This is a genomic window from Actinomadura decatromicini (assembly GCF_008121305.1).
GTDB lineage: Bacteria > Actinomycetota > Actinomycetes > Streptosporangiales > Streptosporangiaceae > Spirillospora > Spirillospora syzygii.
Genome location: NZ_VSRQ01000004.1, coordinates 395,429 through 507,808 on the forward strand (window position 1 = coordinate 395,429; position 112,380 = coordinate 507,808).

Here is a 112,380-nt window from a genome sequence, read left to right on the forward strand (position 1 = left end):
CGGGGTGGGCGTAACGGTGGTATCGCTGCTGGTCGCGATGATCCGGCCCTGACCGCGGGTCATACGGGCGCGGGAACGGCTCGGGAATTGCCGGGCACTTCTGGGGGCAAGGTCGTCGTCTTCGGCTTGAACGAAGGTGACGACCTTCCTTTATGGGTCCGCCGCGTCGCATGGGAATATTCGGTTGTGCCCGCGTGGCCGGGGCTGATCTCCTAGAGTCATCGTCCTTCCGGTGCGAGGGCCGCGGGTTACTTCTGTAAAAAGCCACCCGAGGCCGGTCGTGAACTCGGAAGGATGGCCGATCGCAGAGCGTGCCCGGTGCGAAGATGGGAGTTACTTCGGCTCAAAACCGAGAGGTCGCGGGTTCGAGTCCCGTCGCGAGCTTCGGCTCGCGTAGCTCAGATGGCAGAGCGCTTTCGTGCCTCTCGTCGACCCTGATCTCGGGCACTCCCTTCAACACAACCGAATATCGCGCCTCCCGGTGCGCAGGCGAACGGATACTTCGAGGTTCGACTCCTTGCAGGCCCCCGCATGGGCCTGTGGCCCTGATCGGCAGGGCGACTCCGTGCGCCGTCCTGATCTCGGGGGGAGCACATGCTTCGCGGGCGCCCGGTGCGAAGGCAACGGATACTTCACTGGATCCGCGGGTTGTGGGTTCGAATCCCACCGTCCCCGAAAGGGGATGTAGCTCAACACGGTAGAGCAGCGGGATAAGACACCGTCGCCGACCTCTGACCTCGGGCGTCCCGCGAAGCATGCGTAAAGGCTCCCTCCATTCTTGGAAGGGGCCTTGCCCATGGTGAAGTTCAATCGCGGACGAGTCCGCGCGGCCGTTTCCGGGCCTCTCCGTACAGAGGCGAGCCCGTCCGGGCGCACCCATGAAGGCACTCCCGGCTACGCTCGCGACACCAAGAGCGAGCTTTTCCTTCTCGCCGTCGCGAACATGGTCGGCGAAGACGCCTTTTACGAGAGCGGCAGCGACCGCGATGCCCGTTTCCGCGACCTCGTCCACCGCGTCGCCGTCGAGGACGCGGAATGGACGTCGGCGTTCCTGCCGTGGCTGCGCGACGAGGCCAACATGCGCTCGGCGTCGCTCGTCGCGGCGCTGGAGGCCGTCCGGGCGCGGCTGGACGCGGGCCTGAACGGCGGCAACCGGCAGCTCGTCGCGAGCGTCATGCGCCGCGCCGACGAGCCCGGCGAGGCGCTCGCCTACTGGACGTCCACCCACGGTCGCGCGGTGCCGAAGCCGGTCAAGCGCGGCATCGCGGACGCCGTCCAGCGGCTCTACAACGAGCGGTCCCTGCTCAAGTACGACGCGGACACGCGCGGCTTCCGGTTCGGCGACGTCGTCGACCTCGTCCACCCGGCCCCGGCGGCGGACAAGCCGTGGCAGGGCGAGCTGTTCAAGCACGCGCTCGACCGGCGGCACGGCCGCGACGAGCCGATCCCCGAGCCGCTGCGGACGCTCCGCGCCCGCGCCGAGCTGATGGCGGTCCCGGTCGGGGAGCGGCGGGCGGTGCTCGCCGCCGACGGCGCGGACCGGCTGGCCCGCGCCGGGATGACGTGGGAGGCGCTCGCCGGCTGGCTCCAGGGCCCGCTGGACTCCGCGGCGTGGGAGACGGTGATCCCGTCCATGGGCTACATGGCGCTGCTTCGCAACCTGAGGAACCTCGACGAGGCGGGGGTCTCCGACGAGGTCGCGGAGCGGGTCGCGGCGAGGCTGGCGGATCCGGATGAGGTCGCGCGGTCGCGGCAGTTCCCGTTCCGGTTCTTCTCCGCGTACCTGGCGGCGCCGTCGCTGCGCTGGGGCCACGCCCTCGACAAGGCGCTCACGGCGGCCACGGCGAACGTCCCGGCGTTCCCTGGCCGGACGCTCGTCCTCGTGGACACGTCCGCGTCGATGACGTCCCTGGGCGTCTCGAAGCGGTCGCGGATGACGTACGCGCAGATGGCGGCGCTGTTCGGGGTGACGCTCGCGGCGCGCGGCAACGACGTCGACCTGTACGGCTTCGCGGACGGGACGTTCCGCCACGCGGTCGGGTCCGGCGCGTCCGTGCTGCGCGAGGTCGGCCGGTTCGTGGAGCGGACGGGCGAGGTCGGGCACGGCACCCGCATCGCCGAGGCGGTCCGCACGACCTACGCGGGACACGACCGGGTCGTCATCCTGTCGGACATGCAGACGTTCGGCACCGCCTGGGCCGGGCCCGTCACCGGCGCCGCCCCGGCGCACGTGCCGATGTACGCGTTCAATTTCGCGGGCTACCGGCACGGCGCGATCCCGTCCGGTACGGGCGCCCGCCACGAACTGGGCGGGATGACGGACGCGGCCTTCCGCCTGATCCCACTGCTGGAGGCGGGCCGGAACGCCGACTGGCCGTGGGTCCGCTAAGTCTCCGTCCGCGCGCGACGTAACCGAGCGTCGCGCGCGGACACCGGAGGCTGCCTCCGCCAGAATGACTGAGCATGAACGCTCCTCCTGGACACTTAGCGCACTATCGCGGCCTCCTGGCCACCGGTCTGGGACGGGCCGCCTGCGTCACCTGGTGGCGCGCGGGGACGGCCGCGTCCGGCGCCGACGAGGTGGCACGCGGCTTCGGCGCCGACCCGGCCGCCGCCCGCCCCGTGGAGGCCCCCGACCTGGCAGCGCGGTCACTCCTAGTAGGGGCATTGCGGGACGGGTGGTGGCTGGCGGTGGAGCCGAACGGTTTCAGCGGCGTCCGTCCGGGGGTGCTCAGCGCGTTGACCGCCGAGGGCGGCACCGCCTACAGCGCGTACTGGAATACCGATTCAGAGTCGGAGGCGGTGCTCGCGGTAGGCGGCCGGGTCGCCGCCTCGTTCGAGCTGCTGGACGCCGACGTCGTCCTGGGCGAGAAGCCGGACCTCCTCACCCGCCACATGAGCGACCTGGATTTCGGTGCGGGCGCCGACGTCCAGGCCGCCGCTCTGCTGCTCGGCGAGAGGGTCAGCGGCCAGGGGCTTACCGCGTCCTGGCTGGACACCGTCCACACTCGCTACCCGATCGGCGAACGTCCGCCGTCCGAACCCGATCGCAGTGAGGCGGTCACCGACGTGTGCCGGACGATCATCACGACCATGGAGATCCCCGGCGACGCCACCCACGCGATGCGCCGCGCCCTGGACGCGCTACAGGGCAGCCCGTTCACCGCCGCCGAACGGGCACGGCTGATCGACGACCTGGAAGACCTCGGCCTCCGCACACGCGGCCGGGCCGCCGCCCGCGGCTCCGCGCAGGGCCCGCTCCTGGTCGCCGACACCCTCGGCTACCTGCGCGCGGACGCGGTGGACATAGTCAGAGACGCGCTGACCCGCCCGTCCGCCGAGACCTTCAAGACGATCCGCCGCCACAGCGCCCACCCCTGGCCGACCCCGGTAGCCGAGGCCCTCCGCCACATGACGTGACCCACGCGCTCGTCGCCCAAGGGCCGTTCCGGGCGCTCCGAATTGGGGTCCGGCCGGACGAATTCTAGGGCCCCAGGACCCTGACCTTCCGCATTTCCGCTGTTTAGCGTTCTGATGCGTCAGCCGTCGAATCCGGGACGGCGCGGAAAGGGTGAACGGCAAATGCAGAGGATCGCGAAGATCGTGGTGGCGGGGACCGTCGGATCGGTGGTCGCCGCCGGTGGTCTGTACGCCGGGGGCTTGGCCCTGGACAACGACCCCGCCGTAAAGGCGGGCCGAGTCGCCGACAGCTCCGAGGTGGCGTCCGCGAAAGGATCCGAACAACTCGGCGGATCCGCGGCGGCCGGCCGTAAGGCCGGCCGGCCTTGCGCGGTGAACACCAAGGTCAAGAAGGGCCAGTACGTCGGCACTTACTACTACAAACCGAACCGGTACCCGTGGCGCGCCACGGGCGAGGGCCCGGGCAACAAGCTCACGTACTCGGGGGAATCGAAGGTCACGACCAAGGCCACCGCCACTCTCGGGGCGACGGCCGAGGAGATCTCCGCCGGCGTCTCGTTCGAGGTGGGCAGGGAGGAGTCGGTCCGGATCACCTACGACGTCGCCCTCACCAAGAAGGCCTTCTACACCATCCAGGTGAATCAGGTCTTCAAGGGCTGGAAGTTCCACGTCTGGCAGGACGTCGGGGTCCTCGCGATGGGCACGCCCCATTCGGGAATCGGCCTCTACTGCAGTGTGGAGAAGCGGAACGTTTACAAGGGCGAAGCAATCGCCTACGATTTCTGGACCCTCCTCTACAAGTGCACCTACCGAGCAAAGGGCAAACAGCGAAACTGCTCCGCCTGACAGGCCGGAAATGATGACCGGATCACCTCACCGGCGGCGGAAGAGGAGGTGAGTGCGCCACCGGCGTGTCCTGGGCTTGGACGTCCGGGCGGCTCTGACGAACGGGGCGAGGCGGACGGAGATCTCGACGCACGTTCCAGGCAGGTCGTGGCAGGGCCGCAGCGGGTCGCCGGTCGACGAGATGAACCACGGCACCCCGCCCACGCCTGCCTTGACGCTGATGCTCTCCCCGATCATCGGTGCGGACGAAGAGAAGACGCGCAGGAGCGCCGGTGTCACCTCGTATCGCGGGACGCACGTCCAGCCCGCGAAGGCGAGGGCGTCCGCGAGGGCGTCGAGGTGGACGGTCGCCCTCACGCGCCGCGCCACACGATCGCGCCGCTGCGCCTGTCGCGCCACGCCTCGCCGACCGTGTCGAGGTCGACGTAGGCGGCGCTGCCGTCCGGCGCGAGCGCGACCCGCCGCACCGTCCCGAACGCCCCCGAGCCGAACCCGCGCATCGCCTCATGGACGTGCCGGATCGCGGCATTCCGATCATCGGTCACGCCACCCCGCCCCGCGTCCGCACCCCGCACGTCCCACGCGAACAGCGGCGGCGGTTGGGCGGATCTGCGCCCTTGCCAAGTGTCTTCCGTCACGGGGCACAGACTCTCCGTGTCCACAAGCGCGGACGGACAGGTTTTCTGTCCCCCGCGTCAGACCAGAATGCCGATGCGACCAGCCAATTCTCGGGCATTTCGCCGCAACGTGGTCGGCCCTTCCTTGGCCAGTTCCGCAGTCATCCGGCGGGCGTAGCCGTTGTAGCGGATCGTCTCGGGGGCGGCGAGGTAGGCGTTCTCGAGGGTGGCGAGCGCGGCGGCGTCGTCGCCGTACAGCCGCCACGCCCGCGCCGCCTCGATCAGGTGACGACCGCGCCGGGGCTGGGACGGAATGGCGACGGACTCGGTCTTCCGCGCCTGCTTGCGAGCCTCGCCGCCTTGCCTCAACTCGACGGCGATGGTCACGGCGTGCGCGCTCATGATGACCCGCGAGAAGGACGTCATGAGGTCGTAATGGGTGGCCGGGAGGCTCTGGGCTATGCGGTCGGCGCGGTCCCACCAGCGCCACGCGGTGCCGCTCTGCCCGGCCCGCGCCGCGGTGTACGCGACCTCGTGGTGAAGGGCGCCCCACATGGCGCGCAGTTCGTCGTCGGCGTCCGTCATGCGCGGCCTGAGCAGGTCGAGGCCCTCGCGGTTGACGGCCTCGGCCGCGTCGAAGTCGCCCGCGTCCCGGTGCGCCTGCGCGGCGAGCCACACGGCCCCGCCGAACGCCTTCGGGTCCTCGGACTCCTCGGCGGCCATGATGCTGCGCTCCACCACGCGCCAGAGCAGATCGGCGGAGGGCTGATAGGCGATGAAGAACTGCGCGAGGTTGTAGACGCGGGCGAGCAGCGAGAGCGCGCGGCGCTTGTCCGCGCCCTCGTGCTCGCGGGCCGCGTGCTTGGCGTCCCGGATCAGTCCCGGGAGCAGGGCGCCGAGCACGGTGCGGTGGTCAGGGGACGCGTGCCGGGCGCGCCACGCCGCGTCCAGCCGGGCCTGGAGATGGTCCAGCGGGCTGGGCGGGCCGGTCATCGACACGGCCACGGCGTTGATCGCGTCGCGGACGTCGCCGAGCGCGGGGTGCCCGGGGCCGCGGAACATGCGCAGCGGCAGCGGCTCGCCGCCGGTGAGCTTGGCGACGTCGCTCAGCTTCAGCGCCTCCGCGAGGTTGAGCAGCGTCGGGAGTTTGGGCTGGCCGATCTCGCCGCGTTCGACGGCCTTGACCCACCGCCTGTTACGCCCGACCAGCCCGCCGAGAACCTCGCGGGATATCCCGCGCCGCTCGCGGTAGTAACGGATGCGCTGCCCGACCGTGAGATCCGGATCGGCGGGGTCGATGCTCCGGTCGTCCAAGGCACTGCACCTCCGGTGTCGGTGGCTTCCAGGCTAAGGCGGGGTGTCGGGGGGCGCTGGCATCATGTGGCGGGGTTTGCGGTTAGGGGTCGGGATGGCATACGAGTCGAAGGGCGTCCTGCGGGACGGGAGGTCGCTGCTCGGCGCTGCCCGTGACCTGCTGGGCGACCATCGGCGGGCCGTGGCCGAGGTGCAGAGGGCGCTGGCGCCGCTGCGGAAGGAGGCGGCGCGCGAGCAGCTCGCGTCGATTCCGGTCGCGCGGTTGAAGGACGTCACCGAGGGGCGGCTGAGGCTCGGGCCGTTGGAGGACGCCGGGTTCGTCAGCGTCGCCGACGTGCTGGACACTCCCCCGCATCGGTTGCAGTTGATTCCCGGCGTCGGGCCGCAGACGGCCAGGCAACTTCATGCGGCGGCGGGGAGTCTCGCGGAGGCGGCGGAGCGGTCGGCGAGCGTGCGGGTGGACGTCGAGCGGCGCGACGAGGTCATGACGCCGGTGGTCGTCGCGCTGCACCGGCTCGTCAACGCCGGGTCCGACCTGCCCAAGGCGCGGACGGCGGCGCACGAGGTCAACGCGCGGTTCGGGCCGCTGGTGCGGGACGCGCGGCCCGCCGGGTCGTGGTGGCGGCGGGTGTTCGCGCTGCCGTCCCGGCGGGAGCGGGCGCGGGCGGCGGTCGGCGAGCTGGCCGACGCGCTGCGCGCCGAGGAGGGGCGGCGGAGTCGGCTGCTGATGTCGCAGGCGTCCGTCGACCTGCTGCGTCCCGAGGTGTCCGCCGACGAGGCGTGGATCGACTTCGAGCTGCGGGCGCCCGAGTACCAGACCGTCCTGGCCGAGCTGGCGGCGCTGGAGCCGGAGGCGGCCGAGGGGTTCCTGCCGGACGACCTCGCCGCCCGCGTCAAGGCCCAGCCCCTGGACGACGAACACCGACGGGTGTCGCTGCGCGGCTACCAGGCGTTCGGGGCGCGGTTCGCGCTCGTCCAGCGGCGGGTGATCCTCGGCGACGAGATGGGGCTCGGCAAGACGATCCAGGCCATCGCCGCGATCGCGCACCTGCGGGCGCGGGGCGCGACGCACTTCCTGGTGGCGTGCCCGGCCAGCGTGCTGATCAACTGGCTGCGCGAGATCGAGTCGCGCAGCGCGCTCGCCGCGCATCCGCTGCACGGCTCGGGACGCGCCAGGGCGCTGCGGAAATGGATCGAGGACGGCGGCGTCGCCGTGACGACGCTCGCCACCCTGCACAGCCTGGAAGTCCCGGAAGGCGTCGAGATCGGCATGTTCGTCGTGGACGAGGCCCACTACGCCAAGAACCACGAGACCCGCCGCGCGCGCGCCGTCGCCCGCTGGTGCGCGCGGACGGAGAACGTCCTCTTCCTCACGGGCACGCCGATGGAGAACCGGGTCGAGGAGTTCCGCAGCCTGGTCGAACACCTGAGCCCGGAGGTGGCGAAGCGGATCCGGCCGAGCGACGCGGCGCTCGGGCCGCGCGCGTTCCGGGCCGCGGTCGCGCCCGTCTACCTGCGCCGCAACCAGCGGGAGGTCCTCACGGAGCTGCCCGAACTCGTCCACGTCGACGAGTTGGAGGAGTTCAGCCGGGCGGACGCGCGGGCCTACCGGCGGGCCGTGTCCGCCGGGAACTTCATGGCGATGCGGCGGGCCGCGTACGCCGTCCCGAAGCGGTCGGCCAAGCTCAGCCGGTTGGTGGAGCTGGTCGACGAGGCCGCGGCGAACGATTTGAAGGTCGTGGTCTTCTCCTATTTCCGGGACGTGCTGGAGACCGTCCGGCAGGCGGTCCCGCAGGCGCGCGGGCCGATCTCCGGCGACGTCCCCGCGGCGCGGCGGCAGGAACTGGTGGACGCCTTCACCGCCCAGGCCGGGCACGCCGTCCTGCTGGCGCAGATCCAGGCGGGCGGGGTCGGGCTGAACCTCCAGGCCGCGTCCGTGGTGATCATCTGCGAGCCGCAGGTGAAGCCGACCATGGAGACGCAGGCGGTCGCCCGCGCGCACCGGATGGGGCAGGTCCGGACGGTGCAGGTGCACCGCCTCCTCACCCCCGGCGGCGTGGACGCCCGCATGCTGGAGATCCTCCACGACAAGACCCGGCTGTTCGACGAGTACGCCCGGTACAGCGACCTGGCCGAGCGGACGCCGGACGCGGTCGACGTCTCCGAGCAGTCCCTCGCCCGCCGGATCGTCGAGGACGAGCAGCGCCGCCTCGGCACCTCGTCCCGAGGCGCGACTCCTGACGCACGTCGTCCCGGCCGCCGGGCATAACCGGCGCGAGGCCGCTGTTCACGCGGACACCAGACGATCAGAGGGGATGTCATGGCCGAGGTCAGAGTGGAGCGCACCGACGACGGGTTTCAGGCCGTCAACGCGCGGGGCGCGAAGGTCGCCATCGGCGACGGCGACGCCGAGGGCGTCTTCACGCCGGTCGAGCTGCTGCTCGCGGCGCTCGGCGGCTGCGAGCTGGTGACCGTGGAGCCGCTGACGGCGCAGCGCGGGCACCGGATGGCGCGGCTCGCCGCCCGCGTCCAGGCCGACAAGGTCGCGACGAGCACGCTCGGGACGATCACCGTCACCTACGACGTGGAGCTGCCCGAAGGGGACGACAAGGCCGCGGACGTGCTGAAGGCCGTCGCGGAGCGCGTGCACGAGAAGTACTGCACGGTCGGCAACGCGCTCCGCGAGCCGATGCGGGTCGACCAGGTCGTCTGACCCGGACGGCGTTCTCGTGGGGCCTCCGGGACGGCCGGGTGCGCCGGTCAGGGGGCGGCGCACCCGGACCGGCGGTCAGTAGCGCAGGCCGTGCCCGAACGGGTAGAGGCCCTTGATCGTGACCGGGAGGCGTCCGCCGGGCTGCTCGCCGAACAGGACCCGCGCGGCGGCCTTGTGCATGGTCAGGTCGATCCGCTGCGTCCGCGCCGTGGTCCCGTAGGTGGCGATGTAGGCACGGACGTCCGGATACGAGGCGATGTCGTACGGCAGCCCGATCGCGACCGCCGCCACTGGCTTCCCGGTCGCCCGCAGCGCCTCGACCAACCTGGCCTGCCCGGCGGGCAGCTTCCCGGACGAGTACGTCGCCACGACGACCCGGTCCGCGGACGCGGCGCGCCGGACGGCCTCGGCGATTTCGACGTCCGTCGGGTTAGTGGTCGCGGCCTGCCAGCTCTCCACCGGCCCGCCCGCGACCTTGGCGATCTCGTCGGCGAACACGGGGGTCTGGACGACGCCCGCGACGAGCGTCCGCTTCCCGTCGCGCGGGTCGAACGGCAGCACCCGGTCCTCGTTCTTGACCAGCGTCGTCGCGGCGAGGCCCATCTTCAGGGCGCGGCGCTGGAAGGCGGAGTTCCCGGACACCTTCTCCGCCAGCCGCGGGTCGGCGTAGCGGTGCTCGGCCACCTTGTACTTGCACTTGAGCGCGAGGACGCGGCGGACGGACTCGTCCACCCGCGTCCGGCTGAGCGAGCCGTCGCGGAGCGCGTCGGCGAGGGCGCCGACCGCCTCGACGTGCGCGGTGTAGTCGCCGGTCGACATGATCACGTCGGCCCCGGCCTCGACCGCCATGACGGTGGCCTGGCGGGTGCCCCAGTGCTTGTCGATCGCGTCCATGTCCATGGCGTCGGTGACGATCAGGCCGCGGAAGCCCATCTGCTCGCGGAGCAGCCCGGTCAGCACCTTGTGGGACAGCGTGGCGGGCAGGTCCGGGTCGATCGCCTTGACGATGACGTGCGCCGTCATGATCGCGTCCGCGCCGGCCGCGATGCCGCCCGCGAACGGCGGCAGGTGGACGCTTTCGAGCGTCGCCCGGTCGTAGGTGACGGCGGGCAGCTCCAGGTGGCTGTCGAACTCGGTGTCGCCGTGCCCGGGGAAGTGCTTGGGCGTGGCGATCATCCCGGCCGCGCGGTAGGCGCGGACCTGCGCCTCCGCGAGCCCGGCGACGAGGTCGGTCCGCTCGCCGAAGGACCGGACGCCGATGATCGGGTTGGCGGGGTTCGTGTTCACGTCGGACACGGGGGCGTAGTTCCAGTGGAAGCCCATCGCGCGGGCCTCCGCCGAGGTGATCACCGCCGCCTCGCGGGCGAGCCCGGGGTCGCGGGCCGCGCCGAGGCCCATCGCGTTCGGCAGCGGGGTCGTCCCCTCGCGGACGTTGTGCGTGGTGCCGAACTCGAAGTCGCCGGAGACGAGCAGCGGCAGCCCGAGCCGCGTGCCGGCCGCCCAGTCCTGGATCCGGTTCGCGTAGCGGGCGGCGAGGCCGGGCGTGCGCGGCTCGGACGTGATGACCGAGCCGATCTGGAGATCCTGGATGGCGGTGCGGGTGTGGTCGGACGGCATGCCGTCCGGGGCGTCCTCGGTGACGGCCATGACCATCTGGCCGACCTTCTCCGCGTCGGTCATCCGGGCGAGCTGCGCGTCCGGGTCGCAGCCCCGCGCGGAACCCGGCGGCGCCTGCGCCTGGACCGCCGGGGCGAGCGCCAGCGCGAGCGCCGCGGCCGCGGCGATGGACACGATGGTTCGGCCGCCGTTCATCATCAGCCTCCTCCTCGGCTCATTGGTCTAGACCAGTCCATGCCGACGACTTGATCAAGAGGCAGATGTTGCCAAAGCTCCCCGCCCGCGGTGGCGGGGACGGGCCTCAGCCGCAGGTCGTCCCGGCGGCCGGGACGATCCCCTGGAGGAGATAGGCGTTCACGTTCCGGCGGACGCACGCGTCGCCGGTGTCGTAGGCGCCGTGCCCCTCCCCCCTGAGGGTGAGGAGCGCCGCCCGGCCGCCGAGCCGCCGGGTGAGCGCCGCCGCCCACGCGTACGGGGTGGCGGGGTCGCCGGTGTTGCCGACGACGAGGATCGGCGCCGCCGCCGGGGCGGACACCTCGCGGGCCGCGTCGTCGCCCTTCACCGGCCAGCCGGTGCACTGGAGCAGGCCCCAGGCCGCGGACGCGCCGAAGGCCGGCGAGGCGGCGCGGAACCTCGGCAGCAGCCGCCGGACGTCGGCCGGGGTGTAGCGGTCGGTGCCGTCCGCGCAGGTGATCGCGGTGTTCGCGGACGTCAGGCCGGTGTAGGCGCCGTTCTCGCGGCGGCCGTTCTGGACGTCGGCGAGCATGAGCAGGAGCGACCCGTCGCGGCGCTTGGCCGCGTCGACGAGGCCCTGCGCGAGGTACGGCCACGCCTCCCTGGAGTAGAGCCCGGCGGCGACGCCGGCCGTGCCGAGGCTCTGGGTCAGGTGGCGGCGGCGCCCGGACGTCCGCAGCGGCTTGGCGTCGAGGCCCGCCAGGATCCGCCGCGTGGACGCCACGACGGACGGGCCGTCCGCCCCGAGCGGGCAGTCCTTCGGGCCGAGCCGGGCGCAGGCCGCGCCGAAGTCGTGGAGCGCGTGCTCGAACCCGGCGGCCTGCTGGAGCGCGAGGTCGGCGGCGCGCAGCCCGGTGTCGACCGCCCCGTCGAGGACGGCCCGGCCGACCCGTCCCGGGAACTGGTGCGCGTAGTTGCCGCCGAGCCAGGTGCCGTAGGAGATCCCGAAGTAGTTGAGGCGCTCCTCGCCGAGGGCGGCGCGGATCAGGTCCATGTCGCGGGCCGCGTTCACCGTGCCGACGTGGGGCAAGAGTTTGCCGGAGTGGGTGGCGCAGCCTCGGGTGAAGGCGGCGCGGCCGTCGGCGTACGCCTTCTCCTCGGCGGGCGTGTCGGGGCTGTCGTCGCGGGCGAACAGGTCGTCGAGGGTCCGGGATCCGGCGCAGCGGACGGGGGCGCTGCGGCCGACGCCGCGCGGGTCGAAGCCGACCAGGTCGTAGCGGGCGCCGAGGTCGGCGTACTCGCCCGCGACCTGGGCGAGGGTGTCGACGCCGTCGCCGCCGGGGCCGCCGAAGTTGAACAGCAGCGAGCCGAGCCGGTGCCGCCGGTCCGCGGCGGGCGCCTTGACCAGCGCGATCCCGATCTTCCCGGCGGACTGCCGGGCGTAGTCGAGGGGGACGTCCAGCGTCGCGCACCGGAACCCGCCGCGCGGCGCCTTCGTCCCCGGGGCGGGACGGGGCAGGCCCTTGCAGCGCGTCCAGGCCAACGGCGGGACGATCATCGGCGGCGGCACCACCCCGCGCGGACCCGTGCCGTGCGAACCCGCGCCGCCCGAAACCGTGCCGCCCGAAACCGTGCCACTGGGAACCGTCTCGCCCGGAACTGTGTCGCGCGGTACCGTTTCGCGCGCCGCCGCAAGCCGATCGCCCGTTCCGGACGCCCCCGCGGCCAGACCGGATGCGGCCAGGGCGCCGATACCGACGGCCACAATGCCGGGTATCGCCGTGAAGTGGCCCATTCGTCCCCCCGTTCTCTCACGGGGGGCGATCGTGATCTACCCAGCGCCTCCTATGCTGACTCCTGATCAACTACATAAGGGTCCGCGCCGGGGGTAGGAGCGGAGAGGGATGTGTCCTTCGGGCCCTCCCCCGAAAGTTCGGATACCGCATCAGGGTCGTACTACTCAAGGCTGAGATGAAGACCATTCGTCGCGGTGATCTCATCGAGGGGGCCCAGCGGCAAAGATAGGTACCATGGCTCAATCCGCCCCCCCAGCAGCCCGCCGAGGCGAGGCCCACCAGGCCGAGTCCGGCGAGCGGCGCAAGCCGGCCGCGACGATGCGGCGCCGCTTGCTCACCGCGCCTCCGGTGTGGCGTGAGCTTCTCCTCGTCGTGCTCTTCTATACCGGTTATACGCTGACGCGGATCGTCCTGGTCCAGGACGGCACCGGGCCCGCGTTCGCGCACGCCGACCAGATCCTGCGCGCCGAGCGGTTCCTGGGGCTGGACGTCGAGCTGCACCTCAACCAGACGCTCCTCGGCGTGCCGTGGCTCGCGCGCACCGCGAACATCTTCTACGCCACGATGCACTTCGCCGTGACGCTCGTCGTGGTGGTCTGGCTGTACCGGTACCGCCCGCGGCACTACCGGTGGCTCCGCACGTCGATCATGCTCGCCACCGGCGTGGCGCTGATCGGGTTCTGGCAGTACCCGCTGGCCCCGCCGCGCTTCCTGCACAGCGAGGGCTTCGTCGACCCGGTGACCGCGCTGCACTCCCTCGGCCTGTACGCGAGCGACGCCTCCGGGAGCCTCACCAACCAGTACGCGGCGATGCCGTCCATGCACGCGGGCTGGTCGCTGTGGTGCGGCCTCATCCTGGTGAAGCTGGCGTCGCAGAAATGGGCCAAGGCGCTCGGAGCGCTCTATCCCGTGACGACCGTGTTCGTGATCCTGTCCACGGCGAACCACTACGTCCTCGACGCCGTCGCCGGGATCGCGCTGATCGGCGGCTCGCTGCTGGTCTCCTGGATCCTCTACGAGAGGTGCCCGGCGCCGCTCGTCCTGGCCCGGGTCCGCGTCTCGGACCGCATCGTCCAGCGCACCCGGCGGAGCGCGGGCTCCCGTCCCGGCAAGGCGAGCCCCGGCTCCGCCGCCACCGGCGGCGCCACCCGCTCCGGCTGCTAGCCGGGCGCGGACCTACTCGGCGCCGTAGAACACGCGGTCGACGACGGCGCGGGCGCGGCGCGTGTGCCGCCGGTGATCCTCCAGCAGGTCTCCCGGGCTCGGATAGCCGAGGACCCGGCCGACCGCGCTGCGCTCCCGGTGGTGGTCGCCCGGCAGCAGGTCGGACGCGCGGCCCCGCACCAGCATGACCGCGCCCCGGATGCGGGTCGCGAGCCGCCACGCCTCGGCGAGGACGGCCGCGTCCTCGCCGTCCAGGAGCTCGGCGGCGGCCGCCGCGTCGAGGGCGTCCAGGGTGCGGGTGGTGCGCAGCCCCGGCACCGCGTGGGCGTGCTGGAGCTGCAGGAGCTGGACGACCCACTCCACGTCCGCGAGGCCGCCGGGCCCGAGCTTGGTGTGCAGCCGCCGGTCGGCGCCCCGGGGCAGCCGCTCCGACTCCATCCGCGCCTTCAACCGCCTGATCTGCCGGACGGCGTCGTCGCCGATCCCGTCCTCCGGCCAGCGGACCGGGTCGATCACCGCGCGGAACCGCTCGCGCAGCCCCGGGTCGCCGATCAGCGGGTCGGCGCGCAGCAGCGCCTGCGCCTCCCAGGGCTCCGACCAGCGCGCGTAGTAGGCGGCGTAGGACGCGAGGGTCCGGACGAGCGGCCCCTGCCGCCCCTCCGGCCGCAGGTTCGGGTCGATCTCCAGCGGCGGGTCGGGCGCGGGCAGCGCGAGCAGGCGGCGCAGCTCCTCCGCCACGGCGTGCGCGGCGCGCCCGGCGGCCGTCTCGTCCGCGCCGGGAACCGGGTCGTGGACGAACATCACGTCGGCGTCGCTGCCGTAGCCGAGCTCGTGCCCGCCGAACCGGCCCATCGCGACGACGGCCATCCGGGTGGGCAGCGGCGCCCCCGACGCCGTCTCGATCTTGTGGACGGCGGCGAGCAGCGCCGCCTCGACGGCCCCGGCGGCGATGTCGGTGAGGGCCTCGCCGACCGTCCGGACGTCGGCGAGGCCGAGCAGGTCGGCGACCGCCACCCGGAACAGCTCCCGCCGCCGCACCGCCCGCACCACCCCGGCCGCCTCCTCCACCCGCGCCTGCGGCGCGCGCCCGGAGCCGCCCTCGGTGTGCCGCCGGACCGCCGCGAGCAGCTCCGCGCGCAGGCCCGCGGCCGGGCGCGGGGACAGGTCGCCGTCGCTGCCGAGCATCGCGACCGCCTCCGGGGCGCGCAGCAGCAGGTCGGTCGCGTAGCGGCTGGAGCCGAGGACCCAGGCCATCCGCTCGGCGACGGTCACCTCGTCGCGGAGCAGCCGCAGGTACCAGGGGGTGGTGCCGAGCGCGTCGCTGACCTGCCGGAACCCGAGCAGGCCCGCGTCCGGGTCGGGGGCGTCGGCGAACCAGCCGAGCATGACCGGCAGCAGCGTCCGCTGGATCGCGGCCCGCCGCGACACGCCCGCCGTCAGCGCCTCGATGTGGCGGAGCGCGCCCGCCGGGTCGGCGTAGCCGAGCGCCTCCAGCCGGGCGCGGGCCGCCTCCGGCGTCAGCCGCGCCTCCTCCCCCGGCAGCCGCGCCACGGCCCGCAGCAGCGGGCGGTAGAACAGCTTCTCGTGGATCCGGCGGACCTCGCGGGCGTGCCGCCGCCACAGCGCGGTGAACTCCCCCACCGGGTCGGTGCGCAGCCCGAGCGCGCGGCCGAGGCGGCGCAGGTCGGCCTCGTCGTCCGGGACGAGGTGGGTCCGCCGCAGCCGGTGCAGCTGGACGAGGTGCTCCACCCGCCGCAGGAACCGGTACGCCGACGCCAGCGCCGCCGCGTCGTCGCGTCCGACGTAGCCGCCCCGGGACAGGTCGGCGAGCGCGTCGAGGGTGGCGCGGGCGCGGAGCGTCGCGTCGGCCCGGCCGTGCACGAGCTGGAGGAGCTGGACGGCGAACTCCACGTCCCGGAGCCCGCCCGGCCCGAGCTTGAGCTGCCGCTCGGAGTCGGCGGTGCGCTGGTTCAGGTCGGCCTCCACGCGGCGGCGCATGGCCTGGACGTCCTCGACGAAGCTCTCGCCCTCGGCCGCGTCCCACACGATCGGGGTGATCGCGTCGAGGTAGCGGGCGCCGAGGCCGGCGTCGCCCGCGACGGGACGGGCCTTGAGCAGCGCCTGGAACTCCCACGTCTTGGCCCACCGGCCGTAGTAGGCGCGGTGGCTAGCGAGCGTCCGGACGAGCGGCCCCGCCTTCCCCTCGGGGCGCAGCGCCGCGTCCACCTCCCAGAGCGCGCCCTCCTCCGTCGAGGACGAGCAGGCCCGCATCATCGCCGACGCCAGCCGCGTCGCGGCGCGCAGGGCCGCGTCCTCCTCGACGCCGTCCCGCGCCTCCGCCACGAAGATCACGTCGACGTCGCTGACGTAGTTCAGCTCCCGCGCCCCGCACTTGCCCATGCCGATCACGGCGAGCCGGCACGTCCCGTGCTCGGGGACCTCGGCGCGGCCGACCGCGAGGCCCGCCTCCAGCGCGGCGGCGGCGAGGTCGGCCAGCTCGGCGGCGACGTCCGCGACGTCGGCGACGCCGATCAGGTCGCGTCCGGCGAGGGCGAGGAGCCGCCTACGGTACGCGACGCGCAGCGCGACCAGCGTCTCGGGACCGTGCCCGGACGCCACCGGCTCCGCCGCCGTCGGGTCGGCGCCGACCGCCGAGAGCAGGTCGAAGCGGGGGTTCCCGGCGGGCCCGTCGCTGCCGTCGCGCAGCACCTCCCAGTGCCCCGGATGCCGGGCGAGGTGGTCGCCGAGCGCCGCGCTCACCCCGAGGACGGCGGTGAGCCGCTCCCGCGTCCCGGGCTCGGCGCGCAGCGCGTCCCGCAGCCCGCCGCCGACGCCCCGCGCGTCGGCGGCCTCGAACAGCCGGAGCAGCCCGTGCAGCGCGAGGTCGGGGTCGGCGGTGCCGCCGAGCGCGTCGAGGAGGTCGTCGCCGGGCGCGAAGCCGCCGCGCTCGGCGTCCAGCAGCAGCCGCTCGGCGCGGGCGGCGGCGGTGAAGCCGAGCCTCGCCAGCCGTCCGGCGAGGGACGAGCGGCGTTCTGGAGTCCGGGACCCGGTCACCGCTCCACCGTAGACCGGACGTCCCGGTCAGAGGACGGCGAGCAGCCGCTTGCGCTCGAACTCCGTCACCTGGCGGCGGTAGTCCTCCCACTCCTGCCGCTTGTTGCGCAGGAAGAAGTCGAAGACGTGCTCGCCGAGGATGTCGGCCATCAGCTCGCTCCGCTCCATCGCGTGGATCGCCTCGTCGAGGTTCTGCGGGAGCGGCTCGATGCCGAGGGCGCGGCGCTCGGCGACGGTGAGCGCCCAGACGTCGTCCTCCGCGCCGGGCGGCAGTTCGTAGCCCTCCTCGATGCCCTTGAGCCCGGCGCCGAGGATCGCCGCGAACGCGAGGTAGGGGTTCGCGGCCGTGTCCAGCGACCGGAACTCGATGCGCGTCGAATGCCCCTTGTGCGGCTTGTACATCGGCACCCGGACGAGCGCCGACCGGTTGTTGTGCCCCCAGCAGATGTACGACGGGGCCTCTCCCCCGGCGCCCGCAGCGGACCCGACGTTCCCCCACAGCCGCTTGTAGGAGTTGACCCACTGGTTGCACACTGCGGTGATCTCCGCGGAGTGGCGCAGCAGGCCCGCGATGAACGCCCGCCCCGCCTTGGACAGCTTGAACTCCGCGCCCGGCTCGTAGAAGGCGTTGCGGTCGCCCTCGAACAGCGACATGTGCGTGTGCATGCCGGAGCCGGGGTGCTCGGTGAACGGCTTCGGCATGAACGAGGCGAACACGCCCTGCTCCAGCGCGACCTCCTTCATCACCAGCCGGAACGTCATGATGTTGTCGGCGGTGGTGAGCGCGTCGGCGTACCGGAGGTCGATCTCCTGCTGGCCGGGGGCGCCCTCGTGGTGGCTGAACTCCACCGAGATGCCCATCGCCTCCAGCATCGTGATCGCGTTGCGGCGGAAGTCGTGCGCGGCGGAGTGCGGGGTGTGGTCGAAGTAGCCGCCCGCGTCCGCCGGCTCGGGCTCGCGCCCGTCCTCCGGCTTGTCGTTGAGCAGGAAGAACTCGATCTCGGGGTGGGTGTAGAAGGTGAACCCGAGGTCGGCGGCGCGGGCCAGCGCGCGCTTGAGGACGTAGCGCGGGTCGGCGAAGCTCGGCGTGCCGTCCGGCATGAGGATGTCGCAGAACATGCGCCCGACGCCGGGCGACTCCGACCGCCACGGCAGCACCTGGAACGTGGACGGGTCCGGCTTGGCGATCATGTCGGCCTCGTACACCCGGGCGAAGCCCTCGATGGCCGACCCGTCGAACCCGATGCCCTCGCCGAAGGCGCCCTCCAGCTCGGCGGGCGCGACGGCCACGGACTTGAGGAACCCGAGCACGTCGGTGAACCACAGCCGGATGAAGCGGATGTCGCGCTCCTCCAGCGTGCGGAGCACGAACTCCTGCTGACGGTCCAAAGCCTTCTCCCTCGACGCTGCCGTGCTACCACGCAGTATGCCCGGTCGCTGTTACCGGGACGTTACGCGCGCGGCGCCGTCCCGGGACGGCGCTGACCGGAACATATCCGACTACTCTCCCTCCCCGACGCGCGCCGCGGCCGGATCGAGGACGCGGGACAGGAACGTCCGGGTCCGCTCGTGGGACGGGTCGTCGATCACCCGCGCGGGCGGGCCCTCCTCGACGACGAGGCCGCCGTCCATGAACGCCACCCGGTCGGCGACCTCGCGGGCGAAGCTCATCTCGTGGGTGACGACGAGCATGGTCATCCCCGTCTCGGCCAGGCCGCGCATGACGCCGAGGACGTCGCCGACCAGCTCCGGGTCCAGCGCGGACGTCGGCTCGTCGAACAGCATCACCGACGGGCCCATCGCCAGCGCGCGGGCGATCGCCACCCGCTGCCGCTGCCCGCCGGAGAGCTGCGCCGGGTACGCGCCGACCTTCCCGGCGAGGCCCACCCGCTCCAGGTTCTCCAGCGCGACCCGCCGCGCCTCCGCCTTCCCGCGCCGCAGCACCTTCCGCTGCGCGATCTCGACGTTGCCGACCGCCGTCAGGTGCGGGAACAGGTTGAACGACTGGAACACCATGCCGATCCGGCGGCGGACGGCGTCGATGTCGACGTCCGGGTCGGTGATCTCGGCCCCGGCGACGCGGACCGTTCCGGCGGACGGCTCCTCCAGCAGGCTCACGCAGCGCAGCAGCGTCGACTTCCCCGACCCGGACGGGCCGATCACGCACACCACCTCCCCCGGCCCGACGCGCAGGTCGATGCCGCGCAGCACCTCGGTCGCCCCGAACGCCTTGCGCAGCCCGCTGATCTCGATGGCGCTCACCGGCACGTCGTCCTGGGGCGCCCTGTCGAGCTTCGTCTTGTCCTGCTCTGTCATGGCCGCCTCGCTCCGTTCATCGGGCCTCCCGCCGCCGGGCCTCCAGCCGCCGGGCCAGCAGGCTCAGCGGGATCGTGATGAGCAGGTAGCAGATCCCCGCCACGATGATCGGCGTCGTGTTGCCCTCGTCCCCGGCGAGGTCGCGGCCGAACTTCGTCAGCTCCCGCTGCTCCAGCGTGATGCCGAGGAACAGCACGAGCGAGGAGTCCTTGCAGAGCAGGACGAGCTGGTTGGTCAGCGGCGGGATGACGATCCGGAACGCCTGCGGGATGACGATCGACCGCATCGCCGTCGGGTACGACATGCCGAGCGACCGCGCCGCCTCCAGCTGCCCCTTCGGGACGGCCTCGATCCCCGCGCGGATCGTCTCGGCCAGGTACGCGGTCGCGGCGAGGCCGAGCGCGAGGCCCGCCTGCCCGGCCGCGCCGCCCGGGACGTTCGTCCCGGGGAAGGCCAGCGGCACGCCGACGCCCACGAAGATGAAGATCAGCAGCAGCGGGAGGCCGCGGAACACCTCGATGTAGACGGTCGCGAACCACCGGTACGGCGGGACGGACGACAGCCGCATCAGCGCCACCACCAGCCCGCCCGCGAGCCCGATGCCGAACCCGACCGCCGTGTAGACGGCCGTGTTGCGCAGCCCGATCGTGATGATGTCGGGGAACAGGCCCTTGGCGACGTCCCAGTTCGCGAAGTTGACCCGCAGCTTCCCCCAGTCGGCGAACGCCGCGACCAGCACGACGACCACGGCGAACAGCCCGTACTGCCCGCCGAGCGACACCTGCCTGCGCCGCCGCCGGGACAGCCCGCCCGCGCCGACGGGCTCGGCCTCGGCCGTCACGAGCCACCGCCCGCGGCCGGCGGCAGCGGGCCGATCCACTTCTCGTAGATCCGCTTGTACGAGCCGTCCGACCTGGCCTGCGCGATCACCTGGTTGGTCAGCTTGACCAGCGCCGGGTTGTGGCCCTTGCGCATCCACATCCCGTACTGCTCGCCGGTGTTCAGGTTGGCGACCAGCTCGAAGGAGGAGTTCGCCGGGTCCTTGAGCCAGCCCCGCACGACCGGGTCGTCCTGGACGATCACGTCCACCTGGCCGGTGCGCAGCCCGTCCAGCTCGGCGTTGGAGTTGTCGAACGAGCGAGGGTCGAAGCCCTTGCCGCGGACGAAGTCCTCACCCGTGGTGCTCGCCTGCGAGCCGAGCTTGAGCTTCTTGGCCTTGACGTCGTCCAGCGACCTTATGCCGCTGCCTTTCTTCGCCATGAGCGACTGCGTGGCGTCGAAATAGGGGTCGGAGACGTCCATGAACCGGACGCGGTCCGGCTTGATGGTCATCCCGCCCATCTGGATGTCGCATTTCCCGGCATTCAGCGCCGAACCCGTCTTCATCGTCTCGAACGGCGTGTCGACGACCTTCTGCGTGACGCCGAGCCGCTTCGCGACGAGGTCGATGATGTCGACGTCGAAGCCGACGACCTTGCCGGTCTTCTTGTCCTCGGACTGGAACGGCGGGTAGGGCAGGTGCGTGCACGAGGTCAGCGCGCCCTTCTTCACGAGCTTCACGCCCTGCACGGTGGCGCCGTCGTCTCCGCCGCACGCCGTGGCGGTCAGCGCCAGGGCCGCGAGCGCGGCCGCCGGCGCCCAGCGCGCGGTTCCTCTGGAGGAGAGCTTCCTGGACGCGGTGTTTCCAGGCGCGGTTTTTCTGGATGCGGTGTTTCTGGACGCGGTCCTGCTGGACACGGTGTCCTCCCGGGGGAGCGTTTTTCCTGATCATGACATGGCGGTTCCGGCCGCGACAGTGGCCGGGGCGGCACCCCTCCTGACAGTGCCCGTCCCCCGGTTTCCCGAAAATTGACGTGCCGATCATGCGTCCCCGACGCGGTGATCATTAACGTGGGTCGCGTCGTGGACATCTCTCTTCTCTTCTCGATGACCGACCGGGTGAGCGGGCTGGCCGGCCCCTCCGCGATGCATCCCGAGTCGTGGCGGCTGGGCGCGCGGGTGGAGACCTGGGCGCGCGGCCGGGGCCTCGTGCTCGGGGACCCCGACACCTCGCCGCTCGGCCGGGCGCGCTGCGAGCGGCTCGCCGCGCGCGTGTTCCCGACCGCCGAGCTCGGCGCGGTCGAGCTGTTCGCCCGCTGGCTGACCTGGGCGCTCGCGCTCGACGACGCGCTCGACCACCCGCCGCTCGCGGTCAGCGGCAGCGGCGTCCACGCGCTCTACGACGACCTGACGCGGGCGATGCGGCGCGGCCACGCGCGGCCCGGCGCGCGCCCGCTGGAGGCCGCGCTCGTGGAGCTGTGGGCCGAGACGTCCGCGGACATGAGCCGCGAGTGGCGCCGCCGGTTCATGCTCCAACTGGAGGCGCACCGGGACGGCTGCGCCGAGGAGTCGGTGAACCGGCGGATCCGGCACGTCCCGGCGGAGGCCGAGTTCGGGCCGCTGCGCCGCCGCGCGTGCGGCCCGTTCCTGTACCACCTCGCCGAGCCGGTGCTCGGCGTCGAGCTGCCGCCGCGGCTGCTGCGCACCCCGCGGTGGAAGACGCTCGCCGACAGCGTCGCCGACGCCGTCGCCTGGTCGAACGACCTCGCCTCGCACGACCTGGAGGCCGACCGCGGCGACGTGCACGACCTGCCCGCCGTCCTCGCCGCCGCGCACGGGCTGGACGCGCCGCGCGCCGCCGCCCTGGTCGCCGACCGGATCGCCGACCGGCTGGAGGACGCCTGGACGGCCGCCCGCCGCCTCCCCGACATGCTCGACCGGCTGGAGCTGACCGTCGCGCAGCGCGCCGCCGCCGCGCAGGTCGTCAAGGTCCTGCTGGACACGCCGCGCGCCCACCTCGACTGGCTCGCCGAGTCCGGCCGCTACCAGCCCGGCACCGGCCCCGAGCCGCACCGCCTGGACGCCCTCGCCTCACTCCGCTGACCCGCCTCACTCCGCCGACCGGTCCGCCGACCGGCTCGCGAGCGCGTCGCCCGCCGGGGTGCGGACGTAGAGGACGCGGCGCCCGAGCCGGTGCCCGACGACCAGCCCGCACGCGCGCAGCACGCCGAGGTGCTGGCTGACCGCCCCGGCCGTCACGCCCATCCGGCGCGCCAGCTCCGTCGTGGACGCGGGCGTCGCGAGCGCGGCGAGCAGCTCGGCGCGGCGGCGGCCGATCAGCGCGGCGAGCGGGTCGGCCCGCCCGGACGCGCGGCCCGGCGCCTCCCACAGCGTCGCGACGCCGTTCGGCGGGTAGCTGAGCATGGCCTGGTAGGGCGGCACCATCACCGAGACCTGCGGCCAGACGAACGCGCTCGGCACGAGGAGCAGCCCCCGCCCGCCGAGCTCGCCGCGCCACCGCCAGTCCCGGTCGATGCTGAGCGTCCCGGACTCCCAGGACACCGCGTCGTGCAGGCCGCCGAACACACCGGCCGCGCCCGCGGCGGCGAGCGCCCTCGTGCGGCGCAGGACGTCCCCTTCGAGCAGGTCGCGGACGCGCGGCCAGAACGGCTCGACGACCGCCGCCCAGTAGGCCCGGAGCAGCGCGTCCACCGCCTCCAGGGTCCGCTCGGGGTCGGCGGCCATCGCGCGGCGCGCAGGCGACGGCCTGGCGCCGCGCTCCATCCAGCGCAGCTCGTCCGCGACGACCTCCGGCGGCGTGGCGCGGACGACGGCGAGCTCGGCGTCCAGGTCGGGCAGCGGGCCGGACGGCGGCGGCGTGAGGAAGTCGGGGATGTAGCCGGCGGGCGGGACGAGCTCGCGCAGCGGCCGCATGTCGAGCCCGCGCAGCCGGGGCCGGACGGCGTGCACCCACGGCAGGTGCAGCGCGTGCCCGGACGGGTCGGCGAGCACCCGCAGGCTGCGCACCAGCTCCCACAGCGGCGAGAACGCGAACCGGACGCGCGCCACGTCGTCCGGGGCGAACACGAACTCGATCATTTCGACCCGATCATTTAGCCCAGGCTAAATGATTACCGCGGGCCGTCCGCAGCGCGGACGATCGGCGGGTGACCACTCTGGAAGGCTCCCCCGTCGCCCCTCCCGGACGGCTCGCGGCGTTCCTGCGTCCCCGGGTCGGCGGCTTCCCCCGGACGTTCTGGACGCTCTGGGCTGGAACGCTCCTGAACCGGCTCGGCACCATGGTCGAGCCGTTCCTCGGCCTCTACCTCACGACCGTCCGCGGGCTGTCGCTCGCGCAGGCCGGGCTCGTCATGGCGGTGCTCGGCGCGGGCTCGCTCGGCGGGACGCTGCTCGGCGGCGTGCTCGCCGACCGGATCGGCCGCCGCGCCACGCTGACCTGCGCGACCGTCGGCACCGGGGCGGCGATGCTGATCCTCGGCTACGCGCAGGGGATCGCCGCGATCGTCGCGGCGGCGCTGCTGCTCGGCGTCCTGCTGGACATGTACCGGCCGGCGGCGCAGGCGATGGTCGCCGACATCATCTCGCCCGCCGACCGTCCGCGCGCGTTCGGGCTGCTGTTCTGGGCGATCAACCTCGGCTGGGCCGTCGCGATGGTGCTCGGCGGGACGCTCGCCCAGCAGGGCTTCCTCTGGCTGTTCTGGATCGACGCCCTGACCTGCGCCTCGTTCGGGCTGCTGGTCTGGCGGGCCATCCCCGAGACGCGGGTGCGGGACGGCCGCGCCGCCGCCGGGATGTTCGCCGGGTTCGGGCGCGTCCTGCGCGACCGGGTCATGGTCGGGTACGTGCTGACCTCGCTCGTGTACACGTTCGTCCTCATGCAGGGGCTGACGACGATGCCGCTCGCCATGCGCGAGGACGGCCTCGGCCCGCAGGACTACGGCATCGCGTTCGCCGCCAACGGGGTGCTGATCATCATCGTCCAGCCGCTGGTCAACGCGTGGCTGGCGCGGCGCGACCACAGCCTCGTGCTGGCCTGCGGGTTCGTCGGCGTCGGTATCGGCTACGGGCTGACGTCGCTGGCGTCGTCCACGGCCGGGTACACCGCGACGGTCCTCGTGTGGACGCTCGGCGAGATCACCGCGGCGTCCGTGCTGCAGGCGGTCGTCGCCGACCTCGCCCCGGCCGACCTGCGCGGACGCTACAGCGGCCTGTACGGGATGGCGTGGTCGGGCGGCTTCCTGCTGGCCCCGCTCGGCGGCACCCAGCTGCTCGGCCTCGGCGGCGCGCCCGCGCTGTGGCTGACCTGCGCGGGCCTCGCCGTCGCCGCGGCGGTCGCGGTGGCGGCGCTCGGCCCAGCGATCCGGCGGCGCCGCGCCATCGCGCTGGAGGTCGACTTTTCGTCAGAGTGACGAAACCGGTTCCGGCGATCTATCCTTGGACCGTGGCACAGCTCAGGATCGCTCTCGCGCAGGTGAACCCGACCGTCGGCGACCTCGGCGGCAACGCCGACACGATCGTGCAGTGGACGCGGCGCGCCGCCGACGCGGGCGCGCACCTGGTCGCCTTCCCCGAGATGGCGCTGACCGGCTACCCGGTCGAGGACCTCGCGCTCCGCGCGTCGTTCGTCGAGGCGTCCCAGCGGGCCCTCGCGGCGCTCGCCCGGCGGCTCGCCGACGAGGGCCTCGGCGACCTGCCGGTCGTCACCGGCTACCTCGACCGCCGCACGGTCGGCCTCGTCCGCTCCGGGCAGCCCGCCGGGGCCCCGCTGGACGCGGCCGCCTGGCTCCACGACGGCGAGGTGCTGGTCCGCTCGGCCAAGCACCACCTCCCGAACTACGGCGTGTTCGACGAGTACCGGATCTTCGTGCGCGGCGACCGGCTGCCCGTCGTCCGGGTGCACGGCGTCGACGTCGCGACCGTCGTCTGCGAGGACCTCTGGCAGGACGGCGGCCCGGTCAGCGTCACCGGCGCCGCCGGGGCCGGGCTGCTGCTCGCGCTGAACGCGTCCCCGTACGAGCGGAACAAGGACGACGTCCGCCTCGACCTGTGCGCCCGGCGCGCCCGCGAGGCGGGCTGCGCCCTCGCCTACGTCAACATGGTCGGCGGCCAGGACGAACTCGTCTTCGACGGCGACTCCGTCATCGTCGGCGCGGACGGCACGCCGCTCGCCCGCGCGCCCCAGTTCACCGAGCACCTCCTCGTCGCCGACCTGGCGCTGCCCGCGGCCGACCCGTCCGCCGAGCCGGGCCGCACCCCGGTCGACGCGCTGGACGGCACGACGATCACCGTCGACCGGCTCGTCCTGTCGCCCGACCCGCTGCCCGCCTACCCGGTCGAGCCGCAGACCGTCGCCGAGCCGCTGGACGACCTGGCCGAGGTGTACGCGGCGCTCGTCCTCGGGACGCGCGACTACGTCCGCAAGAACGGGTTCCACTCGGTGGTGCTCGGCCTGTCCGGCGGGATCGACTCCGCGCTCGTCGCGACGCTCGCGTCCGACGCCATCGGGCCGGAGAACGTGCACGTCATCCTGCTGCCGAGCCGCTACTCCTCCGAAGGCTCCGTCGTCGACGCCGAGGAGCTCGTCAAGCGGCAGGGGCTGAACGCGCGGACCGTCCCCATCGCGCGCATGGTCGAGGCGTTCGAGGAGCAGCTCGACCTGCACGGGCTCGCCGCCGAGAACCTCCAGGCCCGGATCCGCGCCAACGTGTGGATGGCCATGTCGAACGAGCACGGGCACCTCGTCCTGACCGGCGGCAACAAGAGCGAGCTGGCCACCGGCTACTCCACCCTCTACGGCGACTCGGCGGGCGGCTTCGGCCCGATCAAGGACGTCTTCAAGCTCACCGTCTGGGAACTGGCGCGCTGGCGCAACACCCAGGCGGGGAGGTCGTCGCCGTTCCTGCACCTGTTCGCCGAGGAGCCGATCCCGGAGGCGATCATTCAGAAGGAGCCGTCCGCCGAGCTGCGCCCCGGCCAGCGCGACGTGGACAGCCTGCCGGAGTACGACGTCCTCGACCCGCTCCTCACCGACTACGTCGAACGCGACATGGGCCGCGCCGCCCTCCTCGCCGCCGGGCACGACCCCGATCTCGTCGACCGCGTCATCCGCATGGTCGACATCGCCGAGTACAAGCGCCGCCAGTACCCGCCCGGCCCGAAGATCACCCCGAAGAACTTCGGCCGCGACCGCCGCCTCCCCATCACCAACGCCTGGCGCGAACGCTAGCCGGGACGAGCCCTCAGCCGTCGCCACGGGTCGTGCGGCCGGAGCGAGCTTTGCGAGCGCAGGCCGCACGACCCGCCGGCGCAGGCGACCGCAGCGACGCCCCACACGTCCGTAACAGGCAAGACAGACAGAAACGGCGTCGTGAGGATCGCCTGCGCCGCAACGGGGGTTCCAGGGGGTCGCCCCCCTGGGCTACTCGCGGTGGTGGCTTTCGCCGGGCCAGGTTTCGCCGGGCCAGCCCTGGACGATCTCGGAGGCGTCCGGGTCGACGCCGGGGACGACCTGTTCGCACCAGACGACCTTGCCGGCGGCGGTGCGGCGGGTGCCCCAGCGGTGCGCGAGCTGGCTGACGACGAGGAGGCCGCGGCCGTTCTCGTCGTCGTCCTCGGCGCGGCGCAGCCGGGGCAGCGCGGCGGACCGGTCCAGGACCTCGCATACGAGCGTCCGCTCCAGGAGCAGGCGAAGTTCGATGGGGCCGGGCGCGTACCGGAGCGCGTTCGTGATCAGCTCGGACGCCAGCAGCTCGGTGGTGTAGTCGAGCTCCTCCAGGCCCCACTCCTCCAGGCGGGACCGGACGAGGCCGCGGGCGCGGCGGACGGCCGCCGGGTCGGCGGGCAGCGTCCAGGAGGCGTAGCGGTCCTCGGGGAGGCGGCGGAGCCGGGCGATCAGGACGGCGATGTCGTCGCGGTGCTGGTCGGCGTACACCCCGGCGAGGGTGGCCTTCGCGAGGTCCTCCATGGAGCGGTCGACGGAGTCGGGGCCGAAGATCCGCTGCAGCCGGGCGAGGCCGTCGTCGATGTCGCGGCCCCGGTTCTCGACGAGGCCGTCGGTGTAGATGACGAAGAGGCTGCCGTCCTCGACGGTGAACTCGCGGCTCTCGATCGCGGCGCCGCCGGCGACGCCGAGCGGCGGGGCGGGCGGGACCTTCAGGTACTCGTTGTCGCCGTTCGGCCCGGCGAGCAGCGGCGGCAGGTGCCCGGCGGACGCGATCTCGATCGTGCCGGTGGTCGCGTCGTACACCGCGTAGACGCAGGTCGCGAAGTGCGGCTCCTGCTCGCCGAGCTCGATCATCAGCTCGTGCATGACGTGCAGGGCGTCGGCGGGCGGCAGCTCCAGGTTGGCGAGCGTGTGCAGGGCGGTGCGGAGCCGCCCCATGGTGACGGCGGCGCGGACGCCGTGCCCGGCGACGTCCCCGACGATGAGGGCGACGCGGGCGCCGGGCAGCGCGATCGACTCGTACCAGTCGCCGCCGACCTCGACGAGCTTGCTGCCCGGCAGGTAGCGGTGCCGGACCTCGACCGAGGACGGCGCGGACAGCCGGTTCGGCAGCAGGCTGCGCTGCAGCGCGAGCGCCGTGGCGCGTTCCCGGCTGAACAACCGGGCGTTGTCGATCACGATGGCGGCGCGGGCCGCGAACTCCATGCCGATCTCGACGTCGTAGGCGTCGAACTTGCGGAACCCGGGGACGCGGGTGCAGGCGATGAAGCCGAGCAGCGTGTCGCGGGCGATCATCGGCAGCAGCACCATCGACACGTTGGACAGCAGCTCGCCCGCCGGGCCGCGCCGCCACAGCCGGCCGATCTCGGACGCGGCGTCGAGGTCGATGTGCGGCAGGTGGACGGGCCGGGCCGTGTCCATGACCTGGCGGTACGGCGTCCCCTCCGGGAACACCAGCACCTCGCCGACCGGGAACGTCGACGTCCAGGCGGCGTTGCCGTCGTCGGAGGTGACCGCGATGCGGCGCAGCACCGCCGAGCCGGACTCGGCGTGCACCTCGTCGGCGGCGACCAGGCTCTCCAGCACCAGCACCGACGCGGCGTTGCAGTAGTGCGGGACGACGACCTCCACGAGGCCGCGCGCGGACTGGTCGAGGTCGAGGGACGCGCCGAACCGGGTGAGCTGGTCGTCCATCAGGGCGCGGCGCATGAGGGCCGGATCCTGGTAGCGCTCGCTCGGCGGCAGCGCCACGCGGACGAACAGCAGCGCCGAGCGCGTGGTCGCGGAGTCGCCGCCGACCAGGGGCTGCGCGGTGACCACCGCCTCGGTGGTCGAGGAGTCGCCGCGCAGCACGGTCAGCACGCCGGTGCGCTCCTGGCCCGCGTCGCTGGACTCCAGGAGCGCCTCCAGCTCGGCCTTGGCCTCGTCCCCGACCAGCTCGGTGGCCGGGCGGCCGATCAGCTCCTCGGGGGCGCGGCCGAGGACGGCCCTGGCGTTCGGGCCGCATTGCACGATCCGCCGCGTTCCGTCGATGCCCAGGACGAGGGTCCGGGACGCGGAATCGGCGGCGGGCGCATCGCCTCGCGGCGCCATCACGGATCTCACCTGACGCGCTCCCAGACAGCCGGTCGTCTCAGCACTACCCAGCGACAGTATGAGGCATGACACGGTTTCAAGGGGAGAAGATCACACCTACCACGTCGAAATCCGACCGGTATATGCCTCCCCCGGCCACATTCCGGGCGCTCGCGCGCCACCGCGGGCCTGCGTGCCCGTCCGATCCGGGAATGGCGGGGCCTTTCCGAATCGTTCCTCAAGTGGCACGATCGGTCTCGTCTGGGTACGCCACCGTGGCGCCTCAAGACCGGAGGTTCAGCATGTCTTCTTCTGTCGCGCCCCCCGCGCAGCCGACCGCACTCTACGGCGGTACCAGCGGACGAAGGGTCACCGTACGCGACATCGCCGCCGCGAAGGCGCGGCACGAGAAGTGGCCGATGCTCACCGCCTACGACGCGATGACCGCGCGGATCTTCGACGAGGCCGGGATCCCCGTGCTGCTCGTCGGCGACTCCGCCGCGATGGTGGTGTACGGCTACGACTCCACCATCCCGGTCACCGTGGACGACCTGATCCCGCTGACCGCGGCCGTCGTCCGCGGGTCCAAGCGCGCGATGGTGGTCGCGGACCTGCCGTTCGGCTCCTACCAGACGGGCGTCCCCGAGGCGCTCGCCGCCGCCACCCGGTTCCTCAAGGAGACCGGCGCGCACGCGGTCAAGCTGGAGGGCGGGCGGCGGATCGTCCCGCAGGTCGAGGCGATGGTCGCCGCGGGCATCCCGGTGATGGGCCACCTCGGCCTCACGCCCCAGTCGGTGAACGTCTTCGGCGGCTACCGGGTGCAGGGCCGCGGCCAGGACGGCGAGGAGCTCATGGCGGACGCCAAGGCGCTGGAGGCGGCGGGCGCGTTCTCCATGGTCCTGGAGTGCGTGCCGGAGGACCTCGCCGCGCGGGTGACCTCGTCGCTGTCCATCCCGACGATCGGGATCGGCGGCGGCAACCAGACCGACGCGCAGGTCCTCGTCTGGCAGGACATGGCCGGGCTCACCCCGCGCACCGCGAAGTTCGTGAAGAAGTTCGCCGACATGAACACGCTGCTCAGCGAGGCCGCGCGCAGCTACGCCGACGAGGTCGTCAGCGGCGCCTACCCGGCCCCTGAGCACTCCTACAGCTGATCCGCCGGAGCGTCTCGACGTCCCGCCGCCGGTCCACCCCGGGCGGCGGGACGGCGACCGCCCGCACGGCCGCTCCTCGCCCCGGCGCGGCCGTGCGGGCGCCCTCGTCCGCGCTCCCGGACGCCGCTTCTAGACGTCGGTGACGCGCAGTCCGGCGTGCGCCTTGTAGCGCCGGTTGATCGAGATCAGGTTCGCGGTGAACGCCTCGACCTGGTGGGCGTTGTGCAGGCGTCCGCCGTAGACGCCGCGCATGCCGGGGATGCGGCCTGCGAGCGCCTGGACGAGGTCGGTCGCCTCCCGGTCGTCGCCGAGGACGAGCACGTCCAGCTCCATCCCGTCCACCTCGGGGTCGAGCAGCAGCTTGGCGGACACGTGGTGGAACGCGGCGACGACGCGGCTGTCCGGCAGGACGGCGGCGGCCTGCTGGGCGGCGCTGCCCTCCTCGACCGGCAGCGCGAAGGCGCCCTTGCCCTTTTCGAACCCGAGCGGGTTGACGCAGTCGACGACGACCTTCCCGGCAAGCTCGGCGCGCACCGACTCGAGCGTGGCCTTGTGGCCGTCCCACGGGACCGCGACGATCACGACGTCGGAGCCGCTCGCGGCGGCCGGGTTCTCCGCCCCGGACACCGGCAGGTCGCCGCCCGCGGCCAGCTCCTCGGCCGCGGCCTGGGCGCGCTCGGCATTGCGGGAACCGATCGTCACGCGGTGCCCGGCGAGCGCGAACCGGCGGGCGAGGCCCTTGCCCTGATCTCCGGTGCCGCCGAGGATCCCGATCGACAGGCCGGTCACGTCGGGGAGGTCGTAGGGCGTCTTCCGCTGCTCAGTCATGCCGCCGAGTCTGCCAGGCGGGTCCGCGGCGGCCGCGCGGCGGGGTTCCGGCACGGCGCGCACCGGCGCGCGTAAGACAGCCGTGCGTAAAAGGACCTTGTACGGCGCGGCTCCTGAGGCACCATGGTGGCCGTGGACGCCGAGCAGATCGTCATGTTGCGTGAGGTGCTGTCGGCCACCGGCTGGCTGGAGCGGACGCGGGAGTTCGGCCGGGCGCTGCGGGTCACCTCCCGGACGCCGGGCGGCCTGCTGCTCGTCGGCACGCCCGGCGACGACCCGTGGCACCTCGCCGCGCACCTGGACGACGAGAGCCGCCTCGCCGCCGTCCCCGGCCTCGCGCCGACCCTCGTCCGCTGGACGCCGCCCGCCGACGCCCCGCCCCACCTACGGGTCGGGCTGGAGCGGCTGGAGGCGGCGCGGCGCGGCGAGACGCTGTTCGTCGTCGCCGAGGAGGACGCGCCCGTCCCGCTGCTGGAGCGGGTGGACGACGCCCGCCGCGTCGGCGCGACCGTCCTCGCGCTGGAGGGCGGCGACAAGGACCTGCGGGGCCTCGCGCACGAGGCGCTGACCGTCCCGCCGGACGAGGCGCTGATCTCCTTCGACGGGGCGCAGCACCTCGTCAGCGCGGCGGCCGGGGAGGAGCAGGGGAAGGCGCCGCGCGGGCTCCGGCACCGCCTCGCCAAACTCCTGGACGCGGTGACCGGGCCCGTCGTGGACCAGCCCTGACGGCCGGGCCGGTTCCCGGAGCGGAGCGCCAGCGGAGTGGAGGGGACCGGCCCGGCCGCATCCGGGGGGTGTGGGGGGTCGTCCCCCCACAGGTGACTCAGTCGTCGCCGTCCTGTTTGCGCCATGCCTCGTTGCGCTCGCGCGCGAGGGCGAGCGCGCCCGCGGCGGCGCTCTCCGACCCGTAGGGGCCCATCCGGTCCTTGTCGGGGCAGCCGGGCCCGTGCTCGACCCTCATGTGCTTCAGGCAGAACCACCAGTCGCCGTCGTCACCGGCCATCGGCACTCCTCTCGATCCGGCTCTCGGCACGGGATTCGTTGCCGCGAGCGCGCTGACTACACTCCATCACTATGACGACCCAGCTTCTCCGGCCCGGCAACGTCTCCCCCATGCGCAAGGTGCCGTCGAGCATCCCGCGCCCCGAGTACGTGGGGAAGAAGCGCCCGAAGACCGGCGAGCCCGACGTCAAGTCCCCCGAGATCATCGAGCGGATGCGGGTGGCCGGGAAGATCGCCGCGCAGGCGCTGGAGGAGGTCGGCAAGCACGTCCGGCCGGGCGTCACGACCGACGAGCTGGACGCCGTCGGCCACGAGTTCCTGCTCGACCACGGCGCGTATCCGTCCACGCTGGGCTACCGCGGGTTCCCGAAGTCGCTGTGCACCTCGATCAACGAGGTGATCTGCCACGGCATCCCGGACGACACCGTCCTGCGCGACGGCGACATCATCAACGTCGACATCACCGCCTACATCGGCGGGGTGCACGGCGACACCGACGCGACGTTCCTCTGCGGCGACGTCGACGAGGAGTCGCGGCTGCTGGTGGAGCGCACCCACGAGGCGATGATGCGCGGCATCCGCGCGGCCAAGCCGGGCCGCCAGCTGAACGTGATCGGACGGGTCATCGAGTCCTACGCCAAGCGGTTCGGGTACGGGGTCGTGCGCGACTTCACCGGCCACGGGATCGGCACGACGTTCCACTCGGGCCTGGTCGTCCCCCACTTCGACGACCCGAACGCGACGACGGTCATCGAACCGGGGATGACGTTCACCGTCGAGCCGATGCTGACGCTCGGCACGTACGACTACGACATCTGGCAGGACGGCTGGACGGTCGTGACGAAGGACCGCAGGCGCACCGCGCAGTTCGAGCACACGCTGCTGGTGACCGAGGACGGCCACGAAATCCTCACCCTGCCGTGACCGTTCTGTTGATCTAGAGTCCGATTCACGTCCAGATCCGGCCGGGAGACCCTCTAGAGATGAACGCCCCAGCGCCGTACGAGCCGAGGGTTCCGTCCGACAGCATGCCGCCGGGGCGGGCGGCGCTCAGCGTGACGTGGGCGGCGCTGCCGTTCCTGACCCTCGGCTACGCCACGCCGTTCACCTTCGCGGCGGCGGCGCTGTGGCGGCGCAGCGCGCACCTGCTGGTGTCCACGGCGGTGTACGTCGGCGTGTTCGCGCTGATGATGGTCCTGGTGCCGGACATGGGCAAGGAAGACGGCGCGGAGCGCTACGTCGGGATGCTGATGTTCGTCCTCGCCGTGGTGGGCTGCGCGCACGCGTTCATCATCCGGCGCCGCGTGTTCGACCCGCACGGGCTGTCGGCGGTCGACAACGAGGCCGTGGTCGAGCGCGTCAAGCGGCGGCGGCTGCTGCGCGACAAGGCGCGGGCGCTCGCCGAGTCCGACCCGGGCCTGGCCCGAGAGCTGCGGATCGGGCGTCCCGACCTGCCGCGCCAGTACAACGACGGCGGGCTCGTCGACGTCAACCACGCCCCGCCGGAGGCGCTGACGCTGCTGCCCGGCGTCACCCCCGAGCTGGCCGCGCGGATCGACCGGGTGCGGGCGGAGACGGGCGGGTTCATGTCCGCCGAGGAGCTGTCGGCGGTGGCGGGTCTGCCGCCGTCCCTCACCGGCGACCTCGCCGACTACGCCGTCTTCATCCGCTGATCGCGGGTACGGATCGGGCGTGACCCCGAAGAAGCGGAAGAAGAACGACGGCGGCGACCGGCTCGCCGAGTACCGGGGCAAGCGGGACGCGGGGCGGACGCCGGAGCCCGTCCCGGAGGGGCGGGCGGAGCCGCGCGGGGACGACGACACGTTCGTCGTCCAGGAGCACCACGCGACCAGCCTGCACTGGGACCTGCGCCTCGAACGCGACGGCGTGCTCGTGTCGTGGGCCGTGCCGAAGGGCCTGCCGTGGAGCCCGGACACGAACCACCTCGCCGTCCGCACCGAGGACCATCCGCTGGAGTACGCGACGTTCGAGGGCGAGATCCCGCGCGGCGAGTACGGCGCCGGGACGATGACCATCTGGGACGCGGGCACCTACGAGACGGAGAAGTGGTCCGAGCGCGAGGTCAAGATCGTGATGCGCGGCGCGCGGGTGTCCGGCCGGTACGTGCTGTTCCGGACGCGCGGCAAGAACTGGATGATCCACCGGATGGACCCGCCCGCCGACCCGGACGCCGAGCCCCTGCCGGAGTCGGTGCTCCCGATGCGCCCGGTCGAGCGGGCGCGGCTGCCGCGCGACCGGGACGCCTGGGCCTTCGAGTTCGCGTGGGGCGGCCGCCGCCTCGCCGCCTACGTCGAGGGTGGCCGGACCCGCTTCACCGACGACCGGGGCCGTCCCGTCGACGGGCCGGGCGGGCTCGGCTCCCGGCTCGGCGCCGCGCTCGGCTCCCGGCCCGCGCTGCTGGACGGGGAGGTCGCCGTCCTGGAGGGCCGCGAGACGTACCTGATCGTCGACCTGCTGCACCTCGACGGGCATCCGCTGCTGGACGTCCCGTACCGGGAGCGGCGGGAGCGGCTCGACGGGCTCGGGCTGTCGGGCCCGCGCTGGCAGACCGCGCCGTGGTACCCGGGCGACGGCGACGCCGTCCGGGACGCCGCCGCCGCGCAGGGCCTGCCGGGCGTCGTCGCCAAGCGCCTCGACTCCCGCTACGAGCCGGGCGAGGAGTCGGACGACTGGCGCCTCGTCCCCGCCGCCTCCCCGGACGGGTCTCAGTAGGCCACGGTGATGCGGCGGCGGACGGCCTGGTTCTTCTCCAGCTCGTCCACGACCGCGACGGCGTAGTCCTCGGCGCTGATCGCGCTGTTGCCCTCGGCGTCGGCGAGCAGGGAGTCGCCGCCGAGCCGGAACTCGCCCCTGCGCTCGCCCGGCTGGATCACCGCGGGCGGGGAGACGTAGGTCCAGTCCAGGTCGCCGGCCTCGGCGCGGATGAACTGGAGCAGGGCGTCCTGGGCGAGGGCCTCGCCCTTGTACTCGGCGGGGAACTCGGGCGTGTCGACCAGGCGGACGCCGGGCGCGACCTCCAGGCTGCCCGCCCCGCCGACCACGACCAGCCGCCGGATCCCGGCCTGGCGCAGCCCGTCGAGCACGCCGCGGCCGGCGGCGAGCAGCGGCCCGGTCGCCTCCGACCCGTCGCGGGGCGGGGCGATCGCCAGCACGACGGCATCGTGGTCCGCGGCGTACCGGGCGACGGCCGCGGCGTCGCTCGCCTCGCCCGGGGCCGTCCCCTCCGCCCCGCTGCGGGTCATGCCGGACACCGAGTGGCCACGGCCGAGCGCCTCCGCCGCGATCCGGCTGCCGATCATCCCGGTCTCGCCGATCACGAGAATCCTCATCGGTCCTCCTTGGAAGATCATCAGAACGTCGTTGATCATGCCCGTCTTCGGAAGTGACGGTATCCATCGGATACTGGTTACTGCAAAGAACCTTTGGTACCGTTCGGAAACCATGAAGGGTGACGCGTTCGACCCCGACTGCCCGACCCGCCTGGTCCTCGACCGCATCGGCGACAAGTGGTCGGTGCTCGTCGTGCTGAGCCTCAGCGACGGCCCGAGCCGCTTCACCCGGCTGCGCGACCGGATCGGCGGCGTCACGCCGAAGGTGCTCACCCAGACGCTCCGCGCGATGGAGCGCGACGGCCTCCTCACCCGGACGGTGTTCCCCGAAGTCCCGCCCCGAGTCGAGTACGCCCTGACGCCGCTCGGGAAGTCGCTGCGGACGCCCATCGAGGCCATCGCCGAGTGGGCGGAGGAGAACGTCGGGGCCGTCGTCGCGTCCCGCGAGAGCCACCTCGTCTGACCACGGTCCGGCCCCGGTCCGCACACGGTCCGAACACGGTCCGAACCCGCGGCGCCCTGGAGCGCCCGGACGGAACCGGGACGGCCCCACCGCCATCAAACGGGCTAAGCGCCCACTTCGGCGCGCCGCCGCTGAATCACGGCGGTAGCGGGCTAGAGTCCCGCCCTGAAGCGGGGCGGCGGGGACGGGCTGGAAGCGGGGACAACTACAGATGATGGGCAAGACGCACGCCCTCAGCGGGGCGCTGGCATGGCTCGCGGCCGTGCCGGTGATCGCGCAGGAGGGACTGCTCGGCGACCACGCGGTGTCGCTGTCGGCGGAGCAGGTCGCGGCGGGCGCCGTCGTCTGCGCGGGCGCGGCGATCCTGCCCGACATCGACCACCACAACGGACGCATCGCCAACACGTTCGGGCCCATCACGCACCACATGTGCAAGGGGATCGGGAAGCTGTCGGGCGGGCACCGGCAGGCCACCCACTCGATCCTGTTCGCCGTCGCGATGGGCCTCGCGATGGACTACCTCGCCACCCACTACGTCTACGCCTGGTGGGCCTGCCTGTTCATGATCGTCGGCCTCGGGCTGCGCGGCATCGGGCTGGACTTCGAGGGCAAGGAGCCGCAGTCGGCGCTCGCCGACTGCGCGCTCGCCCTCGTCGCGGTCTGGCTGATGCACAACATCGACATGAGCTTCGTCGGGTTCGCGGTCGGGCTCGGCTGCTTCGCGCACGTCGTCGGCGACTGCCTGACGCCGCGGGGCTGCCCGGTGTTCTGGCCGCTGCCGTACCGGATCGACGTCCCGGTCATCCCGAAGACGGACGGCAAGGTCGAGCGGTGGGTGGTGATGCCGGTCCTCACGCTCGGCGTCGCCGTCCTCGCCGTCCGGTCGGTGCTCGGCGACACGACCGCCCAGTGGCTGACCCGGGGCTGACCGGCGCGGGCGGGTGATCAGCCCAGCAGGTCGCCGAAGTCGCCGCAGGTCAGCGACATCCAGGGCTGGACGACCTGGTTGTCCCACATGGCGACGATCATGACCCGCCGCACCCCGGGGACGGTCTGCGCGGTGCACGCGAGCTGCCCCAGGGCGATCCGCGGCCAGCCGACCCCGGCGGCGTCGGGCTTGGCCCCGCTCAGCGTCCGGCCGGAGGGCACGGTCACGTCGACGTTGATCTCGCCCTGCCGGTCCCCGGCCCTGACCACGACCTGCCGCCCGGCGGGCACCGCGCTGCGGAGGCCGTTGCGCCGCTCCAGGGACGTCACCGGCACGCTGAGCTGCGTGATGCTCAGGTACGGCTGGCCCGGCAGGCCCGGCCGGACCACGGGGACGAGCCTGCCGCCCTTCACCAGATAGATGGTGAGGGTCGCGGCCTTGCCCGCCGCGACCGGCGGGCCGCCCGCGCCGATGATCCCGGTCGGCTGGATCCCGAGGCCCCCGTCGACCGGGACGAACCGGGCCGGCACCGCCGCGAGCGCCGCCGCCGCGACGAGCACGGCGAGCGCCTTGCGCGGCCGTGTGAACGTCCATGACCGGTGTCTCATGAGGCGCCGTCCCGCTCTACGTCGTCCTGCTCTACGTCGTCCCGCTTTTCCTCGTCCATTTCTTCGTCGTCCTGCTTCTCGGGGAGCCACAGGGTGAAGACGGCGCCGCCGTCCGGGGCGTTGGCGGCGTCGAGCGAGCCGCCGTGCAGCACCGCGTTCTCCCTGGCGATCGACAGGCCGAGGCCGCTGCCCTCGCTGCGCGAGCGCGCCGCCTCCGACTTGACGAACCGGTCGAAGACCACGGCGAGGAGGTCGCCCGGCAGACCGGGGCCGTGGTCGGACACGACGACCTCCACGCCCGCCGCGCCGTCCCGCCCGGCGCGGCCGAAGCGCAGCGCGACCGGCGGGCGGCCGTGCTTCAGCGCGTTCCCGGCGAGGTTCGCGACGATCACGTCGAACCGGCGCGGGTCGAGGCGCGCGAACAGGTCGGGCGGGCCGTCCACGACGACCTCGTCGCGCCAGCCGCGCGCGCGGAGGGTGGCGGCGACGGCGTCGGCGACGTTCACGTCGTCCAGGACGAGCGCGGCGGCGCCCGCGTCGAACCGGCTGATCTCGATCAGGTGCTCGACGAGCTGCCCGAGCCGCCGGGTCTCGCCCGCGACGAGCCGCGCCGCGGTGCCGCCGCCCGCCGCCGCGGCCTCCTCCGCCAGCAGGTCGGTCATCGCGACCATCGAGGTCAGCGGCGTGCGCAGCTCGTGCGAGACGTCCGCGACGAACCGGCGGGACGCGGCCTCCATCGCGCGCAGCTCGGTCACCGTCCGCTCCAGCGCCTCGGCGGTGGCGTTGAACGTGCGGGCGAGGTCGGCCAGCTCGTCGCCGCCGCGCACGGCCACCCGCGTCTCCAGCTCGCCGGCGCCGAGCGCGCGGGCGGCGGCGCCGAGGCGGCGGACCGGACGCAGCACCCCGCCGGTCGCGAGCAGCGCGAGGCCGAGCGCGGCGACCAGCGCGACGGCGTCCGCGACCAGCAGCGCGCGGGTGAACAACCGCAGGTCGGCGGCCTCCCGGCTGAGGCTCGCCGACACGAACACCATCGGCGGGGTCGTCCGCCACGGCTCGTCGACCGTCGTCTGGTAGCCGGTGGCGCGCGCCCCGACGAGCAGGTAGGGCTTGCCGCCCCGGATGATCCGCTGGAACACGAGCCCGTCCCTCGCGCGGTCGGCGAACGCGCGGGTGACCGGCACGTCGAGCTGCGACGGGTCGGGGAGCGGCACCGGGCCGCTCAGCGGCACGGGCACCGCGGCGGCGCGCCGGCCCGCGCCCGACAGGGCCTCCACGAGCTGCGCGCGGACGAGCTCGTCCACGTCCGGCGGGAGCTGCGGCGGGATCTGCCGGGCGAGGGTGTCGCGGACCTCGGTCAGCACCGCGTCCTGCGCCCGCTGCAGCATCAGCCGCCTGAGCAGGACGTAGGAGATCCCGGACGCGAGCAGCGCGGCGAACAGCGCGACCGCGGTGAACGCCGCCGTCAGCCGCACCCGCAGCCCGACCGACCGCGGGCCCCGCCCGCCGGTCGCCCGCGTCCCGGTGGTCATGGGGCGGCGAACCGGTAGCCGAAGCCCCGGACGGTCTCGATCAGCCGCGGCTCGGCGGGCTCGTCCTCGATCTTGGCGCGGACGCGCTGCACGCAGGCGTCCACCAGCCGCGAGTCGCCCGGATAGGTGTGCTCCCACACCTCGGCGAGCAGGTGCTGGCGGGTCAGCGCCTGGCCGGGGCGGCGCGCGAGCTCCAGCAGCAGCCGCAGCTCGGTCGGGGTGAGGCGCAGGTCGGTCCCGGCCTTGGTGACCTTCAGCGACGTCCGGTCGATGACGAGGTCGCCGTAGACGGAGCGGTCGACGAGGGTGTGGTCGGCGCGCCGCAGCACGGCGCGGATGCGGGCGTCCAGCACCCGCGGCTCGACCGGCTTCACCACGTAGTCGTCGGCGCCCGCCTCCAGGCCGAGGACGACGTCGAGGTCGTCGCCGCGCGCGGTGAGCAGGATCACCGGCAGCGCCCCGCCGCCGCACAGGTCGTCGCGGCGGATCCGGCGGCACACCTCGATGCCGTCGATGCCGGGGAGCATCACGTCCAGGATCGCGATCTCGGGGCGGCGGGCCCGCAGCGCCGCCAGCCCGTCCTCGCCGGTCGCGCGGGACGTGACGCCGTGCCCCTGCCGGGTGAGGGCCAGTTCCAGGGCGGTCCGCGCGGCCGGGTCGTCCTCCACGAAGAGAATGCTCGCCACCCGGACATTATTCGCCACCGGAGATCGTCCGCCGCCGAGTGTCACAGGATCCGGACATCGCGCGGACAAGATCATGACAGTGCGCGCGGACGGTGGACGCCATGACGCCCGCCATCGCCCCGCCCCGGATCCCGGCCGCCTCGGCCACGCCCGCTCCCCCGCGCCCCGCGCGGCCCCGGGCCCTGCCGTGGCTGCTCGTCGCGGGGACGGTCGCGCAGGTGCTCGTCCGGCTCTGGTTCGCCCGCGCCCGGACGGGCCCCGCCGCCGACCCGGACGAGACCGGCTACCTCGTCGCGGCCCGGTGGCTCGCGGGCGGGCCGGGCGGCGACCTGACCGGGCACACGTTCTACAAGGGCGGATACCCGCTGCTGCTGTCGCCCGCGTACTGGTTCACGCACGACCCGGCGACCGTGTACACGCTGGTCATGGGGATCAACGCGGTGCTGGGCGCGCTGCTGTTCCCGCTCGGGTACGCGGCGGCGCGCCGGTTCGGGCTCGGCCGCCGCGCCGCGCCGCCCGTCTCGTTCGCGGCGGCCCTGCTGCCCGCGACCACGTTCTTCGGCGCGTTCGCCCTCGCGGACGCCGTCCTGCCGGCGCTGGTGCTCGCCTGGCTGCTGGCGCTCGACCGGTTCGCCCGGCACGGCCGGGCCGCCGACGCGGTCGCGGCGAGCCTCGCGGCGTCGTACATGGCGACCGTCCACACGCGCGGGACGGTCCTGCTCGCCGTCCACGTGGCCGCCCTCGTCGCGGTGGCGGCCGCGCGGCGGAACGTCCGCGCGGCGGCCGCCGGGGGCTGCGTCGCGGCGGCGGGGCAGGCGGCGGGCATGGTCCTGAACGCGCGCGTCCGCGCCGCGCTGTACCCGGGCGGCGCGCGGGACCTCGCCGTCATGCTGGAGACGCGGCTCACCTCCGTGCCCGGCCAGGAGTGGGCGCTGTCGGGCGCGGCCGGGCAGGTCTGGTACCTGATCGTCTCCACCTGGGGGCTCGCCGGGGTGGGCCTCGTCGCGGTCGCGGCGGTGCTCGTCCGCCGCCGCGCGGCCGCCGCCGACCGGACGATGGCGGCCGTGGTCCTGGCGGCGACGTTCGGGATCGCGTACGCCTCGTCCGCCGCGCTCCCCGACGAGCACCGGGTCGGCAACTTCGCCTACGGCCGGTACCTGACGTGCGTCGCCCTCGTGTACGCGCTGGCGGGGGCGGCGGCGCTCGCCCGGTCGGGCGGTCGGACGGCGCTCCGGCTCACGGCGGCGGCCGTGCTCGCCGTGGAGATCGCCGGGCTGTGCGTCACCGCCTACGCGGGCGAGCGGCTCCGCACGCACAAGTTCATCGGCTTCGACTTCCCGGAGATCATGTTCCTGACCGATGACCGCGCCGCGCTGCATCTCCAGGAGGCGACGCTCGTCGCGTGCGGGCTGCTCTGCGGTTTCCTCGCGCTGTCCAGGCTGGGCGGACGCCGCGCCGCGCCCGCCATGGCCGCCGCCCTCGCCGTCGTCGGCCTGGCGGCGCTGACGTTCGCGATGGGGCCGTCGCCGCGGCGCCAGTCCCCGCCGCCCCCGTTCCCCGGCCCGGCGGCGGGCGGCGTCGCCGCGGACGTGTCGCTCAACTGGGTCGCCCGGGTCAAGCTGGCGTACCCGGTGTGGTGGACGCGGGTCGGCCGCGTCGACATCCGCGCCGGACGCCCGCCCGCGCGGGGCGTGTGCACGGTCGTCGTCGCCCTGCCGGACGGGACGCCGCCCGAGGCGTCCTGGCCCGCGCACCCGGACGGGTGGCGCCCGCATACGGGCCGGACAGGACCGGACGGCTGGGTGAGCTGGCACGCCCCGTCCTGCCCGGCGGCGCGCCGTCAGTAGCGGGTGACCAGCGCGATCCGGTCGTGGTCGACGAGGAAGCCGTCCGAGACGAACGTCACCTCGCCGCCGTATTCGAGGGTGGTCTCGATGACGTCGTCCACGGCGTCGTCGACGACGTCCGCGCCGCGCAGGACGCCGGGCATGCCCTCGACCGGGACGAGCTCGCCCTCGGCCTTCACGGCGGGCGCGTAGTAGCCGCGCTCGACGACGAGGTGCTCGCCCCGTCCCTCCTCCACCAGCCGGATGACCTCGCACAGGCCGCCCGCGTACCGCTGGATGCTGCGCGCCGCCTCCAGCTCGGACAGCACGCCGACCTCGCGGAGGTCCTCGTAGGCGGCGAGCGCCGGGCAGGCGGCCTCGGCGAGCGCGCTCGGCGCGGCGCCCTCGAAGCTGCCGTCGACGCGCCCCGCCACGGTCACGTGCGGCCCGGCGGCCTCGTCGAAGAACGCCTGGTGGCGGGTGACGCCCGCGACGATCAGGGGACGCCGGTCCCGGGCGAGGACGCGGTCGAGGGCGCTCGCCGCGTCCCGCATCAGGCGGCGGTGCCGCTCGCTGTCGCCGCCCTGGGCCGGCCGGCGCGACTGCCGTCCCGACCCGGCCTCGTCGATCTGCTCCGGCTCGACGGGGAACCCGTCGGCGGCGTGCTCGGTGAGGTCGTCGCCCCGGCCGTCCCAGAGGCGGACCCGCTGGTCGGACAGGGACAGCAGCCAGTAGCGCCGGGCGCGCGTGTAGTCGGCGACGAGGTCGCGGGTGGCGAAGCCGGTGTCGACGACGACCCGCTCGTCCACGTGCTGGGCGATGGTGAAGGCGTGGTGCTCGCCGCCCGGCGCGGCGAACAGCACGAGGCCGTCCGAGGCGTGCCGCGGGTCGGTCTCGTCGGCGGCGTGCTCCAGGCCGCGCAGCACGTGGTCGGCGGTGTCGGCCGGGACGCGGGGGTCGGCGCGCAGCCGGCGGCGCACCTCCGCGAGCAGGTTGCGGAGCCGGATCGGATCCTGCCGGTTCTCCGGGGCCGACCGGTGCGTCGGCAGCAGCACCGACACGGCGGGGTAGGCGCGCGGCTTGCGCAGCTCGGCCAGGGTGACAGCGTCCATGATCCCCCGATCTGTTTGCTTTTGCCCTTTATGCTTTTCTAGCTACTCGCAGGTAAACAAGGCGTAAGCCGCAGGTCAGAGCTGCGCGATCAGCCGGTGCGATCAGCCGGGGGTGATGAACGAGGTCTCGTAGGCGAAGATCACCGCCTGGGTGCGGTCGCGGGCCTGGAGCTTGCCGAGGATGTTGCCGACGTGCGTCTTCACCGTCTGCGGGCTCACGAACAGCTCCTGCGCGATTTCGGCGTTGGAGCGCCCCTTCGCCATCAGGCGCAGGACGTCCCCCTCCCGCTCGGTCAGCCGCTCGTGCCACCGCGTGGCCCCGCCCGCGCCGCCGCCGGACGGCCCGTGCCGCGCGGCCAGCTCCCGGATCGCCGCCGGGAACAGCAGGCTCTCACCGTGCGCCACCATCCGGATCGCCTGGAGGATCTCCTCCGGGCGCGTCCGCTTGAGCAGGAAGCCGTTCGCGCCCGCCTTCAGCGCGTCGTACACGTACTCGTCGTTCTCGAACGTCGTGACGACGATGATCTTCGGAGGCCCCGGGGCGGTGCCCGGGGGGCGTGGGCCGTCGTCCGCCCTCGGGGGATGCGGCGCGGTCTCCAGGATGCGGCGGGTCGCCTGGATGCCGTCGAGCCGCGGCATCCGGACGTCCATCAGGATCACGTCGGGGCGCAGCCGCCGGACCGCGTCCGGCACCTCGGCGCCGTCCGCCGCCTCGCCGACGACCGTCAGGTCGTCCTCGGCCTCGATGATGGCCGCGAGCCCGGCCCTGATCAGCCGCTCGTCGTCGACCAGCAGAACCTTGATCGTCATGGTGCGGACCTCGTCATGTCCCGGACCTTAGCGGCAGCGAGACGCGGAACCGCCAGGCGTCGCCGTCCGGGCCCGCGCTCATCTCGCCGCGCAGCACGGTGACCCGCTCGCGGACGCCGCCGAGCCCGCGCCCGCCGCCGTGCCCCGCGCCGTCGCCGCGCACCGCGCCGAGCGGGTTGCTCATCTCCATCTCCAGCCGCTCGCGCTCGACCCCGAGCCGGAGCCGCACGGGGACCCGTCCCGCGTGCCGAAGTGCGTTCGTCAGCCCCTCCTGGACGATCCGGTACGCCTCCCGCGACACCGCCGCCGGCACGTGCTCCACCTCCGGTCCCACCTCCGCGTCGAGTTTCACCCCGGCGATCCTGGTCTGTTCGAGGAGCCGTCCGAGGTCCTTCAGCGTGGCCTGCGGCGCCTTCCCGGCCGCGTCGTCGCGCAGCAGCCCGAGCACGTGGTCGAGGTCCTCCAGCGCCGCGCGGGCGGACTCCTCGATCGCGCCGAGCGCCTCCCGGGCGAACGCCGGGTCGCTGTCGAGGACGCGTCCGGCCGCCGCGGCCTGGAGGGTCACGACGCTGAGCGCGTGCCCGACCGAGTCGTGCAGCTCCCGCGCCAGCCGGTTCCGCTCGGCGAGCCTGACGGCCTCCGCCTCCACCTCGGCGAGCCGCTCCGCGGCGGACGGCCCGAGGAACCTCGGCGCCAGCCTGGACATCAGCCGTCCCGCGCCGACGATCAGGGCGAGCAGCGCCGCCAGCGCGGCGAGCCCGATGAGCGGCGCGGGCCACTGGTGCCACGCGGGCTGCCAGCCCCAGGCCTTGAGGAAGTTCTCGTCCCAGCCCACCCAGGGCGCGGCGACCATCACGAACGCGAACGGCGGCACGGCCAGGCTCAGCCCGCTGACCAGCACGCCGACGCCGAGGTGCAGGCCGAACCACGCTCCGGCGCGGCGGCGGCTCTCCCACGTCCGCGCGGACGCGGGCGCGAGCGCCGCGCTCGGCCCCCGGAGCAGCTCCTTGGCGAGCGCCCCCTCCAGCAGCCGGACGGTCGGCACGACCCCCGTGACGAACGTCGCCGCCGCGGGCATGACGAGGAGCGCCAGCACGGCCTTGACGGCGCCGTTGCCGAAGGGCAGCAGCGGGGCCACGAGGGTGATGCCGAGGAACCAGTACGGCATCAGCAGCGCGCCGCCCACGACGAGGTGGGACCAGCGCAGCCACGTCGTCCGCTGGACCAGCGGCCGGAGCACGCGCGTCACACGACGATCCTGGCAGACGCGCCGACCGCCCTCACTCCCCCGCGAGAGGGAGATCCCAGCTCAGGGCGTCGCGCCGGGCCCCTGCTCCCCCGCGGCCCCGCCGGGCTCGGGGGATTCGGCGGGCTCGGCGGCGACCTCGGCGGGCACATCGGCGGGGATATCGGCGGGCTCCGCCGCCGCCCGGTCGCGCTCCGCGAGCTTGGCGAGGCGCGCGTTGTAGACGGCCAGCTCGTCGTCCTCCGCATTCCCGGTGGCCGCGGCGCGGTCGGCCTTGCGGTCAAGGCGGCGGGCCTGCCGCTGGTCGTCCATGTACCACTGCACGGCGAGGACGAGCAGCACGATGAACGTCGGCACCTCGCCGAACCCCCACGCGATCGCGCCGCCGGTGTGCTGGTCCTTGAGGACGGTCGTCCCCCACGGCGGGTCGACGGCCGTGTACCACCCGCGGGCGAGCGCCTGGCTCATGTTCATCAGCGCGATGCCGAAGAAGGCGTGGAACGGCATCGTGACGAACAGCAGCAGCAGGCGTCCCGGATAGGGCAGCTTCTTCGGCGCCGGGTCGACGCCGAGCAGCACCCAGAAGAACAGGCTCCCGGCCAGGAGGAAGTGCACCGTCATGGCGATGTGGCCGAGATGGTTGCGCATCGCCTTCTCGAACAGCGGCGTGAAGTACAGCGCGAACGTGCTCACCACGAAGATCACCGTGGCCACGCCGGGGTGCGCGATGACGGCGACGTACCGGCTGTGCAGCATCGTGGTCAGCCACTCGCGCGGCCCCCGGTCGCCGCGGATCCGGGCGGGCTTCAGGGCGCGCAGCGCCAGCGTCACCGGCGCGCCGAGGACGAGGAAGATCGGGACCAGCATGTTCAGCACCATGTGCTGCGCCATGTGCACGCTGAACAGGATCGGCGCGTACTTGGCGACGCCGGTCTGGGTGGCGATCACGATGGTGACGAGCCCGAGGAGCCAGGACGCGGTCCGCAGCGGGGGCCAGGAGTCGCCGCGCCGCCGCAGCCGTACGACCCCGGCGAGGTAGACCCCGCCGAGCACGGCGACCAGCGCCGCGAAGAACAGGTCGAACTGCCACAGCGTGGCGAGCCGCGCCGGGGTGATCGCCGGCGGCATGTCGTAGCCGAGCAGCGCCTTGACGGCCGTCTCCGGCTCGCCGGGCGCGGGCGGCGCGGTCCGCGCCAGCGCCACCGCGAGGCCCATCGTCCCGCCCATCACGGCGGCCTCGACGGACGCGAGCCGGGCGAACGCCCACGGCCTGCGGTCCTCGATCGCGGGGAGCGTGCGGGTGCGGTGCCACCAGCCGAACCAGCCGAGCGCGCAGAACGCGGCGATCTTGCCGAGGGCGAGCCGCCCGTAGTCGGTGTCGACCAGCTCGACCGGGTCGGGCAGCCGGGCGATCACGTTCACCAGGCCGCTGACGCCGACCGTGACGTAGCACCACAGCGCCATGCGGCTGAACCGGTCGGCCATGAGGCCGAGCCGGTCGCGGCCGAGCAGGGCGTGGACGCCGACGATCGCGAGCCCGCCGACCCACGGCGCGACCGCCGCCACGTGCAGCGCGACGCCCGTCGTGGCGGTGGAGTGGTTGGCGGCGGACGCCGAGTGCCCGGTCAGCGGCGCGGGCAGCAGCGCGATCGCGGCCAGCGCGAGCAGCCCGAACGCGGCGGCGGGCGTGGTGGTGGTGCGGGCCAGCAGCGCGACGACGACGGCCAGCAGCACGACGATCATCAGCGCGGTGCCCTGCGGCAGCGAGCCGACGTAGCTGCTCAGCTCGCTGCCGGTGAGGACCTGCCCGACCGGCTGGCCGAGGACGTCCGCGACGGTGAGGACGAGGGTGGCCGCCGCGGCGGCGGCCCAGGCGGCGGCGAGCCAGGACGCGGCGCGCAGGTACCCGGTCGCGTCGCCGGACAGCCGCCCCGGGCCGCGCCCGCCGCCCTCGACGGGCAGCAGCGCGGCGGCGGCGAGCAGCGCGCCGACGGTCAGCGCGGACAGCAGGTCCATCGCCGTCCGGGACGCCGGGAGCCCCCACCGGGTGACGGCGCCCGCGTCGCCGAGCCCGGGGATGACGGTCTCGGTGACCGCGCCGCCGAGGACGAGCCCGGCCACGAGGACCGCGCCCGCCGCGGCGACCGCGACGGCCGCCGCCCGGTAGACGCCGAGGCTGCCCTTCGCCACGTCCGGCTCCTACTCGCTTCCGGTGGAGGCGGGCTGCTTCTCGGCGGCGGCGGCCGGCGCCGGGTGCTTGCGCTTGGCCCGGAACACGATGCCGACGCCGATGCCGACGCCCACGACCAGCCCGCCGATGATCAGGGCCCAGAGGAGCATGTTGGAGCCGGAGTCCTTCTCGTCCGTCTCCGCGGCCTGCTGCTGGTCGATCTTCAGCGGCTGCTCGTCCGAGGTGGCGGCCTGCCCGGTCTGCTGCTCCGCGCCGACCCCGCCCGCGGACGGCGGCGCCTGCGACGGCTCGGACCCGCCGCCGGACGAGGTGAACGTCAGGTCGTCGCCCTCGACCGCGTGGCCGTCCGCGCCGACGACCCGGTAGGCGACCGTGTACGTCCCGCCGGGCAGCGGCCCGCGCACGTTCTGCACGACCTCGGTCCCGCCGGACCCGGAGTGCTCGGCCGGGCCCTGCTCGTAGGTCTTGCCCGCGCCGTCCTTGACGATCACCTTCGCCATCCGGATCTTGTCGCTGAAGACGAGCGTGACCTTGACGACCCCCGGCGCCGTCGCGCCCTTGGCCGGAGTGCTGCTCACGAGCCGGGTGTGGGCCAGCGCGGGGGGCGCGGCGACGGCGCCGAGCGCGGCGGTCAGGGCGGCGACGAGAGCGAGGCGGCCCAGGGGCCGGCGAGTCTTGAGGATGTTCATGAAGGCCGGGTTCTCTAGTGGGGACGTCGGGGCTCCGTCCACCCTACTGAGGCCGGGGCCGTGACACGTCCCGGGTCACAGAACACGACGAAACGCGCGATCAAGACACTCCGCCGGCGCCCCGCCGCCCCGGCTCGCGCTCAGTTGCACCCGCAGTCGCAGTCGCAGCAGTCGCACCCGTCGCAACAGTTACAGCAGTCGCAGCAGCCGTCGCAGTTGCCGCAGCCTCCGTCGTCGCAGCAGTCGGCGTGCCGGGTGCACCAGCAGCGGTCCCCGCACGAGTCGCCGTGGTGCTCACTCCACTCGGGCTGGAAGACGCCGCAGGTCACGCAGACGAGCGTCCCGGTGAAGCACGGGACCGGCCAGCCCGGCCGCGGCCCCCGCGGCCCCTTCGGCCCCCGCCGCGACGCCTGGACGGTCTCGGCGAAGACGTGGTCGAGCGACCGCCCGGCCTCGCGGTCGAGCAGCGCCCGGACGAGCCGCGGCCGCTCCAGCTCCAGGTCGGCGAGCGCCAGCCGGAGGCCGCGCAGCGCGTCGTCGGCGTGCCGGCGCGCCTCGCCGAGGTCGGTGCCGGTGGCGAGGAGCGGGTTGTAGGCGCCGGTCTCCCGGTCGTCGGCGAGGTCCTCGACGGCGTCGATGAGGTGGGCGAGGCGTCCGAAGAAGCGTCCGGCCTCGGCGAGGGTCTCGGCGTTGGACTCCCTGCCCGCCAGGACCGCCGTGTGCGCGAACACCGCCGCGACCGCGGTCTCGGTGGGCTCGGTCAGGTCGAGCAGGCCGAGTCCGGGGGCCGCTTCGAGGACGGGCTGCCGCGCCACCGCGTCCCGCAGCACGGACGGGTCGAACCCGACGGCCGCGCCCGTGCGCCCGCCCGCGGCGTCCCATCGGTCGGCCATGCGTCCGGCCGCGGCGGCGACGAGGCGGCGCGCGTAGGGGCCGTCGCCGTCCGCCACGTGGTCGCGAGTCTTGCCCGCCGCGAGCAGCAGCGACGCCGCCGCCGCGAGCTGCGCGCCCTGCGCCCGCGCGGTGACGACCTCGGCGGTCCGCATCCCGCGCAGCGCGCACGGCCCGGCCTTGCGGCGCGGCGACAGGTCCGGCGCCTGCGCCTCGACCAGCACCGAGACCAGCAGCCCGTCGTAGTTGGTGACGAGCCGCGCCGCCTGGCCGTGCTCGGCCCGCAGCGTCAGGCACAGCCCGCAGAGATGCGCCATCCAGTCCTTGAACAGCGACCCGCACAGGACATGACGGCATGGCCGGACGACACCGAACACCGCAGACTCCCCACCTCAGGCGACACGCAGAAACATGGACGCGGCACCGCGCGTCCGGGTTCGCCCGTTCCTCAGACTCCGACGCAGGTGAGGGCGCGGCGGTAGGCGGCCATCCGGGGCGCCTCGGGCGCGCCCGTCTCGGCCAGCACCTCGGCGAGGTCGAACCACGCCTGCGCCGCCTCCCGGGACGACTCCATCTCCTCCAGGCAGGTCGCGGCGCGGGTCAGCACCTCCACCGCCCGCTCCCGGTGGCCGAGCCGCACCGACGCCTCGCCGAGCACCGTCAGCGCCCCGGCGGTGGCGCGCCGCGGCGCGTCCCCGAGCAGGTCGAGGGCCTCCTCGGCGAGCCGCACCGCCTCGGCGGGACGGCCGAGCGCCGTCTCCGCGCGGGCCAGCTCGGTCAGGCACCAGGCGACGTCGATCTCCCCGGACGAGCTGGCGGTGATCTCGCCGCGCACCCGGCTGAGCAGCTCGCGGGCGCGGACGGCCTGGTCCGGCCTGGCGCGCAGCAGCAGCCCGGCGTAGATGACGCGGAGCCGGCTCAGGTCGCGGGGGTCCTCGTCGTCGCCCGCGAGCATCAGCGCCCGCTCGGCGAGGGCGACGCCCTCCTCGTACTCGCCGCGGATCTCCGCGACGTAGGCGGCCTCCCAGTAGGCGACCATCCGGGCGCGCGGGCTGCCGATCCGCTCGGCCCGCTCGACGAGCTGCGCGGCGAGCTGCCGGGCCCGGACGAGGTCGCCCCGCTCGATGAACGCGGCGAGCAGCGCCGCGCCGAGGTGCACGGCCGCGTCGGTCGAGTCGGCGCCGGTCGCGATCAGGTGCCGCAGCGCGTTCTCGGCGGCGTGCACGCCCGCGCTGATGTCGCCGCGCTCGCGCAGGCAGCGGCTCAGCGCGACGTGCACCTTGGCCCAGTGGTCGAGGTCGGTCTCCGCGGACGCCTCCTCGGTGAGCCCGGTGAGCTGGGCGATCGCCTCCTCCAGCTCGCCCGCGGCCTCCAGCGCGAGGGCGTGCCCCCAGCGGGCCTGGTGCAGCATGTCCGGCAGCGCGACCGCGTCGGCGCTGGCGAGCACCTCGGCGAACCTGGCCCGCGCCTCGGCCGCCGCGCCGTTGCTCAGCGCGATCTCGGCGTAGTCGAGGGTGACGCGCAGCTCGTCCACGACGTCCTCGCTGACGCCGCTGACGAGGTAGGTCGCCGAGCAGTTCAGCTTGGCGGCGAGCAGCTCGACCACGCTCGGGGCGGGCACCCGCTTGTCGCTCTCGATCAGCGAGATGTAGCTGTCGGACAGCTCGGGGAAGGCCAGCTGCGCCTGGCTCACGCCCTGCCTGATCCGCAGGGCGCGGATGCGCTGCCCCAGTGTCTCCCGATCCATCGTGTGTCCACCGCCTACAGAGTTCTCGGCCCGGGGTGCTCGCCGGCCGCGTGGCGCGGGGCGAGTGAGCAGAAGCCGGTCAGATGCCCATCGATGCCCATATCGATGCCAATGGTGCCGACATGACGCCCGGTCACGGCCGCGATCCGGCGAATCGGTACCGAAGCGTGTTCTGCATCCGGGCAGGCTATAGCGGACGGACCGCCCCCGTCACTCCGGTGCCGCGCCCGCGGCGCACCGGACGGGCGGCCGGGCCGGACCGGTGCGGGACGCCCGCCGCCGCGGCGGCTACCCTGGCCACCGCGATTTCCGAGACCGTGCTGCCGAGAAGCGGAGACCCCGTCATGCCAACGATCAAGGCCGCGGCGACCGACGATTCACCGCCCGCGGGCGGCGGCGGGCCGCTGGACCGGCTGTTCGACCTCACCGGCCGGAGGACGACGGTCGCGCGCGAGCTGCGCGGCGGCGTGACCACGTTCTTCGCGATGGCCTACATCATCCTGCTGAACCCGATCATCCTCGGCGGGGCGAAGGACGTCACCGGCGCGACGCTGTCGATCCCGCAGCTCACCACGATGACGGCGCTGTCCGCCGCGGTCGCCACGGTGATCATGGGCCTGGTCGGGAACGCTCCGCTCGCGCTCGCCGCCGGGCTCGGCATCAACGCGGTCGTGGCGTTCCAGGCCGCGCCGGTGATGACCTGGCCGCAGGCGATGGGCCTCGTCGTGATCGAGGGCGTGGTGATCGTCGTGCTGGCGCTCACCGGCATCCGCGAGCGGATCATGAACTCGATCCCGCTGGCGCTCAAGCACGCGATCGCGGTCGGCATCGGCGCGTTCATCGCGCTCGTCGGCTTCATCGACTCCGGGTTCGTCACGTCCAGCGCGACGAGCCCGCCGCTGACGCTCGGCACCGGCGGGCACCTCGCGACGTGGCCCGCGCTGGTGTTCGCGCTGACGCTGCTGCTGATGATCGTCCTCTACGTGCGGCGGATCCCGGGCGCGATCCTGATCAGCATCATCGCCGGGACGGTCGCCGCCGTCGCCATCCAGGAGAACACGTCGATCAAGCAGGGCGGCTGGGGCGTCGTCACCCCGAACATGCCCGAGAAGCTGTTCGCCCGGCCCGACTTCGGGCTGTTCGGCCAGATCGACCTGTTCGGCGGGTTCGGCAGGGCCGGGGTCATCACCGCGCTGGTCGTGCTGTTCACGCTGGTGCTGTCCGGGTTCTTCGACGCGATGGGCACGATCCTCGGGATCAGCGACGAGGCCGGGCTCGTCGGCCCGGAGGGCGAGGTGCCGCGGCTCGGCCGGATCCTGTCCGTGGACGGCCTGTCCGCCGCCTTCGGCGGGATCACCAGCTCCTCCGCCAACACGGTTTTCGTCGAGTCGGCGGCGGGCGTCGGGGAGGGCGCCCGGACGGGCCTCGCCAACATCGCCACCGGCGCGCTGTTCACGGTGACGCTGTTCCTCACCCCGCTCGCCGCGACCGTCCCGGCGCAGGCCGCGGCGCCCGCGCTGGTCGTGGTCGGCGCGCTGATGATGACCCAGGTCGCCAAGGTCACCTGGGACGACCTCGACATCGCGATCCCCGCGTTCCTCACCATCGTGCTGATGCCGTTCGCCTACTCGATCACGATCGGGATCGGCGGCGGGATGGTCAGCTACGCGCTGATCAAGGCGGCCAAGGGCCGGTGGCGCGAGGTGTCGGTGTGGCTGTGGCCCGTGGTGCTGCTGTTCCTGATCTTCTTCGCGATCGAGCCGATCGAGCAGTGGCTGGACGTGCGGTAGCGCCCCGCGCCCCGTTTTCCGCCGGTTTCCGGCCCGCCGCCATGACTCCGCGCCCGGCTGTCTGCCCATTCCAGCACCCGGGACGCGTTCGCGGGTGTCAAATAGTGCCGTCATGGCGTAAGCAGAAGGTAGGGCCTTACCCCCCGGCGTGAAAGGCGTGGCTGTGGTGTCCGCGGACTCTCCCCCTCACCCGTCTCCGCCGGGTCACGTCCTGCTGGCGCCCGACAGGTTCCCCGGGGCGCTGACCGCGGCGCAGGCGGCCCGGCACCTCGCGACCGGGCTGCGCCGCGCCCGGCCCGGCGTCCCGCTCGTGGAGCTGCCCGTCGCCGACGGCGGCGAGGGCACCGTCGAGGCCGCCGTCGCCGCCGGGTGGCGGCGCGTCGAGATGGAGGTGTGCGGGCCGACCGGGCAACCGGTGAACGCGCACCTCGCGGTGAACGGCCGCAGCGCGGTGGTCGAGCTCGCGGAGGCGTCCGGGCTGCGCCGGCTGCCGGACGGCCGGCCGCGCCCGCTCGTCGCGTCCAGCCTCGGCACCGGGCAGATGATCGCGCAGGCGGTGCGGCTCGGCGCGCGCCGGATCGTCCTCGGCCTCGGCGGCGGGGCCTGCACCGACGGCGGCGCGGGGCTCGTCCAGGGGCTCGGCGGGCGGCTGCTCGACGCGCTCGGCAAGGACCTCCCGCCCGGCGGCGCCGCGCTGCGCTCGCTGCACGCCCTCGACCTGCGCGGGCTGCCCGACATGTCGGGCATCGAGGTGGTGGTGGCGGGCGACGCCACGGCCCCGCTGCTCGGCCGCGGCGGCGCCGCCGCCGTGGACGGACCGCGCCGCGGCGCCACCCGCGACGAGGTCCGGCTGCTCGACGCGGGGCTGCGCCGCTGGGCCGACCTCGCCGAGGCGGCGTCCCGCCGGGCGGCCCGGGACGTCCCCGGCGCCGGGACGGCGGGCGGCGTCGCGTTCGCCGCGCTCACCTTCCTCGGCGCGACGATCGAGCCGGGCGCGTCGCTGATGCTCGACCTGCTCGGGTTCGCCGAGAAGGCGCGCGGCGCGCACCTCGTCGTCACCGGCGAGGGCTCGCTCGACACGCGCTCGCTGCGCGGCACCGCGCCGATCGGGGTGGCCCGCGCCGCCGCGCGCGCGGGCGCGCCCGTCGTCGCGGTGGCCGGCCGCCGCGGCCTGACCGGCGAGCAGCTCCGCAAGGCGCGGATCCAGGCGGCCTACGCGCTCGCCGACATCGAGCCCGACGCCGAGCGGCGCGTCCGGCTGGCGGGGCCGCTGCTGGAACAGCTCACGGTCGCGATCGCGGACGAGTGGCTCCCGCTGCCGCGCACCTGAGCCGCGCACCCGAGCCGCACATCTGACCGCGCACTGACCCGCGCGCCGGGCCGCCTCGCGGTGGGCGCGTCATCGGGTTGTGCATGATCAACGTTGAATTCGCCCGGACGGCCGTTCACTATTATGACCGATTCACGGGGTTTGACCGGCAATAGCGGGGCGTCAGCGATTCGGCGGGGCGGGTTTTCGCCTCGGCCGAGGGTGGCCACCGTCCGTGATCGGGCGTGTCCGATCCCAGTGGTATCTGCTGGTCGGGCCCCCTACACTTGGAGACCGGGAGTGAGCACTGGAGAGAAGCGGCATGGGCCTGATTCGCGATGAGGACTTCCTGCTCCTGTGGCGCGAGCATGGGAAGGAACTGCCCTGGCGGGGGTACGCCCAGCGGCTGAGCGTCCTCGTCGACAATGAGGTGACGGAAAGCTACGTCCGGGTCTGGGTGCAGCGTAACCGCGAACGCCTCCGGAACGAGTACGGGATCTCCGTCGGGGCCCGGCACGTGCGCGCCGACCGCGAATTCGAGGCCTGGCCGAACCTGCCCCGCCAGGAGCGCAACCAGAGCCTGTACCGGCTCCTCGAATACCACGCCCGCGCCCGGCAGCTCGGCGTGGAGAATCTGGCCGTGTCGGTCCGTGATATGTACGTGACCGCCGTGCGCAACATGCGCGCGGGTAATCAAATCATCCGATACGACCCCGACCGGGGGCTCTACCGGTCGAGCCGGACTCCCGAAGAGGCGCTCGCCGACCCGAAGTATGAACGCATCTCCGAGCCGAAAGAATCCTACGCGGCCCGGCACAACTAGGCGCGGCACAACCGACCCGAAACGCATGCCGGATCCCATGTCGCTCTGTCATAACTGTCAGCACTCTTGTACCTTTGTGTTCGAGGGCCGTACTTGACACAAGGCCCTGCCGCCGCGGGGTTGGGAGAGGAAGGGTGCGCGATATCCGGTCATTGGCCCTCGCCGGTGAGATTGACGCGAATCTGATGTCACCCGAAGGCGGCGCCATCGTCGTCGTGGAACACGGAACGCTCATCGCCTGCGACCGTCCGGATGACATCTCCGAACGTGATAACGCCTGGTTGGACGAGGTCTTCGAGCGCTACGGCGTCACCGACCTCCCGCCGCCCAGCTATATCGTCGAAGGTGAGCTCGCAGGCTGGCGTTACTGGAGCCTGGAGCTGGAGAACGACGGCTGAAGCACGCCGCGTGCCGCGCCGTCCCGAGCGAAGCGTCGGTTCGCGCCGGTCTCGCGGCCGGGCGCCACCGCGCGCCTTCCGCCGTAAAGGAAACGTAAAAGCCGCCCCGGCGGCGTCCATGGAATGGCCGAAACGTGACACGGCCATAGGGAACGCTCCACCGAAACGGAGTGGCCGTCCGGTGACGAGGAGCCGACCGATGGCCGGCCGGATGGCGACGGGACGCGGACGGGACGGCGGACGGGCATGAGAAGGGCCGGGGCGGCCCCCGCTCACCCCGGCCCTTCTCACGCCCGGCCCTCCCGACCGGCCCTCTCGGCCCGTCCGCCCTCCGGCCCGACTCGGACCCTCGGGCGGGCGCGCTCAGGCGCTGACCGCGCCCTCAGGCGCGGGCGCCGGACGGGACGGGCGCGCGGGGTAGCGCCCCCGCCGCGGTCCCGACACCGGCTGCTGGAGCAGCCTCATGAGGACGACGCGGAACGGGCTCGGCGCCCCCTCCGGCCAGACCCCGTGCACCGTCAGCAGGCACGCCCCGCACTGGGAGCACACCCGAAGCGGCGCCAGGAGAGACCGGTCCGACAGTCGGCCCAGCGTGATCTCCAGCGTGGGCAGCTGCGCGCACCCCGACTGGGGTCCCTGGCAGCGGTCCTGGTCGTGCATGCCTGCCTCCTCGGTGGCGCCCGCGGCCGCGCCGGCCGGGGCGGAGCGGCGCGGCGGGACGTCCCCCCGCACCTCTCCGAGCCGCCCGGCCGGCCCGTCCGGGCGCCGTGAGCGCGGTCTCGCAGCGCCGCAGCGGGCTTTCGCACCCGCAGACGCAGGACCGGCGGCGGTCGTGCCCCCAGCGCTCCAGCAGGACCGCGAGGGAGCAGATGAGCAGTGCCGCGAGCAGGGCCGAAAGCGCCGAATCGGCGCCGCCGTGGATCCGCTCGAAGCCGGAAATGATGGCGTTGCCCTCCATGGCTCCTCTCCTGCCGTGGGAACGTGCGGCGAGAATCCCCGCCGCGGAACGGCGAGAAGCCTTATTGTTGCATGGGCTAAAGCGTCCTGACATCACGGAACCATCACATTTTAGCCCATGAAACTAGGACATGACGAAGCCCCCTGGACGGTGAATCGATCCAATGCGCACGAGGCATCGAAACGGTTTCGTCCAGGGGACGTCGCGCGGTTTTCCAAGAATCCTTTCGCCGATATCGCGCGGCGGCGCCGCCGGTTCGGCCGACGATTAGAAACGCACTTCCCGGCCGTTGGTCTCCGGCCAGGGCGCGGCGGCCCGCTCGGCCCGCTCGGCCCGCCGGTGCCAGCGGACGTAGAAGACCGTCAGCCGCAGCGCGGCGACCGCGCCGCCCGCCGCGACGCAGGCGGCCAGCGCGTGCCAGACCGTCCACCACGCCCCGGGGCCGGCGCCCTCGCGGACGAGGTCCCCGGCCACGACGGCGGCCAGCCCGGTGGAACTGAACGCGGCTCCGTAGCCGCCGAGAACGGTGACCTTCATCGACCTGCCCCCCGTGAACGCGGAGCACCCCCCGGCCCGGCCTGGCCGGGGGGTGCGTATCCGCGGGCCGTCCGCCCCCCTCCGGCGTGCGGCAGCAGCCGCCGGAGCCCCCCGGGAGCGGACCTCGGGCCCGCTGTCGCGCCGGCGGCCCCGCCGGCGCGCGACTCCGGGACGGGGCATGAACCGTCCCGGTTGATGGCTACTCCAGCGCGGCCGAACCGGCCTGCCCCGTTCCCCCCGAAAAGGAGCAGGCCGGTCCCATCACCACGGTGTGACCATCAGTCACATCCGGCCGTCTCCGGTCCGGACGTGAACGACTATAGCCCACGTAACATCAGCCCGCAAACACGTCTTGAGAAAGACGCGTCCATCGCGTCCCAAAAGTGCTCCGTGGTCATCGCGGGCCAGCCTGGACGTACATTACGACCAGACCACACAAAGCATGACAGACACCCCCGAAACCCCGACATCGCACGGAAGTCGAGGGATCGACCCGCCGCTCCGCGCGTCGTCGGCGCGCCGCCGCCGCACGAAGGGCGGCAGCAGGGAGGACGCCCCACCGCCCTCCGGAACGGCCACCCGTTACACCGACATTGGTCCCGCCCGAAACCGGGCATTAAGGCCAATTGCAGTAAGCGTCGAACAGTCACCGCCAAGAAACCCGCCACCGGCCTCGCCGCCGACTTGCGAAGCCGACTTAGCCCTTGTAACTTGAAGTCGTCACGCCCGGGGAACCGGGGGTCTGCCACAGAAGGCTCGACGGGACGTGAGTCCCGGGCGCGACACCGATCCCGGGCTCACTCCCAAGTAGCAGGCCGGTCGTCGGTTCCGGAGGCCCCCAGACCGTGCGCTGGGGGCCTCCTCCGTTTTCCACCGTTCCTCGCTGGCGTTTCGCCTTACACCGTGTCAGCAGGACCGGCGATACGCTTACACCCTGCACATGGGCACGGTGCCGCGGCGGGCACCACGCTGGAGACGTACATCCGATCACCAGCAGCGGAGGATCCCGTGAAGATCGGCGTCCCGCGCGAGGTCAAGAACCATGAGTACCGGGTGGCCATCACCCCGGCCGGTGTCCACGAGCTGACCCGTCACGACCACGAGGTCTTCGTCGAGCGAGGCGCCGGCCTCGGCTCGGCGGTCCCGGACGACGACTACGTCGCCGCCGGCGCCAAGATCCTGGACGGCCCCGACGAGGTCTGGGCCGAGGGCGACCTCATCCTCAAGGTCAAGGAGCCCATCGCGTCCGAGTACCACCGGATGCGCGACGGCCAGGTCCTGTTCACCTACCTGCACCTCGCGGCGTCCCGCGAGTGCACCGACGCGCTGCTGGCCGCCGGGGTCACCGCGATCGCGTACGAGACCGTCCAGCTCCCGGACCGCTCGCTGCCGCTGCTCGCGCCGATGTCCGAGGTCGCCGGGCGGCTCGCCCCGCAGGTCGGCGCGTACAACCTGATGGCCTCCAACGGCGGGCGCGGCGTGCTGCCGGGCGGCGTGCCGGGCGTGGCCCCGGCGAAGGTCGTCGTCATCGGCGGCGGCGTGTCGGGCCTCAACGCCGCGCAGATCGCCGTGGGCATGGGCGCGGACGTCACCATCCTGGACGTCAACGTCGACCGCCTCCGCCACATCGACGCCATCTACCAGGGACGCCTCCGCACCCTCGTGTCCAGCGCCTACAGCGTCGAGCAGGAGGCGCGGGCCGCCGACCTCGTCATCGGGGCCGTGCTGATCCCCGGCGCGAAGGCGCCCAAGCTGATCTCCAACGAGCTGGTGGCGAGGATGAAGTCCGGGTCCGTCCTCGTGGACATCGCGATCGACCAGGGCGGCTGCTTCGAGGACTCCCGTCCCACCACGCACGCCGACCCCACCTACCGGGTGCACGAGTCGACGTTCTACTGCGTGGCGAACATGCCGGGGTCGGTGCCGAACACGTCCACCTACGCGCTGACGGGCGTCACGCTTCCCTACGCCGTCCAGATCGCCGACAAGGGGTGGCGCCGCGCGCTGCAGGCCAACGCCGCCCTGGCCCGTGGGCTCAACACCCACGCGGGCGAACTCGTCTACGACCACGTGGCCGAGGCGCACAACCTCCCGTTCACGCCGCTGGCGTCCATCCTGGACTGACCGCGCCGGAGGTTCCGGACGCCCGCTTCCCAGGGTAGACAGTCACCCATGGGTGAGCTGATCTTGCTGCGGCACGGGGAGACCGAGTGGAGCCGCGCCCGCCGGCACACCGGGCGGACGGACCTGCCGCTCACGGAGCGCGGCGAGGAGCAGGCGCGCGCGTTGCGCGGGGCGTTGCGCGGGCGGCGGATCGTCCGGACGGTGGCGAGCCCCGCCGAGCGGGCGCTGCGCACCGCCGAGCTGGCCGGGCTCCGGGTGGACGACGTCGACCCCGACCTGTGGGAATGGGACTACGGCGGCTATGAGGGCGTCACCACGCCCGAGATCCAGGAGGAGCGTCCCGACTGGTATCTGTGGGACGACGGGGTGATCCCCGGCGACGCCGCCCATCCGGGCGAGACGGTCGAGGAGATCGGCGCGCGGGCGGACGCGGTCCTCGCGCGGGTCCGGCCCTTGCTGGCGGACGGCGACGTCGCGCTCGTCGCGCACGGCCACGTCCTGCGGGTGCTCACCGCGCGCCGGCTCGGCCTCGCGCCCGCGCAGGGCCGCCTCTTCGCCCTGGAGACCGGGACGGTGTCGGCCCTCGGCGCGGAGCACGGCCGCCCGGTGATCACCGCCTGGAACGTCCCGGCCTGAGAGCCGCCCGGCGGGGCGCTCGGCGGGTGCCGCGCGGGGCGGTCGGATTGTCGTCGCCAGCGCATAAGGTACCCATTGGGGGATGTCCCCCAGGGGTACCGGGGCGCGTGCCCCCGAAGGGATTGCGAGGACGGAGATGGCGACCAGCGAGACCCCCACCCGCGGGTACACCGCCACCAAGGACCAGCTGCAGACCCGGCTGGCCAGGATCGAGGGCCAGGTGCGCGGCATCGACCGGATGGTCGAGGAGGACCGCTACTGCATCGACATCCTCACCCAGATCAGCGCCGTCCAGGCCGCGCTGGACAAGGTGGCGCTCGGCCTGCTGGACGGCCACGTCCGGCACTGCGTGGCCGAGGGCGCTGAGGAGGGCAAGAGCGACGCCATGTCCACCGAGTTGATGGCCGCCGTAGGCCGCCTCATGCGCCGCGGCTGAACCCCGCGCCCACTCGCGCGTCCGGCACCCGGGTCAGGTGCCGTGAAGATCGCCTGAGCTGCCCTGGCCGGGCTCGGATCCCGGCTTGGCACCCGCCTTGTGGCGGCGTGCGTGCTCGATGCTGTCGACGAGGACGCGCCACCCCTTCAGGAAGTGCTGCCGCTCCACCGGGTCCAGGGTCTCCAGGGCCGTCCTGAGAGGGCGGACCCGGCTCCAGGTGAACCGCTTGATCGCGGCGCGGTGCTCCTCGTGCAGGCTGACGATCATGCGGCGGCGGTCCCGGTCGTCCGGGCGCCGCTCGACGAACCCGCCGCGCTCCAGCTCGCCGAGGAGCTGGCTGGCCGTGGCGGGGTTCAGCGCCATGTGCCGGGCGAGGACGCCGACCGGCGCGGGCCCGTGCAGCACGAGCGCCATCAGCGCGGGGACGTGCCGGGGCCCGAGGCCCGCGTCCTTGACCCGCGCCATGAACCCCTCGGCGTCCCGGTGGCCGTCCGCCCCCTTCATGCCGCGCACCATGCGGCTCATGAGCTGGATCAACGTCTCCAGGTCGGCGTCGATCGAGGCGTCGGTCGTCCCGGAGTCGTCAGACATACCTTGAATCTCAACATATTTCGTGATCCACTGCCAGACGTATTGAAGTTCAAGGTGTTTCACGGTTCAACGATCGGGGACACGGGGCAACCGGAGACCGAGGCGAGGAGGCCGGCCATGGCCGAAAGCCCGTCCACCAGGACGGCGCCGCCGGAGGGCGGCTCCGCGGAACGGCTCGACCGCCGGACGATCGTGCTCGGCCTGGTGATCGTGTCCGGGACCGTGATGGCGATCCTGGACACCACGATCGTCAACGTGGCGCTAGAGACGCTCGGCCGGGATTTCACCACCGGTCTCTCCACCATCCAGTGGGTGATCACCGGCTACATGCTGGCCATGGGCACGGTCATCCCGCTGACCGGCTGGGCCGTCGACCGGTTCGGCGGACGGCGCGTCTGGATGACCTCGATCGTGCTGTTCGTCCTCGGCTCGGCGCTGTCCGGCGCGGCCTGGAACATCGAGTCGCTGATCGTGTTCCGGGTGCTGCAGGGGCTCGGCGGCGGGATGCTGATGCCGACCGGCATGGCGATCCTGACGATGGCGGCGGGACCGCGCCGGCTCGGCCGGATCATGAGCATCATCGGCGTGCCGATGCTGCTCGGGCCCGTCCTCGGCCCGGTGCTCGGCGGCTGGCTGGTCGAGGACGTCGACTGGCGCTGGATCTTCTTCGTGAACCTGCCGGTCGGCGCGCTCGCCCTCGCGCTCGCCTGGTGGAAGGTGCCGCACGACCACGGCGAGCACCACGGCGAGCGCCGCGCGCCGGCGTTCGACGTGCGCGGGCTGGTCCTGCTGCCGCCGGGGTTCGTCCTGCTGATCTACGGGCTGTCCACCGCGACCAGCCACGGCGGCTTCGGCGACGCCGCGACGCTCGGCTGGCTCGCGGGCGGCGTCGTCCTCGTCGGCCTGTTCGCGCTGCACAGCCTGAGCCGCGGCGAGCGCGCGCTGATCGACGTGCGGCTGTTCGCCGACCGCACCTTCGCGACCGCGTCCGCCGCCGTGTTCTTCGTCGGCATCGCGCTGATGGGCTCGATGCTGCTGATCCCGCTCTACTACCAGACGGGGCGCGGCGAGGGCGCGTTCGCGGCGGGCCTGCTGCTCGCCCCGCAGGGCCTCGGCGCGGCGACCGCGATGCCGCTGGCCGGGGTGGTCACCGACAAGCTCGGCGCGGGGCGGATCGTCCCGTTCGGCATCGTGCTGCTGGTGCTCGGGACGGTCCCGTTCGCGCTCGTGCAGGCGGACACGTCCTACTGGCTGCTCGGTTCCGCCCTCTTCGTGCGGGGGCTCGGGCTCGGCTGCACGATGATGCCGACGATGTCGGCGGCGCTCACGACGCTGCGCAGGGAGGTCGTGTCGCGGGCGAGCAGCACGCTGAACATCATCGTCCAGCTCGGCGGGTCGGTCGGGACGGCGCTGCTCGCCGTGATCCTGTCCCAGCAGATCAGCGACCGGATCCCGCAGGCGGGCGGCGGCGGGGCCGGGGCGGGCGGCCTGGGGCGGATCCCCGCGCAGGTCCGCGAGCAGGTCGCGCCGAAGCTGGCGGACGCGTTCGGGCACACGTTCTGGGTGGCGCTCGTCCTCACCGCCGTGCTGATCGTCCCGGCGCTGCTGCTCCCCCGGCACGGCGCGCGCGCCAAGGACGGCGAGCGCGGGGCGGTCCCCTTCGAGTGACCCTCCCGAGTGGCCCTCCCGAGTGGCCCCGGCGCGAGCGTCAGGAGGCGATGGTCCAGGCGGCCGGGTCGGACTCGTGCTCGCGCGTGAGCCGCCTGGCCCGCCTGGCGTCCGGGGAGTAGCGGTACCGCTCCGGGACGATCCGCGTCGTCCGGTGCAGCCCCTTGAGCGTGACCGTCGCGGCGAGGTCGGACGTCGGCAGCCCCGGCAGCCCGTACATGCGGCGCGCCCAGCGCGGCAGCGTCGCGACGACCAGCATCCCGACGCCGGGCGCGGCGAGCTTCAGCGGCAGCAGGTTGCGCGGGACGGCCGGGCTGAACATGCGGCGCAGCCCGTCCCTCGCCTCGTCGCACGCCCAGATCCGGCGGCGCATGTCGGCGTAGTAGTCGCGCATCTCGGCGACGGACGCGGGCACGTCCGCCGTGTCGAGGCCGACGACGGCGGCGGCGCGGCGCTGCTCGTCCACGAAGGCGTCGGCGTCCGCGCGGGTCAGCCCGACGCCGGCGCGGCGGGCGACGTCCAGATAGGAGTCGACCTCGCCCATGTGGACCCACAGCAGGTTCTCGGGGTCGTCCACCGGGAACGTCTCGCCGGTGCGCAGGTCGAGGCCGGTCAGCTTGGAGTGCAGCTTGCGGACGCGGCGGCCCACCCGCTCGACCTCGGCCTCCGTCCCGTAGGTGCGGACGCGGACGAACTCCACCGTCCGGCCGAGCCGCGCCCACGCCGCGGACGGGTCCATCAGCTCGGAGTTCTGCGCCGTCCCCCACATCGACCGGGGGTGCAGGGCCTGGAGCAGCAGGGCCCTGATCCCGCCGACGATCAGCACGGGCTCGCCCATGATCCGCCACGTGACCGAACCCGGCCCGAAGAGCCCGTGGTCGGCCGGCTCGTCAGGTACCTCGCGCACCTCGACCGCCTCCCGTCTCCGCCGGCCGGCGCGGGGGCGCCGACCGAAGTAACCGAAGACTTACCCAATCACGCGCGCGTCACACGATCAAGGCCGCCACCTGCGGGACCGCGTCAGTCCTCGGCGTCGGCGACGGCGTCGTCGGACCCGTCCGGCTCGGTCTGCTCGGTGATCCAGGAGAGGTAGTCCATGCTGCCCGCGACGACCGGGGTGGCGATGATCTCGGGGGTGTCGTAGGAGTGCCCGTCGGTGATCAGCGTGGCCAGCTCCTCGAACCGGGCGGCGGTGGTCTTGAACAGGACCATCCACTCCTCGGCCGACTCGATCTCGCCCTCCCACCAGTACGTGCTGGCGATCGGTCCGACGAGCTGCGCGCACGCCGCGAGCCGCTCGGCCACGGCGGACCTGGCCAGCTCGGCGGCCTCCGCGCGGGAGTCGGTGGTGGTGGTCACCTGCACGTACGTGTGGGCCATGGCACGAGTCCTTCCCTGTCGCCGCGCGCGCACGCCCCCGCGACCGCCACTACCCCGCCCGTTGTCCGGCGCCGCCGGGCCGGACCGGGCGAACGACCAGCGCGCTGCCGCCGCCCCGCCGCACCGGCTCGGCGACCGCCTGGACGAGCCCCGGCCGCAGGATCTCCAGCCCGGTGGCCGCGCCGATCATGCCGAGCGGCGGCCCGGGGAACAGCTCGATGCGGTGCCCGCGGGCGGCGAGCTGGCGGCCGTAGGCGTCGATGAACGGCTGCTCGGCGAAGACCTGCGGGGTGTTGCGCTGCGTCGCGCGCGGCGCGGCGAGCGCGGTGGGCAGGTCCATGCCGAGGTCGACCCGGTTCATCAGGATCTGCAGGACGGTCGTGATGATCGTCGAGCCGCCGGGCGTGCCGAGCGCGAGCCGCGGACCGCCGTCCTTCAGCACGAGCGTCGGCGACATGCTGCTGCGCGGGCGCTTGCGCGGGCCCGGCAGGTTCGGGTCGGGCGGCGAGCCGGGCGCGGGCGGCTGGAGGGTGAAGTCGGTCAGCTCGTTGTTCAGCAGGAACCCGCGTCCGGGGACGGTGACGCCGCTGCCGCCGAACTGCTCGATCGACAGCGTGTAGGCGACGACGTTCCCCCACTTGTCGGCGACGTTGAGGTGCGTGGTCTGCGGCCCCTCGAACGCCAGCGCGCGGGTCTGGGTCCCCGGCGGGACGCAGGGCTCGTAGGAGCCGTCCGGCGAGCCGGGCGCGACCGGCGCGGCGGCGGCCCGGTCCGGCCTGATCAGGCAGGCGCGCTCGCGGGCGAAGCCGGACGACAGCAGCTCCTCCAGCGGGACGCCCACCTTGTCGGCGTCGCCCACGTAGCGTCCCCGGTCGGCGTAGGCGAGCTTGGACGCCTCCAGGTAGTAGTGCAGCGCGGTGACGGGGTCGCGCGGGTCGAGCCGGAAGTTGCCGAGGATGTTCAGCGCCTCCCCGACCGTCGAGCCGCCGGACGACGACGGCGGCATCCCGTAGACGTCCATCCCCCGGTAGGGGACGTGCGTCGGCGCGCGCTCCACGGCCCGGTAGGCGGCCAGGTCGCCCGGCTCCATCAGGCCGGGCCGCACGTTCCGCCCGGACGCCGGGTCGACCGGCGGCCTGGCGACGGTCGCGGCGACCTCGCGGCCGAGCCGTCCCCGGTAGAACCAGCCCGGGCCGCGCTTCGCCAGCTCGCGGTAGGTGCGGGCGAGGTCGGGGTTGCGGAACACCGTGCCGACCTCGGGCGGCTTGCCGCCGGGCAGGAACAGCTTCCGGGTCGGGACGATGTCGCGGAAGCGCGCCTCGTTCACCGCGGTCTGGTCGTGGAACTCCTGGTCGACGACGAAGCCCCGCTCGGCGACCTTGATCGCGGGACGGAGCGCGTCGTCCAGGCCGCGGGTGCCGAAGCGGCGGAGCGCGAGGTCCCACTGGGCGAGCGTGCCGGGGACGCCGACGCTCAGCCCGCTGGTCACCGCCTGGTCGAACGGGAGCGCCTTGCCGGTCGCGGGGTCGATGAACGAGCCCGGCCCCATCCGCCCCGGCGCGAACTCGCGGCCGTCGATACTGTGGACGCGGCGCTTCTTCGCGTCGTAGTAGGTCATGTAGCCGCCGCCGCCGATCGCGGCGACGTACGGCTCGGTGACGCCGAGCGTGGCGGCCGCGGCGACGGCGGCGTCCATCGCGTTGCCGCCGCGCCGCAGGACGTCCAGGGCGGCGCGGCTGGCGTCGGGGTCGACGGTGGAGACGGCGCCGCCGGAGCCGGTGGCGACGGGCTGCTTGACCGGGCCCGGCAGGCCCGGCGCCGGGGCGGGCGCGAGCCCCGGCGCGGCGGTGGCGGTGGCGGGGACGGCGGCGGGGACGGTCAGCGACGCGGCGGCGGCGAGCGCGGTCAGCGCGGCGAGGCGGCGCGCGGCCCGCGACGGGCCCGGCGGCGCCGGGCGCGGGGCTTCCGGGGACGACGGGGAGCGGAACACCGGACCTCCTGATGAACGCGGCGTCCCTACCGTGTCACCGATCTTCGCCCGATGCCACCGTCCGCACCGGCCGACCCCGGACGCGCGACACGCCGTGCGCCGCAAGGCTTCCCGGCTTCCCGGACGGTCCCCCAGAAAGATCGTAAAGCGCTTTCCCTAGTGGAAATGGGGTGTATTACGTCGGAACGATCCATCGAAAACGATTCGGCATCACCCCTCCGTGAGGAGCGCGGTGCGGGAGGTCGCTACCTGGCGGTTTGGCAGGATCCGCCAAGGGCGGAGTGACACCAATCACCCCGAAAACGTTGCGATTATGCTCATACCTGGTGAATTCTTAGGGACTTCGACAAGCCGTCATCTCGCGAACAGCGGCGCGGGTTCAGGGCCTGGGGGGACACCTATGACCTGGGACATGCGCATGCGCAACAACATGTTCCGTCGCCTGCCCGTGGAGCAGGCGACCGGCCGCCTCTACGGGGGCCGGCACCGGCTCCGCGTCGTCTACCGCACGCGCGACCTCGTCGTGCTCGGCCTCGGCGTGATGATCGGCTCCGGCATCTTCAAGATCGCGGGCGACCAGGCGGTCTCCACCGCCGGTCCCGGCGTGCTCGTCTCCTTCCTGATCGCGGGCGGCGTCTGCCTGCTGGTCGCGCTGGCCCTCGCCGAGCTGTCCTCGATCATCCCGGTGGCGGGCAGCGCCTACTCCTTCAGCTACGTCGCGTTCGGCGAGGTCTGGGCGTGGATCGTCGGCTGGGCCCTGATCATGGAGCTGCTGCTCGCGTGCGCGGTGCTCGCGCGGGTCTGGTCGCTGTACGCGACGCAGGCGCTGAGCGACTTCGCCGTCCCGGTGCCCGGCTGGCTCGGCGACCTGATCGGCCAGCAGAAGGGCCCGGACCTGCTCGCGTTCGGCATCCTGCTCCTCGTCGTCGTCATGCTGGCGACCGGCAGCCGGATGAGCCTGAAGACCCTGTGGTTCATGGTCATGGCGAAGCTCATCGTCGTCGGCCTGGTCATCGCCACCGGCCTCAAGTTCTTCAGCGCCGACAACGTCACGCCGTTCATCCCCCCGGCCCAGCCCGCGCCGAAGGGCGACCAGACGGCGCTCGACGCGCTGCTCGGCGCGGTCGGCGGCGGCTCGCCGCACGTGTTCGGCGTCTGGGGGCTGTTCGCCGCCGCGCCCGCCATCGCGTTCGCCTACATCGGGTTCGACCTGATCGCGACCTCGTCGGAGGAGACCGAGGACGCGCCGCGCAAGGTGCCGCGCGGCATCCTCACCGCGCTGATCACCGCCGTCCTGCTGTACGCGGCGGTGGCGGTCGTCCTGGTCGGCATGGTCGGGATGGACGGCTTCGCCAAGCTCGACCCGGACAAGGTGCTCATCGCCGCGGCGTTCGACTCGGTCGGCGCGGGCGCGATGGGCAAGCTCGTCGACGTCGGCGTGGTGCTCGGCCTGACCACCGTGATCCTGGTGCTGATGATCAGCCTGACCCGCGTCGTGTTCTCGATGTCCCGCGACGGCCTCCTCCCCCGGCCGCTCGCGACCATGAGCAAGTACAAGGTGCCGTCGCGGGCGACGCTGCTGTCGGGCGGCGCGGCCCTGGTCGTGTCGCAGACGGTCGACGTGCTCACGCTGGAGCAGATGGTCGTGATCGGGACGCTGTTCGCGTTCCTGTTCGTCCCGGCCGCGATGGTGGCGCTCCGCCGCACCCGCCCGGACCTGCACCGCCCCTTCAAGGTGCCGGTCGCGCCGCTCACCGCCGCGGTGACGATCATCGCGATCGGCTGGATGATGCTGAACCTCAAGGTCCAGACCTGGGGCTACTTCTCGGTGTGGATGGTGGTCGGCGTCCTGCTCTACGTCGCGTACGGGCGGCGGAAGAGCCAGATGAAGCTCCTGCTGGACGCGCCGCCGCCGGAGCGCCCGGCCGCCGCCCGGCTGACCGCGCCGCCGCCGGGCGTCGCGCCGCTGTCCAGCCCGCCGGGCGCGTCGCAGCCGTCCGCGTACCTCTCGGGCGAGTACCCGGGGCCGGGGCAGGGGCAGCAGGAGAGCGGCCGCCAGCCGCACTACAGCAGCGGCGCGTGGGCGGCCGAGCAGCGGCCCGGCGCGCCGGAGAGCCCGTACCCGACCGGCCGGTACTCGGCGGGACGGCGCCAGCCCGGCGGCCGGTTCGCCCCCGAGCCCGGCCCGCGCGACTCCTTCGACACCTACATCCCGGGGACGGGCGCGTCCAGCGGCTACACCCCCGGCGCCTCGGGCGCGTACGAGGCGGGCCCCTCGGGAGGCTACGAGTCCGGGCCGGGACCGTCAGGCGGCCACGAGTCCGGCCCCTCCGGCGGCTACGGGTCGGGAGCGTACGGCTCGGGGAGCCAGCAGTCCGGGGCCTACGGATCGGGCGCGTACGGGTCGGGCGCCTACGGGACGGGCGGGTATCCGTCGGGTGGGCATCCGTCGGGCGCCTACCAGGCGCGCGAGCCGTCCGAGGACCCGTACGGCGTTGACCCAGGAGTGCCGAACCCGTACTCGTCGGGGCCGTACCAGTCCGGCCAGTACGGCTCGGGGCCCTACCCCCCGGGACGCCGCGAGAACCGCCGTCCGACCTGGGAGGACGAGGAGCACGAGGAGCCGCCGCCGCAGGGCGGCCGGCACCGCCGCTGAGGGCCGCTCCGGAAACTCTGTTTTGTGAAGTTTCGCCAAAAGTAGCGGGCGCCGCTCCCCCGGGGGCGGCGCCCGCGCTCGTTTCCCGGGTTCCCGGGGTGGACACGGGCACCCGTCCAAGCTAGGTTATTCTCAGCCAGAGATGATCTCGTGTCGAGATTTACTCAGTCCCAGAACGACCGGAGAGGACGCGGCATGACCACCCCGGAGCCGGAGCGCGACGAGAGCGAGTTCCTCGCGCGGTACGACCCGCGCGACTACGACCCCGTCAGCGTGACCGTGGACGTGGTCGCCCTCACCATCCGCGACGGCGCGCTGCACGTCCTGCTGGTGCGGCGCGGCGGCCCCCCGTACGAGGGGATGTGGGCGCTGCCGGGCGGGTTCGTCCACGCGGGGGGGCAGGCGGGCGCCGACGCCGAGGACCTCCCGGACGCCGCCGTCCGCGAGCTGGCCGAGGAGACCGGGCTCAGCGCGAAGGGCGGCGTGATCGGCCGGGTCCACCTGGAGCAGCTCGGCACCTACGGCGCGCCCGGCCGCGACCCGCGCATGCGCGTCATCTCCGTCGCCTACCTGGCGTTCGCGCCGGAGCTGCCCGATCCGGAGGCGGGCGGCGACGCGGCCGACGCGGCCTGGGTCCCGGTCGGCGCGCTCGGCCTGACCGAGTCGGCCGCCCAGCGTCCGGGGACGACCCGGCGGCTCGCGTTCGACCACGCGCGCATCCTGTCGGACGGCCTGGAGCGCGCCCGCGGGAAGCTGGAGTACACCCCGCTCGCCACGGCGTTCTGCGGCGGCGAGTTCACGATCCCGGAGCTGCGCTCGGTCTACGAGGCGGTGTGGGGCGAGGAGCTGCACGCGGGCAACTTCCACCGGAAGGTGCTGTCGGTGCCGGGGTTCGTGGAGAGCACCGGCGAGACGTCCGACCGGGGCGGGCGGCGCGGCGGGCCGCGTCCGCGCCTCTACCGCCCCGGCGACGCCCGCCTCCTGCACCCCGCCCTGCTCCGCCCCAGCAGGGAGGAGCAGATCAGATGAGCGAGGCGAACCGGGGGGTGTGGGGGGTCGCCCCCCACGAGGAGCACAGATGAGCATGGATCTGGACGAGGCGCTGGCGCGGCTCGACCGGGCGCGGACGCCCGCCGACCTGTTCGGCGCCGACCGGGACGAGGCGGCGCGGCGGTACCGGCGGCTGGTCAGGCTCGTCCACCCGGACGCGAACGGCGGGCGCACCCGCGACGCCTTCATCAGGCTGAACGCCCTCTGGCACGCCCACGGCCGGGGCGCCGACCCGACCGTGATCACCACCCGCCGGAACTCCTACCGGCTGGACGGCGGCGACCCGGTCGGCGGTGACCTCGCCGAGCTTTACGCGGCGCGCCCGGAGACCGGGCCCGCCGTCCTGCTGAAGATGCCGCGCGACCCGCGCGACGGCGACCTGCTCGAACGCGAGGCCGTCGCGCTCCGCCAACTGCCCAAGGACGGCGACGGGAGGTTCCTGCCGTACGTTCCGCGGCTCGTCGAGTCGTTCCGGCACAAGGACGCCTCGACCGGCGTCCAGCGGCACGTCAACGCGGTCGCCGCGCTGGACGGCTTCCACACCCTGGCCGAGGTGGGGCGCGCCTACCCCGGCGGCGTCGACCCGCGCGACGCGGCCTGGATGTGGCGGCGGCTGCTCGTCGGCCTCGGGTTCGCGCACCGCGCGGGCGTCCTGCACGGGGCGGTGCTGCCCGACCACGTGATGATCCATCCGGAGCGGCACGGGCTGGTCCTGGTCGACTGGTGCTACTCGGTGCCGGGCTGCTACGCGCACGTCGACGGGTCCGGGCGCGTCCCGGCGATGGTCGACCGGTACGCGGACCGGTACCCGCCCGAGGTGCCGGGACGCCGCCCGGCGAGCCCCGCGACCGACCTCTACATGGCCACCCGGTGCATGACCGACCTGATGGGCGACAAGGCCCCGAAGGCGATGCGCTCGTTCGCGCGCGGCTGCCTGCTGCCCGCGCAGAACCGGCGCCCCGCCGACGCCTGGCGGCTGCTGGCCGAACTCGACGAGCTGCTGGAGCGGCTCTACGGCCCGCGCCGCTTCCGCCCCTTCCACCTGCCCTCCCTCCACTGAAGGAGACGACCATGGGAAGCGGACACTGGTCCACCGACGTCTACGCCGCGCGGGCGAGCTACCGCGCGTCCACCGGGGCGAGCGCGTTCGCCTACTCCGACGGCGGGGCCACCGCCGTCCACCCCGACCTCGACCCGTGCGGGGTGACCGTCCGGGAGAGCCGCGACTCGGGCGACCACCCGGAGTCGCTGGCGATCGGCGTGCTGTTCGACGTGACCGGCTCGATGCGGACCGTCCCGCGGACGCTCCAGGCCAAGCTCCCCGACCTTCTCGGGCTGCTGCTGCGCAAGGGGTACGTCGAGCACCCGCACATCCTGTTCGGCGCGGTCGGGGACGCGACCTGCGACCGCGCGCCCCTGCAGGTAGGCCAGTTCGAGGCCGACAACCGGATGGACGACGACCTCGGCAAGATCCTGCTCGAAGGCGGGGGCGGCGGCCAGATGCGCGAGTCGTACGAGCTGGCGATGTACTTCATGGCCCGGCACACCTCGGTCGACTGCTTCGAGAAGCGCGGCAGGCGCGGCTACCTGTTCATGATCGGGGACGAGCTGGCCTACCCGAAGGTCAGCCGTCGCGAGGTCGCGAGGGTCATCGGCGACGAGCTCGCCGAGGACGTCCCGGTCGAGGAGATCGTGCGCGAGCTCCAGCGCAAGTACGAGGTGTACTTCATCATCCCGGAGGGCGCCTACCACTCCGGGAGCCGCGAGCTGCGGGACTTCTGGCAGGGGCTGCTCGGCCAGAACGTCCTGTACCTGGACGACCTCGACGCGGTGTGCGAGACGATCGCGCTGACCGTCGGGCTCGCCGAGGACGCCATCGACCTCGACGAGGGCCTGGAGCACCTCGCGGAGGCGGGCTCGGACGCGGGCGCGTCGGTGTCCCGCGCGCTGGCCCGGCTGGACGCGTCCCGCGCGCCCGCCGCGGTGTCGGCCGCGCCGCCCGGACTCGGCCGGAGCGCCTCGTCCGGGACGACCCGCCTCTGACCATGGGCCACGTGATCGTCGTCGACCTCGGCTTCGGGGACGCGGGCAAGGGCACGGTCGTCGACCACCTCTGCTCAGTGAATCCCGTGGCGGCGGTCGTCCGGTTCAACGGGGGCGCGCAGGCCGCGCACAACGTCGTGGCCCGCGACGGGCGGCACCACACGTTCGCCCAGTTCGGGTCGGGGACGTTCACGCCCGGCGTCCGGACGCACCTGTCCCGGTTCATGATGGTCGACCCGCTGGCGCTCGCCGCCGAGGCCGACCACCTGCGGGGGCTCGGCGTCCCGGACGCGCTCGACCGGCTCACCGCCGACGCGGGCGCCCTGCTCACGACCCCGTACCACCGGGCCGCGAACCGCGCGCGGGAGTCCGCGCGCGGCGCGGCCCGGCACGGGTCGTGCGGGATGGGCGTCGGGGAGACGGCGTCGTACGCGCTCGCGCACGCCGACGCGCCGCGCGTGGCCGACTGCCTGTCCCCGGCGCGGCTGCGGCGGCGGCTGGCCGCGCTGCGCGACTGGTACCGCGACACGTTCCCCGGCGGGGACGACGTGCCGGAGGTCGATGCCTGCGCCGCCGCGTTCACCGCCTTCGCCGACCGGGTCGAGATCGTCGGCGAGGGCCACCTGCGCGCCCTCCTCCGCGCCGGGGACGTGGTGTTCGAGGGCGCGCAGGGCGTCCTGCTGGACGAGTGGCACGGTTTCCACCCGTACACGACCTGGTCGACGACGACGTTCGCGAACGCGGAGACGCTGCTCGCCGAGGCGGGCGCGTCCGCCGCGCGGCTCGGGGTGCTGCGCGCGTACGCGACCCGGCACGGCCCCGGCCCGTTCGTCACCGAGGACCCGGCGCTCACCGCCGGCCTGCCCGACCGGCACAACGCCGCCGGACGCTGGCAGGGCGCGTTCCGCGTCGGCCATCTGGACGCCGTCGCGCTCCGCTACGCGCTGGACGCGGCGGGCGGCGCGGACGGCCTGGCGGTCACGCATCTGGACGTCGCGGGGGCGCGTCCGGAACTGCGTGTCTGCGTCGCCTACGAGCTGGGCGGCGCGCGGGTCGGGCGGCTGGACTCCGGTCCGCCCGACCTGGACCGCCAGGCCGCCCTCACCCGGCGGCTGGTGACCGCGCGTCCCGTCTACGAGCCGCTCGGCGGCCGCCCCGTGGAAAGGATCGAGGACCTGCTGGGACTCCCGGTCGTCCTGCGCTCCTATGGGCCGACCGCCGCGGACAAGAAACCAGCCGGTTTGCGAGACCATTTGACCAACTCCGCTGCGGCGTCCAAGATCATCTAGGTCCCACCGCGGCGCCGCCCGGGCGCCCTGGGCCGATCCCCGGAGGTAGGCGTTGCGCCTACGCCGGGTCGGCCATGGTCGTCTGGGGCAGCGGCTCACCCGCCCCGCCGATCGGCGACGTCCCGCCGGCGGAGGGGCCTGCGTCATCACTCCGTGATCCCCACCTGAGATGATCGTCGAATGCTCCAGGTCTGCCCGAACGGAAGCCGGACCGAGGGGGTGCCGGTCTCCCCGGCGGAGATCGCCGCCGCGGTCCGGGCCGCCGTCGACGTCGGCGCCGACGACGCGCACCTGCACCCGCGCGACGAGGCGGGCGCCGACACCGTGGAACCCGCCCACGTCGCCGCGGCGGTGGCGGCGGTCCGCGCGTCCACCCCGTCCATCCAGGTCGGGGTGACGACGGGTGAGTGGACGGTCCCCGACCCGGTCGAACGGGCCGCGCGGATCCGCGCCTGGACGGTCCTGCCCGACCACGCCTCGGTGAACTTCCACGAGGACGGCGCCGAGCTGGTCGCCGAGGCGCTGTTCGAGCGGGGCGTGGCGATCGAGGCCGGGATCTTCTCCGGGACGGACGGCGCGCGGCGGTTCCTGCGCTGGCCGCACGCGCACCACGTGCTGCGGATCCTCGCGGAGGTCACCGACCCCGACCCGGAGACCGCGACGGACACGGCGAAGGCCCTGCTGGGCGAGCTCGGCACCCGGCACGGCCGCCCCGTCCTGCTGCACGGCGAGGAGGACGGCGCGTGGCCCGTGCTGCGGCTCGCCGTCCGGCTGAACATGGACGTCCGCATGGGGCTGGAGGACACCCTCGCCCTCCCGGACGGGTCGCCCGCCGCCGACAACGCGGCGCTGATCCAGACGGCCCGCGCCCTGCTCCCGCCCGACGCCTAGGAGCGGGGGTTGTGGCCGGCGTCGGCGTCCATCCGCGCCCAGTCGGCCTCCCACATGTCGTCGCGGAGCCGGTCGCAGCGGCGCCGGACGAGCAGGTAGCCGAGCAGCACCGGCAGCCCGCAGCCGAGGACGGTCGCGGCGCCCGCGTACGCGGCGTCGGTCACCGTGCGGCTGTGCGGCCGGGGCCGCACGGACGGCTCGCCCGCGCGGTCGACCCAGATCGCGCGCTGCGCGCCGGGCTTGGCGTTCTTCCAGCTCGGCAGCGTCCCGGTGCGGGGCTTGCCGTCCTTGCCCGGCCAGGTCGCCTGGACGGTCTCGTGGATGTAGCGGTCGCCGGACGAGCCGATGCCGCCGGTCGCGACCACCGTCGCGACGACCTGGTGGCGGTTCGCCCGCTCGGCGTGCTCGGCCCGGCTGCCCGCCTCGTACGACCAGGACGACGTCCAGGCGGCGAGCGGCGGCGCGGCGCCGAGCAGCAGCACGAGCAGGGCGAGCGCGATCGTCCGCTGGACGCGGTCGATCGGGCGCCGCAGCTCGTTGCGTTCCAGCCCGAGCCGCCGGCGCAGCCTGGTGAGCGGGGTGCCCCTCCAGCCGATGCCGGACCTGCGCATCTGCGTCACCTCCCCGGGGAGTGCCCTCCCGGCAAGAGGCCCTTTAGCCGTCGTTTCCCAGGATATTCCCGAGTCCGCTGATCGGCACGCGACCCGTGGCCGAATCATTTCCCGGATCCCGTCCGGTATGCCGCAACGCTGACCGAATCCGGCCACCGTCCCGACCCTGATCGGCCCCGCGGTCGCGTCCCGGGCCGCCGGGGCGGGGGCTCGCGGCCAGCGCGAGCAGCGCGCCGAGGGCGCACATTCCGGCGGTGATCCAGAAGATCTCCTGGTACTCGGTGCGGAGCGCGTCCTGGACGGCCGCGTTGTAGACCTTCAACTGGCGCGCGAACTCGGCCTTCGACATCAGGAACGGCAGCGGCGGCTTCAGATCGGACGTCAGGGCATGGAACCGGTGAAACCCCCACGCCGACAGCGCCGAGATCCCGAGCAGCATCCCCATCATCCGCGCCACGACCACCGCGGCGGACGCGACGCCGTGCCGCGCCGCCGGGACGAACCCGAGCACCGCCGACGACACCGGCGCGATCACCAGGCCGAGACCGAGGCCCGTCACGACGAGGTCGACGTCCATCCTCGGCAGCGGGCCGTAGGACGCGTTCGCCAGGTCCGCGGGCCAGGCCGCGATCAGAAGGTAGCCGCAGGCGGCGATCGCCATCCCGGCCGCCATCGGCCACCGCTCCCCCGTCCGCCGGGCGACCAGTCCGCCGGCGACGGCCGCGACCGGCAGCGCCACGAGGAACCTCGTCAGCAGCAGCGCGCCCTCGGTGGTGTCCTTGTGCAGGACGGTCTGCGCGACGAGCACGACGTCCACCAGCGTCACCATCAGCGCAGCGCCCGACAGCAGGCTCACGCCGAGCGTCGCGAACAGCGGGCCGCGCCGGACGCCGGACAGGTCCAGCAGCCGCGTCCGCGCCCTGATCTCCCAGAGCACGAACACCGCCAGGACGGCGGCCCCGGCGGCGAGGACCGGCACTCCCCAGGACGGCAGCGCCGACTCCTGGGGCTCGGGGTTGTAGACGCCGACGACCAGAAGCCCGAGGCCGAGCGCGAGCAGCAGCCCGCCGGGGACGTCCACGCCGGGGCGCGGCCCGCTCCGCCGCCCGCCCGGCACCGCGAGCTGGACGGCCAGCATCGCCGCCGCCGCCAGCGGCAGGTTGATCCAGAAGATCGCCCGCCAGTCGAGCGCCGCCGCGATCCCCGCCCCGTACAGCGGGCCGAGGACGCTGCCGAGCTCCTGCGCCGCCCCGATCGCGCCGAGCACGACCGGGCGCCGCCGCTCGTCCCACAGGTCGCCGGCCAGCGCCATCGTCACCGGGAGCAGCGCGCCGCCCGCCACGCCCTGCACGACCCGCCCCGCCGTCAGCACCGGGACGTCCTGCGCCAGCGCCGTCACCACCGAGCCGACCGCGAAGAACAGCAGGCACGTCTGGAGCAGGGGCCGCCGCCCGAACCGGTCGGAGAGCTGCCCGAGCAGCGGCATCGCCGCCACGTACCCGAGCAGGAACCCGGTCAGGACGGGCGTCACCCGCTCCAGCCGGTTCACCGGGATGCCGAGGTCCTTGACGACCGGGAGCAGGACCGTCGTGACGACGTAGGCGTCCAGCGCGGCCAGCAGGACCACCGCGCCGCCAGCGCCGATCGCGACCCGGCGGCGTCCGCTCACTTCGGCGCGCTGATCTTGTAGGCGGCGTCGAACTCGGTGAACGTGATCACCACCGCGCCCTTCCCCTCCGGGAACTGGCCGCGCACCTTCACCAGCCGGTGGTCGGCGCGGCTCACCCACACCTGCCCGGCGAGGTCGGCGTTGATGCCCGGGATCAGGCCCGCCACCTGCTCCTTGGGCAGCGTCGCGGCCACCCGGTTCGTCTCCTCGCCGTCCACCTTCTCGACCGCCTCCGCCTTCGGCGCCGTCGCCGACGTCAGCAGCTTCGCGATGCCGCGCTCCGGATCCAGCACCGCCGACGGGTCGTACATCGCGGCGGCCAGCGCCTTCGGGACCTTCCGCCAGCCGCCCGTGCCCGCGTCCAGGTAGATGCTGTCGCCCACCGCGACGACCTTCATCTCCACGTTCTGGCCCTGCTGCTCGACCGTCAGCGTCCCCTCCGCGTCACCGGCGCGGACCAGCTTCATGTCCCCGCCCTTCACGATGACCGGGGTCTTGCCCTCCGACGCCAGCGTGAACGCCACGCTCTTCAGGCCCCCCATCGCCTGCGCGGCCTGCCGCAGCGTCTCCGCCGCGTCGAAATCGGCCTTCTTCGCGGGCTCACCGGACCCGTCCCCCTTGCACGCGCCAGCGAACACCAGCGCCAGCAGGACCGGGACGAGGGCGAGGATGCGTCGTGACATACGCCGGACCCTACCGACGGGTACCCGCGGCCGTCACTCCGCACCAGGTATGACATCGACGAGCCGGAAGTACTACTCCGCGCGAACGAACCGCGGGTGAGCGCGCCTTTCTCGGTGGCCCGCGCGAACACGCCGCCGCTAAGATGACACGCGGCCACGCCCCCGTCGCACCGGGGGACGCCTCGGGGCGGTAGCTCAGTTGGTCAGAGCAGGAGACTCATAATCTCCCGGTCGCGGGTTCGAGTCCCGCCCGCCCCACCTCTTCGGGAGAGGCATGCCCGCGGAGGGCAGGCCCTGACTCACGCGGGCCGGCCTGACTCACGCGGGCCAGTCCGGGCGGCGCTTCTCCAGGAAGGCGGTCATGCCCTCCTGCGCCTCCGGGGTCTGGCTCGACGCGGCCATCACCTCGATCGCGTACGCGTAGGCGTCCTGCTCGGGACGGTCGAACTGCGCGTACATCGCCTGCTTTCCCAGCGCCTTGCTGCGCGGGCTGCCCTGCGTGGCGCGCTGGAGGAGCTCGTGGACGGCCTTGTCGAGCTGGTCGTCCGGCACCGCGTAGTTGATCAGGCCCCAGTCGGCGGCCGTCGCCGCGTCGAACACCTCGCCGGTCAGGGCCATCTCGGCGGCGCGCTTGCGGCCGACGTTGTGCGAGATCGCGACCAGCGGGGTGTGGCAGAACCAGCCGCCCTTGCCGCCCGGCGCGGCGAAGCCGGCGCTCTCGGCGGCGACCGCGAGGTCGCAGCTCGCGACGAGCTGGCAGCCCGCCGCCGTGGCGAGGCCGTGCACCCGCGCGACCACCACCTGCGGGACGGACTGGATCGTCCGCATCAGTCCCTCGCACACCTTCAGCAGGTCGCGGACGTCGGCGTGGGACACCCCCGCCATGTCGGCGAAGTCGTGCCCGGCGGAGAAGACCGGGCCGTTCCCCGCGAGCACGATCCCGCGCGCGTCCGTGCCCCCGACCTCGCGGAACGCGGCGGTCAGCGCGAGCAGGAACGCGCGGGACAGCGCGTTGCGGCGGCGCGGCCGGTTCATCGTGATCGTGGCGAACGGGCCGTCGCGGCCCACCAGGACGTCGTCGTCTCCGCTCATGCCCTCGACGTTACGTCAGACCCTCGTCGTACGGTGGGGCCCGTCACCGGACGCGCCGAGGGGGTCTGGCCTTGAAGCTGCTCACCGCCACCAACTCCACCCAGGGATTCCGCGACAACGACTTCGACTGGTGCGTCGAGGGCGAACTCGTCCACATCGGGACGGTCTGCGCCCGCGACCGCGACGACCCCGACGGCGGCTGCGGCTGCGGCCGCTCGTTCGCCGGGCTGAACTCGCACCGCGCCACGACGACGGCGATGGTCCGGGACGTCCCGGGGTTCACCGTCGACGACTACGTCCTCGCGATCAGGTCGAGCCTTGAGCAGCAGGGCTGCGACCCGTCGTTCGCCGAGCACGAGGCGGCCCTGCTGCGCTGCCTCGTGCGCGACTGGCCGGTGGGGGTGATCGTCGAGCGGCGGCTGGATGAGATCGTGGTACGGCACGTACTGCAGCCCTAGCTCGGGAGGTGCGCGATGCTCGTCGCGTTCTCGGTGACCCCGCTCGGCGCCGGCGAGGAGGTCGGCGGGCTCGTCGCGGAGGCCGTGCGGGTGGTGCGCGAGAGCGGCCTCCCCAACCGGACCGACGCGATGTTCACGACCGTCGAGGGCGAGTGGGACGAGGTGATGGCCGTGGTCAAGGCCGCCGCCGACGCGGTGGCGGCACGGGCCCCGCGGGTGAGCCTCGTCATCAAGGCCGACCTGCGCCCCGGCGTGACCGGCGCCCTGGACGCCAAGGTCGAGTCGATCGAACGCCACCTCCGCGAAACCTGACCCGGCCCCAGGCGCGAGTCCCGGCCCGCGCGTCCCGCCGCGCGTGAGGCTCCGCGCGGCGTGCGGCTCCGCCGTGGGTCGGCGGGCGTGGGCGTTTATTCGTCTTACTCGTCGGCTACCAGGCGGGCGGCTAGGCGGTCGAGGACGGCGAGGTCCTCGGTCGGGAGGTCGTGCAGGGACGGCGGCGGGGTGTCGAGGATGCGTTCGGCCTTCGCGGCGGCGGCGCGGCCCGCCGCGGTCGCCGTGACGAGCTTGGAGCGGCGGTCCGCCGGGTTCGGGGAGCGCTCCACCAGGCCGCGTCCGACGAGGTCGTCGACGACGAGGGTGGCGTAGGGGCGGTCGGTGAGCAGGGCGTCGGCGAGGCCGCCGAGCGTCATCGGCTCGGGCGCGGCGGCGATGTGGCGCAGCGCCTTGATCCGGAAGAAGCTCATGCCGAGCGCCTCGGTGACCTCGCGCCGCCGGTCGCCGCGCTCGTGCAGCAGGACGCGCAGGTTGTGCCACGTCCGGGCGGCCATCTCCGCGCGGGAGCCGGACGGGACCGGGTGCGGCGCGGCGGCGTGCTCGGTCATGAGGTGCTCGCTCCCGTCGCCACGTGGCGTCCCCCGGCTGGCTCGTCGTCGGCGTCGAACAGGGCGGCCGTGCGCGCCGCGCTGCGGGCGGCCCGGCGGCCGGTCGTGACCGTGCCGAGGACGAGGACGGCGGCGGCGCAACCGGCCAGCACCCAGTATGCCGGGCGGGCGGCGGCCACGAAGGCGGGCGCGGCGGACGTCCCGGACGTCCCCGCGGCGAGCACCGCGCCGATCACCGCGACGCCGAGCGCCTGCCCCACCTGGCGGCTGGTGGACGCGACCGCCGCCGCGACCCCGGCCTGCGCGCGCGGCATCCCGGACACTGCCGTGTTGGTGACCGGGGAGTTGAGCATCCCGAACCCGATGCCGAACAGGACGTACGAGACGAACATCGTCGCGTCGCGGGTCTCGGCGTCGAACGCGGCGAACAGCAGCCCGCTGGCCAGCATCGTCACCCCGGCGATCTGGAGCGGCAGGCGGGGGCCGCGGCTCGCGACGAGGCGTCCGGACAGCGGCCCGCAGACCGCGGTCATCGCGGCCATCGGCAGCAGGTACATCCCGGCGTGCAGCGCCGACAGCCCCCGGACGTTCTGCAGGTACAGCGTGTTGACGAACAGGAACCCGCCGAGCCCGGCGAACCCGCCGACGGCGACGAGGGTCGCGCCGGAGAACGGGATGCTGCGGAAGAACCGCAGGTCGATCAGCGGCTCACGGGTGCGGCGCGCGTGCAGGACGAACCAGGCGAACACGGCGGCGGCGAGAAGTGCGGCGCCGTGGACGACCGGGTCGCCGAGGCCGCGTCCCGGCGCCTCGATGATCGCGTAGGTCACCGAGCCGAGCATCAGGATCATCAGCGCCTGGCCGAGCGGGTCGGGACGGCGCGGCCGCTCCGCCCGCGACTCGGGCACGAACAGCGCGGTCAGCGTCAGCGCGGCGAGCCCGATCGGGACGTTCAGCCAGAAGATCGACCGCCAGCCGACCGAGTCGACGAGCACCCCGCCGACGAGCGGCCCCATCGCCATGCTCAGCCCGACGACGCCGCCCCAGACGCCGATGGCGCGGGCCCGCTCGCGCGGCTCGGTGAACACGTTCGTGATGATCCCCATCGCGACCGGGTTGAGCATCGACCCGCCGACCGCCTGCACGACGCGGGCGGCGACGAGCAGCCCGAGGGACGGCGCGAGGCTGCACAGCACGGACCCGAGGGTGAACAGCGCGAGCCCCGTCTGGAACACCCGGCGGCGGCCGATCCGGTCGCCGGTCGAGCCGGACAGGATCAGCAGCGACGCGAGGACGATCAGGTAGGCGTCGATCGTCCACTGGAGCCCGGACACGGAGCTGTGGAAGTCGTCCTGCAAGGTGGGGAGCGCGACGTTCAGGATGGTGTTGTCGAGGCTGACGATGAGCAGGCTCATACAACAGATGGCCAGCACGGCCATCCTGCGCCGCTGGCTGAGCTCCGGCATACGGCCTCCAATCGTTGTAGGCATACAACCATTGGACGGTCGTAACCATTCCCGGCGGGGTCAGCGCAGCGCCGGGACCCGTCCGCGCGCCGCCGGGACGACCAGCGGCGTCCCGGTCTCCGGGCAGTCGATCACCTGGCACGGCAGCCCGAACACCCGCTCGACCAGCTCCGCCGTGACGACCTCCGACGGCTCCCCCGCCGCGACAATGCCGCCGTCCCGCATGGCGATGATGTGCGTGGCGTAGCGGGCGGCGTGGTTGAGGTCGTGCAGGACGGCGACGACGGTGCGCCCCTCCTCGTGCAGCCCGGCGCACAGGTCGAGCACCTCGATCTGGTGGGCGATGTCGAGGTAGGTCGTCGGCTCGTCGAGCAGCAGCAGCGGCGTCTGCTGGGCGAGCGCCATCGCGATCCAGACGCGCTGGCGCTGCCCGCCGGACAGCTCGTCCACGTGCCGGGCGGCGAGCTCCTGGACGCCGGTCGCCGCCATCGACTCGGCGACGACCCGCTCGTCCTCCCGCGACCACTGGCGGAGCAGGCTCTGGTGCGGGTACCGGCCGCGCGACACCAGGTCGGCGACCGTGATGCCCTCCGGCGCGATCGACGACTGCGGGAGCAGGCCGAGCGTCCGGGCGAGCTTCTTCGCGGGCCAGTCCGCGATGGGGCGGCCGTCCAGCACGACCGTCCCGGCGGACGGTTTCAGGATCCGCGCGAGCGCCCGCAGCAGCGTCGACTTGCCGCACGCGTTCGGGCCGACGATCACCGTGAACGAGCCGTCCGGGACGGCGACGTCCAGGTCTTCGGCGATGACGCGCTTGTCGTAGGCGAGGGTCAGACCGGTGCCGGTGAGCCGCGCGGTCTCCGTGGCGTGCTCCGTCAGATGTTCCATCAGATGCGTCCCGTCTTGCGTTGCGTCACGAGGAGCCAGACCAGGTATCCGCCGCCGAGCAGCCCGGTCACCACGCCGACCGGGAGCTGGTGGCCGGGGAAGGCGCGCTGCGCCGCGAAGTCGGCGGCGACCAGCAGCGCCGCCCCCATGCAGGCCGCGGACAGCAGGTTCGGGCCGGGCGTGCGGGTCAGCCGCCTGGCGAGCTGCGGCGCGGTCAGCGCGACGAACGCGACCGGGCCGGCCGCCGCCGCGGCGAGCGAGGTGAGCAGCACCGCCGCGACCAGCAGGACGAGGCGGACGCGCTCGATCGGCACGCCGAGGCCGTGCGCGGCGTCGTCGCCCATCTCCAGCATGCGCAGCGCCCGCCCGCAGCCGACGAGGACGAGCGGCCCGAGGACGGCGAGCGCGCCGAGCACGGGCGCGGCGTCCGCCCAGTCGCGGCCGTCGAGGCTGCCGGTCAGCCACAGGACGGCGCGGGCCGCGTCGACGATCCGCGCCTGGGTGAGCAGGTAGCCGTTCACGCCGGTGAGGATCGCGGCGACGCCGATCCCGATGAGGATGAGCCGCTGCCCGTGCGCGCCGTGCCGTCCCGCCACCGCGAGGACGACGAGCCCGGTCGCGAGGCCGCCGCCCGCCGCGCCCGCCGCGACGGCGGCGGTGCCGCCGCCGGTCAGCACGATGACGGCGAGCACGCCGGTGGCGGCGCCCTGGCTGAAGCCGAGCACGTCCGGGCTGCCGAGCGGGTTCCGGACGAGCGACTGGAAGACCGCCCCGGCCAGCCCGAGCGCGGCCCCGGCGGCGAGCCCGGTCGCGACGCGCGGCAGCCGGAGCCGGTTCACGATGAGGTCGTCGGCCGCCGAGCCCCGGCCGAGCAGCGTCCGGACGACGTCGGCCGGGCTCATCGGGAAGTCGCCGCTGCCGATGAGGAGCACGCCCGTCCCGAGCGCGACGGCGAGGCAGGCCGCCGCGACGGCGAGCGCGCGGCCCCGGAACCGGAACGACAGCCCGCCGGGCGTCCTGACGACGGTCACGCCGCCACCGTCCTCGCACGCGGACGCCGGACGAAGTACAGGAACACCGGCCCGCCCGCCACGAGCATCACGACCCCGACCTGAAGCTCGGACGGCCGCGCCACGACGCGCCCGAGGACGTCCGCCGCCAGCATCAGCGCCGGGGCGAGGACGGCGCAGTACGGGAACAGCCAGCGCAGGTCGGGCCCGGTCAGCGCGCGGACGAGGTGCGGCACCATCAGCCCGACGAACACGATCGGCCCGCACGCAGCCGTCGCCGCGCCGCACAGCAGCGTCACGGTGAGGATCGCGGCGATCCGGGCGCGGCCGGGGTTCGCGCCGAGCGCGCGGGCCGCGTCCTCGCCCATCGCCAGCGCGTTCAGCGGACGGGCCAGCAGCAGCGCCAGCACGAGCCCGGCGGCGACGAACGGCGCGACGCGCACGATCGTGTGGTTCTGCGCGGAGGCGAGGGAGCCGACCGTCCAGAAGCGCATGCGGTCCAGGGACGCGGTGTCGAGCAACTGCACGGCGCTGACGTAGGAGAACAGCGCGGCGTTCAGCGCGGACCCGGCGAGCGCGAGCCGCGCCGGGGTGGCGCCGCGCCCGCCGCCGACCGCGTACAGCAGCACGGCGACCGCCCCGGCGCCCGCGAACGCGAACCACACGAACCCGGTGAACGAGGTGACGCCGAGGAACGAGATCGCGGACACGACGGCGGCCGACGCGCCCGCGTTGATGCCGAGCAGTCCCGGGTCGGCGAGCGGGTTGCGGGTGAGCGCCTGCATCACCGCCCCGGCGAGGCCGAGCGCGACGCCCGCGAGGAGCCCGAGCAGGGTGCGCGGGAGCCGCATCTCGCGCACGACCGTGGACGCGGCCGAGTCGGCGTGGAACAGCCCGTCCCACGCCTCGCCGAGGGACAGCGGCCGCGCGCCGACCGCGAGGCTCAGCATGACCGCGACCAGCAGGAGCAGCGTCGCGGCGGCGAGCCCGGCGGCGCGCCTCCCGCCCGGCGCGCGCCGGGCGGGAGGCGCCTCGGGCGGGGGCTTGGTCACCAACACCTGGCGGGCTCCGGGGGGACGGGCCGGGGACCGCCGTCCCTGCGACCGGGACGCCCCTGCCACTGGACAAGAACTTAGGTTAGGTTAACCTAACGCCGTCCAGGTCGAAATATGGCCGTCGCAGTTGATTCATGGAGATAGTCCGAAATGTCGAATACCGGTGTCCGGCAGATCGTCCGCGGCGGGCTCACGAGCGGGCTCACGAGGAGGGGCCTGCTCGGCGCGGGCGGCGCGCTCGCCCTGGGCGCCTTCGCGGCCGCGTGCGGCGGCGGCGACGGAGAGGGCACGGCGTCCCCGTCCGGCGGCGGCGCGTGGTCGTTCACCGACGACCGGGGCACGAAGGTCGGGCTCAAGCGGCGGCCGGAGCGCGTCGTCGGCTACGTCGGCACCGCCGCCGCCCTGTACGACTTCGGCGTCGACAAGCGGCTCGTCGGCGTGTTCGGCCCGACGAGGCTCAAGGACGGCAAGCCCGACCCGCAGGCCGGGAACCTGCCGGTCGACCGGCTGGAGGTCATCGGCAACGCCTACGGCGAGTTCAACATCGAGAAGTACGCCGCCCTCCGTCCCGACCTGCTCGTGGACAACATGTTCGTGCCGGGCGACCTCTTCTACGTGCCCGCGGAGAGCAAGGAGAAGATCTTCGCGCTGGCGCCGAGCGTCGCGATCTCCACCGGCGCGGTCGCGCTGCCGAAGCCCCTCGAACGGACCGCCGCGCTCGCCGCCGCGCTCGGCGCCGACCTGGACGCGCCCAAGGTGACCGCCGCGAAGGCGCGGTTCGAGAAGGCCGCCGAGGCGCTGCGCGCGGCGGCCAAGGCCAACGCCGGGCTGAAGGTGCTCGCCGCGTCCGCCAGCCCCGACCTGTTCTACGCGTCGAGCCCGGCCAAGAACACCGACCTCATCTACTTCAAGGAGCTGGGCGTCGACCTGATCGTCCCGGACAAGACCGGACGGGACGGCTACTTCGAGGAGCTGAGCTGGGAGAACGCCGGGAAGTACAAGGCCGACGTCATCCTGCTCGACGCCCGGACGCAGGCGCTCCAGCCGAAGGACCTCGGGTCGAAGCCGTCCTGGCGCGAGCTCCCCGCCGTGGCGGCGGGACAGGTCGTCCCGTGGCAGCCCGAGCCCCGCTTCTCCTACGAGGGCTGCGCCCCGATCCTCGAAGCCCTCGCCGCCACCGTCACGTCCGCGAAGAAGACCGGCTGAAAGGCTGCGCGATGCCGACCCCCGCCCACCCGTACGCGTTCTTCGACCTGCACGTCCTCCGATCCGAGCGGCTCGGCCCGTCCATGGTCCGGGTCACCTTCGGCGGGACGGCCCTGGACGGCGCCGACCCCGACGGGACCCGCTTCGTCTCCGCCGGGCGCGACCAGCGCTTCAAGATCTTCCTGCCGCACCCGCACCAGGACGCGCCCGTCATGCCGGACGGCACCGGCGGCGACACCTGGTTCGCCGACTGGCGGGCGCTGGACCCGGCCGAGCGCGGCATCATGCGCTCCTACACCGTCCGCGACCGGCGGGACGGCGAGCTGGACGTCGACTTCGCGCTGCACGACCACGGGCCGTCCGCCCCGTCCGGCCCGGCCGCGACCTGGGCGGCGGCCGCCGGGAAGGGCGACCGGATCACCGTGCTCGGCCCCACCGGGCCGGACAACGGCGGCTACGACTTCCGCCCGCCGCCCGGCGTCCCGGTGGTGATCGCGGGCGACCTGACCGCGCTGCCCGCCATCGCCGGGAACCTCGCCTCGCTGCCCGCCGGGACGTCCGTGCGGGCCTGGGTGGACGTCCCCGACCCGGCGGACCGGCAGGAGCTGCCGACCGCCGCCGACGCGGACGTCACGTGGACGTCCCCCGGCGGCCTGGTCGACGCGGTCCGCGCCGCCGCGATCCCGGACGGCGCCTACGCCTGGATCGCGGGCGAGTCCGCCGTCGTCAAGGCGCTGCGCCGCCACCTCGTCAAGGAGCGCGGGCTGGACCGGCGCGCCGTCACGTTCACCGGCTACTGGCGGCGCGGCGCCACCGAGGAGGACCTGCTCGCCGAGGTCGTCGCGGGCGGCAGCCCCGCCACCGAGGAGTGATCGCGGCTCATTCGCCGGGCTCGTCGGCCTCGTGGGTCTCGTCCAGGACGAGGGCGGCGCGGTCGACGGCGCCCGCGCGGTGGGCGGCGGCGCCGATCGTCTGCGCCGCCACCGGCGCGGTGATCAACTGGAACACCGCGACCAGCAGCAGCGACGCGGCGGCCGGGCCGGTGCTCACCTGCGCCCCGGCGCCCGCGAGGATCAGCAGCAGCCCGATCGTGTGCGGCTTCGTCGCGGCGTGCAGGCGGCTCAGCAGGTCGGGGAACCGCACCACGCCGAGCGCGCCGACCGCGGAGAAGCCCGCCCCGGCGGGCAGCAGCACGGCGGTGGCGACGTCGGCGGCGGTCATGTCCGGTCCGCCCGCTCGGCGGCGAGACCGGCCGCGGACACCGAGCCGACGAAGCCGAGCAGCGCGATCACCACGAGGATGGTCGCGCTCGCCGGTTCGTCCCGGGCGGTGGCGCGCACCGCGATGCCGCTGACCAGCAGCACGGCGAGGACGTCCAGCGCCATGATCCGGTCGAACGGCGTCGGACCGCGCACCAGCCGCGCGGCGGTCAGCAGGATCGCCGCGCCCAGCAGCGCCAGCGTGACGTCGTAGACGGTGCTCATCGCTCCTCCGTTCGGGGATCGTCCGGCAGCGGGTCGTCCGGGACGACGAGGGCGCGCATCAGCCCCCGCTCGGTGTGCAGGACGCCGTCGCGCACCGCGTCCGCCTCCGCCCGGTCCCGGACGGGCATGCCGTGGACGCGCAGCACCGCCCGGTCCCAGTCCACGCCGACGAGGAGCGTGCCGGGACGCAGCGACATGCTCGTCATCACCGTCATCAGCACGACCTGCGACCGCGACCGCGCGGCGACCTCGACGATCGCGCCGCGTATCCGGCCGGGGTCGCGCAGCGCGTGCCATCCGATGACGGCGCTCGACACCACCAGGTCCCGGGCGAACTCCAGCGCGGACTCGGCGAGCCGCACCGGCCGCACCCGCGTGACGACCGGGACGGCCGGCAGCCGCGTCACCCGGTAGGCGACCAGGACGGCCGCGATCCCGCCGACCAGCGTCGCGCCGTCGACGCGCCCCCACAGCAGCAGCCACACCGCGAGCAGCCATCCGCCCATCGCCAGCCGCGACCCGACGTGGCGGTTCACCGGCGCTCCCCGTCCAGGACGGCGTGCCGGTAGGCGGCCGGGTCCAGCAGGTCGGTCGCGGCGCGGCGGCTCCACGCCGACAGCGGACCGGCGAACACCGCGATGAGCAGCCCCGCCGCGACCAGCGCGGCGGTGACCGACCGCATCACCCGCACGCCGCCCCGCGTGTACGACTCGGGCGCGGGCGGCTCGGCGGCGTCGTCCGGCCGGGGGCGCCAGAAGCCGAGCGTCCAGATCCGCGTCATCGCCATCAGGGTGAGCAGGCTCGCCACGATCGCGACGCCCGTGACGGCGTAGGCGAGCGGCCCGCCCGCGCCGAGCCCGGCCTGGAACAGCGCCAGCTTCGCGACGAACCCCGACGACGGCGGCACCCCGCTGACGCTCAGCGCCGGGACGAGGAACAGCACCGCGATGAACGACGACAGCCGCGCGAGCCCGCCGAGCCTGCGCAGCGACGTCTCCCCGGCGCGCCCCTGCATGAGGTCGCTGACCAGGAACAGCGTCGCCTGCACCACGATGTGGTGGACGAGGTACAGGATCGCCCCGGTGAGCCCCGCGACGCTGAACAGCCCGAGCCCGAACAGCATGTACCCGATGTGCCCGACGAGGGTGAACGAGAACACGCGGTGGATGTCGTCGTGGGCCAGCGCGCCGAGCGTCCCGACGATCATCGTCGCGGCGGCCAGCCCCAGCATGGTCCACGACTCGTGCGCGCGCGGGAACAGCAGCGTCTGGACGCGGATCAGCGCGTACACGGCGGCCTTCGTCAGCAGCGCGGCGAACACGGCGGTGACCTTGGTGACGGCGACCGGGTAGCTGTCGGGCAGCCAGAGGTGCATCGGGACGATCGCGCCCTTGATGCCGAACACGACGAGGAACAGCAGGCCGAGCGCGGTCCGCGTCCCGGCGGGCAGGTCCGCGACGCGGCCGGACAGGTCGGCGAGGTTCACCGTCCCGGTCGCCGCGTAGGTCAGCCCGAGCGCGGTGAGGAACAGGATGGAGGACGTGAGGCTGACCACCGTGTAGGTCATCCCGGCCCGCATCCGCTCGGCGTTCGGGACGAGCGTCATCAGCACGTAGCTCGACGCGAGCATGATCTCGAACGCGACGAACAGGTTGAACAGGTCCCCGGCGAGGAACAGCAGGCACACCCCGGCGGTCAGGGCGAGGTAGGCGGGGTAGAACACGCCCGGCTCCCGGCCGTCGTGGACGGCCGCGCCCTCCGCGACCGCGTGCAGCATGATCGCCAGCAGCACGGCGGCGGACACCGTCACGAGCAGCACCGACAGCCGGTCCGCGACGAGCGTGATGCCGAGCGGCGCGGGATGGCCGCCGAGTTGGACGGCGATCGTCCCGTCCCGCGCGACGGCCGCGACCAGCCCGGCGGCGGCCGCGACCACGCCCGCCGCGACGAGCGGCGCGAGGACGCGCAGCCAGGTGTTGCGGCGGCGGCTGACCATCGCCAGCGCCGCGCCGAGCAGCGGCAGCGCGAACGGCAGCGGAACGAGGACGTTCACCCGCCGCCACCCTCCCCTTCCTCCACGGGGTCGGCGGCCTCGGCCCGGAGCTCGTCCCGGCGGCGGCGCTCGGCGCGGACGCGGCGGTCCTCGACGTCGTCCTGGACCTCGTCCTCGCCGAGCAGGAGCCGGCTCCGGTAGGCGAGGGCCAGCAGGAACGCCGTCACGCCGAACGTGATCACGATGGCGGTCAGCGCCATCGCCTGCGGCAGCGGGTCCGCCATCCGGCGGCCGCGGTGCGGGCCGCCGAGCAGCGGCGGCGCGCCCGCCGCGCCGCCCGCGATCAGCAGCAGGAGGTTCGCGCCGTGGCCGAGCAGCATGAACCCGACGACGACGCGGATCAGCGACCGCTGCATCAGCAGCTCGAAGCCGGCCGCGAACAGCACCGCGACCACCGCGACGAGGACCAGCGCGGGCCCGCTCACGGCCACTCCTCCGTGCCGGCCGCGTCCGGTTCCTCCAGCGCCGCGCCGAGCGTCGTCAGGATCGTCGCGACGAGCCCGAGCACCAGCAGGTACACGCCGAGGTCGAACAGCAGGCTGGTGGACGCCTTGACGTCCCCGATCCAGGGGGCCGACACGCGCAGCGTCTCCGGGTGCAGGAACGCGCCCCCGGACGCCCAGCCGGACGCGCCCGCCGCGACCGCGAGCGCCAGCCCGCCGCCGACGAGGACGCTCGGCCGTCCCGGCAGCGCGGTCGCGAGCTCCCGCCGCCCGCCCGGCAGGTACCGCAGGACGAACGCCATCCCGGCGACGAGCCCGCCGACGAACCCGCCGCCGGGCCGGCCGTGCCCCGCGACCAGCAGGTAGATCGAGAACAGCAGGATCGTCGGGCCGAGCAGCCGCGCCGTCGCCTCCAGCACCACCGACGACCCGGCGAGCGGCGGGCGCCCCGGCGCCGCGAGCCACCGCTCCGCCCCGCCGGGCGCGCCCGTGGCGGTTTCGTCGGGCGGGGGCGCCGGCCCGGCCGTGACCAGCCCGACGACGCCGATCGCCGCCACCGCCAGCACCGCGATCTCGCCGAGCGTGTCGAGCGCGCGGAGGTCGTCCAGGATCACGTTCACCACGTTCTTCGCGCCCTCCTCGGCGGCGAGCCGGGAGTAGCGGGGGCCGACCGGGCTCGTGGTCCGGCTGAGCGCCGCGACCAGCAGGAACGCGGCGACGAACCCGCCGAGGGCGAGGCTGGTCGCCGCGGTCGCGATCCGGCCGGGGACGCCGCGGCGGCGCGGCGGGAACCGGTCCGGCAGCCGCCGCAGCACCAGCACGAGCATGATCAGCGACAGGGTCTCCACGACGAGGAGGGTGAGCGCGACGTCCGGGGCGCCGTGCACGACGAAGAGGCCGCCCGTCCCGTAGCCGACGCCCGCGAGCAGCAGCGCGGACGACAGCCGACGCCGCGACCGCAGCGCGGCCAGCGCGCACCCGGCCACCACGAGGGACAGGACGAGCTGCGCGGGTTCGTCCCAGCCGCGCAGCTCTCCGGCCGGGGCGGCCGTGCCGTCCCCGTCGACCAGGGCCATGACCAGCGCCGTCCCCGGGAGGACGAGCACCATGCCGCCGATGACGCCGAGGTAGACCGGCAGCGAACCGATCTGCACGCGCCGCGTCACCGCGTGCGCGCCCGCGAGGACGGACTCGACCGCGCCGTCGTAGGCGCGCTGCGCGTCCGGGACCCGCCATCGGACGGGCCGCGCCGGGAACGTCCGGCCGGCCGCGCCGTAGACGGCGGCGCCCGCGACGAGCGCGACGAGGGAGAGCCCGATGGGCAGGCCGAAGCCGTGCCACAGCGTCAGCTCGAACCCGGTGTCCGGGCCGAGCGCGGCGGCGTACGGCCCGACGAGGCTCTGCACCGGCGCCGGGTACACGCCGAGCGCGAACCCGGCCGCCGCGAGCACCGCGACCGGCGCGACCAGCCCCCACGGCTCGCCCGCACGGCTCCCGTCAGCCGCCTCGTCCGCCGCGCCGCCGAACGCGCCGTGCAGGAACCGCAGGCCGTACGCGACGGTCAGCGCCGACCCGGCGACCACCCCGGCGAGGACGGCGGCGTCCAGCCCGCCGTGCGCGAACGCCTTCACCGCCGCCTCCTTCGCCACGAACCCGAGGAACGGCGGGAGGCCGACCATGGACGCGACGGCGGCCGTCCCGGCGGCGGCGAGGACGGGCAGCCGCCGTCCCGTCCCGGACAGGCGGTCGGCGCGGCGCGTCCCCGTCTCGTGTTCGACGACGCCGACCGCGAGGAACAGCGGGGCCTTGAACAGGCCGTGCGCGAGCAGCAGCGCGGCGCCCGCGAGCGCGCCCGTCCGGGTGCCGTCGCCGAGGAGGAGCATGAGCAGGCCGAGCTGGCTGACCGTCCCGTAGGCGAGGAGGCGTTTCAGGTCGTCCCTACGCAGCGCGATCACGCCGCCGACGAGCAGGCTTGCGAGCCCGGCCGCGACCGTCATCGGACGCCACACGCCGTCGTCCGCGAACGCGGGCGCGAGCCGCGCCACCAGGTAGACGCCCGCCTTCACCATCGCCGCCGCGTGCAGATAGGCGCTGACCGGCGTCGGCGCGACCATCGCGGCGGGCAGCCAGCCGTGCAGCGGCACCTGCGCGGACTTGGCGAACGCGCCGAGCAGCACCAGCACCGCGCCCGCCCGCGCCGCGCCGCCGCCGGGCGGGTCGGCGAGCAGGGCGGAGATCCGGTACGTCCCGGCGGACTGCCCGACCAGCACGAACCCGGCGAGCATCACGAGGCCGAACGCGGTGGTCGTGAGCAGCGCCTCGACGGCGGCCCGCCGGTCCGCCGCCCGGTCGGGGCGGGCCGCGCCGATCAGGATGAACGAGCTGACCGTGGTCAGTTCCCAGAACACGTAGAGGACGAGGAGGTTGTCGGCCAGCACCAGCCCCGTCATCGCGCCCGCGAACGCGATCAGCGTCCCGGTGAGCAGCCGCTCGGGCCGCTCGAAGTACCAGGCGGAGTAGCAGAGGACGACGGCCCCGACCCCGCCGACCAGCACCAGCATGACGACGGCGAGGGCGTCGAGCCGTAGGTCCACGGCGAGCCCGAGGTCGGGCGCCCATTCGAGGCTGGACGTGACGTCGGCCCCACCCGCCCGGCTCACCGCCCACACCGCGGTCGCCAGCGGGAGGACGGCGGCGGCGCACCCCATCGCGCGGCGGTGGCGGCCGAGGGCCCAGGGCACGGCGACGGCCGCGACGGCATGGGCGAGAACCAGCGTCAGCATGCCGCCGCAGCCCCCCTCCGCCAGGCATGTCGCTGGATGATCTACCCGGCCAGCGCCCCCGAAACGGAGCCCCGCCCCGCCCCGGGACGGCCGCCGGGCCACGGCCGGGGCGGCGGCTCGGGCGGCGGCTCGGCGCGGCCGATAAGGCTTCGATAACGCCCGTCCGTAGCGTCGTACGCGTCACCGAAGGCGCCGCCCGCCCACCGGGCCGCGCCACGACGAACGGGGAACGAGATGAGCAGGATCCGAATCGGGCTGCTGGCCGGGGCGGTGGCGGCGGGGGCCGTCGTCGCCGCCGCGCCGTCGGCCGCGCTGGCGGCCACGACCACCGCCACCGCGGGCACCTGCCCGAAGGGCGACGTGTGCGTGTGGAGCGGCCCGAACGCCACCGGCACCCGCTGCAACTGGGACGGCAACGACCCCGACTGGCAGGGCGGCGCGGTGCAGTGCAGGCCGCACGGCTTCCGGGTCAACAGCGTCTGGAACAACGGGTACACGAGCGACCCGTACAACAAGGTCAAGTTCTACCGGTACGCGAACTACTCGGGGCAGATCTCCGACCCGCTGCCGGTCACGGCCCAGCCGGTGAACGCGGCGAACCTGTCGATCCGCTCGCACCAGTGGTCGCGGTAGGGCCCGGCGTGCGCACGACGCGGATCGCCGTCGCCGGGCTCGCCGTCGCCGGGCTCGCCGCCCTCCTGACGCTCGCCGCCGCGCAGGCCGACGCGGCTCGGGTCGGCACGGCTCGGGTCGGCACGGCTCGGGTCGGCACGCGGGTCGCCGCCTGGCAGGGCTCCTGCGCGAAGGGCGACTTCTGCGTCTGGAGCGGCAAGGACGGCACGGGCACCAGATGCGCGTGGAGCGGCGACGACCCCGACTGGTGGGGAGGAAGTGTCCGGTGCAGGCCGACGTTCCTCGTCAGCTCCTACTGGAACAACGGCTACACGGGCTCCTACAGCAAGGTCAAGGTCTACGAGTTCGCCAACTATGAGGCGTACTGGGGCACGATCTCCGCAGGTCAGCGGGGCAGCTTCTGGGAGGGCCAGCTCATGCGCTCCCACAAATGGGTGAACTAGGGACGTCACCGATCCCGGTTCGACCCCGGAAGGCCGCCGAGAGCCGCGCCCTCGGCGGCCTTCCGCCGTCCGCGGCCGCACGGCGCGCGGCGCGTGCGGCGCGCCCGCGGTCAGCAGTCGCGCGCGGCGCGGGACGGGCCCGCCGTCCGCCGCCAGCGCAGCGCCCGCTCGCGCGGCGCCTCGCAGGACGCCGGTGTCGAGACGACCGGCGGCCGCGGATGCGTCGACGGGTCGTCCCGCAGGATGGCGGCGTGGACGTCCCGCAACTCGCGTCCGGGCTCCAGGCCCAGCTCCTCGGTGAGCTTGCGGCGGCCTTCCCGGTACACGTCGAGTGCCTCGCTCTGCCGTCCCGCCCTCGCCAGCGCCAGCATCAGGAGGACGCGCAACCGCTCCCGGTACGGGTTCTCCCCCACCGGGCCGATGAGGTCGCCGACCAGCTCGTGATGCCGGCCGAGCACCAGGTCGACCTGCGCGGCCTCTTCTATTGTGGTCAGGCGCAGCTCGTCCCAGCGGGCCGCGCCCGCCTCGATGTGGGGGCCGGTGAGCCCGGCGAGGGCGGGGCCGTCCCAGCGGGCGAGCGCGGCGCGGAACCGTCCGGCGGCGTCCGCGAGACGCCCGGCCGCCGCGTCCCGGCGGGCCGCGGCGATCTCGTCGGCGGCGGCGAGCGCGTCGATCGTCCCCGCCTCGGCCGGGACGCGGTACCCCGGCCGGACCGTCTCGATCACGTGCCCCGCGCCGCTGTCCGCGTGGCGGAACGCGCGCCGCAGCCCCGACACGGCGATGGCTATCTGGGTGCGGGCGGACGCCGGGGGGCCGTCCGGCCACACCGCGTCCACGAGCCGTTCGACCGGGACCGGCCGGTCGGGTTCGAGGAGCAGCGCGGCCAGCACCAGCCGGGACCGGCCGCCGCCGAGGTCGACCGGGCGCCCCCGCACCCCGGCGCGTAGCGGGCCCAAGATCCGAAATTGCACGCGGTCCTTCACCCGTCGCCTCACCCCTTCCGTGGCGGTCATGCGTGGACTCGCGGGGTGAACGCCGTGGGCCCGGCGTGCGGGGTACCCCCGGCACGGTAGACGGGCGGCCCGCCGAGCCGGGTTCGCGCCGCCGGGCAAAATCCGTTCCAAACCGTTCAGAACAGTGATCGCGCAGGTCAGGCGCACCGGCGGGTGATCGCGGGATCGGGCGCCCGGGCCGTCCGGAGCGTGGAGGCGGGCACGTAGCCCCATCCGTTCAGCTCCGGCCTCCCCGTCGCCCGGTCGCCCTGCGTGTAGTACCAGACGTCGTTTCCGCCGGAGTGGCGCTCGCCGCGCGTCCAGCAGATGAACCAGCTCGGGTCCGTCTCCAGGACCGCGACCTTGGTACCGAAGGCGGCCTTCTCGTACACGTCGACGCGCGGACGGTTCGGGCACTGGAAGAGGTTCGGCCAGGTCTGGTGCGTCCGCGAGTCCTCGATGGTGCCGCGAAGAGGACGGCACCCCTCGGCGGCCTCCCCGTCGTCGCCGTCCGCGACGACGAACACCGCCACCCCGGCCGCCAACGCGACGACGACCAGCGCGGCGGCGGCCCCCGCGTACCAACGTCCACGCCCACCTGTCTCGCCGATCGTCGCGTCCTCGGGCGTCGCGGTGTCGGGCACGAGGGTGTCGGCGGCGATCAGCGTGCGGTGCGCGGTCCAGCGAGCGACCTCCGCCTCCGGGTCGGGCCGGTCGCGGTAGCGGAGGCAGGCTTCGACGAAGCGGGCCGTCGCCGTCTCGGACGGCGTGGTGAGCGGGTTCCTGCCGATGAGGTTGGACACCGTCGCGGGCGACAGTCCGGGGCAGCGCGAGCAGAGCGCCCGGTACTTCGGGCGTCCGCACCAGTCGTACAGGGCGCGGAGCCTGCCGGTGAACTCCGCCCAGGTGGCCGCGTCCTCGGGAGCGGGCGGCGGCGGGGGTTCGGGGACGGCCGGCGGGTCGGGAGCAACAGGCAACGAACACTCCTGTGGTCGGGCGGGGAGCACCCTAGTGTGCCAACAGGAGACCCGTCCGGGTTCGCGGCGTCCCACCCCTGCGGACCATTGGAGCGGAGGCTCAGACCCCTATCAGCGCACCTTCCAGAGGCGGACCTTGTGGTCGACGTGCCCGGTGCCGAGAGTCTTCCCGTCCGGGCTGAACGCGACCGCCTCGACGTCCTTGGTGTGGCCTTCGAGGACCTTCGTCGACTCGGACCCGAACGGGTCCATGGCCACCAGCACGCCGCCCGCGACGGCCGCACCGCCCGCGAGGACCAGCCCGCCGACCAGGAACGCGCGCCGTCCCGGATTCCGCGGCGCGGGCGGAGGAGGAGGCATTCCGGGCGAGAAGCCGGGAGCCGCCACATCGCGGACGGCGGCGGCGCATCAATGGTGAGGTGCTGCCGCATCAGCGCGGGCATCGTCGGGCCTTCGAAGGGCGGACGTCCGGCCAGCAGCGCGTAGAGGGTGCATCCGAAGGCGTACAGGTCGGTGCGGGCGTCGGCGGGGCGTCCTTCGTACTGCTCAAGCGCCATGTAGTCCGGCGTGCCGAGCATGCTTCCCGGCGCGGTGAGCTCGCCCGCCGCCTCCGCGGACCGGGAGATCCCGAAGTCGCAGATTTTCACGCCGCCCGCGGTCGCCATGAGGTTGGCGGGCTTGACGTCGCGGTGCACGACGCCCCGGCCGTGCGCGTAGGCGAGCGTCTCGGCGACCGCGGCACCCGTCTCCAGCACCCGCACGACGGGCAGGCCGCCCGGGCTGGCGGCCAGAACCGCGGCGAAGTCGGTGCCGTCGAGCAACTCCATCACGAAGTACGGGTGGCCGTCGTGCTGCCCGATGTCGTGGACGACGGTGATCCCCCGATGCTGGAGCCGCGCCGCGTTCTCCGCTCCCCTCACTCGGCGGCCGGACGGGAAGAAATCCCATTACTGCGCAACGTCCATCGCAAACGATCGCATCAGGCGCTTTCCAGCGGGACATGATGTGCGGGTACGCGGGTGTCCAGGCCAGGATCGGAGCGAAGGATGAAGGCGGTCGGTTTCAGCCGGTTCGGGGGTCCGGAGGTTCTGGAGATCGTCGATCTGCCCGATCCGCGTCCGGGCCCCGGCGAGGTCCGGATCGCGGTGCGCGCGGCCGGGGTCAACCCGAGCGACTGGAAGAAGCGCCAGGGAGTGATGGACGACGAACTCCCGCAAACCCTGGGCTATGAGGCCGCCGGGATCGTGGACGAGCTTGGCGAGGGCGTCGCGGACGTGGCCGTCGGCGACCGCGTCTTCGGCCTCTCTTCTCAGGGCGCGGCGCAGGCGGAGCTGGCGGTGCTGTCCTTCTACGCGCCGATCCCGCCGTCGCTCGACTTCGCCACCGCCGCCGCGCTCCCGGCGGCCGTCGAGACGGCGACCCGCGCGCTGGACCAACTCGGCGTGGGACCCGGCACCCGCCTGCTCGTGAACGGCGCGTCCGGGAGCGTGGGCGGGGCGGCCGTCCAACTCGCCGTGGCGCGCGGGGCAAGCGTGATCGGCACGGCGAGCCCGTCCAACCACGACTACCTCCGCTCACTGGGCGCGGACCCCGTCACCTACGGCGAGGGCCTGACCGACCGGGTGCGCGCGCTAGCGCCGGACGGAGTCGACCTCGCACTGGACGTCGCCGGAAGCGGGATACTGCCCGAGCTCATCGCCCTGACGGGCAGCGCCGCCCGCGTCGTCACGCTCGCCGACTTCGGAGGCGCCCGAGAGCACGGGGTGAGGTTCAGCTCCGGCGACGCGGGCCGCGCCGTCCACGCGATCAGCGAGATAGGCGCCCTGATCGAGTCCGGACGCTTCTCGCCTCCGGCCAACCAGGCGTTCCCCCTCGCCAAGGTCGCCGAGGCACACCGGCTGGGCGAACACGGCGGAACGCGGGGAAAGCTCGTCCTGTTGATCAGCTAGGGACCGCTGCCGTCCAAGCACGGGAAGCAGAAGAACCTGCCGGACACGACATCCCTTTTAGTCAGTTTTGTCGGATTGTTCGCTGTGAGCCGGAACCCTACCGTGGTGGCCCCGGCGGCGCGGCTCCCCGCCGTCCGCGCCGCGGACACGGAGGCTCCCATGCCGCGAACGATCGGCACACCCCGAAAACAACAGCGCCCGGCCCTCTTCGCGGTCGCCGTACTCCTAAGCCTCGGCATCCTCGGCGCTCCCGCGCACGCCGCCGCCGAGGGCGCCGTCATCAACGCGGACTCGCCCAGCGCGGTCGACGGCCAGTACATCGTGGCCCTGAAGGGCGCGACGTCCCTGGCCCCCGGAGCCGACGCCCCGGTGGCCGCCGATGCGGCCGACCTGACTCACCGCTACGGCGGCTCCGTCCAAGCCGTCTTCAGCGCCGTACTCCGCGGCTTCGCCGCCGACATGACCGCGCGCCAGGCCCGGCGCCTGGCCGCAGACCCGACAGTGCGATACGTACAAAAGTCGGTCATGGTCCACATAGAAGAAGGCGGCACCCAGCCCAATCCCCCGTCCTGGGGAACGGACCGCGTAGACGGCAAACAAGACCGCGCCTACAACTACCCAGGCACCGGAACCGGCGTCAGTGTCTACGTCCTGGACACCGGCGTCCGAATCAGCCACCGCACATTCGAGGGCAGGGCGGTCAACGGCTACGACTTCGTCGACAAGGACACGACCGCGCAAGACTGCCACGGGCACGGCACCCACGTCGCGGGCACAGTAGGGGGCAAGGAGTACGGCGTGGCCAAGAACGTAAGAATCGTCGCGGTGCGCGTCCTCGACTGCGACGGCTACTCCCCCGACCGCTACGCCATCCAGGGCCTGGAATGGGTGGTGAAGAACGCCCAGAAACCGGCCGTCGGCAACATGAGCATCGGCTCCGACCCGCCCAACCCCGAGCCACAGGCCTTCCGAGAGGCAACCAGAAACGCCATCCGCGCGGGAATCCAATTCGCCATAGCCGCTGGAAACGATTCCCGAAACGGCTGCGACGCCCCCTCCGACGTCCCCGAGGCGGTCACACTCGGCTCGACAGACGAGGGCGACTGGGTATCCGCCTTCTCCAACTTCGGCCCTTGCCTGGACCTGTTCGCCCCAGGCGGCGAAATCACCTCCGCGGACTACCAATCCGACACGGGCTCCACAATCCTAGGCGGCACCTCAATGGCCACCCCCCACGCAGCCGGGGCACTAGCCATCTACCTGGAGACCCACCCGACCGCAACACCACAGGAAGCACGCAACGCACTTGTCAACGCGGCCCAGCGCAACGCCATACCCGACCCCGGCCCAGGGTCCCCAAACCTCCTCCTAAACGTCACCGCCCTGCGAACCCCAACAGACTGGCGGGTCAACTTCGGTCGATGATCGCGGGGATGAGCCACCTTCTGACGTAGAGGTTCGCGTCGTAGTAGTCGTCTCCATACGGTGCCGCCGTGGCGGCCGTGAGCACGAGGACGATGTCCTCGTCGGGCAGCAGGTAGACGAACTGGCCGCCGTGACCTTCGGCATAGAATACGTCGACGCCCTTGATCGTGTTGACGCGGAACAACTGGCCGTACCAGTTGCCCTCCTCCGGATCCCGCCAGACCTTGCGTCGCGCTTCCATGATCGTCGATGCGGAAACGATTCGCCGGCCGTTCCACACGCCATCGCGCAGCAGCAGTTGGCCGAACCGTGCCAGTTCGCGCGGGGTGAGATACAGGTTGTAGCCGCCGGAACAGATTCCCTGCGGGTCTCGTCCCCAATGTTCGGGCGTTATCCCGAGCGGCCCGAAAAGGCGGGCGCGGGCGAAGTCCCACAGGCTCTGTCCGGTGACCCGGGTGAGGACGGTCGCCAGCACGTGCGTCAGGCCCGTGCTGTAGAGGAACCTCTGGCCTGGCCGTTCGGTCTCCATCTCGCGGCCGAGGATGGCGGCCGTCCAGTCGGGTCTGGTCTGGATCTGTTCTTCGGTCTCGTCCTCGCTCCATTCCAGCCCGGCGGACATCTCCACCAGGTGGCGAAGTGTGATGTCGCGCTTGCCCGGCTCGTCGTCGGAGAAGTATTCCGGCAGGACGTCGGCCACCCGGGTGTCGAGGGTGAGCGGTCGTCCGTGGACCCGGTAACCGGCGTCGATGGCGATTCCCAGCAGAATGCGCAGGATGCTCTTCGACGCGGAATGGATGTTCGCCGAGTCCTGGCGTCCAACCCCGTGGAAATAGCGTTCCATGACCAGTTCGCCGTGGCGGACCACGAGGAGGCTGAGCGCGGAGTCGTTCCGCGAGACCTCGTCGGCGCCCAGGTTGAGCCGGGAGGAGTTCAGACCCTGACCTGCCGCACTCCCGCGACGCCACTCTGTCGACCTGGGATCGCGATAGACCGGGTTTTCCTCGTAGAAAGCGTTACCGGCTCGTTCGCACCCCACGGGGTAGGACTCTCCAGGCTCCTGACGATCCGCGTCCAGTGTGACGGTCAGCGCCATCGCGGCGCCTATTGCGAGAAGCGACACTCCCGCCGCCGCATTGAGAATGATCCCCTTCATGCGGGAGACGCTAGGAGAACCAACATGAGGGCTTGATGAAGCGACCGCGCCCGAACCATGGCTTGCGCCCGTTTACCTGTGCGATTACGTTACCGCGATGCGTGTGCTTGTCGTCGAGGACGACGCCGACCTGCGCCGCGGTGTGGAGGGCGCGCTCCGCTCGGCGGGGCTCGCCGTCGACACCGCCCCCGACCTGCCCGAAGCCGACGAGGCGCTGGCGGTCAACGACTACGACTGCGCGGTGTTCGACCGGATCCTGCCCGCCGGTGACGCGCTCGGCTACGTCCGGCGGCGCCGCGACGCCGGATGGACGCTCGCGGTCCTGTTCCTGACCGCGCGCGACTCCACGGCCGACCGCGTGGACGGCTTCGAGCACGGCGGCGACGACTACCTGGTGAAGCCGTTCGCGATCGCCGAGCTGATCGCCCGCGTCCGGAACCTGTGCAGGCGCGGCCGGGTCGTCCGGCCGCCGGTCCTGCGGCATGCCGGGATCGAACTCGACACCGCGCGCCGCGAGGCCCGGCGCGCCGGGGTGCTGCTGACGCTGACGGGCAAGGAGTTCGCCGTCCTCGAACAGCTCATGATCCACGAAGGCGCGGTCGTCGGCCGCGACGTCCTCATCGAGCACTGCTGGGACGCGATGGCCGAGCCCATGTCCAACGTCGTCGACGTGGCGGTCGCGGGCCTGCGGCGCAAGCTCGGCGACCCGCCGCCGATCGCGACGGTCCGCGGCGCCGGGTACCGGCTGACGTGAGCCGCGCGGCGGCCCCGCCCACCGCGAGCGCCCGGCTGCGGCGGCTGCGGCGGCGGCTCACCCTGATCTTCACGGCGATGTTCGTCCCGGCGCTGGCGGTCCTCGCGGTCACCATCGGGTGGGCGGACGGGTCGTCCCGCCGCCAGCGCCTCGACGACGCACTGCGCCGCGTCAGCGCGTCCGAGACCCGGCTCGCCTACTTCGACCGCGGCCGGATCGCGTTCGACGAGATCGAGGCCGACGACCTGCACGCCCGCTGCCCGGGGTTCGTGGTGGTGCCGGGCTCGGCCGCGCCGTTCCCCGCGCACTGGAGCCGCGGCGCGTGCGGCCCGCTCGACCGCCCGGCGCTGGAGCGGCGGCTGAACCGCGAGGCCGCCGAGGCCATGCGGCACGAGACCGAGTACTCGCAGCCGCGGACGATCAGCACGCCCGGCGGCACCCCGCTGCGCGTCTCCATGGAGCTGATCTGGGACGACGACGCCGGCGCCTGGGGCGGCGCGGTCATCGCCGTCGCCCGCACGGCGGACCTGGAGGCGGCGCACCGGCGGACGATCCTGCTGACCGGCCTCGGCTGCGCGGCCCTGCTCGCCCTCGCCGGGCTGGCCGGGCACGCCCTCGCGCGTCCGGCGATGCGGCCCGTCGTCACGGCGCTGGAGCAGCAGGAGACGCTCCTCGCCGACGCGGCGCACGACCTGCGCTCGCCGCTCGCCGCGCTGCGCGTCCTCGCCGAGACGGCCCGCGCCGACCCTGCCCAGCGGGCGGAGCTGCTCCCCCGCACCGTGCGGCTGGCGGAACGGATGAGCGGCCTCATCGACGGGCTCCTCGTCCGGGCCCGGCTCGTCGCCGGCGTCGAGCGGTTCGCGCCGGAGCCGCTCCGCCTCGACCAGCTCGTCGAGAGCGTCCTCGACGAGTATCCCGGGAAGGAACGGCCGGACGCCGACCTCCGGCCGAGCGTGGTCCCCGGCGACCCGGACCTGCTGCGCAGAGCCGTCGGCAACCTGATCGACAACGCCCTGCGACACGGGCACGCCCCAGGCGAACCCGCCCAGGTCACCGTCACCGTCGCCGAAGGCCAGGTCACCGTAGCCGACCGAGGCCCCGGCATCCCGCCCGACATCGCCGAAACAATCTTCACCCGCTTCCACAGCGGATCAGGATCGACCGGCCTAGGCCTCACCATCGCCCGCTGGATCGCCCACACCCACGGCGGAACGCTCTCAGTTACCACGACCCCCGAGGAAGGCACCACCTTCCTCCTCGCCCTACCAACCCAAAGCACCCGCAGAAAACAACACCGACGCCGCCGACGACGAAACTGAGACCGGCCCCTCCACCCCCGCGCCCTGCCGGAAGGCTTCACCCGAGAGCAGATCCACCGATACGGATCCCTGTCTTCGGCAAGCTGCACGTCTGACGCCACCACGCCACCCCGTGGAGACGACTTTTAGCGAGGCAGAGGGACGGAAGAACGCCGATCGATGCGGCCAAAAGAGGGGCGTGGGGCGGGAGCCCCACATCGGGGCCCGGGGTCGCCCCCGGGAAGACACTGCGGGCCCCGGCGAAAGCGAGCGAAGCTCGATGAGCACATCTCGACGCCTCGGCTCCCGCGACTGGACTCGAACCAGTAACCTGCCGGTTAACAGCCGGCTGCTCTGCCAATTGAGCTACGCGGGATCGGGTGCGTGCCGGGCGCTGGAGGCCCGGCGGCGGGTCTAGGTTAGCGCATGTGCCGCGCTGTTCGCGCATCCGTTATTCGCGCCACGTCACGGGTGGGTGCCGACTTGGCGGGTATAGGGGTGGGCACGATTCCGCCGTCATCGGGAGCAGGGACATGAAAGCTCGCACAATGTTCATGGCAGGGGCCGCGCTCGGGTACGTCCTCGGCACCAAGGCCGGGCGCGAGCGGTACGAGCAGATCAAGCGGCTGTCGCAGCAGGTGTCGGAGAACCCGAACGTGCAGGAGGCGGCCGGGAAGCTGCGGGCCAAGGGCGAGGTGTTCGCCGGGGCCGCGCGCGACAAGGCCGGGCACCTGAAGGATCGGGTGCCCGAGCAGCTGCCGGGGCGCAAGCCGGCGGACGAGCAGCAGCCCGGCGTCTATCCGGGCTAGAGGCCGGTTTGACGGCGCAGGTCGTGCAGGATCTGCTCGGCCTGCGCGCGTAGGCCGGGGTCGTCGGGGTCCAGCCCGGCGTCGAACACGAACGTCCAGCGGACGTCGCCGCCCGTGGCGGGGCGCCGTCCGGCGATGCGTACTTTGCCGCCGCCCGGCAGTACGGCCTGTTGGCTGACGACGACGGTGGCGGTCACGCGCTCCCGCACGGTCTCGGGCACTGTGCCCGGTTCGGTGAGGCGGACGTGGTGTTCGGCGCCCCCCGACGTCTCCTGGACGTGGAGCCACCCGTCCTTCCACTGCGCGTGGTCGACGCGCTCCCACGGCACCCGCGTGAACCCGCCCTCCGCGGTCGGCAGGTGGAGGGCGGTCGTGGTGGCGGCCACGTGCGAACCGCCGCGCGTGGGGGCGGCGGAGAGGACGCGTTCGCGCCGCTCCAGCGCGAGCTTGTCGCGGACCTCGGCGGGCAGGGGGCCCCGGAGTAGGCGCATGCCCCCACGGTAGGCGATTCACGCCGCCTGCGGCGCGCGGCGGGCTCCCAGCAGGTCGAGGACGAGCGCCGCCGACCAGGCGTAGTCGTGGCTGCCGCGGCCCGTCCCGTCGAACGGGTCGAAGAACTCCCGGAAGCCGGACTGCCGGACGAGCCGCATCGTCGCCCCGTACAGCAGGTCCGCGACGACGGGGAGGTCGTGGCCGAGCGCGCCGTACCAGACGAGCCAGTTCGTGCTGATCCAGGTGGGGCCGCGCCAGTAGCCGCCCCGGTCGAACGCGGGCGCCTGGATGTCGCAGGTCGGGACGGGGTATCCGGCGGCGCCCGCGAACCGCGCGGACAGCAGCAGGTCGACGAGGTTCCGGACGATCGGCGCGGGCAGCTCCGGGTCCAGCAGGGGCCCGAACGCGCCGACGGTGACGACGGGCAGCAGCCGGTCGTCGCGCAGGTCGCGGGGGCGGAAGCAGCCGGTGTCGGCGTCCCAGAGCCGGTCGAGGATGGCGTGGTGGACGCGCCCCGCGCACTCGAGGTGCGGGACGGGGTCCGCGCCGACGATCCCCGCGATCTCGGCGAGCGCGTGGGTGGACGCCAGGTACACGGCGTTGACGAGCGGGTCCTCGACCACGAACGGGTGCGCGTCGCGCAGGTAGCCCGGGTGGTATCCGGCGTCCCGGAGCAGGGCGACGAGCCGGACGTAGCGGTCGTAGTCCTCCCCGGTCGGGAGGGTGTGGGGACGCTGCGCGGGCGCGTACGCGGACGGCGGGAGCCGCAGCGCGGCGAGCGGACGGTCCCACGCGGGGCTGTTGTCGAGCCCCGACTCCCACGGGTGGCAGATGGCGACGAGTCCGCTCGATCCGACGTCGCGGCAGCGGGCGAGGTAGCGGTGCTGCGCGGCGAGCATCGGGTAGAGGCGGGCGAGGAACGCCCGGCTGCTCTCCCTGTCGGGGGCGCATTCGTGCAGGCGGAGCGCGGTGAGGGCGTGCAGCGGCGGCTGGGTGAGGCCGGAGGTGAGGACGCCGCGCGGCGCGCCGGGCTGGCGCTCGCTGCGCCACAGTTCGGGGCCGGGGAAGAAGGCGTGCCGGGCGAGGCTCGTGTTGAACACGATGTGCGGGAGCATCCCGTCCGCCCACTGGCCGCGGAACAGCGAGAGCAGTTCGGCCTCGGCGCGGTCGCGGCGGTGGCGGGCGAGGCCCATGCTGATGAACGCCGAGTCCCAGCTCCACTGGTGCGGGTAGAGGCCCGGGGACGCCGCGGTGGACGTCCCGGTCCAGTTCGCGTCGAGGACCCTGGCCGCGGCCTTCCACAGCGCGGTCTCGTCGCCTGTCAGACGAGAGCTCATGTGGTCAGGTTGACCTCCTCCTCAGCGCGCGGGGTTCACCGTGATTGTCACCTCAGAACGCGGCCGCTGCGACCCTTTGGGGGCTGTCGCTTGTCAACGCGAGCGCCGCCGGGAGCGTGAATATTTACATCCCGGCCTTACGCTGCGACGGCGCGTTCCAGGAGCCAGCCGGTGATCTCCTGACCGGCGGCGATGCCGCGCGCGGCGGTGACCGCCGTGACCGGCGACGTCCATCCGCTGTCATGGAGTTCGCCGTGCGCGGGACGGACCGACGCGTCGGCCGCTTCGAGCAGTTCGACATCGAGGAGCGAGTCCCCGGCGGCGAGGGTGAGGGACGCGCCCGCGCGGCGGGCGACCTCCGCCGCCGCGGCGGCCTTGGTGAGTCCGGTGGGCAGGCAGTAGACCTTGCGGCCTTGCAGGGACGTGCGCCAGCCGCGCTCCGCGCACCAGCCGGTCAGGTCGTCCGCCCAGCCGGACGGGAGGGCCGCCCGGTCGACGACCGTGTAGGCGAACAGGCCGGACGCGCTGCGCCGCTTCAGGACGAAGTCGCCGCTCACGTCCACGAGGTGGCGTTCGACCTCGGCCAGCGGCGCGCACTCGGAGGCCACGCGCCGCCGCACGGCCGCCGCCCATTCCGGGTCGTCCTCGCCGTCCACGAGGAGGTGGCCGCCGTTCGCGCAGATGGCGTACGGGGACGGCTTCTCCAGCAGGCGCACGCGCCGGTACTGCTCGGGTGTCCGCGTCGTGGACGGGACGAACGTCGCCGCCTCCGCCAGCGCCTCCAGCGTGCGCGCGGCCGTCTCGGTGAGGTAGGAGAGCGGCGCGCCCTGGTAGAACTCCACGCACAGCAGGCGCGGCATCGTCTCGTCCGGCCCGCGGAGGTGGAAGGCGGCGGCGGAGTAGATGAGCGTGCGGTCGAGGTCCGAGCACACCAGGACGGTCACTGCGCCGCCCCCTTCCCGAACCGGGGGTGGATGAAGCCCATGCACGCATAGGGGAAGCGTCCGGGCTCGACCTCGACGACCGGCACCCCGCGCTCCCCGGCCAGCAGCCTGATGTGCGTGACCTCGGGGCCCGCGTCGTCCCGGACGAGCACCTTCCACGGGACGCGGCGCAGCAGCACCCGCGTCGTCTCCCCGATCCCCGGCTTGACGAGGTTCAGGTCGTCGATGCCCTCGGCGCTCGCGCAGCGGCGGACGGCCGCCCACCCGGACCAGTCGGGCGTCCGGTCGGCGGCGCGCAGGCCGGGGAGGTCCTTCGCGACCCGTTCGGCGACGTCGCCGAAGCGGGCGCAGACCGTGTCGAGGAACAGCGCGGACACGTCGTCGGCGGCCAGGTCGGCGTAGAACTTCGCGCCGTGGAAGTCGCCGGGGCCGATCAGGTCGCCGTTCAGGACCGTCCGGCTGACCAGGCCGGACACCGTTGAGTTGAGGCACGCGGACGGGATCAGGAAGTCGTCGCGCGTCCCGTACAGCGGCGCGCAGCGGCCCGGGTCGGCCAGCACCGCGAGGTCGGACGGGAACGGGCCCCCGGCCAGCGCGGCGGTCAGCTCGCGGGTGATCGCGCCCTTGCCCGTCCAGCCGTCCACGAACATCACGGCGGACGGGTCGTGGCGCCCGGCCAGATATCGCAGCGCCACGGTGTCGATGCCGCGCCCGCGCACGATGCTGACCGCGTAGTGCGGGAGGTCGAGCCCGTGCGCGAACCGCGCCCAGCGGCGCAGCAGGATCCCGACCGGTGTCCCGGCCCGCGCCAGCGACACGAGGACGGCCCCCGGCCCGCGCTCGGCGAGGATCATCTCGGTGACCAGGCCCGCCGCGTACGCGAGCCGTTCGGCGGACGCCTCCAGGGCCTCCCGGAACAGCCGCCGGTACTCGGGGCCCGGCTGGTACTCGACCGGCAGCGACTCGGCGTAGTGGGCGCGGCCCGCCTGGATCGCCGCCTCCCGCTCCTCGGTCGGCGCTTCGAGGCGGGCGTGCGAGAGGTCCTTGAGGAGCCACGCCACGTCCTCAGGCGGGTAGCTGCCGAAGGACGGCCCGTACAGCGGCTTCACGCGCGCCTCCGGGCCGGGACGGTCGCGACCAGCACCGGAGCCAGCGTCCGCAACCGGGCCAGCAGCCCGGTGGCGAGCGCGGGGGTATCGCTCGGGTCGTCCACGACGAGGACGATCCGGTCGAAGCCGTCCTCGCCGCGCGGCGGGGCGACGTTGTAGGCGTAGCGTTCCCCTGGGCCGTCGGCGGGGTCGTCGTGGGCGGGGAAGGCGAGGCGCGTCCTGATCGCGTAGCCGGGGTCGTCGACGGCGAGGACGGGCGACCGCGTGGTGGTCGAGTACCGGACGTCCGCGGCGGGCAGGGCGTCGGCGAGCGCCTCCGCGAGGCGCAGCGGCGCGTACATCAGCTCCTCGAAGCCGAGCACGAGCACCCGCGAGGCGTCCGGTCCGAGCCCGGTCGCGATCGCGTCGGCCATGCGCGGCAGCTCCTTCTCCAGGATCCGGCGGTGTTCGGGGAGGAAGCCGTGGCGTCCGCCGTCCGGGAGCCCGGCGGGCCAGCCCAGCCCGGCCCTGGACACGGGAGACTCCCGCGCGGGCAGCGGCGTCACGCCCGCGGCGGAGAGGTCTTCGACAAGTCCCTTGCCCGCTTCGAGGACGCCCTCCGGAAGCTCCACGTGACCGCCTGCCAACGCCACCACATCGATGCGCGTACCAAGCCGGGCGGCGAATTCGTCCATCCGCGCGCGATCGGACGGGCCGCGCAGGTCGACCAAGGCCGCGAGGACGTAGTGCCTTCGCGGACGAACCGCGTGCAACGCCTCGATGGTGTTCAGCACAGTGCGACCGGTGGACAGCTCGTCGTCCACCAGCACGACCGGCCCGTCACGGTCGAACGCGGCCGGGGCGGCGGGGAGGAGAAGGTGGCTCGTGGCGTGGCTGTGCTCCTCCTCGAACCCCCCGTAGGTCGTGAAGCCCGCGACCGGACGCCGCGTGGAGTGCAGGTAGTAGGCGCCGCCCAGAGCGTCCGCGACCGAATGCCCCAGAGCGGTGGCGGTCTCCGCATATCCGAGGACGATCGCGTCCACCGGCTCCTGCGGCGCCCTCAAACGGTCACGCAGCCGGGCGGCTGCGCCTGGCACGCCTTCCAAAGCCTCAGCCAACAGACCGTCCGGACGGGAGGGCTCGTCCCCGCGCAGGCGCGCGCGCACAAGCTCCCCGAGCAGCAGCCCAGATCCGTACACCAGCCTCGGATCGGTCGGGACGTGCTTGCCCAGCACCTCCGAGACCAGCAGATGCGCGCGCTTCGGATTGCGCCGCACCGCCAGCCCGACCAGGTCGGCGAGCCCGACGCCCGCGGGACGCGTCCCGTCCGCGAGCCGCACGCCGAGCCGCGCCGCCACCCACGTCCCCCGCGAGCGCGTCATCGGCTGTCCGCCGCGTCGAGCAGCTCGACGAACGTGACGCCCTCCGCCGCCACCCCGAACACGCGGGCGCGCAGCATCAGCCGCTGCGCCCACGCGCGGTGCGGCTTCGCCTCGTTCATCTTGTTCGCGTACGAGCTGGCCATCGCCCCTCCCCCGGCGACGCCCAGGATGTCGGCCGCGTCGCAGTACTCCTCGTGCGTGACCACCGACAGGGCGTGCACGGCCGCCACGTGGCTCGGATGGATGACGGTCTTGCCGGTGAGGCCGTTCGCCTTGTCGAGGTGCACCTCGCGGATCAGGCCGTCCAGGTCGGACGTGATGAGCCGCTGCCGCAGCGGCGCCGCCCGCAGCGCGTCGAACGGCGACTGCCGGAGTTGCGGCTTGAACATCCGCTCCCCCGCCGAGAAGTACTCCCAGACGGGGCCGGTGACGACATAGCCGGTGCCGTCCGCGCGGCCGAGGATGTTCACCACGTCGCAGATCACGCCCGCGACCGGCCGGATGTCGTAGATCGTCAGGTCGGGCGGGCGGCGCAGCCCGTACGCCGCGGACATGTCGGTCGCCCCGATCCGGACGGCGAGGATCCGCCGCCGGTGCTTGGCGAGCAGCCGCGCCACGTCGTTCAGCATCTCCGTGCGCGTCTCCGCGTACACCGCCTCCGGGCTCTCGATCACCGGCATCGCGAGGAGCCGGAGGCCGGTGCGGGCGGACGCGTCCGCTATCGCGTCGAGGAACGCTCCACCAGAAGCGGCCGTGAACTTCGGCAGGACGAACCCGGACACCAGGCCCGCAGCGTCGCCGAGCCGGTCGAGCAGGGCGCCGACCTGGCGGGGGTCGCGGACCCGGACGAACAGCAGCGGCGCCTCGCCGCGCGCCGCCGAGCCGCGCCCGTGCAGCGTCCGGAACTGCGCCACGAGGTTCGCCTCCCCGGCGCCCACCTCGTCGTCGGCGATGGCGTCCTCCAGGCAGACGACCATGCTCATCACGCCCCGCCGCGCCGCGCGCTCGACGTCGTCGGCGAGGGACGGCCTGGTGGCCGGGGTGTACAGGGTCGCGCCGAGCGCCACCGCGAGCACCGCCGGGTCGTCGTGCCGGTCGAACGGCCGCGGATGCCGGTAGAACAGGTGCTTGCGGAGGGCGGCGTCCACATGGTCGAAATGCCGCATGGCCGCCCCGTCAGCCGCGCCGGGTCATCGGACCGGGCGATGTCGCGGAGGGCGGCTCGAAACGGGGCACGGCGTCAGAGGTGGGTCGACACGGCGGGCAGCAGGTGCTGGAACGTGCGGCCGGTCGCGGTCGCGCCGATCGCCGTCATCGACCAGCCGTCGCCGTCCCGCGACACCTTGGCCATGATCTGCGCGTTGTGCTGCCCGGCGCCGCTCAGGTCGTAGCGGGCGATCTCCTGGCCGGTGGTCTCGTCGACCAGCCGGCAGAACGCGTTCGCGATCTGGGAGAAGTCCTGGCCGGTGAAGGAGTTCACGGTGAACACGAGCTGCGTCACGTTCGCCGGGACGCCCTGGAGGTCGACGTTGATGACCTCGTCGTCGCCCTCGCCCTCGCCGGTCAGGTTGTCGCCGGTGTGCAGGACGGAGCCGTCCTTGCTGCGGAGCTGGCGGAACCAGACCTGGTCGGCGAGGTTGCCGCTGGCGTCGAAGAGCAGGCAGGACGCGTCCAGGTCGATGGACTGGGCGCGGCCCTTGCCGAACAGGCCCTTCTTGGCGACGGCGTCCCAGCCGAGGCCCATCCTGACCCGGGTGAGCGTCCCCCCGCCGGGCTTGGTCAGCGAGACCTTTTGCCCCTTCTGCAGCGAAATGGACATCGTTCGACTCCTTCGATCATCGATCATGGTCGCGGGGCTGTCGGACGTCGGACGTTCCCGGCGACCGGTGTCCCGGCCGGGGGCGCCGGGGTTCCGGTCGCCGGGGCGGACATTGCTCAGACGTTGCTGGAGTGGAGCTTCTTGCCGTCCTCGCCGGGCGTCTCCGCGGGCGCGCCGCCGCCCTCGCCCCGGTTGCGGACGACGGAGCTGGCGAACGCCGCGATGATCAGGCCCGCGCCGAGCCCGCCGGTGATCCACTCGGGCACGTGGTGGCCGATGCTGACCAGCATGCAGACCGCGAGCGCGCCGATCGCCCAGTGCGCGCCGTGCTCCAGGTACACGTACTCGTGCAGGGTGCCCTTGCGGACCAGGAAGACCGTCAGCGACCGGATGTACATAGCGCCGATGCCGAGGCCGAGCGCGATGACGATCGGGTCGGTGCTGATCGCGAACGCGCCGATGACGCCGTCGAAGCTGAACGAGGCGTCCAGCACCTCCAGGTACAGGAAGAGGAAGAAGCCCGCCTTGCCGGTGGCGAGCGCCAGCGAACTCGGCCCGGACCGCCCGCCTGCCCCCTCCTCAGCGCCGTCCTCGTCCTCGTCGTCGTCGCTCGCCTCCGAGAACAGCTCGCCGAGCCCGTTCACCAGGATGTAGGTGATCATGCCGAGCACGCCGGCGATCATCACCTGGCCCGGGTCCTCGGCGGAGAGCCACGACACGAACGCGAGCGACCCGCCCGCGACGACCACGGAGAGCTGGTCCAGCTTGCCGATGCGGGCCAGCGGGCGCTCCACCCACGGCAGCCACTTCTCGGCGCGCTCCTCGAACACGAAGTCCAGGAAAAGCATCATGAGGAACATGCCGCCGAACGCCGCGATCATCGGGTAGGCGTCGTTCATCAGCTGGTGGTACCGCGACGAGTCGTTCAACGCGAGGTCGAACGCCTGGACGGGGTTCAGCTTCGCCGTGATCCCCACGATCAGCAGCGGGAAGACCAGCCGCATCCCGAACACGGCGATCGCGATGCCGACCGTCAGGAAGATCTTCTGCCAGAACGCGCTCATCCGGTCCAGCACCTTGGCGTTGACCACGGCGTTGTCGAACGAGAGCGAGATCTCCAGGACGGCCAGCACGGCGACCAGGGCCAGCCCGGTCGGTCCGTCGTACAGCAGGGCGATGAGCAGGCCGACGACCGTGACGCCGAAGGACCAACCGAAGGTGCGAAGAATCATGCGCGTATTTCTGCTAGGAAGGGCGGCCGGGCGGGGCGGCCGGATGCGGGGGCGGTGGGTCAGCCGACGTTGACGCCGAAGTCCATCGCGATTCCCGCCAAGCCGGAGGCGTACCCCTGGCCGACGGCTCTGAACTTCCATTCGCCGCTGTGCCGGTACAACTCTCCGAAGACCATGGCCGTCTCGGTGGAGGCGTCCTCGGTGAGGTCGAAGCGCGCAAGCTCGTTGCCGTCCGTCCGGTTGACGATCCGGATGAACGCGTTGCGCACCTGGCCGAAGTTCTGCTGCCGGTTGTCGGCGTCGTAGATCGACACCGGGAACACGATGCGGTCGCAGTCGAGGGGGACGGCGGTGAGGTCGACGTTGATCGACTCGTCGTCGCCCTCGCCCTCGCCGGTCAGGTTGTCTCCGGTGTGCTCGACCGAGCCGTCCGGGCTCCTCAGGTTGTTGAAGAACACGAAGTGCTGGTCCGAGATGACCTTGCCGGTGGGGGCGAGCATCAACGCGGACGCGTCGAGGTCGAAGTCGGCGCCGGTGGTGGCGCGGACGTCCCAGCCGAGGCCGACGGTGACCGCGGTGAGGTTGGGGGCGGCCTTCGTCAGCGAGACGTTGCCGCCCTTGGCGAGTGAGACACCCATGTACGGGCCACTCCCTTCGTGGTGGTGCTGGATGAGCCTGGTCAGAGGTTGACGCCGAAGTCCAGCGCGATTCCGGCCAGCCCCGAGGCGTAACCCTGGCCGACCGCCCGGAACTTCCACTCCGCCCCCGAGCGGTACAGCTCGCCGAACACCATCGCGGTCTCCATCGAGGCGTCCTCCGACAGGTCGTAGCGCGCCATCTCCGATCCGTCGCCCTGGTTCAGGACGCGGATGTACGCGTTGCGGACCTGCCCGAAGTTCTGGCCGCGGCCGTCGGCCTCGTAGATCGACACGGCGAAGGCCACCCGCTCCGCGGTGGCCGGCAGCGCGCCGAAGTCGACCTTGAGCTGCTCGTCGTCGCCCTCGCCCGCGCCCGTCGTGTTGTCGCCGCTGTGCTCGACCCCGCCGTCCGGCGTCCGGAGGTTGTTGAAGAACACGAAGTGCTGGTCGCTGATGATCTTGCCTGAGCCGTCCAGCACCAGGGCGGAGGCGTCGAGGTCGAAGTCGGTCCCGGTGGTGGTGCGCAGGTCCCAGCCAAGACCGACGGTCACCGCCGACAGGCCGGGGGCCTGCTTGGTGAGCGAGACGTTGCCGCCCTTGCTGAGGCTGACACCCACGATGGGCCTCCAAATCGCATGCGGATGTTTCGGACGCCGACCCGGCATCCAGCCTTATCGACGTTGCAGCGATGCTATCCGTTCCAATCGTCCTGGAAGCATTACACGAAAGGCTGGTCGCGGCACCCGGCCCGGGGCGCGAAACGCGGCCCGGCTGGGCCAGACTGGGCAGGGACGAAGGGAGGCAGCGGTGCGGGGAGCGGGCGACCAGCGCCGCCGGGGCCGGGGGGCCCAGGCGGCCACCGCGGCGGTCGAGGCCAGGGAGGCGGCGGCGGCCGCCTTCTACGACATGGACCAGGCGCAGAAGTACATCGCCGGCCGGGTCACCGTCTTCGAGGACCTGGACGCCGCGGCCGCCGGGCCCGTCCGGCGGGAGTTCGCCGGGCTGTCGGAGGCGGCGGACGCCGCGTCGGTGGCCTACATCTCCGTCCTGGACGCCCACGACCTCGCTGACCAGGACCGGACACCCGCCGAGTACGACGCCGCGCGGCGCGCGTTCGTCGCGGCCGCCGAGCGCCTCCAACAGGTCACGGGGAACCTGAACGGGTTCGCCGAGCGGCTCGCCCCGCAGATGGCGCGGCTGGAGGCCGCCCTCGACCAGCTCCCGCCCCGGCTGACCGCCGCCCGCGACGCGGTCGCCGCCGCCGACGCCGCGGTCGCCGCCGCGAAGAACGCCGGGATGGACGCCTCCGACCCCGAGGCGGAGCTGGCGCAGGCCAAGCAGATCCTGGCGCGGCTCGGCTCGCAGGGGCTCGGCGGGCTCGGCCTGGACGGCGCGATGCGCAAGGCCGAGGAGGTCCGCGGGATCGCCGAGCGGGCGCACGAGGCCGCCGCCGAGCTGCCGCAGATGGCGCAGAAGGTGCGCAACTCGCTCGCGTCCGTCCGCACCCGGGTGGACGTCGTCGCGAACCGCGTCGGGCCCGTCAGGGAGGCCATGAAGGTGCTGCTGCGCGGCTACTCGCAGTCCTGCTGGCAGGACCTCCGGGGCGCGCCCGAGTCGATCGAGGCGGGCGTGACGCGGGCGCGGGAGCGGCTGAACGAGGCGTCCGCGCACACGTCCCGCGCGGAGTGGAAGCAGGCGCAGCAGGCGCTCACCGCGGCCCGCACCGAGCTGAACGCGGCCGACCGGCGGGCCGGGCAAGTCACCGGACGGGTCGAGGAGCTGAAGGCGGTCGCCGCCGACCCGCAGGGCCCGGTGGAGGGCGTCCGGTTCGCCGTCCGGGACGCGCAGCGCCTCGCGATGGCCCAGCCGGGCGGGGCCGCGCCGCGGCACGCCCGCGTCCTCGACTCGCTGGTCGAGCGGCTGGAGAACGCGCCGAAGCGGCTCTCCGGCGCCCACCCCGACTACTGGGCCTACCTCCAGGAGCTGGAGTCGATCAAGACGGCGGCGGGCGACGTGGTCACCCGCATCCGGTCGGAGCGCGCCGCCCAGGGCTGATCCGCCGCGGGATCCCTCAGGCGAAGAGGGTGTCACCCCAGAAGCCGCCCTTCTTCACGCCCGGCGGGCAGGCGAACACCCCGGACCCGACGTGCTGGATGTACTCGTTCAGCGCGTCGGTCGCCAGCGACTTCTGCACGCGGATGAACCCCGTGCGCGGGTCGCGCTGGAAGGCGATGAAGAACAGGCCCGCCTCCAGGCGCCCGAGGCCGTCCGACCCGTCGGTGAACGAGTAGCCGCGCCGCAGGATCCGCGCCCCGCCGTTGGAGTCGGGGTGGGCGAGCCTGACGTGCGCGTCCGGCTTCATCTTCGCCAGGACGGGCTTGTCCCGCTCCTTCCGCGCGCCGACGGGGGCGCCCTCGCCCTTGTCGCGGCCGAAGATGTCCTCCTGCTCGCGCAGGGACGTCCGGTCCCAGGTCTCGATGTGCATCCGGATGCGGCGCGCGACGAGGTACGAGCCGCCCGCCATCCAGTCGGAGCCGTCGCCCTTGCCCGCCCAGACGTGCTTGGCGAGCAGGTCGTCGTCGGTCTCGGCGATGTTCTCGGTGCCGTCCTTGAACCCGAACAGGTTGCGCGGGGTCTGCGCGCCCGGCGTCGTGGACGACGTCTTCCCGAACCCGAGCTGCGACCAGCGGACCGCGACCACGCCGAAGCCGATCCGCGCGAGGTTCCGGATGGCGTGCACGGCGACCTGCGGGTCGTCCGCGCACGCCTGCACGGCGATGTCGCCGCCGCTGCGGGCGGGTTCGAGCGCGTCGCCGGGGAAGTGCGGCAGGTCGACCAGCGCGGGCGGCCGCCGCGCCTTGATCCCGAACCGGTCCCTGCCGTCCTTCTCGAACAGGGTCGGGCCGAACCCGATCGTCAGCGTGAGCCGGGACGGCGGCAGGCCGAGCGCCTCCCCGGTGTCGTCCGGCGGCGCCACCGCGACGCCGCCGACCGCCCCGTCCCCGACCGGGCGGCCCGCGGTCATGGCGGCGGCGGCCGCCGTCCACTCCTTGAGCATCCGGACGAGCCGCTCGCGGTCGCCGGTCGTGACGTCGAACGCCGCGAAGTGCAGCCGGTCCTGGACGGGCGTCGCGATGCCCGCCTGGTGCGGGCCGTGGAAGGGGACGGCCCGGCCCGCGCCGCCCTTGTCCTCGTCCGCGAACGCGACCCGGTCG

106 protein-coding genes, 3 tRNA genes and 1 pseudogene (2 of these 110 only partly in view) are annotated in these 112,380 nt (G+C 73.6%); 47 read left to right on the forward strand and 63 right to left on the reverse strand.

Features of this window, described 5'->3' with window-relative positions; all coding sequences use genetic code 11:
- The 5 genes from FXF68_RS44510 to FXF68_RS20325 form a co-directional block, all read left to right on the forward strand.
- Nucleotides 1–52, forward strand: the end of a protein-coding gene (locus tag FXF68_RS44510; RefSeq protein WP_281292222.1) for a hypothetical protein. The gene continues 74 nt to the left of window position 1, outside the view; 52 of the gene's 126 nt are visible here — the last part of the coding sequence; the start codon falls outside the window, past its left edge; its stop codon occupies nt 50–52.
- Between the two features lie 257 nt (nt 53–309).
- Nucleotides 310–381, forward strand: a tRNA-OTHER gene (locus FXF68_RS20310).
- A 562-nt stretch (nt 382–943) separates the two neighbouring features.
- Nucleotides 944–2,389 carry a TROVE domain-containing protein gene (locus tag FXF68_RS20315; RefSeq protein ID WP_342787147.1) on the forward strand — a complete coding sequence of 482 codons (1,446 nt, stop codon included), beginning with the start codon at nt 944–946 and terminating at the stop codon, nt 2,387–2,389.
- Nucleotides 2,390–2,463: 74 nt separating this feature from the next.
- A complete protein-coding gene (locus FXF68_RS20320) occupies nt 2,464–3,420 on the forward strand; it encodes a DUF6461 domain-containing protein (protein WP_148761541.1) in 957 nt (318 codons plus the stop codon).
- Between the two features lie 162 nt (nt 3,421–3,582).
- Nucleotides 3,583–4,266 carry a hypothetical protein gene (locus FXF68_RS20325; RefSeq protein WP_148761543.1) on the forward strand — a complete coding sequence of 228 codons (684 nt, stop codon included), beginning with the start codon at nt 3,583–3,585 and terminating at the stop codon, nt 4,264–4,266.
- A 27-nt stretch (nt 4,267–4,293) separates the two neighbouring features.
- Here FXF68_RS20325 and FXF68_RS20330 read toward each other — a convergent pair whose 3' ends face one another.
- From FXF68_RS20330 to FXF68_RS20340, 3 genes are all read right to left on the reverse strand, one after another.
- On the reverse strand, nt 4,294–4,623 hold the full coding sequence (locus tag FXF68_RS20330) for a hypothetical protein (protein WP_148761545.1): 330 nt from the start codon (nt 4,621–4,623) through the stop codon (nt 4,294–4,296).
- Nucleotides 4,620–4,811 carry a hypothetical protein gene (locus FXF68_RS20335; RefSeq protein ID WP_148761547.1) on the reverse strand — a complete coding sequence of 64 codons (192 nt, stop codon included), beginning with the start codon at nt 4,809–4,811 and terminating at the stop codon, nt 4,620–4,622. Before FXF68_RS20335 ends, FXF68_RS20330 begins: the two co-directional genes overlap by 4 nt.
- 150 nt (nt 4,812–4,961) lie before the next feature.
- Entirely contained in the window at nt 4,962–6,197 is a 1,236-nt protein-coding gene (locus tag FXF68_RS20340; RefSeq protein WP_148761549.1) for a helix-turn-helix transcriptional regulator, read from the reverse strand.
- Between the two features lie 94 nt (nt 6,198–6,291).
- Between FXF68_RS20340 and FXF68_RS20345 the strand changes: the two genes are divergently transcribed.
- Both FXF68_RS20345 and FXF68_RS20350 read left to right on the forward strand, forming a co-directional pair.
- Nucleotides 6,292–8,466: a DEAD/DEAH box helicase gene (locus tag FXF68_RS20345; protein ID WP_148761550.1), complete on the forward strand. Its 2,175-nt coding sequence runs from the start codon at nt 6,292–6,294 to the stop codon at nt 8,464–8,466.
- Nucleotides 8,467–8,517: 51 nt separating this feature from the next.
- Nucleotides 8,518–8,910: an OsmC family protein gene (locus FXF68_RS20350; protein ID WP_148761552.1), complete on the forward strand. Its 393-nt coding sequence runs from the start codon at nt 8,518–8,520 to the stop codon at nt 8,908–8,910.
- Between the two features lie 75 nt (nt 8,911–8,985).
- Here FXF68_RS20350 and FXF68_RS20355 read toward each other — a convergent pair whose 3' ends face one another.
- The gene (locus tag FXF68_RS20355; RefSeq protein ID WP_187438019.1) at nt 8,986–10,722 is read right to left on the reverse strand and encodes a glycoside hydrolase family 3 protein; all 1,737 of its coding nucleotides are present in this window, start codon (nt 10,720–10,722) and stop codon (nt 8,986–8,988) included.
- Between the two features lie 106 nt (nt 10,723–10,828).
- The gene (locus FXF68_RS20360) at nt 10,829–12,259 is read right to left on the reverse strand and encodes an alpha/beta hydrolase (protein ID WP_222870016.1); all 1,431 of its coding nucleotides are present in this window, start codon (nt 12,257–12,259) and stop codon (nt 10,829–10,831) included.
- A 472-nt stretch (nt 12,260–12,731) separates the two neighbouring features.
- On the opposite strand from FXF68_RS20360, the gene FXF68_RS20365 reads away from it, so the two are divergent.
- Complete coding sequence (locus FXF68_RS20365; protein WP_246178822.1) at nt 12,732–13,661, forward strand: phosphatase PAP2 family protein; 930 nt, start codon at nt 12,732–12,734, stop codon at nt 13,659–13,661.
- 12 nt (nt 13,662–13,673) lie between these two features.
- On the opposite strand, the gene FXF68_RS20370 is transcribed toward FXF68_RS20365, so the two are convergent.
- From FXF68_RS20370 to FXF68_RS20390, 5 genes are all read right to left on the reverse strand, one after another.
- Nucleotides 13,674–16,715 carry a bifunctional [glutamine synthetase] adenylyltransferase/[glutamine synthetase]-adenylyl-L-tyrosine phosphorylase gene (locus tag FXF68_RS20370; RefSeq protein WP_148761558.1) on the reverse strand — a complete coding sequence of 1,014 codons (3,042 nt, stop codon included), beginning with the start codon at nt 16,713–16,715 and terminating at the stop codon, nt 13,674–13,676.
- 27 nt (nt 16,716–16,742) lie between these two features.
- A complete protein-coding gene (locus tag FXF68_RS20375; protein WP_148761560.1) occupies nt 16,743–18,104 on the reverse strand; it encodes a glutamine synthetase family protein in 1,362 nt (453 codons plus the stop codon).
- Nucleotides 18,105–18,215: 111 nt separating this feature from the next.
- On the reverse strand, nt 18,216–19,031 hold the full coding sequence (locus tag FXF68_RS20380) for an amino acid ABC transporter ATP-binding protein (RefSeq protein ID WP_148761562.1): 816 nt from the start codon (nt 19,029–19,031) through the stop codon (nt 18,216–18,218).
- Between the two features lie 16 nt (nt 19,032–19,047).
- Entirely contained in the window at nt 19,048–19,872 is an 825-nt protein-coding gene (locus FXF68_RS20385; RefSeq protein WP_222870017.1) for an amino acid ABC transporter permease, read from the reverse strand.
- The gene (locus tag FXF68_RS20390; protein ID WP_246178823.1) at nt 19,869–20,591 is read right to left on the reverse strand and encodes a substrate-binding periplasmic protein; all 723 of its coding nucleotides are present in this window, start codon (nt 20,589–20,591) and stop codon (nt 19,869–19,871) included. Before FXF68_RS20390 ends, FXF68_RS20385 begins: the two co-directional genes overlap by 4 nt.
- Here FXF68_RS20390 and FXF68_RS42460 point away from each other — a divergent pair.
- The gene (locus FXF68_RS42460; RefSeq protein ID WP_187438050.1) at nt 20,554–20,883 is read left to right on the forward strand and encodes a hypothetical protein; all 330 of its coding nucleotides are present in this window, start codon (nt 20,554–20,556) and stop codon (nt 20,881–20,883) included. The genes FXF68_RS20390 and FXF68_RS42460 overlap by 38 nt on opposite strands.
- Nucleotides 20,884–20,933: 50 nt before the next feature.
- A complete protein-coding gene (locus FXF68_RS20395) occupies nt 20,934–21,953 on the forward strand; it encodes a terpene synthase family protein (protein ID WP_148761566.1) in 1,020 nt (339 codons plus the stop codon).
- A gap of 6 nt (nt 21,954–21,959) precedes the next feature.
- On the opposite strand, the gene FXF68_RS20400 is transcribed toward FXF68_RS20395, so the two are convergent.
- Nucleotides 21,960–22,949: a DUF5937 family protein gene (locus FXF68_RS20400; RefSeq protein WP_148761568.1), complete on the reverse strand. Its 990-nt coding sequence runs from the start codon at nt 22,947–22,949 to the stop codon at nt 21,960–21,962.
- A gap of 68 nt (nt 22,950–23,017) precedes the next feature.
- Here FXF68_RS20400 and FXF68_RS20405 point away from each other — a divergent pair, with 68 nt between their 5' ends.
- On the forward strand, nt 23,018–24,280 hold the full coding sequence (locus FXF68_RS20405) for an MDR family MFS transporter (RefSeq protein ID WP_148761570.1): 1,263 nt from the start codon (nt 23,018–23,020) through the stop codon (nt 24,278–24,280).
- Nucleotides 24,281–24,312: 32 nt separating this feature from the next.
- Complete coding sequence (locus FXF68_RS20410; RefSeq protein ID WP_148761572.1) at nt 24,313–26,097, forward strand: NAD+ synthase; 1,785 nt, start codon at nt 24,313–24,315, stop codon at nt 26,095–26,097.
- Between the two features lie 192 nt (nt 26,098–26,289).
- On the opposite strand, the gene FXF68_RS20415 is transcribed toward FXF68_RS20410, so the two are convergent.
- The gene (locus FXF68_RS20415) at nt 26,290–28,407 is read right to left on the reverse strand and encodes a SpoIIE family protein phosphatase (protein WP_148762361.1); all 2,118 of its coding nucleotides are present in this window, start codon (nt 28,405–28,407) and stop codon (nt 26,290–26,292) included.
- Nucleotides 28,408–28,691: 284 nt separating this feature from the next.
- On the opposite strand from FXF68_RS20415, the gene panB reads away from it, so the two are divergent.
- A complete protein-coding gene (gene panB, locus FXF68_RS20420; RefSeq protein WP_148352577.1) occupies nt 28,692–29,543 on the forward strand; it encodes a 3-methyl-2-oxobutanoate hydroxymethyltransferase in 852 nt (283 codons plus the stop codon).
- A gap of 129 nt (nt 29,544–29,672) precedes the next feature.
- Here the strand turns inward: panB and npdG are convergent, their stop codons facing one another.
- Nucleotides 29,673–30,371 carry an NADPH-dependent F420 reductase gene (gene npdG / locus FXF68_RS20425; RefSeq protein WP_148761574.1) on the reverse strand — a complete coding sequence of 233 codons (699 nt, stop codon included), beginning with the start codon at nt 30,369–30,371 and terminating at the stop codon, nt 29,673–29,675.
- A 123-nt stretch (nt 30,372–30,494) separates the two neighbouring features.
- On the opposite strand from npdG, the gene FXF68_RS20430 reads away from it, so the two are divergent.
- A complete protein-coding gene (locus FXF68_RS20430) occupies nt 30,495–31,097 on the forward strand; it encodes a hypothetical protein (RefSeq protein ID WP_148761576.1) in 603 nt (200 codons plus the stop codon).
- A gap of 97 nt (nt 31,098–31,194) precedes the next feature.
- On the opposite strand, the gene FXF68_RS20435 is transcribed toward FXF68_RS20430, so the two are convergent.
- Nucleotides 31,195–31,374 carry a hypothetical protein gene (locus FXF68_RS20435; protein WP_148761578.1) on the reverse strand — a complete coding sequence of 60 codons (180 nt, stop codon included), beginning with the start codon at nt 31,372–31,374 and terminating at the stop codon, nt 31,195–31,197.
- 71 nt (nt 31,375–31,445) lie between these two features.
- Here FXF68_RS20435 and map point away from each other — a divergent pair, with 71 nt between their 5' ends.
- The 3 genes from map to FXF68_RS20450 are packed head-to-tail and all read left to right on the forward strand — an operon-like array spanning nt 31,446 to nt 34,106.
- On the forward strand, nt 31,446–32,297 hold the full coding sequence (map, locus tag FXF68_RS20440; RefSeq protein WP_148761580.1) for a type I methionyl aminopeptidase: 852 nt from the start codon (nt 31,446–31,448) through the stop codon (nt 32,295–32,297).
- A 59-nt stretch (nt 32,298–32,356) separates the two neighbouring features.
- Complete coding sequence (locus FXF68_RS20445) at nt 32,357–33,046, forward strand: ComEA family DNA-binding protein (protein ID WP_148761581.1); 690 nt, start codon at nt 32,357–32,359, stop codon at nt 33,044–33,046.
- 19 nt (nt 33,047–33,065) lie between these two features.
- Entirely contained in the window at nt 33,066–34,106 is a 1,041-nt protein-coding gene (locus tag FXF68_RS20450; RefSeq protein ID WP_148761583.1) for a DNA polymerase ligase N-terminal domain-containing protein, read from the forward strand.
- Here FXF68_RS20450 and FXF68_RS20455 read toward each other — a convergent pair.
- Complete coding sequence (locus FXF68_RS20455; RefSeq protein WP_148761585.1) at nt 34,100–34,723, reverse strand: NAD(P)-dependent oxidoreductase; 624 nt, start codon at nt 34,721–34,723, stop codon at nt 34,100–34,102. The two genes, FXF68_RS20450 and FXF68_RS20455, sit on opposite strands and share 7 nt — an antisense overlap.
- A 112-nt stretch (nt 34,724–34,835) precedes the next feature.
- On the opposite strand from FXF68_RS20455, the gene FXF68_RS20460 reads away from it, so the two are divergent.
- Together FXF68_RS20460 and FXF68_RS20465 are read left to right on the forward strand one after the other, a co-directional pair.
- Nucleotides 34,836–35,186, forward strand: coding sequence for a winged helix-turn-helix transcriptional regulator (locus FXF68_RS20460; RefSeq protein WP_148761588.1), 351 nt, complete (start codon nt 34,836–34,838; stop codon nt 35,184–35,186).
- Between the two features lie 211 nt (nt 35,187–35,397).
- The gene (locus tag FXF68_RS20465) at nt 35,398–36,114 is read left to right on the forward strand and encodes a metal-dependent hydrolase (RefSeq protein WP_187438020.1); all 717 of its coding nucleotides are present in this window, start codon (nt 35,398–35,400) and stop codon (nt 36,112–36,114) included.
- Nucleotides 36,115–36,131: 17 nt separating this feature from the next.
- Here FXF68_RS20465 and FXF68_RS20470 read toward each other — a convergent pair whose 3' ends face one another.
- Genes FXF68_RS20470 through FXF68_RS20480 form a run of 3 tightly spaced genes read right to left on the reverse strand, consistent with a single transcriptional unit; the run spans nt 36,132 to nt 38,937 of the window.
- On the reverse strand, nt 36,132–36,722 hold the full coding sequence (locus FXF68_RS20470; RefSeq protein ID WP_148761590.1) for a hypothetical protein: 591 nt from the start codon (nt 36,720–36,722) through the stop codon (nt 36,132–36,134).
- Nucleotides 36,719–38,251: a sensor histidine kinase gene (locus FXF68_RS20475; protein WP_148761592.1), complete on the reverse strand. Its 1,533-nt coding sequence runs from the start codon at nt 38,249–38,251 to the stop codon at nt 36,719–36,721. Before FXF68_RS20475 ends, FXF68_RS20470 begins: the two co-directional genes overlap by 4 nt.
- Nucleotides 38,248–38,937, reverse strand: a complete 690-nt coding sequence (locus FXF68_RS20480; RefSeq protein WP_148352588.1) for a response regulator transcription factor — start codon at nt 38,935–38,937, stop codon at nt 38,248–38,250. Before FXF68_RS20480 ends, FXF68_RS20475 begins: the two co-directional genes overlap by 4 nt.
- Before the next feature lie 101 nt (nt 38,938–39,038).
- Between FXF68_RS20480 and FXF68_RS20485 the strand changes: the two genes are divergently transcribed.
- Entirely contained in the window at nt 39,039–40,784 is a 1,746-nt protein-coding gene (locus FXF68_RS20485; RefSeq protein ID WP_148761594.1) for a hypothetical protein, read from the forward strand.
- Here FXF68_RS20485 and FXF68_RS20490 read toward each other — a convergent pair.
- The 7 genes from FXF68_RS20490 to FXF68_RS20520 all read right to left on the reverse strand — a co-directional run bounded on the left by FXF68_RS20490 (nt 40,778) and on the right by FXF68_RS20520 (nt 49,449).
- Nucleotides 40,778–41,875, reverse strand: coding sequence for a baeRF3 domain-containing protein (locus tag FXF68_RS20490; protein ID WP_148761596.1), 1,098 nt, complete (start codon nt 41,873–41,875; stop codon nt 40,778–40,780). The genes FXF68_RS20485 and FXF68_RS20490 overlap by 7 nt on opposite strands.
- Before the next feature lie 102 nt (nt 41,876–41,977).
- Nucleotides 41,978–42,685: a response regulator transcription factor gene (locus FXF68_RS20495; protein WP_148761598.1), complete on the reverse strand. Its 708-nt coding sequence runs from the start codon at nt 42,683–42,685 to the stop codon at nt 41,978–41,980.
- A gap of 13 nt (nt 42,686–42,698) precedes the next feature.
- The gene (locus FXF68_RS20500; protein WP_246178825.1) at nt 42,699–43,934 is read right to left on the reverse strand and encodes a sensor histidine kinase; all 1,236 of its coding nucleotides are present in this window, start codon (nt 43,932–43,934) and stop codon (nt 42,699–42,701) included.
- Nucleotides 43,935–43,994: 60 nt separating this feature from the next.
- Nucleotides 43,995–46,121 carry a bifunctional copper resistance protein CopD/cytochrome c oxidase assembly protein gene (locus FXF68_RS20505; RefSeq protein WP_148761600.1) on the reverse strand — a complete coding sequence of 709 codons (2,127 nt, stop codon included), beginning with the start codon at nt 46,119–46,121 and terminating at the stop codon, nt 43,995–43,997.
- 9 nt (nt 46,122–46,130) lie between these two features.
- Nucleotides 46,131–46,811 carry a copper resistance CopC family protein gene (locus FXF68_RS20510; RefSeq protein WP_148761602.1) on the reverse strand — a complete coding sequence of 227 codons (681 nt, stop codon included), beginning with the start codon at nt 46,809–46,811 and terminating at the stop codon, nt 46,131–46,133.
- Between the two features lie 140 nt (nt 46,812–46,951).
- Nucleotides 46,952–48,079 carry a DUF5685 family protein gene (locus tag FXF68_RS20515; RefSeq protein WP_187438021.1) on the reverse strand — a complete coding sequence of 376 codons (1,128 nt, stop codon included), beginning with the start codon at nt 48,077–48,079 and terminating at the stop codon, nt 46,952–46,954.
- A 71-nt stretch (nt 48,080–48,150) separates the two neighbouring features.
- Nucleotides 48,151–49,449 (reverse strand): helix-turn-helix domain-containing protein, encoded by a 1,299-nt coding sequence (locus tag FXF68_RS20520; protein ID WP_148761604.1) that lies wholly within the window; start codon nt 49,447–49,449, stop codon nt 48,151–48,153.
- 344 nt (nt 49,450–49,793) lie between these two features.
- Between FXF68_RS20520 and FXF68_RS20525 the strand changes: the two genes are divergently transcribed.
- From FXF68_RS20525 to FXF68_RS20540, 4 genes are all read left to right on the forward strand, one after another.
- The gene (locus FXF68_RS20525) at nt 49,794–51,239 is read left to right on the forward strand and encodes an NCS2 family permease (RefSeq protein ID WP_148761606.1); all 1,446 of its coding nucleotides are present in this window, start codon (nt 49,794–49,796) and stop codon (nt 51,237–51,239) included.
- 157 nt (nt 51,240–51,396) lie between these two features.
- Nucleotides 51,397–52,569 carry a glycerate kinase gene (locus FXF68_RS20530; protein WP_342787148.1) on the forward strand — a complete coding sequence of 391 codons (1,173 nt, stop codon included), beginning with the start codon at nt 51,397–51,399 and terminating at the stop codon, nt 52,567–52,569.
- Between the two features lie 301 nt (nt 52,570–52,870).
- The gene (locus tag FXF68_RS20535) at nt 52,871–53,371 is read left to right on the forward strand and encodes a hypothetical protein (RefSeq protein WP_148761608.1); all 501 of its coding nucleotides are present in this window, start codon (nt 52,871–52,873) and stop codon (nt 53,369–53,371) included.
- A gap of 134 nt (nt 53,372–53,505) precedes the next feature.
- Nucleotides 53,506–53,769: a hypothetical protein gene (locus FXF68_RS20540; RefSeq protein WP_148761610.1), complete on the forward strand. Its 264-nt coding sequence runs from the start codon at nt 53,506–53,508 to the stop codon at nt 53,767–53,769.
- 363 nt (nt 53,770–54,132) lie between these two features.
- Here the strand turns inward: FXF68_RS20540 and FXF68_RS20545 are convergent, their stop codons facing one another.
- Together FXF68_RS20545 and FXF68_RS20550 are read right to left on the reverse strand one after the other, a co-directional pair.
- Nucleotides 54,133–54,429 (reverse strand): hypothetical protein, encoded by a 297-nt coding sequence (locus FXF68_RS20545; RefSeq protein WP_148761612.1) that lies wholly within the window; start codon nt 54,427–54,429, stop codon nt 54,133–54,135.
- A gap of 565 nt (nt 54,430–54,994) precedes the next feature.
- A complete protein-coding gene (locus tag FXF68_RS20550) occupies nt 54,995–55,264 on the reverse strand; it encodes a hypothetical protein (RefSeq protein ID WP_148761614.1) in 270 nt (89 codons plus the stop codon).
- Nucleotides 55,265–56,272: 1,008 nt separating this feature from the next.
- On the opposite strand from FXF68_RS20550, the gene ald reads away from it, so the two are divergent.
- From ald to FXF68_RS20565, 3 genes are all read left to right on the forward strand, one after another.
- The gene (ald, locus tag FXF68_RS20555) at nt 56,273–57,388 is read left to right on the forward strand and encodes an alanine dehydrogenase (RefSeq protein WP_148761616.1); all 1,116 of its coding nucleotides are present in this window, start codon (nt 56,273–56,275) and stop codon (nt 57,386–57,388) included.
- A 48-nt stretch (nt 57,389–57,436) separates the two neighbouring features.
- A complete protein-coding gene (locus FXF68_RS20560) occupies nt 57,437–58,024 on the forward strand; it encodes a histidine phosphatase family protein (protein ID WP_148761618.1) in 588 nt (195 codons plus the stop codon).
- A 136-nt stretch (nt 58,025–58,160) separates the two neighbouring features.
- Nucleotides 58,161–58,460 carry a metal-sensitive transcriptional regulator gene (locus FXF68_RS20565; RefSeq protein WP_067884729.1) on the forward strand — a complete coding sequence of 100 codons (300 nt, stop codon included), beginning with the start codon at nt 58,161–58,163 and terminating at the stop codon, nt 58,458–58,460.
- 33 nt (nt 58,461–58,493) lie between these two features.
- Here the strand turns inward: FXF68_RS20565 and FXF68_RS20570 are convergent, their stop codons facing one another.
- Entirely contained in the window at nt 58,494–59,051 is a 558-nt protein-coding gene (locus FXF68_RS20570) for a MarR family winged helix-turn-helix transcriptional regulator (RefSeq protein WP_148761620.1), read from the reverse strand.
- Nucleotides 59,052–59,168: 117 nt separating this feature from the next.
- On the opposite strand from FXF68_RS20570, the gene FXF68_RS20575 reads away from it, so the two are divergent.
- The gene (locus FXF68_RS20575; RefSeq protein WP_148761622.1) at nt 59,169–60,719 is read left to right on the forward strand and encodes a DHA2 family efflux MFS transporter permease subunit; all 1,551 of its coding nucleotides are present in this window, start codon (nt 59,169–59,171) and stop codon (nt 60,717–60,719) included.
- 40 nt (nt 60,720–60,759) lie between these two features.
- On the opposite strand, the gene FXF68_RS20580 is transcribed toward FXF68_RS20575, so the two are convergent.
- The 3 genes from FXF68_RS20580 to ggt all read right to left on the reverse strand — a co-directional run bounded on the left by FXF68_RS20580 (nt 60,760) and on the right by ggt (nt 64,089).
- The gene (locus FXF68_RS20580) at nt 60,760–61,626 is read right to left on the reverse strand and encodes an oxygenase MpaB family protein (protein WP_246178826.1); all 867 of its coding nucleotides are present in this window, start codon (nt 61,624–61,626) and stop codon (nt 60,760–60,762) included.
- Between the two features lie 113 nt (nt 61,627–61,739).
- The gene (cutA, locus tag FXF68_RS20585; protein WP_148761624.1) at nt 61,740–62,099 is read right to left on the reverse strand and encodes a divalent-cation tolerance protein CutA; all 360 of its coding nucleotides are present in this window, start codon (nt 62,097–62,099) and stop codon (nt 61,740–61,742) included.
- 49 nt (nt 62,100–62,148) lie between these two features.
- The gene (gene ggt, locus FXF68_RS20590) at nt 62,149–64,089 is read right to left on the reverse strand and encodes a gamma-glutamyltransferase (RefSeq protein WP_342787149.1); all 1,941 of its coding nucleotides are present in this window, start codon (nt 64,087–64,089) and stop codon (nt 62,149–62,151) included.
- Between the two features lie 400 nt (nt 64,090–64,489).
- Between ggt and FXF68_RS44515 the strand changes: the two genes are divergently transcribed.
- The 6 genes from FXF68_RS44515 (at nt 64,490) to FXF68_RS20620 (ending at nt 72,018) form a co-directional block, all read left to right on the forward strand.
- Nucleotides 64,490–66,745, forward strand: a complete 2,256-nt coding sequence (locus FXF68_RS44515; protein WP_281292223.1) for an amino acid permease — start codon at nt 64,490–64,492, stop codon at nt 66,743–66,745.
- Between the two features lie 195 nt (nt 66,746–66,940).
- Complete coding sequence (locus tag FXF68_RS20600) at nt 66,941–67,774, forward strand: NUDIX hydrolase (RefSeq protein ID WP_148761626.1); 834 nt, start codon at nt 66,941–66,943, stop codon at nt 67,772–67,774.
- Nucleotides 67,775–67,823: 49 nt separating this feature from the next.
- The gene (locus FXF68_RS20605) at nt 67,824–68,855 is read left to right on the forward strand and encodes a serine/threonine-protein kinase (RefSeq protein ID WP_246178827.1); all 1,032 of its coding nucleotides are present in this window, start codon (nt 67,824–67,826) and stop codon (nt 68,853–68,855) included.
- Between the two features lie 11 nt (nt 68,856–68,866).
- A complete protein-coding gene (locus tag FXF68_RS20610; RefSeq protein ID WP_148761628.1) occupies nt 68,867–69,838 on the forward strand; it encodes a hypothetical protein in 972 nt (323 codons plus the stop codon).
- A gap of 2 nt (nt 69,839–69,840) precedes the next feature.
- Nucleotides 69,841–71,127: an adenylosuccinate synthetase gene (locus tag FXF68_RS20615; RefSeq protein ID WP_148761630.1), complete on the forward strand. Its 1,287-nt coding sequence runs from the start codon at nt 69,841–69,843 to the stop codon at nt 71,125–71,127.
- Between the two features lie 180 nt (nt 71,128–71,307).
- Complete coding sequence (locus FXF68_RS20620; protein WP_148761632.1) at nt 71,308–72,018, forward strand: 3-keto-5-aminohexanoate cleavage protein; 711 nt, start codon at nt 71,308–71,310, stop codon at nt 72,016–72,018.
- On the opposite strand, the gene FXF68_RS20625 is transcribed toward FXF68_RS20620, so the two are convergent.
- The 3 genes from FXF68_RS20625 to FXF68_RS20635 are packed head-to-tail and all read right to left on the reverse strand — an operon-like array spanning nt 72,015 to nt 74,981.
- Entirely contained in the window at nt 72,015–72,629 is a 615-nt protein-coding gene (locus FXF68_RS20625; protein WP_148761633.1) for an Rv1733c family protein, read from the reverse strand. The two genes, FXF68_RS20620 and FXF68_RS20625, sit on opposite strands and share 4 nt — an antisense overlap.
- 43 nt (nt 72,630–72,672) lie before the next feature.
- Nucleotides 72,673–74,298, reverse strand: a complete 1,626-nt coding sequence (locus tag FXF68_RS20630; RefSeq protein WP_148761635.1) for an MFS transporter — start codon at nt 74,296–74,298, stop codon at nt 72,673–72,675.
- Nucleotides 74,295–74,981 (reverse strand): LppX_LprAFG lipoprotein, encoded by a 687-nt coding sequence (locus tag FXF68_RS20635; protein WP_148761637.1) that lies wholly within the window; start codon nt 74,979–74,981, stop codon nt 74,295–74,297. The genes FXF68_RS20630 and FXF68_RS20635 overlap by 4 nt, the downstream gene beginning before the upstream one ends.
- A gap of 184 nt (nt 74,982–75,165) precedes the next feature.
- On the opposite strand from FXF68_RS20635, the gene FXF68_RS20640 reads away from it, so the two are divergent.
- A tRNA-Ile gene (locus FXF68_RS20640) sits at nt 75,166–75,239 on the forward strand.
- 60 nt (nt 75,240–75,299) lie between these two features.
- Here the strand turns inward: FXF68_RS20640 and FXF68_RS20645 are convergent.
- Nucleotides 75,300–76,073 carry an enoyl-CoA hydratase-related protein gene (locus FXF68_RS20645; RefSeq protein WP_148761639.1) on the reverse strand — a complete coding sequence of 258 codons (774 nt, stop codon included), beginning with the start codon at nt 76,071–76,073 and terminating at the stop codon, nt 75,300–75,302.
- A gap of 71 nt (nt 76,074–76,144) precedes the next feature.
- On the opposite strand from FXF68_RS20645, the gene FXF68_RS20650 reads away from it, so the two are divergent.
- Both FXF68_RS20650 and FXF68_RS20655 read left to right on the forward strand, forming a co-directional pair.
- On the forward strand, nt 76,145–76,531 hold the full coding sequence (locus tag FXF68_RS20650; RefSeq protein ID WP_148761641.1) for a DUF7715 family protein: 387 nt from the start codon (nt 76,145–76,147) through the stop codon (nt 76,529–76,531).
- Between the two features lie 15 nt (nt 76,532–76,546).
- A complete protein-coding gene (locus FXF68_RS20655; protein WP_148761643.1) occupies nt 76,547–76,843 on the forward strand; it encodes an MTH1187 family thiamine-binding protein in 297 nt (98 codons plus the stop codon).
- A 104-nt stretch (nt 76,844–76,947) separates the two neighbouring features.
- Here the strand turns inward: FXF68_RS20655 and FXF68_RS20660 are convergent, their stop codons facing one another.
- From FXF68_RS20660 to FXF68_RS20680, 5 genes are read right to left on the reverse strand one after another with little or no spacing between them, the layout of a single operon-like run.
- Nucleotides 76,948–77,412, reverse strand: a complete 465-nt coding sequence (locus tag FXF68_RS20660) for a MarR family winged helix-turn-helix transcriptional regulator (protein WP_148761645.1) — start codon at nt 77,410–77,412, stop codon at nt 76,948–76,950.
- Entirely contained in the window at nt 77,409–78,878 is a 1,470-nt protein-coding gene (locus FXF68_RS20665; protein WP_148761647.1) for an MFS transporter, read from the reverse strand. Before FXF68_RS20665 ends, FXF68_RS20660 begins: the two co-directional genes overlap by 4 nt.
- A 60-nt stretch (nt 78,879–78,938) precedes the next feature.
- A complete protein-coding gene (locus FXF68_RS20670; RefSeq protein ID WP_148761649.1) occupies nt 78,939–79,766 on the reverse strand; it encodes an ABC transporter ATP-binding protein in 828 nt (275 codons plus the stop codon).
- Complete coding sequence (locus tag FXF68_RS20675; protein WP_148761651.1) at nt 79,766–80,797, reverse strand: FecCD family ABC transporter permease; 1,032 nt, start codon at nt 80,795–80,797, stop codon at nt 79,766–79,768. Before FXF68_RS20675 ends, FXF68_RS20670 begins: the two co-directional genes overlap by 1 nt.
- Nucleotides 80,794–81,828: a FecCD family ABC transporter permease gene (locus FXF68_RS20680; RefSeq protein WP_246178828.1), complete on the reverse strand. Its 1,035-nt coding sequence runs from the start codon at nt 81,826–81,828 to the stop codon at nt 80,794–80,796. Before FXF68_RS20680 ends, FXF68_RS20675 begins: the two co-directional genes overlap by 4 nt.
- 153 nt (nt 81,829–81,981) lie before the next feature.
- Here FXF68_RS20680 and FXF68_RS20685 point away from each other — a divergent pair, with 153 nt between their 5' ends.
- Nucleotides 81,982–83,037 (forward strand): ABC transporter substrate-binding protein, encoded by a 1,056-nt coding sequence (locus FXF68_RS20685; protein ID WP_148761655.1) that lies wholly within the window; start codon nt 81,982–81,984, stop codon nt 83,035–83,037.
- An 11-nt stretch (nt 83,038–83,048) separates the two neighbouring features.
- A complete protein-coding gene (locus tag FXF68_RS20690) occupies nt 83,049–83,909 on the forward strand; it encodes a siderophore-interacting protein (RefSeq protein ID WP_148761657.1) in 861 nt (286 codons plus the stop codon).
- A gap of 7 nt (nt 83,910–83,916) precedes the next feature.
- On the opposite strand, the gene mnhG is transcribed toward FXF68_RS20690, so the two are convergent.
- From mnhG to mbhE, 6 genes are read right to left on the reverse strand one after another with little or no spacing between them, the layout of a single operon-like run.
- The gene (gene mnhG, locus FXF68_RS20695; protein ID WP_148761659.1) at nt 83,917–84,258 is read right to left on the reverse strand and encodes a monovalent cation/H(+) antiporter subunit G; all 342 of its coding nucleotides are present in this window, start codon (nt 84,256–84,258) and stop codon (nt 83,917–83,919) included.
- Nucleotides 84,255–84,521, reverse strand: a complete 267-nt coding sequence (locus FXF68_RS20700; RefSeq protein ID WP_148761661.1) for an MrpF/PhaF family protein — start codon at nt 84,519–84,521, stop codon at nt 84,255–84,257. The genes mnhG and FXF68_RS20700 overlap by 4 nt, the downstream gene beginning before the upstream one ends.
- Entirely contained in the window at nt 84,518–85,057 is a 540-nt protein-coding gene (locus tag FXF68_RS20705) for a Na+/H+ antiporter subunit E (RefSeq protein WP_148761663.1), read from the reverse strand. Before FXF68_RS20705 ends, FXF68_RS20700 begins: the two co-directional genes overlap by 4 nt.
- Nucleotides 85,054–86,574 carry a Na+/H+ antiporter subunit D gene (locus tag FXF68_RS20710; protein ID WP_148761665.1) on the reverse strand — a complete coding sequence of 507 codons (1,521 nt, stop codon included), beginning with the start codon at nt 86,572–86,574 and terminating at the stop codon, nt 85,054–85,056. The genes FXF68_RS20705 and FXF68_RS20710 overlap by 4 nt, the downstream gene beginning before the upstream one ends.
- Nucleotides 86,571–86,999 (reverse strand): Na(+)/H(+) antiporter subunit C, encoded by a 429-nt coding sequence (locus FXF68_RS43095; RefSeq protein ID WP_222870019.1) that lies wholly within the window; start codon nt 86,997–86,999, stop codon nt 86,571–86,573. Before FXF68_RS43095 ends, FXF68_RS20710 begins: the two co-directional genes overlap by 4 nt.
- Complete coding sequence (gene mbhE / locus FXF68_RS43100) at nt 86,996–89,800, reverse strand: hydrogen gas-evolving membrane-bound hydrogenase subunit E (protein WP_148761667.1); 2,805 nt, start codon at nt 89,798–89,800, stop codon at nt 86,996–86,998. Before mbhE ends, FXF68_RS43095 begins: the two co-directional genes overlap by 4 nt.
- Before the next feature lie 234 nt (nt 89,801–90,034).
- Between mbhE and FXF68_RS20725 the strand changes: the two genes are divergently transcribed.
- Together FXF68_RS20725 and FXF68_RS20730 are read left to right on the forward strand one after the other, a co-directional pair.
- The gene (locus tag FXF68_RS20725; RefSeq protein ID WP_148761669.1) at nt 90,035–90,433 is read left to right on the forward strand and encodes a peptidase inhibitor family I36 protein; all 399 of its coding nucleotides are present in this window, start codon (nt 90,035–90,037) and stop codon (nt 90,431–90,433) included.
- 8 nt (nt 90,434–90,441) lie between these two features.
- On the forward strand, nt 90,442–90,876 hold the full coding sequence (locus FXF68_RS20730; RefSeq protein ID WP_246178829.1) for a peptidase inhibitor family I36 protein: 435 nt from the start codon (nt 90,442–90,444) through the stop codon (nt 90,874–90,876).
- 110 nt (nt 90,877–90,986) lie between these two features.
- On the opposite strand, the gene FXF68_RS20740 is transcribed toward FXF68_RS20730, so the two are convergent.
- The 4 genes and pseudogenes from FXF68_RS20740 to FXF68_RS44790 form a co-directional block, all read right to left on the reverse strand.
- Nucleotides 90,987–91,847, reverse strand: coding sequence for an AfsR/SARP family transcriptional regulator (locus FXF68_RS20740; RefSeq protein WP_187438022.1), 861 nt, complete (start codon nt 91,845–91,847; stop codon nt 90,987–90,989).
- Nucleotides 91,848–92,026: 179 nt separating this feature from the next.
- Nucleotides 92,027–92,845, reverse strand: a complete 819-nt coding sequence (locus tag FXF68_RS42465) for a hypothetical protein (protein WP_187438023.1) — start codon at nt 92,843–92,845, stop codon at nt 92,027–92,029.
- A 111-nt stretch (nt 92,846–92,956) separates the two neighbouring features.
- Complete coding sequence (locus tag FXF68_RS20750) at nt 92,957–93,205, reverse strand: WD40 repeat domain-containing protein (protein ID WP_148761675.1); 249 nt, start codon at nt 93,203–93,205, stop codon at nt 92,957–92,959.
- A 134-nt stretch (nt 93,206–93,339) separates the two neighbouring features.
- Nucleotides 93,340–93,765: pseudogene (locus FXF68_RS44790) on the reverse strand (serine/threonine-protein kinase); the annotation flags it as partial.
- Between the two features lie 126 nt (nt 93,766–93,891).
- Between FXF68_RS44790 and FXF68_RS20760 the strand changes: the two are divergent.
- Together FXF68_RS20760 and FXF68_RS20765 are read left to right on the forward strand one after the other, a co-directional pair.
- On the forward strand, nt 93,892–94,794 hold the full coding sequence (locus tag FXF68_RS20760) for an NADP-dependent oxidoreductase (RefSeq protein WP_148761677.1): 903 nt from the start codon (nt 93,892–93,894) through the stop codon (nt 94,792–94,794).
- A gap of 159 nt (nt 94,795–94,953) precedes the next feature.
- The gene (locus FXF68_RS20765; protein ID WP_148761679.1) at nt 94,954–96,219 is read left to right on the forward strand and encodes a S8 family peptidase; all 1,266 of its coding nucleotides are present in this window, start codon (nt 94,954–94,956) and stop codon (nt 96,217–96,219) included.
- On the opposite strand, the gene FXF68_RS20770 is transcribed toward FXF68_RS20765, so the two are convergent.
- On the reverse strand, nt 96,203–97,372 hold the full coding sequence (locus FXF68_RS20770) for a serine hydrolase domain-containing protein (RefSeq protein ID WP_148761681.1): 1,170 nt from the start codon (nt 97,370–97,372) through the stop codon (nt 96,203–96,205). The two genes, FXF68_RS20765 and FXF68_RS20770, sit on opposite strands and share 17 nt — an antisense overlap.
- 97 nt (nt 97,373–97,469) lie before the next feature.
- Here FXF68_RS20770 and FXF68_RS20775 point away from each other — a divergent pair, with 97 nt between their 5' ends.
- Together FXF68_RS20775 and FXF68_RS20780 are read left to right on the forward strand one after the other, a co-directional pair.
- Nucleotides 97,470–98,126 carry a winged helix-turn-helix domain-containing protein gene (locus FXF68_RS20775; RefSeq protein WP_148761683.1) on the forward strand — a complete coding sequence of 219 codons (657 nt, stop codon included), beginning with the start codon at nt 97,470–97,472 and terminating at the stop codon, nt 98,124–98,126.
- Nucleotides 98,123–99,445, forward strand: coding sequence for a sensor histidine kinase (locus FXF68_RS20780; RefSeq protein WP_148761685.1), 1,323 nt, complete (start codon nt 98,123–98,125; stop codon nt 99,443–99,445). Before FXF68_RS20775 ends, FXF68_RS20780 begins: the two co-directional genes overlap by 4 nt.
- A gap of 282 nt (nt 99,446–99,727) precedes the next feature.
- On the opposite strand, the gene FXF68_RS20785 is transcribed toward FXF68_RS20780, so the two are convergent.
- Nucleotides 99,728–99,800 (reverse strand) — tRNA-Asn (locus FXF68_RS20785).
- Between the two features lie 157 nt (nt 99,801–99,957).
- Between FXF68_RS20785 and FXF68_RS20790 the strand changes: the two genes are divergently transcribed.
- Nucleotides 99,958–100,233 (forward strand): YtxH domain-containing protein, encoded by a 276-nt coding sequence (locus FXF68_RS20790; RefSeq protein WP_148761687.1) that lies wholly within the window; start codon nt 99,958–99,960, stop codon nt 100,231–100,233.
- Here the strand turns inward: FXF68_RS20790 and FXF68_RS20795 are convergent.
- From FXF68_RS20795 to FXF68_RS20835, 10 genes are all read right to left on the reverse strand, one after another.
- The gene (locus tag FXF68_RS20795; RefSeq protein ID WP_148761689.1) at nt 100,230–100,724 is read right to left on the reverse strand and encodes a hypothetical protein; all 495 of its coding nucleotides are present in this window, start codon (nt 100,722–100,724) and stop codon (nt 100,230–100,232) included. The genes FXF68_RS20790 and FXF68_RS20795 overlap by 4 nt on opposite strands.
- An 18-nt stretch (nt 100,725–100,742) precedes the next feature.
- Entirely contained in the window at nt 100,743–102,062 is a 1,320-nt protein-coding gene (locus FXF68_RS20800) for an MGH1-like glycoside hydrolase domain-containing protein (RefSeq protein ID WP_148761691.1), read from the reverse strand.
- A gap of 137 nt (nt 102,063–102,199) precedes the next feature.
- Complete coding sequence (locus tag FXF68_RS20805) at nt 102,200–103,006, reverse strand: HAD family hydrolase (RefSeq protein ID WP_148761693.1); 807 nt, start codon at nt 103,004–103,006, stop codon at nt 102,200–102,202.
- On the reverse strand, nt 103,003–104,115 hold the full coding sequence (locus FXF68_RS42470) for a cysteine protease StiP family protein (RefSeq protein ID WP_187438024.1): 1,113 nt from the start codon (nt 104,113–104,115) through the stop codon (nt 103,003–103,005). Before FXF68_RS42470 ends, FXF68_RS20805 begins: the two co-directional genes overlap by 4 nt.
- The gene (locus tag FXF68_RS42475) at nt 104,112–105,476 is read right to left on the reverse strand and encodes a phosphoribosyltransferase family protein (RefSeq protein ID WP_187438025.1); all 1,365 of its coding nucleotides are present in this window, start codon (nt 105,474–105,476) and stop codon (nt 104,112–104,114) included. Before FXF68_RS42475 ends, FXF68_RS42470 begins: the two co-directional genes overlap by 4 nt.
- Entirely contained in the window at nt 105,473–106,642 is a 1,170-nt protein-coding gene (locus FXF68_RS20815) for an HpcH/HpaI aldolase/citrate lyase family protein (protein WP_148761695.1), read from the reverse strand. Before FXF68_RS20815 ends, FXF68_RS42475 begins: the two co-directional genes overlap by 4 nt.
- Nucleotides 106,643–106,716: 74 nt before the next feature.
- A complete protein-coding gene (locus tag FXF68_RS20820) occupies nt 106,717–107,295 on the reverse strand; it encodes a TerD family protein (protein WP_148761697.1) in 579 nt (192 codons plus the stop codon).
- Between the two features lie 116 nt (nt 107,296–107,411).
- Nucleotides 107,412–108,527 carry a DUF475 domain-containing protein gene (locus FXF68_RS20825; RefSeq protein ID WP_148761699.1) on the reverse strand — a complete coding sequence of 372 codons (1,116 nt, stop codon included), beginning with the start codon at nt 108,525–108,527 and terminating at the stop codon, nt 107,412–107,414.
- Between the two features lie 59 nt (nt 108,528–108,586).
- Entirely contained in the window at nt 108,587–109,165 is a 579-nt protein-coding gene (locus tag FXF68_RS20830) for a TerD family protein (protein WP_148352663.1), read from the reverse strand.
- Nucleotides 109,166–109,206: 41 nt separating this feature from the next.
- Nucleotides 109,207–109,782 carry a TerD family protein gene (locus FXF68_RS20835; protein ID WP_067884631.1) on the reverse strand — a complete coding sequence of 192 codons (576 nt, stop codon included), beginning with the start codon at nt 109,780–109,782 and terminating at the stop codon, nt 109,207–109,209.
- Between the two features lie 190 nt (nt 109,783–109,972).
- Between FXF68_RS20835 and FXF68_RS20840 the strand changes: the two genes are divergently transcribed.
- Nucleotides 109,973–111,220, forward strand: coding sequence for a molecular chaperone DnaJ (locus tag FXF68_RS20840; protein WP_148761701.1), 1,248 nt, complete (start codon nt 109,973–109,975; stop codon nt 111,218–111,220).
- A 16-nt stretch (nt 111,221–111,236) separates the two neighbouring features.
- Here the strand turns inward: FXF68_RS20840 and efeB are convergent, their stop codons facing one another.
- Nucleotides 111,237–112,380 carry the 3' portion of an iron uptake transporter deferrochelatase/peroxidase subunit gene (efeB, locus tag FXF68_RS20845; RefSeq protein WP_148761703.1) on the reverse strand. It continues 92 nt past the right edge of the window, so only the last 1,144 of its 1,236 coding nucleotides appear in the window; its start codon lies beyond the right edge, outside the window; the stop codon is at nt 111,237–111,239.

Coding starts and splice junctions, on each gene's coding strand:
- FXF68_RS20315 (WP_342787147.1), top strand. CDS start 944: ATGGTCGGCGAAGACGCCTTTTACGAGAGCGGCAGCGACCGCGATGCC.
- FXF68_RS20320 (WP_148761541.1), top strand. CDS start 2,464: ATGAACGCTCCTCCTGGACACTTAGCGCACTATCGCGGCCTCCTGGCC.
- FXF68_RS20325 (WP_148761543.1), top strand. CDS start 3,583: ATGCAGAGGATCGCGAAGATCGTGGTGGCGGGGACCGTCGGATCGGTG.
- FXF68_RS20345 (WP_148761550.1), top strand. CDS start 6,292: ATGGCATACGAGTCGAAGGGCGTCCTGCGGGACGGGAGGTCGCTGCTC.
- FXF68_RS20350 (WP_148761552.1), top strand. CDS start 8,518: ATGGCCGAGGTCAGAGTGGAGCGCACCGACGACGGGTTTCAGGCCGTC.
- FXF68_RS20355 (WP_187438019.1), bottom strand. CDS start 10,722: ATGAACGGCGGCCGAACCATCGTGTCCATCGCCGCGGCCGCGGCGCTC.
- FXF68_RS20360 (WP_222870016.1), bottom strand. CDS start 12,259: ATGATCGTCCCGCCGTTGGCCTGGACGCGCTGCAAGGGCCTGCCCCGT.
- FXF68_RS20365 (WP_246178822.1), top strand. CDS start 12,732: ATGGCTCAATCCGCCCCCCCAGCAGCCCGCCGAGGCGAGGCCCACCAG.
- FXF68_RS20380 (WP_148761562.1), bottom strand. CDS start 19,031: ATGACAGAGCAGGACAAGACGAAGCTCGACAGGGCGCCCCAGGACGAC.
- FXF68_RS20400 (WP_148761568.1), bottom strand. CDS start 22,949: ATGATCGAGTTCGTGTTCGCCCCGGACGACGTGGCGCGCGTCCGGTTC.
- FXF68_RS20415 (WP_148762361.1), bottom strand. CDS start 28,407: ATGGCGCCGCGAGGCGATGCGCCCGCCGCCGATTCCGCGTCCCGGACC.
- panB (WP_148352577.1), top strand. CDS start 28,692: ATGTCTTCTTCTGTCGCGCCCCCCGCGCAGCCGACCGCACTCTACGGC.
- npdG (WP_148761574.1), bottom strand. CDS start 30,371: ATGACTGAGCAGCGGAAGACGCCCTACGACCTCCCCGACGTGACCGGC.
- FXF68_RS20430 (WP_148761576.1), top strand. CDS start 30,495: ATGGTGGCCGTGGACGCCGAGCAGATCGTCATGTTGCGTGAGGTGCTG.
- FXF68_RS20435 (WP_148761578.1), bottom strand. CDS start 31,374: ATGGCCGGTGACGACGGCGACTGGTGGTTCTGCCTGAAGCACATGAGG.
- map (WP_148761580.1), top strand. CDS start 31,446: ATGACGACCCAGCTTCTCCGGCCCGGCAACGTCTCCCCCATGCGCAAG.
- FXF68_RS20445 (WP_148761581.1), top strand. CDS start 32,357: ATGAACGCCCCAGCGCCGTACGAGCCGAGGGTTCCGTCCGACAGCATG.
- FXF68_RS20455 (WP_148761585.1), bottom strand. CDS start 34,723: ATGAGGATTCTCGTGATCGGCGAGACCGGGATGATCGGCAGCCGGATC.
- FXF68_RS20460 (WP_148761588.1), top strand. CDS start 34,836: ATGAAGGGTGACGCGTTCGACCCCGACTGCCCGACCCGCCTGGTCCTC.
- FXF68_RS20465 (WP_187438020.1), top strand. CDS start 35,398: ATGATGGGCAAGACGCACGCCCTCAGCGGGGCGCTGGCATGGCTCGCG.
- FXF68_RS20470 (WP_148761590.1), bottom strand. CDS start 36,722: ATGAGACACCGGTCATGGACGTTCACACGGCCGCGCAAGGCGCTCGCC.
- FXF68_RS20475 (WP_148761592.1), bottom strand. CDS start 38,251: ATGACCACCGGGACGCGGGCGACCGGCGGGCGGGGCCCGCGGTCGGTC.
- FXF68_RS20485 (WP_148761594.1), top strand. CDS start 39,039: ATGACGCCCGCCATCGCCCCGCCCCGGATCCCGGCCGCCTCGGCCACG.
- FXF68_RS20490 (WP_148761596.1), bottom strand. CDS start 41,875: ATGGACGCTGTCACCCTGGCCGAGCTGCGCAAGCCGCGCGCCTACCCC.
- FXF68_RS20495 (WP_148761598.1), bottom strand. CDS start 42,685: ATGACGATCAAGGTTCTGCTGGTCGACGACGAGCGGCTGATCAGGGCC.
- FXF68_RS20510 (WP_148761602.1), bottom strand. CDS start 46,811: ATGAACATCCTCAAGACTCGCCGGCCCCTGGGCCGCCTCGCTCTCGTC.
- FXF68_RS20520 (WP_148761604.1), bottom strand. CDS start 49,449: ATGGATCGGGAGACACTGGGGCAGCGCATCCGCGCCCTGCGGATCAGG.
- FXF68_RS20525 (WP_148761606.1), top strand. CDS start 49,794: ATGCCAACGATCAAGGCCGCGGCGACCGACGATTCACCGCCCGCGGGC.
- FXF68_RS20535 (WP_148761608.1), top strand. CDS start 52,871: ATGGGCCTGATTCGCGATGAGGACTTCCTGCTCCTGTGGCGCGAGCAT.
- FXF68_RS20545 (WP_148761612.1), bottom strand. CDS start 54,429: ATGCACGACCAGGACCGCTGCCAGGGACCCCAGTCGGGGTGCGCGCAG.
- FXF68_RS20550 (WP_148761614.1), bottom strand. CDS start 55,264: ATGAAGGTCACCGTTCTCGGCGGCTACGGAGCCGCGTTCAGTTCCACC.
- FXF68_RS20560 (WP_148761618.1), top strand. CDS start 57,437: ATGGGTGAGCTGATCTTGCTGCGGCACGGGGAGACCGAGTGGAGCCGC.
- FXF68_RS20565 (WP_067884729.1), top strand. CDS start 58,161: ATGGCGACCAGCGAGACCCCCACCCGCGGGTACACCGCCACCAAGGAC.
- FXF68_RS20570 (WP_148761620.1), bottom strand. CDS start 59,051: ATGTCTGACGACTCCGGGACGACCGACGCCTCGATCGACGCCGACCTG.
- FXF68_RS20575 (WP_148761622.1), top strand. CDS start 59,169: ATGGCCGAAAGCCCGTCCACCAGGACGGCGCCGCCGGAGGGCGGCTCC.
- cutA (WP_148761624.1), bottom strand. CDS start 62,099: ATGGCCCACACGTACGTGCAGGTGACCACCACCACCGACTCCCGCGCG.
- FXF68_RS44515 (WP_281292223.1), top strand. CDS start 64,490: ATGACCTGGGACATGCGCATGCGCAACAACATGTTCCGTCGCCTGCCC.
- FXF68_RS20600 (WP_148761626.1), top strand. CDS start 66,941: ATGACCACCCCGGAGCCGGAGCGCGACGAGAGCGAGTTCCTCGCGCGG.
- FXF68_RS20605 (WP_246178827.1), top strand. CDS start 67,824: ATGAGCATGGATCTGGACGAGGCGCTGGCGCGGCTCGACCGGGCGCGG.
- FXF68_RS20610 (WP_148761628.1), top strand. CDS start 68,867: ATGGGAAGCGGACACTGGTCCACCGACGTCTACGCCGCGCGGGCGAGC.
- FXF68_RS20615 (WP_148761630.1), top strand. CDS start 69,841: ATGGGCCACGTGATCGTCGTCGACCTCGGCTTCGGGGACGCGGGCAAG.
- FXF68_RS20620 (WP_148761632.1), top strand. CDS start 71,308: ATGCTCCAGGTCTGCCCGAACGGAAGCCGGACCGAGGGGGTGCCGGTC.
- FXF68_RS20625 (WP_148761633.1), bottom strand. CDS start 72,629: ATGCGCAGGTCCGGCATCGGCTGGAGGGGCACCCCGCTCACCAGGCTG.
- FXF68_RS20635 (WP_148761637.1), bottom strand. CDS start 74,981: ATGTCACGACGCATCCTCGCCCTCGTCCCGGTCCTGCTGGCGCTGGTG.
- FXF68_RS20645 (WP_148761639.1), bottom strand. CDS start 76,073: ATGAGCGGAGACGACGACGTCCTGGTGGGCCGCGACGGCCCGTTCGCC.
- FXF68_RS20655 (WP_148761643.1), top strand. CDS start 76,547: ATGCTCGTCGCGTTCTCGGTGACCCCGCTCGGCGCCGGCGAGGAGGTC.
- FXF68_RS20660 (WP_148761645.1), bottom strand. CDS start 77,412: ATGACCGAGCACGCCGCCGCGCCGCACCCGGTCCCGTCCGGCTCCCGC.
- FXF68_RS20665 (WP_148761647.1), bottom strand. CDS start 78,878: ATGCCGGAGCTCAGCCAGCGGCGCAGGATGGCCGTGCTGGCCATCTGT.
- FXF68_RS20670 (WP_148761649.1), bottom strand. CDS start 79,766: ATGGAACATCTGACGGAGCACGCCACGGAGACCGCGCGGCTCACCGGC.
- FXF68_RS20685 (WP_148761655.1), top strand. CDS start 81,982: ATGTCGAATACCGGTGTCCGGCAGATCGTCCGCGGCGGGCTCACGAGC.
- FXF68_RS20690 (WP_148761657.1), top strand. CDS start 83,049: ATGCCGACCCCCGCCCACCCGTACGCGTTCTTCGACCTGCACGTCCTC.
- mnhG (WP_148761659.1), bottom strand. CDS start 84,258: ATGACCGCCGCCGACGTCGCCACCGCCGTGCTGCTGCCCGCCGGGGCG.
- FXF68_RS20700 (WP_148761661.1), bottom strand. CDS start 84,521: ATGAGCACCGTCTACGACGTCACGCTGGCGCTGCTGGGCGCGGCGATC.
- mbhE (WP_148761667.1), bottom strand. CDS start 89,800: ATGCTGACGCTGGTTCTCGCCCATGCCGTCGCGGCCGTCGCCGTGCCC.
- FXF68_RS20725 (WP_148761669.1), top strand. CDS start 90,035: ATGAGCAGGATCCGAATCGGGCTGCTGGCCGGGGCGGTGGCGGCGGGG.
- FXF68_RS20750 (WP_148761675.1), bottom strand. CDS start 93,205: ATGCCTCCTCCTCCGCCCGCGCCGCGGAATCCGGGACGGCGCGCGTTC.
- FXF68_RS20760 (WP_148761677.1), top strand. CDS start 93,892: ATGAAGGCGGTCGGTTTCAGCCGGTTCGGGGGTCCGGAGGTTCTGGAG.
- FXF68_RS20765 (WP_148761679.1), top strand. CDS start 94,954: ATGCCGCGAACGATCGGCACACCCCGAAAACAACAGCGCCCGGCCCTC.
- FXF68_RS20770 (WP_148761681.1), bottom strand. CDS start 97,372: ATGAAGGGGATCATTCTCAATGCGGCGGCGGGAGTGTCGCTTCTCGCA.
- FXF68_RS20775 (WP_148761683.1), top strand. CDS start 97,470: ATGCGTGTGCTTGTCGTCGAGGACGACGCCGACCTGCGCCGCGGTGTG.
- FXF68_RS20790 (WP_148761687.1), top strand. CDS start 99,958: ATGAAAGCTCGCACAATGTTCATGGCAGGGGCCGCGCTCGGGTACGTC.
- FXF68_RS20795 (WP_148761689.1), bottom strand. CDS start 100,724: ATGCGCCTACTCCGGGGCCCCCTGCCCGCCGAGGTCCGCGACAAGCTC.
- FXF68_RS20800 (WP_148761691.1), bottom strand. CDS start 102,062: ATGAGCTCTCGTCTGACAGGCGACGAGACCGCGCTGTGGAAGGCCGCG.
- FXF68_RS42475 (WP_187438025.1), bottom strand. CDS start 105,476: ATGACGCGCTCGCGGGGGACGTGGGTGGCGGCGCGGCTCGGCGTGCGG.
- FXF68_RS20815 (WP_148761695.1), bottom strand. CDS start 106,642: ATGCGGCATTTCGACCATGTGGACGCCGCCCTCCGCAAGCACCTGTTC.
- FXF68_RS20820 (WP_148761697.1), bottom strand. CDS start 107,295: ATGTCCATTTCGCTGCAGAAGGGGCAAAAGGTCTCGCTGACCAAGCCC.
- FXF68_RS20825 (WP_148761699.1), bottom strand. CDS start 108,527: ATGATTCTTCGCACCTTCGGTTGGTCCTTCGGCGTCACGGTCGTCGGC.
- FXF68_RS20830 (WP_148352663.1), bottom strand. CDS start 109,165: ATGGGTGTCTCACTCGCCAAGGGCGGCAACGTCTCGCTGACGAAGGCC.